This window comes from Aquabacterium sp., from assembly GCF_050725395.1.
In the GTDB taxonomy this organism is placed as follows: Bacteria; Pseudomonadota; Gammaproteobacteria; order Burkholderiales; family Burkholderiaceae_C; genus Aquabacterium.
Genome location: NZ_JBOHHL010000014.1, coordinates 1 through 104,372 on the forward strand (window position 1 = coordinate 1; position 104,372 = coordinate 104,372).

A 104,372-nucleotide genomic window follows, 5' to 3' on the forward strand; every position below is an offset into this window, starting at 1 on the left:
AGCGGTCGCAGATCAAGTCATCCCGAGGCCGGGTGACCGACTGACGGCCGCTCAAATCCAGAGCTTCTTCCAGCCTTCGTGGCCCAAGGTTCGCAGCGTCTCGATGTTGCGCTCATAGATGTTGGCCGCGTCGGGGAAGGCTTCCACCGCTTGGTCGATGCTGCTTTCGCGCAGCAAATGCAGCGTGGGGTAGGGCGCGCGGTTGCTGAAGTTCTCGATGTCGTCCGGGTCGCTGTCGGCAAACTGGTAGTCGGGGTGGAAGCTGGCCACCTGCAACTCGCCTTCCAGGTCGAGTTCGCCCACGGCGGCGTCGGCCACTTCCAGGAAATCGTTGTAGTCCAGGAAATTGGTCAGCACATGCGGGTGGATCAGCAAGGTGGTCTCCACCACCTCGGGGTCGGCCTCCTGCAGAAACCGCAGCTCGTGCAGCAGGTCGGCCAGCAGGCCTTCTTCATCGGTGGCTTCGCTGACCACGTAGCGGATCTGCTGCTTGATCTGCACGGCCTTGGCGAAGGGGCACAGGTTCAGGCCGATCACAGCCTTGTCCAGCCAATCTCGCATGGCGCCGATCACGTCGTCGGGTGTGACTTTGTTCATGGTTGATCGTCTGCGGTGGCAAGGTCCACCGTCTTTTCAATGACCTTGCCCGTCACGGCCGCGGTGGTGCTCACGACGGTACCGGCGACGGACACGGCCGTGCCCGCCACGCTGCCGGCAATGCTGACCACGGCGCAGCCCGGCAGGAGGGCCATGGCGCACAGCGGCAGCAGCCAGCGGCAACAGGGGTTGATGAGGGGAGGGTTCATGACGATTCCGGGGTGAATGCCAGCGCATTTTCCCAGGTTTGGTGCGGATGCATTCAAGTTTGATGAGGCCGGGCCGAAAGCTCATGAACGCTGCAGAACAAGTGTCCTGTCAGGATCCGCCCTCCATGTGTCTCATTCTCATTCGCCGTGACCAACTGCTGTCGGTGCCCGATGCCTGGGGATGGTTGTGCCCGTGCGGGGCCTGCCGATGAGGAACACCGAGGCCACGCTGGAGAAGACGCTGCTGGCGCACCAGACGCTGTTCAAGCAACTGGTGGACAGCTCGCCCGACGCGATCATGCGGCACGACGCCACGCTGCGCTGCATTTACGCCAATGCCACCCTGGTCATCGTGTCGGGGCAACCAATGGACACCATCGTCGGTGCCTTGCCCCAGGAACTGCCCTTCGTTTTCGACGCCAAGTCCTACGCAGAGCGCTTGCACAACGTGGTCCGCCTGGGCGCCCCTTCCGGGTTCGAGATGGAGTGGGGCCTGCCGGATGGCACCCTGCGCTGGTGCCAGGTCAGGCTGGTGCCCGAGCGCGATGAACGGGGTGCCGTGGTCGGCGTGATGTCGGTGTGCCATGACATCACGGCCCACAAAGCCTTGCAGGCCAAGCTGGAAAAAGCCGAGTCCCTGGCCCGGATCGGCTTCTGGGAGCTGGACCTGGCCACCAACCTCGCCCACATGTCGGACCATGCTTGCCGTTTGATGGGCCGCCAGCCGGGTTGGGCGCCTTCGGCCGCCGAGCTGCTGGCCATCCATCCCAAGGAAGAAGGCGAACGCATCGATCGCCTGTACAGGGCGGCCATCGCCGCGCGGGAAACTGCCGTGCAGTACGACTACGACGTGGTGGTCGATGGCGAAGTGCGCCACCTTCAGCTCCATGCCGAGATCGCCTACAACAGCAAGGGCAAGGCCAAGACTTTCTTCGCGGTTTCGCAGGACATCACCGAGCGGGTGCTGGCCGACGAAAAACTGCGCGCCCGCGAGCAGGAATTCCGCCTGTTGGTCGAGAACACGCCGGACAACATCGCCCGCTACGACGGCGAATGCCGGCGCGTGTTCGTCAATGATGCCCTGGTGAAACTGATGGGACAGCCGGCCTCTGCCTTGCTGGGCCACAAACCCAGCGACAGCGTCAAGGCGCCCCAGGCCTTGGACTACGAGCGGGTGCTGTCGCAGGTGTTCACCAGCGGCCAGCCGCAGGACCACACCTATCGGCTCAAGGACAAGAGCCGGCGCAGCTTGAGCTTCCACATGCGCATCGTGCCCGAGCGCGACAGCACGGGCCAGGTCGTCAGCGTGCTGTCCATCGGCCGCGACATTTCAGAGCTGGAAGCCACCGAGCGCCGTTTGGAAGACGCGCAGCGCATCGCGCGCATCTGCCACTGGGAATGGGACTACGTCAGCAAACGCTCCTCCATCAGCCGCGTGGGCCTGGACGTGCTGGGCCTGTCCCACACCGACGAGCTGACGATGCAGGACTTCCAGGCCATCATGCTGCCGGACGAGCGCGCCTCCACTTTCCTGCTTTACCAGGATGCCTTTGCCAAACGCCAGAGCGAACTGAGCTACGAGCACTGCCTGGTGCTGCCCGATGGCAGTCGCCGTGAAACCCACAGCTGGGTTCGGTTGGAATACGGCCCCGATGGCCGCGCGGCCCGTGCGCTCGGCGTCACGCAGGACGTGACCGACCTGAAGGACCTGCAACGCCAGACCCACCAGCTGGAGTTCTACGATCCGCTGACCAGCCTGCCCAACCGCGCCTTGCTGCACGACCGCCTGAAGCTGGCCATGGCCGATGCCGGGCGCCAAGGCGGCAGCGTGGGCGTGGTCTTGCTGGACATCGACCACTTCCAGAAGGTCAACGATTCGCTGGGCACCGGCGCCGGCGATGTGCTGCTCAAGTCCGTGGCCGGGCGCCTGTCCCAGGCCCTGCGCGAATACGACACCGTGGCCAGGCTCGGCGGCGACGAGTTCGCCATCATCGTGCCGCAGATCCGCCAGCCTTCGGATCTGGACGTGGTGGCCAGCCGCATCAAGCATGTCTTCGCGGCCCCCGTGGCCTTGAACGACACCGAGATCTTCGTGACGGCCAGTGCCGGCATCGCCCTGTTCCCGGCCGATGGCGCCGACGTGAACGAGCTGATGGCCCACGCCGATGCCGCCATGTACCACGCCAAGAACTGCGGTCGGGATAACTTCCAGTTCTACGCCCGCGAGCTGACCGCCACGGCGCTGGAGCGCCTGAAGATCGAAGGCGACCTGCGCAAGGCCATCGAACGCAACGAGCTGGAGTTGTTCTACCAGCCCAAGGTCGATCTGGGCACTGGCCTGGTCGTGGGCGCCGAAGCCTTGATGCGCTGGCGCCATTCCGAACGCGGCCTGGTCCCGCCCGATCGTTTCATCGGCGTCGCCGAGGACACCGGCCTGATCATCGACATGGGCGAGTGGGCACTGCGCACCGCCTGCGCCGAAGCGCGCGCCTGGCACGACCGCCATGGCGAGCCCCTGAAGATCGCCGTCAACCTGTCGCCCCGCCAGTTCTACACCGGCGACCTGGTCGGCACCGTGCGGCAGGCCCTGCAGGACACCGGCTGCAAATCAGAATGGATCGAACTGGAGATCACCGAAAGCCTGCTGCTCAATGACCGTGTGGACATCCGCTCCATGCTGGAGGCCTTGCACGACATGGGCTTTACCATCGCCATTGACGATTTCGGCACAGGCTATTCGGCCTTGTCCTACCTGACCCGTTTCCCGGTGGATACCTTGAAGATCGACCGCTCCTTCATCCGCGAATTGACCACCGACCGCGACAGCGCGGTGCTGGCGCAGGCCATCGTCACGCTGGCCCGCAGCCTGCGCATGGAAGTCGTGGCCGAAGGCGTGGAGACCGCTTCGCAGCGCGACCACCTGGGTGCCTGGGGCTGCCACCTGGCGCAAGGCTTCTATTACAGCAAGCCGGTGCCCATGGCCGACTTCATGGTCCTGCTTAAAAACTGGGACCACGGCGTGTCCAACCCCGCGACAGGAACCCGATGAACACCGCCATGAGCTCCTCGTCTTCATCCCTGTCCCCCGAAGTCCTGTCTCCTGCCGCCATGCGCGACAACAGCGAAGAATTGTTCCGAAAGCTTTTGATGGGCGTGTCTGTGATGGCGGGGCTGACCCACCTGTGCTTCCTGCTGTTGTTCTACAAAAGTGGCGTGACCCCACTGGCCATGATCAACGTGGGCAGCATCCTTTGCTATGTGCTGACCTTCTCCTTGCTCTGGCACAACCACGTGGTTCAGGCCTGGATGCTGATCATCTTCGAGGTGGTGGGCCACGCGGTCCTGGCCGTCTACTTCATTGGTTGGGAAAGCGGGTTCCACTTCTACATCATGCTGGTGCCGCCCGTGATGGTCGTCAGCCCGCTGGACAACTGGCGCGCCAAGGCGCCGCTCGTGCTGGGCCTGGTGGCCTTGTACGTGGGACTGGACTTCTTCCTGCGCCTGGCCACGCCCGTGGCGGTGCTGGACCCCTCCGTGATCAACGGCCTGCACTACTTCAACCTGATCACGGTGCTGGTGCTGCTGATTTTCCTGGCGGGCATGTACTACCGCCTGGTGGTCCAGAGCGAGCAGGAATTGCGCGAGATGGCCACCACCGATCCACTGACCCGTTTGCGCAACCGCCGCAGCGTGCTGGACACCTCCAGCTTCGAGGCCGCCAAGCAGCGCCGCGATGGCCGGCCCATGTCCTTCGTGCTGTGCGACGTCGACCATTTCAAGGCCGTCAACGACACCCATGGCCATGAGGCGGGCGACGATGTCCTGACGTCGGTGGCCAGGGTTCTGCGCACGGGTGTGCGCGAGGTGGACCACGCGGCCCGCTGGGGTGGCGAAGAATTCCTCTTGCTGCTGCCCGAAACCAATGTGTCCGGCGCGACCTTGGTCGCGAACCGTCTGCGCGAGGCCATCGAAGAACTCAGGGTGTCCAGCAAGGATGGCCCACTGCGGGTGACGATGACCTTCGGGGTGAGCGCCTTGCACCCCGACGAATCGATCGACCAGGCCATTGCGCGGGCGGACAAGGCGCTCTACACCGGCAAGCACGAAGGCCGCAACCGGGTGGTCATGGCGGCCGAAGACCACGCCCGCTGAGCTGATCGACAATGGCCGGCATCGAAGGAATCCTGCCATGAGTGAAGAAGAACGTCCCGTCCTGCCCCTGCCCGCGCTCAAGCTGGGCGTCTACCGCCACTACAAAGGCCAGCGCTATCAGGTTTATGGCGTGGCGCGCCACAGCGAAACACTGGAAGCCCTGGTCGTCTACCGGCCGCTGTACGGGGAGGGGGCCCTGTGGGTGCGCCCCTATGCCATGTTCACCGGCCGCATCACGGTCGAGGGGGTCGATCAGCCACGCTTCGAATGGGTCGGCGAAGGGCGGGACGGCGCCCTGCATTGAGTGAAAAGCGGGGCGATGCGCCAGTCAATTCGGCGCTTGGGCCCTGGAGGCGAAGCCAGATACTGAGGTCAGCTGAAAAGGATGCCGACCATGTCACGCCTCAACCTTCACCACATGATGGGCTGGATCACCGCCGCGGCGGTCCGCCATCCCCAGGACCTGATCGCCCACGTGGCCGAGCGCACCCAGGCCAGCCGGCCTGCCGCCCGCAAGGCAGTGTCACGCCTGGTCGAGGCCGGTTGGCTGGTCCGGGAAGGTTCGGCTTCCCGTCCCGTGTACCGCCCTGGCCATTTCAGGCAAGTGGTGGCCAGCTACCCCTTGCAGGGCCTGGTCGAGGACGTGCCCTGGGAGCGGGATTTCCTGCCCAATTTCGTGCTGCCAACCCAGGTGCAGCGCATGGCCCAGCACGTGTTCAACGAGATCCTGAACAACGCCATCGACCACAGCGGCGGCAGCACCGTCACCGTGTCGCTGCGCCAGACGCCCAACCACATCCAACTGCTGGTGTCCGACGACGGCCGTGGCCTGTTCGACCGCATCCGCGAATCCTTTGCCATCGACGATGCCCAGCACGCCATGCTGGAGTTGAGCAAAGGCAAGCTCACCAGCCTGCCCGACCGGCACACGGGTCGCGGCCTTTTCTTCTCGGCCCAATTGACCGATGTGTTCGAAGTCCATGCCAATGGCTCGAACTTCCAGCGCCGTGGCTGGGATGGCGGGGGCTGGCATTGTGGCAAGCCCCTGGCCCGCCAGGGCACCTCGGTCTACGCCTCCATCGCGCTGGACACCGATCGCACGCTGGACTCGGTCTTGAATGTGTGGAGCACAGACCACCAGGGCATCGCTTTCGACCGCACGCGGGTGCCCTTGCGCCTGCTGCTGTCTTCGGGCACCGCGCTGGATTCCCGCTCGCAGGCCCGACGCGCGGCTTCGCGCCTGCCGCAGTTCAGCCATGCGCGCATCGACTTCAGTGGCGTGACCGACATCGGCCACAGCTTCGCCGATGAACTGTTCCGGGTGTTCGCCGGACAGCATCCCGAGCTGCAGCTGGTGGCCGAGAACATGTCGCCCAAGGTGGCGAACCTGGTCCACGCAACGATTTCCGGCCAGGCATGAAAAAAGCGGCCGAAGCCGCTTTTGGTGCGATCAACGCGCGCTGAATTACAGCGGGCGGATGTTCGAAGCTTGGGGGCCCTTTTGGCCTTGCTTGACTTCGAATTCGACGCGTTGGTTTTCTTGCAGGCTGCGGAAGCCGCCTTCGCTGCGGATTTCGCTGAAGTGGGCGAACAGGTCCTTGCTGCCATCTTCAGGAGCGATGAAGCCGAAGCCCTTGCCGTCGTCGAACCATTTCACGGTGCCAGTTTGTGTCGTACTCATGGATGAAGTTCCTTGTAGAGTGATTGAAAAAATAAAGAATCCGCACTGACTTGCGCCGGTGCGGCAGAAACACTCAAGAAACGTCAAACCGGGAGTTGAAACCTGGGCCGCGAAGCGGCTTGAAACGAAGACCTTGAGGAAACGGTCTTGTGCATGTCTGTGGGCCTAATGTACCTGCATTGCACCAAAATGTCACGCCACGAATTTCAGCACGGTGAAATAGTGGCTGGCGGTGCCGCCCAGCACGAACAGATGCCAGATGCCATGGGCATGCCGCATGCGCTTGTCGATCACGTAGAAAATGATGCCGACCGTGTACAGGACGCCTCCTGCCAACAACCACCGCCAGCCTTCGTCTTGCAGACCATTCATCAATGGCACGGCGGCCGCGATGCCGCACCAGCCCATCAGCACGTACAGTGGCACCGATGGAACGGTGTCACGCCCCCACCACAGCTCTTTGCAGATGCCGATGGCGGCCAGCACCCACACGAAGGCGAAGATCGACCAGCCCAGCGTGGTGCCGCCCAGGGTGATCAGGGTGAAGGGCGTGTAGGTGCCCGCGATGAGCAGGTAGATGGCGCAGTGATCGACCTTGGCCCAGCGCTCCTTGCTGGCGCCGCGGATGCTGTGGTACAGCGTGGAGGCCGCGTAAAGCACCACCATGGTCAGCCCGAAAATGCTGAAGCTGACGACCTTGAGCGCATCGCCCACCTGCGCTGCGCGCGCGATCAGCACGGCCGAGCCCACCACGGCCAGCGCCAGCCCCAGCAGGTGGGTGACACTGTTGAAACGTTCTCCGTGGTACATGACGGCCAGCCTTTTTTGATGTGATGGAGATGATGACACGCCGATGGGTTGCCCACCTCGACATGGACGCGTTTTACGCTTCCGTCGAGCTGTTGCGCTACCCCGAGTTGAGGGGCCGTGCCGTGGTGATCGGTGGTGGCCAGCGTCATCAGCCCGTCATGCAAGAGGACGGCACGCGGCATTTCTCGGTGCTGCGCGACTATGCCGGGCGCGGCGTGGTGACCACTGCCACGTATGAAGCGCGGGCCCTGGGGGTGCATTCGGCCATGGGCATGATGAAGGCGGCGGTGCTGGCCCCGGATGCCGTGCTCCTGCCGGTGGACTTCGACCAGTACAGGGCCTATTCGCGCCGGTTCAAGGCGGCGGTGGCCGAGATCGTGCCCATCATCGAAGACCGGGGCGTGGACGAGATCTACCTGGATTTGAACGGTCTGCCCGGCGTGGGCGAGGCGGTGGGCGGCGATCCGCACGGCGGTGTGCGCGCCTTGGCCCAGCGCATCAAGGACCGGGTGCGCGACGCGACCGGCTTGAGTTGCTCGATGGGCGTCACGCCCAACAAGCTGCTGTCCAAACTGTGCTCCGACCTGGAAAAGCCCAATGGCCTGACCATCCTGACCGAAGAAGACATCCCGACCCGCATCTGGCCATTGCCCGCCAAACGCATCAACGGCATCGGCCCGAAGTCCACGGCGCGGCTGGAAGCGCTCGGCATCCACACCATCGGCGAGTTGGCCGCGGCGCAGCCCGACTGGTTGATCGGGCAGTTCGGGGCCAACTACGGCGCCTGGCTGCACGAAGCGGCGCATGGCCGCGACGAGCGCGCCGTGGTCACCTGGCGTGAGCCCAAGTCCATCAGCCGCGAAACCACTTTCGAGCGCGACCTGCATGCCCGAGAGGACCGCGATGCCCTGGGCGCGATCTTCACGCGCTTGTGCGAGAAGCTGGCTGGTGACCTGGAACGCAAGGGCTACGTGGCCAAGACCATCGGCGTCAAGTTGCGCTACACCGACTTCAAGATCGCCACGCGCGAGGTCACTTTGCCCGCCCACACGGCCGATGCCAAGGAAATCCGACAATGGGCCGGCCGTTGCCTGAAAAAGGTGCCGCTGGACCAACGCCTGCGCCTGCTGGGCGTGCGCGCGGGCGCGTTGTGCAAGGCCGATGAGGTGCCCGCCTTTGACGCCGCATCCGTGGCCAGTGAGCGCCCCGTGCCTTACACGCTGCCGCTGTTCGACTGGGACGACGCGCCCATGCAGGCACCAACCCGGCGCACAATGGAGGGTTAGCCCGCCTCGGCCCCTTAGTCTTGCTTGCCCATGATCTGGAACCGTCTCGACCGCATCGCCCACGTTCTTCGCCCGCATCGCCAGGCCTCGATCCTCCTGATCGACGCCCTGCTGATCGCGCTGGCCTGGCACATCACCTACCTGTTCCGCATGGGGGTGGAGCGCTGGTTGCACGAACGCCCCAGCTACGACCTGGTGGTGCTGCTGGGCGTGACCGCGGTGTACAGCGCGGTGTCCTGGGCCCTGAATGTGCCGCGCGCAGCTTGGCGCTACACCAGCTTCAACGAGATCACGCGCCTGGGCTGGGTCTGCCTGGGCGGCGGTCTGGCCAGCGCCGTGGTGGTGCTGATGGCGCAACTGGTCGAGATCCCCCGCGCGGTGCTGGCCTTGCATCCTTTCATGGTGCTGATCACCTGGTCCTTGGCGCGCATGCTGGTGCGCATGCTCAGCGAGCAGTCGCGTGCGCGCCGCGAGGGCGGTGATGCCACGGGGCGCCGTGCCATCGTGTTGGGCGCCGGTGCCGCGGCCAAGCTGCTGATCGCCGGCATCCAGCACCGCGGCTGGACGGTGGTCGGTTTGCTGGACGACGATCCGCGCAAGCATGGTGCCCGCATGGCCGGTGTCACGGTGTGGGGCGCCTTGGACAAGCTCAAGCACGAAGGCACCCTGGATGACGTCACCCACCTGGTCCTGGCCATGCCTTCGGCCACGGGGGCGCAGCGCAAACGCGCCCTCGACATGGCCGCCGCGACCGGCCTGCCCGTGCTGACCGTGCCCAGTGCCGACGAACTGCGCGAGGGCGGGTCGCGCATCGAGCGCGTGCGCGACATCGAGCCCGACGACCTGCTGGGCCGCGAACCCGTCAAGCTGGACGAGTCAGCGCTGTCCACCCTCATCAGCGGACAGACCGTGATGGTGACGGGGGCCGGAGGCTCCATCGGTTCCGAACTCTGCCGGCAGATCGCGCGATTCGGCCCCAGCCGCCTGGTGCTGTTCGAGTTGAGCGAGTTCGCGCTCTACAACATCGAGCAGGACCTGAGCGAGCGCTTCCCGCGCGTGCCGCTGGTGCGCCTGGTGGGCGATGTGAAGGACTTGCCCGAGTTGCGCCGGGTGATGAACGCCCACCGTCCCGACCTGGTCTTCCACGCCGCCGCCTACAAACACGTGCCCTTGATGGAGGACGACAACGCCTGGATCGCCCTGCGCAACAACACCCTGGGGACCTACCAGGTGGCGCAAGCGGCGGGCGAATGCGGCGTTCGCCGCTTCGTGCTCATCTCGACCGACAAGGCCGTCAACCCGACCAATGTCATGGGCGCGACCAAGCGCGCGGCCGAGATGGTGGTCTCGCACTGGGCCACGCAGATGCCGAACACGCGCTACATGGCCGTTCGTTTTGGCAATGTGCTGGGCTCCAGCGGCAGCGTGATCCCCAAGTTCAAGGAACAGATCGCCAAGGGTGGGCCGGTCACCGTGACCCACCCCGACATCACGCGCTACTTCATGACCATCCCCGAGGCGGCGCAACTGGTGCTGCAGGCGGCGGTGCTGGCCGAATCGGGCCAGGTCTTCGTGATGGACATGGGCGAGGCGGTGCGCATCGCCGACCTGGCGCGCGAGATGATCCTGCTGTCCGGCCGCACCGAGGCGGAGATCCCCATCGTGTTCAGCGGCCTTCGCCCTGGCGAGAAGCTCTACGAAGAGCTGCTGGCGGACGACGACACCACCCTGGCCACGCCGCACCCGCGTCTGCGCCTGGCGCAATTGCGGGGCGAATTGCCGGCCGACTGGATCGAGCGCCTGCTGGCGCTGGCGCAGGACGAGGCGGCCAGCCAGCCCAGCATCTTGCGTCAGCGCCTGCACGGCCTGGTGCCCGAATACCAGCCGCGTTGATCCTCCGGGATCAGGTGTGGATGGCCAGCAGGTCGTCCACGTGCACCAGCAGAACCGGCAACTGCACGGGTTTGGTCAGGTAGCAATAGGCGCCCGCCGTCAGGGCCGCATCGACCTGTTCGGGCATGGCGTCGGCCGAGACCATGATCACCGGGATGGCGGCCGTCTGCGGGTTGGCCTTCATGAGCTTGAGGAACTCGATGCCCGAGGCGTCGGGCAGGTGCACGTCCAGCAAGACCAGGTCGGGCGCGGGCCCGCTCAGCCGGTCGTGCAGCGCGGCCAGGCCTTCCTCGATGGTGGGGGCGACTTTCAAGCGGATCCAGTCGCGGGTGGCCAGTGCGCCGCGCACCACCTCGCTGTTGACCTGGTTGTCTTCCACGTACAGCACCTGACGCACGGGTTGGTTGGTCTTCGTGATGACGCTGGTGGGGGCGGGTGTGGGTGGCATGGGCAGCTTGACCGCTGCCACCTCGACGGGCCTGGCGGGCAAGGTCAAGGTGAAGGCGGAGCCCTCGTTCTCGCGGCTGCTCACTTCCAGTTGGCCGTCCATCAACTGCGCCAGGTGCTGGCTGATCACCAGGCCGATGCCCACGCCGTCGGACGCCAGCCGTTCACGGCCCAGGCGGTTGAAGGGCTGGAACAGCTGCGCCACTTGCTCGGGAGTCATGCCGAGGCCGGTGTCTTGCACCGTCAGGCGGATGCTGTCGCCCCCTCCGGGCCGTGTCGCCATCGCCGCGGACACCTTGACGGTGCCGCCCGGCCGGTTGTACTGAATGGCGTTGCTGAGCAGGTTGACGAGGATCTGGCGCAAGCGGATGGCATCGGCTTGAACGCCCCAGCCCGCCGGGGCCGGTTCGGGGTCCAGCAGGCGCACCTGCTGCTTCTGGGCCAGTTCGCGCACCATGTCCATGGCGGAGCCCACCGTGGAGGTCAGGGGCACCACCTCGGTGTTCAGCTTGAGGGTACCGGTGTCGATGCGGGACAGGTCCAGCACATCGTCGATCATGTCCAGCAAATGCCAGCCGGCCTGTTGAATTTGCTGCAGCCGCTGCGTTTGCGACGGGGGCAGGGGGGATTGCTTGTCCAGGTCCATCACCTGGGCAAAGCCGAGCACGGCGTTCAGTGGGGTGCGCAACTCATGGCTCATGCGGGACAGGAACTCGCTCTTGGACTGGTTGGCCGCCTCCGCCGCGGCCTTCTGGCGCCGGGCGACGTCCATGGCCGCCTCCACGCGCCGGGTGTGTCCTGTGACGACCAGCAGCAGGGCCCCCAGGGCGGCGGCGACCACCACGCCACCGATGGCCAGCAGCCATGACCACGCCAGGCTCCCCACCACCGGCACTGGCGCGTGGGCCCAGGTCACCAGCTGCCATTGCTGTCCGGCAAATTCGATGGGGATCAGGCTTTCATGGCGGCGCGCCTGCCCGGGTTTGCTTTGGATGCAACGGGCGTCGCCGCCGAGGAATGAAGGCGCACTTGCTTGGCTGGCGTCCAGCAGACAGGCGCGGAGGTAAGGGGGCAGGCCCGCCGTCATGGCCTTGATGGTGTCGTCCATGCGCAGCGCCAGGAACACCGCCCCTCGGGTGTTCTGCACACGGGTCTGCGGGGTGAAAGGCTGTCCTTGGTAGATCACCCGGTAAAGCACCACCCCTGTTTGCTCGGCCGACTCCTGGGCCAGTTGGAATCCCTTGGAGACCGCCGGGCGGTCTTCGCGGCGAGATTGCTCGAAGGTGTCGCGCGCGGCCGGGGTGGACAGCGAGTTGTAACCCAGGGCCCGCTCATTGCCGGGCGTGGGTTCCACGAAACGGATGGCGGCCACTTCCGGGCCTTGGGGAGGCAGGCGGGCCCGCGTGTCGTGGACCTTGTAGTCGCGCAGGCCTTCCGCACGCTGTCGGGCCTCGAAACCGGGGACCTGGTCCAGGCTCAGGCGTTCGGTCCAGCCCATGGCCTGGATCCCGGTCAGCGTGTTCAGCCAGTAGTGGCTGGCCAGCTTGAATTCCTGCCGGCTGACCTCGGACGATCCGATGTACAGGCCGTGCAGGGCCTCCAGCGCGTCAAGGTAGCCGTTGAGCCGCAGATGCACGGCGCTGGTCAGCGTTTCCACGTCCTGGTCGAACACCGACTGTTCGCGCTCGGCCTCCCACAATTGCACCTGGTGGATGGTCAAGCCCAGCAACATCGTCGTCACCAAGAGGGGAGCGCCCAGGATCAGGCGTCGAGCGCGCCACAAATCGACGGGCTGGCCGACCAGGGTCAGCATCAGCGGCGTGCCGATCAGCACGCCCAGGGTGTCGCCGGCCCACCAGGACAGGCCCGTCTGAACCGCTTGCTGCGGGGGGAGGATGCCCAGCGTGGCCATCGCGGGCACGGTCAGCCCCGCGTTGATCACGCAGCAGGCCGGCCCGGCAATCAGCAGGAAGCGGGCAATGTCGAGGGGATGCTCCAGCGGCAAATCGGGGCCTTGACCCCAGCTGGCCCAGCGGGCGCCGGCCCAGGCCTGCAGCGCGGCGCCGATGCCGGCGGTCATCGCCACGACCAGGAATGGCCAGGAATGAACGGGATCGTGCCCGTGCCAGTGCGAAATGGCCAGCATGGTGGCCGAGCCCAGCCCCACGGGCAGGACCATGGCCGTGCCCCAGCCCAGCACGCAGGCCAGCCCGAAACCCGCCGACAGGTACAGCGGTTCGACGTGATCCTGCGGCGAAGCCAGCCCCAGCATCAGCACGCCCGCCACGACGTACACCAGCCAGGTGATGAAACCACGAACCCAGAGGGAGGCGGGGGCTGGTGCCGGGCGCATGGACATCTTCCGAGTCTCGGTTAGTGGATTTTTTTGCGCACCTTAGCACTCATTGCCGCCCGGGCGTGAGGGGGAGATCAAGGGTGGATCGTCAGCTTCTCGCGACTAAACCGTGCAAAGCCCTTTACAGAGGGCAAGTTCTGGCCTTATTGAACTTTGTGCCGGGCTGGGCGGTCCTATACTGGAAAACAATTTCGCCATCTGAGGGTTTCAGGTGGCATTGCGGGTTCTAAAAGGCACCATTGGCCATGACTTCCAAATTCAAGATTGCGGGCTGGGTGGCACTGGGTGTGCTGGCCGGCGGTTTGACCACCATGCAGTTCCAGGCCACCGCCCGCAACACAGTGGCCCCCTTGCCACTGGAAGAGATGCAGCAGCTGGCCGCCGTGTTCGGCATGATCAAGACCGATTACGTCGAGCCGGTGGACGAGAAAAAGCTCATCAGCGACGCCATCGGCGGCATGGTGTCCGGCCTCGATCCCCATTCCACCTATTTCGACAAGACCACCTTCAAGGAATTCCGCGAAGGCACCACCGGCAAGTTCGTCGGCGTGGGCATCGAAATCGGCATGGAAGACGGCCTGGTCAAGGTCGTCTCGCCCATCGAAGGCTCGCCCGCCTTCCGCGCTGGCCTGAAAAGCGGCGACCTGATCACCAAGATCGACGAAACCTTCGTCAAGGGCCTGACCATGGACCAGGCCGTCAAGCGCATGCGCGGCGAGCCCAGCACCAAGGTGGTCCTGACCATTTTCCGCAAGCTCGAGAACCGCAGCTTCCCGGTCACCATCACGCGTGAAGAGATCCGCGTGCAGAGCGTGCGCGCCAAGGTCGTCGAGCCAGGCTATGGCTGGATCCGCGTCACGCAATTCCAGGACCGCACGGTCGAGGATTTCGTCGCCAAGGCCGACAAGCTTTTCAAGGACGATCCCAAGCTCAAGGGCCTGGTGCTCGACCTGCGCAACGACCCGGGCGGCCTGCTCGAAGGCGCCATCGCGGTGTCGGCGGCTTTCCTGCCCAAGGACGTGACGGTGGTGTCCACCAACGGCCAGATCCCCGAATCCAAGGCCATCTTCAAGGCCCGCCCCGAGGATTACACCCGCCGGCTGGGTTCCGATCCGCTGGCCAAATTGCCCGCCGCCATCAAGAACGTGCCGCTGGTGGTGCTGGTCAACGAAGGCTCGGCCTCGGCCAGTGAAATCGTCTCCGGTGCGTTGCAAGACCACAAGCGCGCCACCATCATGGGCGCCCAGACCTTTGGCAAGGGCTCGGTGCAGACCGTGCGCCAGCTGACGGCCGACACGGCGCTCAAGATCACCACGGCGCGTTACTACACGCCGAGCGGCCGCTCCATCCAGGCCAAGGGCATCGTGCCCGACGTCATGCTGGACGAAACCGCCGAAGGCAATGTCTTCAGCGCCTTGCGCGTCCGCGAAGCCGACCTCGAAAAGCACATCGCCAGTGGCCAGGGTGCCGAGTCCAAGGACGCCGCCCGTGAAAAAGCCCGCGAGGAAGCCATGAAGAAGCTGGAAGAGGCTTCGGCCAAGAAGAACGAGCCGCCCAAGCCGCTGCCCGAATTCGGCAGCGCCGAAGACTTCCAGCTCCAGCAGGCCGTCGCCCAGCTCAAGGGCAAGCCGGTCGTCGTGTCCAAGACCATGACCGAGCGCAAGCCCGAGGACACCAAGGCGCAGTGAACGACGACCAACGCCTGCGCTACAGCCGCCATCTGTTGCTGGATGAGTGGTCGGAAGAGGCGCAGGCACACCTCTTGAACGCCCACGCCCTGGTCATCGGGGCGGGCGGTCTGGGGGCCCCGGCCCTGATGTACCTGGCCAGTGCTGGCGTCGGCCGCATCACGGTGATCGACCCGGACACGGTCGACCTGACCAACCTTCAAAGGCAGATCGCTCACACCACGGAGCGCATCGGCCAGACCAAGGTGTCGTCGGCCGCCGCGGCCCTCGCGCAGATCAACCCCGAAGCGCAGGTGCACACGGTGGCCCAGGCGGCCGATGCCGAACTGCTGGCGCACTGGGTGCCGCAGGCCGATGTGGTGCTCGACTGCACCGACCATTTCGCCATCCGCCACCAAATCAACCGCGCCTGCATCGAGGCCGGCGTGCCCCTGGTGTCGGCGGCGGCGGTGCGTTTCGACGGCCAGATCAGCGTGTTCGACCCGCGCGTGGACGCCTCCCCCTGTTACGCCTGCCTGTTCCCGCCCGACCAGCCTCCGCCCGAAACCCGTTGCGCCACCTTGGGCATCTTCGCGCCCGTGGTCGGCATGTTGGGGGTGATGCAAGCTGGCGAGGCGATCAAGATCCTGGCGCGGCTGGAGGGCGAGGCGCACATCTTGCTGGCAGGACGCCTGTTGATGCTCGACGGCCGAAGCTGGCGCTGGACTGAATTGAGGGTGCGCCGCGAACCGGCCTGCCCAGTGTGTGGACCCCAAGGCACTGAACAACATGAACAACCCCAAAGAACTGCTCGCGCGTAATTTCCCCACGGCCGGACAGGACGTCCTCCACGCCGCCACGCCGTCGCTTTACGGTGGCGCCGACAGCAGCTACGCCCTGGCCTTCGCCGACCCCGAGTTCCTGCTCAACCCCGACCTGCGCTCTGTGCGCATGCAGCTGGAATTGCTCAAACCCGAGATGGTCCAGCGCGAGGAAAACATCACCTCCACCATCGTGATGTTCGGCAGCGCCCGCATCCTGCCGGAAGACGCCGCCCGCGCCTTGCTGGCCGAAGCCGAAGCCCTGCCCGACGGCACCGAGCGCGAGCTGGCGGTCCGCACCGCCCAGCGCCACCTCGGCATGGCCCACTACTACGAAGAGGCCCGCAAGTTCGCCGCCGTGGTCACCAACTATTCCGCCAAGCTGAAGACCCCGATCTATGTGGTCACCGGTGGTGGCCCCGGCATCATGGAAGCCGGCAACCGCGGCGCTTTCGAGGTCGGTGGCAAGAGCATCGGCCTGAACATCGTGCTGCCGCATGAGCAGGAGCCCAACCCCTACATCACGCCACGCCTGTGCTTCCAGTTCCACTACTTCGCGCTGCGCAAGATGCACTTCCTGATGCGTTCGGTGGCCCTGGTGTGCTTCCCTGGCGGATTCGGCACCTTGGACGAACTGTTCGAAGTGCTCACGCTGATGCAGACCGGCAAGTGCCGCAAGCGCCCGGTGCTCTTGTTCGGCCGCGACTTCTGGACCAAACTCATCAACATCGACCACCTGGTCGAGACCGGCATGATCAGCCCGGGCGACATCAACCTGTTCCGCTACGTCGAGACGGCCGATGAGGCCTGGGAAACTTTGCAGCAGGTCTATGGCCTCGGCAAGTCCGAAGAAGATTCCGCCTGCGGCTGGTAAAACATGAAAGGCTGAAGCGGCATGGCCGACCCCACCATCAGACTGATCGGCGCTCCCACCGACGTCGGGGCCAGCATGCGCGGTGCCTCTCTCGGGCCTGATGCCTTGCGGGTCGCGGGCCTGCCCGAAGCCCTGATGGCGCGCGGCTTGGCCATCCACGATGCCGGCAACCTGCGCGGGCCCAGCAATCCCTGGCAGCCGCCGGTCAATGGTCACCGCCACTTGAAGGAAGTGCTGGCCTGGAACCAGCTCGTGTTCCAAGCCGTCTCAGGCGCTTTGAGCGCGGGCGAGATGCCCATGCTGCTGGGCGGCGATCACTGCCTGGCCATGGGCTCCATCGGTGCCGTGGCCGCGCATTGCCGTGCCAAGGGGCAGAACCTGCGCGTCTTGTGGCTCGACGCCCATGCCGATTTCAACACCAGCGACATCACGCCCAGCGGCAACCTGCACGGCATGCCCGTGGCGGTGTTGTTCGGCTTTGGTCCGCAGGACCTGGTCCACCTGGTCGAGGCCGACCTGCCGCAACCCGCCTTGTCCCATGGCGAGCTGCGCATGATCGGCCTGCGCAGCGTCGATGAACAAGAGCGCCAGTTCGTTCACGCCCAAGGCCTGGAAGTCTTCGACATGCGCCACCTGGACGAACACGGCATGCGTGCCACCATGCAGCAAGCCTTGATGGGTGTCGATGAGCGCACCCACCTGCACCTGAGCTTCGACGTCGATTTCCTCGACCCCGACATCGCGCCTGGCGTGGGCACGGCGGTGCGTGGCGGCCCGACCTACCGCGAAGCCCAGCTCTGCATGGAAATGATCGCCGACACCGGCTGCCTCGCGTCGCTGGACGTGATGGAGCTCAACCCGGCCCGTGATTTGCAAAACAAGACCGCCGAACTGGTGGTCGATCTCGTCGAAAGCCTGTTCGGCAAATCCACCCTGATGCGGCCACGAAGCTGATCAGGGTATCTGCCGACTCAGATCCGCTGGTTTCTTGCCGATAAGAGCCCTATGAGTCTGCCCGGAAAAACAGCTTTGGTCCTCACAGGTGGTGGCGCCCGCGCCGCCTACCAGGTCGGTGTGCTCCAAGCTTTGATGCTGATCCGGCGTGACAGCGGCGAAAAGCAGCGCGGCAATCCCTTCCAGATCATTTCCGGCACCTCGGCCGGTGCGCTCAATGGCATGGCCCTGGCCTGCCGCGCTGACCACTTCGAACTTGCCGTGCGCGCCATGGTCGAGGTCTGGCGCGATTTCAAGTCCGAGCAGGTCTACCACTCGGATTCGCTGGGCATCATCCGCAGTGGCGCCCAATGGCTGACGCTGTTCTCGCTGGGCTGGGCGCTGGCCCGCTGGCGCCGTGCGCGCCCACGCTCGCTGCTCGACAACGATCCGCTGCGCGAGTTGCTGCCCGACATGTTCAAGATCGAGCGCCTGCCCAAGCTGATGGAGGAGGGGCACCTGCACGCCGTGGCGATTTCGGCCTCCAGCTACACGACCGGCGAGCACGTCACCTTCTACGACTGCGCCGAGCCGGTCGCCTCATGGGACCGGTCGCAGCGCATCAGCGTCCGCGACCGCCTGTCGATCGATCACCTGATGGCGTCCAGTGCCATCCCCTTCGTCTTCCCCGCGGTGCAGCTGTCGGTCGATGGCCGGCCGCATTACTTTGGCGACGGCTCCATGCGCCAGGCCGCGCCCATGTCGCCGGCCATCCACCTGGGCGCCGACCGCATTTTGGTGATTGGCGCCGGTCGCCTGCACGAACCGCCCGCGCCGCGCGACGCGATCCTCGAATACCCCAACCTGGCGCAGATCGCCGGCCACGCCATGTCCAGCATCTTCCTGGACGCGCTGGCTGTGGACATCGAACGCATGAAGCGCGTCAACAGCACCTTGAGCCTGCTGTCGCCCGAGGCGCGCGAGCGCTCATCGCTGCGCCCGGTGGACGTGCTGGTGATCGCGCCCAGCCAGCGCATCGACGACATCGCCGCCCGCCACCTCTGGGCGCTGCCTCCTGCGGTCCGCGGCATGCTGCGCGCCGTCGGCGTCTACGGCCGCGGTAAAACTGCCCGCGGCTCCGCGCTGGCCAGCTACCTGCTGTTCGAATCTTCCTTCACCCGCGAGCTGATCCACCTGGGCTTCACCGACGCCCTGGCCAAGCGCGACGAGGTGACCGCCTTTTTCGGCTGGGGCGCCGCCAAGGACGGCTCGGCGCCCGGCGAAGGCCTGGACCCTTTCGGCCAGAGCATGGGCGAGGGCTGCAGTCCGATCATCCACACGGCCGACAGCCTGGAAAGCAGGGCTGTAGAGGTTGATGCTTGCAAAAACGGTCGACCCCGTGGTAGCATCGAGAGCTTCGCACTTTGAGTGTGCGGAGATTCGTCGCCTTCTTTTCAATACGGCACGTGTAGAAGATTCGGGATTTTTCCTGGTCTGATCGCCGTGTTCCCTTGTTTTGAGAGGCGGGCATCAGATATTTGAAAGGTCTCCCTATGTACGCGGTCATAAAAACCGGTGGCAAGCAATACAAAGTTGCCATTGGCGAAAAGATCAAAGTAGAACAGATTACTGCGGACGTTGGCCAAGAGATCGTGATCGACCAAGTGTTGGCTGTCGGAAACGGCGCTGAACTGCAGGTCGGCACGCCCTTGGTGGCTGGCGCAACCGTCAAAGCAACTGTTCTCTCGCAAGGCCGTCACGACAAAGTGCGCATCTTCAAGATGCGTCGTCGTAAGCACTATCAAAAGCGCCAAGGCCATCGTCAGAACTACACCGAGCTGCAAATCAGCTCTGTGAACGCCTAACCACCAAGGAGCAGATCCATGGCACAGAAAAAGGGCGGCGGTTCCACGCGGAACGGCCGCGACTCCCAACCAAAGATGCTCGGCGTGAAGGCTTTCGGTAGCCAACTCGTCTCGGCCGGTTCCATCATCGTCCGCCAACGCGGCACCCGCTTCCACGCTGGTACCAACGTTGGCATGGGCCGCGATCACACCCTGTTCGCGCTGGTCGATGGCACCGTGTCCTTCACCGTCAAGGGTTCTTTGAACCGCAAGACGGTGGTGGTGACCCCGGTCTGATGGTTGATCGGCGGTCCTGACCCTCGGGTCGGGCTGCCGTGCAGCTTTCGACACAAGGCCCCGGCTCGCCGGGGCTTTTGCGTTTTTTCGCTGGTCGCCAAGGCGGCCAGCACGCACGCCGATCGATAAGATAATCGTCGGCCTGATCCCGCTCTGACGGACACCACAAGGACACCCGCCCCATGAAATTTGTCGATGAAGCCACCATTGAAGTGGCCGCAGGCGATGGCGGCAGCGGTGCTGCGAGTTTCCGTCGCGAAAAATTCATCCCCTTCGGCGGCCCCGACGGTGGCGATGGCGGACGAGGCGGGCACATCTATGTGCAGGCCGACCGCAACATCAACACCCTGATCGACTACCGCTACGCCCGCAAGCATTTCGCCCGCAATGGCGAGCAAGGCCGCGGCGCGGACTGCTTTGGCGCGGCCGGCCCCGACATCACCCTGCGCATGCCCGTGGGCACCATCATCCGCGACTTCGAAACCGGCGAGGTCATCAAGGAGATGATCGAGCACGGCGAGGTCTACCAGTTGTGCAAGGGCGGCGATGGCGGCTTCGGCAACCTGCGCTTCAAGACGTCCACCAACCGCGCACCCAAGAAAAAGACGCCCGGCTGGCCTGGTGAATCGCGCAAGGTCAAGCTCGAATTGCGGGTGCTGGCCGATGTCGGTCTGCTGGGCATGCCCAACGCTGGCAAGTCGACGCTGATCACGGCCGTGTCCAACGCCCGCCCCAAGATCGCCGACTACCCCTTCACCACGCTGCACCCCAACCTGGGCGTCGTGCGCGTGGGTCCCGAGAAGAGCTTCGTGATGGCCGACATCCCGGGTCTGATCGAAGGCGCCTCCGAAGGCGCAGGCCTGGGCCATTTGTTCCTGCGCCACCTTCAACGCACGCGTGTGCTGCTGCACGTGGTCGACATGGCGCCCTTCGATGACGAAGTCGACCCGGTCAAGCAGGCCAAGGCCATCGTCAACGAATTGAAGAAGTACGACAAGGCGCTGGCCGACAAGCCGCGCTGGATGGTGCTCAACAAGCTGGACGTGGTGCCGCCGGAAGAGCGTGCCCAGCGCGTGGCCGACTTCGTCAAGCGCTACAAGTGGAAGGGGCCGGTTTTCGAAATCTCGGCCTTGAGCCACGAGGGTTGCGAACACCTGGCCCTGAAGATCTACGAATTCGTGGCCAGCCTGCAGGAGCACCACGAAGACCGCGACATCCGCTTCGACTTCACCGAAGAGGATGCCCCGTCGGCCGCGGTGCCGATCGCCCATGAAACGATGGCCTTGCCCGACCTTGAAACGCTGGTGCCTGCCCAGAAGGCCCCGGCCAAGAAAGCTGCCACGAAAAAAGTCGCTGTCAAAAAAGCAGCGGCGAAGAAGGTTGCCGTCAAGAAAGCGCCTGCCCAAAAGGCCGCTGCCAAGAAGGCCAGCGCCAAGCAGGCCGTCGAGGCGCCCGAAGCCTACGTGCCCGACGTCGACGATCCTCGCTTCCGCTGACCCCATCCCACCCCACACCTGCGTTGATGAACCATGAATGACGTCCTGAAAAACGCCCGCCGCATCGTGGTCAAGGTGGGTTCCAGCCTGGTGACCAACGAAGGCCGCGGCATCGACGCCGAAGCCATCGGCACCTGGTGCCGCCAGCTGGCTGCGCTGGCCCAGGACGGACGCGAAGTCATCATGGTGTCCAGCGGTGCCATCGCCGAAGGCATGAAGCGCCTGGGTTGGGCCACGCGCCCCAAAGAATTGCACGAACTGCAAGCCGCCGCCGCCGTCGGCCAGATGGGCCTGGCCCAGATGTACGAGACCAAGCTGCGCGAACACGGCCTGGGCAGCGCGCAGGTGCTGCTCACCCACGCCGACCTGGCCGACCGCGAGCGTTATCTCAACGCCCGCTCCACCTTGCTGACCTTGCTGTCGCACCAAGTGGTGCCCGTCATCAACGAGAACGACACGGTGGTCACCGACGAGATCAAGTTCGGCGACAACGACACCCTGGGCGCCCTGGTGGCCAACCTGGTCGAGGCCGATGCCTTGGTCATCCTGACCGACCAGAAGGGCCTGTACAGCGCCGACCCGCGCAAGGACCCGGAGGCGCGTTTCCTCGACGTGGTCACAGCGGGCGATGCTTCCTTGGAGCAGATGGCCGGTGGCGCAGGCTCCAGCATCGGCCGTGGCGGCATGATCACCAAGGTGCTGGCCGCCAAGCGTGCGGCTGGCAGCGGTGCCAACACCGTCGTGGCCTGGGGCCGCGAAACCGACGTGCTGGTGCGCCTGTCGCAAGGCGAGGCCATTGGCACGCTGTTCGTGGCCACCACCGCCAAGGTGGCCGCCCGCAAGCAATGGATGGCCGATCACCTGCAGTTGCGCGGCGCGGTGGTCATCGACGATGGTGCGGTCGTCAAATTGCGCGATGAAGGCAAGAGTCTGCTGCCCATCGGCATGACCGACGTGATCGGCGAATTCCACCGCGGTGACGTCATCGCTGTCCGCAATGCCAAAGGACAGGACGTGGCACGCGGCCTGGCCAACTACGCCAGCAGCGAGGCCCGCCGCATCGTGCGCAAGCCATCGAGCGAGTTCGAAAGCCTGCTGGGCTTCACCGGCGAGCCCGAAATGATCCACCGCGACAACCTGGTCCTGGCCTGAGCGCTGGCCCTTCTCCCCTTTAAGCGGGAGATAGGGGTTCCCCCTGTCTGTGTTCGGTGCCAATTCCGCGTTGAATCAGGGTCCTCATTGTTGTTGAACAATGGCGGAACCATTTGATGGTGCGGATATCCACAAGAGTGGAGACATCAATGACAGGAAACAAAGGACTCAGATGAAAATGAACTCATGGACAAAAATTGCGGCTGCTGTGGCGGTGGCAACGTGCGCGGCCACTCCGGTGATGGCCAAATCCCTGGTCTGCGTCTGGGATGTGGCGGGCAAGACAGGTGACGTGACGTCGTCGGCGGTGGATTACGTCGTGGCGATGCAGAAAAACGGCGTCGAAATGGAAGTCAAGGGCTATGTCGACGAGCGCGTCGCCATTGAAGATTTCCGTTCGGGCCAATGCGATGCCGTGATCGCCACGACCCTGCGCACCCGGCCATTCAATGCCATTTCCGGGTCATTGGACAGCATTGGCGCCACGACCATCGTGCGCAACGGCAAGATCGACATCAAGGCCAGCTACGACGTGGTGCGCAAGGTCATCCAGGTGTTCAGCACGCCCCAGGCTGCCAAGTTGATGGTCGAAGGGAACTACGAAGTGGGTGGCCTGTTCCCCCTGGGCGCCGCCTATCCCATGGTGCGGGACCGCAAGATCAATTCGGTCGAAGCCCTGTCTGGCAAGAAGATCGCCGCCTTCGACTACGACAAGGCCCAGGGCGTGATGATCCAGCGCATCGGCGCACAGCCGGTGTCGGCCGACGTGACCAACATCGGTCCCAAGTTCAACAACGGTTCGGTCGACATGGTGACCCTGCCCGCGGTGGCCTTCAAGCCTTTCGAACTTTACAAGGGCATCGGTACCGCGGGTGGCATTGGCCGCTTGCCCATCCTGATCCCGACCGTGCAGATCGTCCTGAACAAGACCAAGTTCCCTGAGGGCTTCGGCGAGAAGTCGCGGCAGTACTGGGTGTCGCAGTTCGACCGCGCGCTGCACTTCATCGACGTGGCCGAGAAGAGCGTTCCCGCCAACATGTGGGTCGATCTGCCCCCGGAAAACATCCCCAAGTACGTGCAGATGTTCCGCGAAGCCCGCATCGAGATCGCCAACCAGGGCATCTACAACAAGCGTGGCCTGAACATCATCAAGCGCGCGCGTTGCGATGTGAATCCGTCTGATGCCGAGTGCGCGACCAAGACCGAAATCGACTGAGTCGGTTTGAAGGCTTGAATGAAGGGGGGCTTTGAACCGGTCAGGTTCAAAGCCCCTCATCGCATTCGCATGGAGGCTTCAGCGGTGTGAACCATTGATGATCACACCATGGCCGCCAGGTGACCCCGTCTGGTCTTCCGAAGCCTCGGCCGAGGCTTCGGTTTCCACATGGCCGTCTTCCAGCTTGTGCACACCGCCGCGCATGTTGGCCCGAAGGTAGCGGTTGGTCTGCTGCCCTTGTGGCTTGGGCAGGAAGCGCGCCAGCTCGGACAAGGCCAGTTGGTAGACATCCCGTTTGAACTCGATCACGGTTTCGAGCGGGATCCAGTAGTCGTGCCAACGCCAGGCGTCGAACTCCGGATGGTTTGAGGCGCGCAGGTTCATGTCCGTGTCGCGGCCCATGAGCTGCAACAGGAACCAGATCTGCTTTTGGCCTTTGTAATGCCCGCGCGCGTCCTTGCGGATGAAGTGATTGGGCACCTCGTAGCGCAGCCAGTCGCGGGTACGTGCAACGATGCGCACGTGGTCGGGCAGCAAGCCCACCTCTTCGTGGAGCTCGCGGAACATCGCCTGCTCAGGCGACTCGCCATGCTTGATGCCGCCTTGCGGAAACTGCCAGGAATGGGTGCGGATGCGTTTGCCCCAAAAAACCTGGTTCCGATGATTGAGCAGGATGATGCCGACGTTGGGGCGAAAGCCTTCACGGTCGAGCATAATCAACTCCGAATTTTTCAACTGATTTCATTATTGCACCGCTCGGTTGAAACGCAAGCGCGAGTCCCCGAGCAACGGTGCATTTTTCATACCCATGCAAGCCTCCCAGTTCTTCATCTCGACCCTCAAAGAAGCCCCGGCCGATGCCGAGATCGTCAGCCACAAGCTGATGATGCGTGCGGGCTTCATCAAGAAGCTGGGCGCCGGCCTGTACAACTACATGCCCATGGGCCTGCGCACCATCCGCAAGGTCGAGGGCATCATCCGCGAGGAGATGACCCGCGCTGGTGCCGTCGAACTGTTGATGCCCGTGGTCCAGCCCGCCGAGCTGTGGCAGGAAACCGGACGCTTCGACAAGATGGGTCCCGAGTTGCTGCGCGTGAAGGATCGGCATGGCCGCGACTTCATCATCCAGCCGACTTCCGAGGAAGTTGTCACGGACATCGCGCGCCAGGAGCTGCGAAGCTACCGCCAGCTGCCGAAGAACTTCTACCATGTGCAAACCAAATTCCGCGACGAACGCCGCCCGCGTTTCGGCGTGATGCGTGGCCGCGAATTCACGATGAAGGATGCTTATTCCTTCGATCGAGACGTGGCCAGCGCTGGTAAAAGCTACGACATCATGTTTGCCGCCTACAGCCGCATCTTCGACCGACTGGGCCTCCAGTACCGCGCCGTGGCCGCCGACACCGGCGCCATCGGGGGCGACCGCTCGCACGAATTCCAGGTCATCGCCGAGACGGGCGAGGACGCGATCGTGTATTGCCCGACCAGCGACTACGCGGCCAACATCGAACTGGCCGAAGGCGTGTCGCTGATCGCTGCGCGAGGGGCGGCTTCAAGCGCCTTCGAGAAAGTCGCCACCCCGGGCAAGAGCACCTGCGCCGACGTGGCCGAGTTGCTGGGTCTGCCGCTGAGCCAGACCGTCAAGTCCCTGGTCCTGGCGACGGACGAAACCAACGAGGCCGGCGAAATCGTCAAGTCCACCGTCTGGCTGCTGTTGATCCGCGGCGACCACGAACTGAACGAGGTCAAGGCCGGCAAGGTCGAGCTGGCCGATGGTCAGGGCTTGAAAGCCGGCTTCCGCTTCGCCACCGAAAAAGAGATCGTCGAGCATTTCGGCTGCAAGCCCGGTTACCTGGGCCCGGTCAAGCTGCTCAAGCCCGTCAAGGTGATCGCCGACCGCACCGTGGCCAACATGGCCGATTTCGTGTGCGGCGCCAACGAGGAAGGCTTCCACCTCAAAGGGGTGAACTGGACGCGCGACCTGCCCGAGCCCGACCTGGTGACCGACCTGCGCAACGTGGTCGAAGGCGATCCGAGCCCGGACGGACGGGGCGTGTTGGCCATCCAGCGCGGCATCGAGGTGGGCCACGTGTTCTACCTTGGCACCAAGTACTCCAAGGCCATGAACGCGACCTTCCTGGACGAAGATGGCCGCCCGAAGCACTTCGAGATGGGTTGCTACGGCATCGGCGTGACCCGCATCCTGGGCGCGGCCATCGAGCAAAAGCACGACGAGCGCGGCATCATCTGGCCCGACTCGATCGCGCCGTTCACGGTGGTGGTCTGCCCCATTGGCTATGACCGCTCGGCCGACGTGAAGGCCGCGGCCGACCAACTGCACGATGAATTGGCGGCTGCCGGCATCGACGTGATCCTGGACGACCGCGGCGAGCGCCCTGGCGCGATGTTCGCGGACTGGGAACTGATTGGCGTGCCGCACCGCGTGGTGCTGGGCGACAAGGGCCTCAAGGAAGGCGCGGCCGAGTACCAGGGCCGCCAAGATAAGGAAGCCACCAAGGTGGCTGTGGCCGAGGTGGCCGCTTGGGTAAAGGCGCGCGTGAAGGTGTGATGGGATGAAGAAGTGGGGCTGGTGTTCTGGTCGTGTGGTTTGGCGTGGGATCGGGGGGCTGCTGGCCTGCTGCCTGATCACGCAGGCCGCCCGGGCGGGGGCCCAGGCCGAAGAGCCCCTGGCCGACGCCGTGCGCACAGCCTTGTCGGCCGCGGCCGCCCAGTCCGCCCCACCCACGCTGGTGTTCGCCGACCAGGTTCAGAAATACGAGTTCGACCGATGGGCCGATGCCGCGGGCTTGCGCCTGACGAAGCGCAAGCCGGAGGAGCAGGTGCGCCGCGAGTTCCTGCAGACCGTCTGGTACGAGGCCAAGCGCGCGGGCCTGGATCCTTCACTGGTGCTGGGCCTGATCGAGGTCGAAAGCGGTTTTCGCAAATACGCGATCTCGTCCGTGGGCGCGCGGGGCTACATGCAGGTCATGCCCTTCTGGTCGCGCCTGATTGGCACGGGTGATCCGGCCAGCCTCTTCCACATGCAGACCAATTTGCGCTTTGGCTGCATCATCCTGCGTCATTACCTGGACCGTGAGCGCGGGGATCTTTACCTCGCGCTGGGCCGCTACAACGGCAGCCGGGGCCGGCCTGAATACCCGAACGCGGTGTTCGCGGCGCTGCGGCACTGGAAGCTGCCCGAGGTCAAGCCACAAATCGTGGCCTTGCGCCCCTGATCGTCCACCAGCCAGGCCTCAAAGGCCTTGCCATTCCTGAGGGTGGGCAGCCTCGATGCCTGCCATGTTCAGCACACGTTCGACGGTGTCGTTGACCATCTCGTCGATGGTGCTGGGCCGGTGGTAGAAGGCCGGCAATGGTGGAAAGATGACCCCGCCCATCTCGGTCACGGCGGTCATGTTGCGCAGGTGGGCCAGGTTGAACGGCGTCTCGCGGACCATCAGGATCAAGCGGCGGCGTTCTTTCAGGGTGACATCGGCCGCGCGGGTCAGCAAGTTGTCGCCCAGGCCATGGGCCACGGCCGCCAGCGTTTTCATCGAGCAAGGGGCGATGACCATGGCATCGGTGGCGAAGCTGCCACTGGCGATGCAGGCGCCCACGTCGCCGGGTGCGTGCGACTGGTCGGCCAAGACTTCCAGGGCCGATCGGTCGAGGCCGAGTTCATGGTGAACGTTCAGGATGCCGGCGGGCGTGGCCACCAAGTGGGTTTGCACGCCAAGGGCCCGCGCACGTTGCAGCAGGCGCACGCCGTAGACGGCACCGCTGGCGCCGGTGATCCCGATGATCAGCCGGCGAGGGAGGCGTGGCTGGGTCACTGACCGCCGGCCAGGACCTGTTGCAGTTCGCCGGCCTGGTACATCTCCATCATGATGTCCGATCCGCCGACGAACTCACCACCCACATACAGCTGCGGGATGGTGGGCCAATTGGCGTAGTCCTTGATGCCTTGGCGGATGCCGTCGTCTTCAAGGACGTTGACCGTTTGCAGATCGGTCACACCGCAGGCCTTGAGGATCTGGATGGCGCGCCCGGAGAAACCGCATTGCGGGAACTGGGCCGTGCCCTTCATGAACAGCACCACGTGGTGGCCTTTGACCAGAGAGTCAATGCGTTGTTGAACGTCGCTCATATCCAAACCATGTCGAAAAAGAAAAACAGGCCCGGTTATAACAGGCCTGTGAAGTGGATGCACCCGGCTGGGGCAATAGTTGACCAGCGTGCGGATGGGCGGCGTCAGAAGGCGTAGCGCACAGAGACCTTGACGACGGGACGCAGGCGCAGGTCGCGGACGATTTCGTCCAGGCCAGCCTCGCCCTGCAATGCCCGGGAAATGCGGCCGATGTTGTTGGAGTTGACCGAAATGATGCCCAGGTCGGCATTGAACCGCCACATGCTTTCACTGCCCGGGGCGCCCAGGCTGGCAGCGTAGCCTGCGCCGACGTAGGGCAGGGTGCGGTTTTCACCGTCGAATGACTGGTTTCGGGGGTCGTTCAGGCCGAGGTTGTCGACACGTTGCAAGCTCAGGTTGAGGCCGCTGCCAATGGTGTCGTCGCTGCCATCGGACCAGGTCGACTGGGTGACCGAGCCGCGCACCAGGCCGACCGTGGCCCGGAAACCGCCCGAGAAATAGTAGTCGGACAGGACATGGGCACTGCGCATGTTCAATCCGCTGCTGGGCACGGGTTGCGCCAGCACGAAGGAGTCTTTCAGCGGATCGTAGGCGCGGTCCATGACCACGCCGATGCGTCCCTCCCAGTGCGGCCAGAATTGCTGGCCGTTCAGGCTCAACCCCTTGCCCTGGTCAGCCGCCGTCACCGAGCGCAGGACGTGCTGCGGCAAGGGCACCATTTGTGCGTGCGCCAAGGCGGACGCGGCCACGGCGCAGGTGGCGATGAGGCAACGGTGAAAGCTGAAGGGGGTGGACAAGCGGAACATCGAAAGCTCCCGAAGAACAATTTGATGCTACGCCGGCCGGATTGTTTTGTGGAACAGAGTTGTTAACGTTCGTAGCGCCAATGCACAAGGTGACTTGGATTTGCTACAGCGCGACCTCATTCATGAGGCTTTTGCCCACCTGTGCAGCGCGGGTTTTTCCCGAGGTCGGTGCGCGTTCCAACGTGCCGGAATCCACGGTTTTTCAGGAGGTCCGAGACGGCTTCCGCCTGGTTGTAGCCATGTTCCAACAGCAGCCATCCGCCGGGTTTGAGGTGCCGGGATGCTTCGGCGGTGATGAGGCACAGATCGTCCAGGCCAGTTGCGCCGGAGGTGAGTGCTTGCTTTGGCTCAAACCGAAGCGCGGCCATGTGCTCGTCATCTTCAGCGATGTAGGGCGGGTTGCTCACGACCAGGTCGAAGTGCCGGCCCGCCACGGGTTCGAACCACGAGCCCGGCAGGTTCTCGACCGGCAGTTTCAAGCGCTGCGCGTTCGCCTGGGCAACGGCCAGGGCGCCGGGACTGGCATCCACCGCGGTGACGCGGGCCTGGGGCCTGTGGTGCTGCAAAGCCAGGGCGATGGCGCCACTGCCGGTGCCCAGGTCCAGCACCTCGAAAGGCGATGAAAGGGGGCCGGCCGGGATGAGTTCCAGGGCCCATTCGACCAGGGTCTCGGTGTCGGGGCGGGGGATGAGCACGTCGGGGCCGACACCCAGGTTCAGCCCGTAGAACTCCTTGTCGCCCAGCAGGTACGCCAGGGGTTCGCCTTGGGCACGGCGGTGGGCCCAGCTGGCGTAGCGCTCGGCCAGATCGGCTGGCAGCGCATCCTCGTCATGGGCCAGCAGCCAGGCGCGGGGCCGCTGCAGCAGTGTGCACAGCATGAGTTGCGCATCCAGGCGGTCCACCCCCCCTTGACGGGCCTGGGCCAGTGCCTGGGCGACCGTGGTGGGCAGTGGCCGCTCAGACACCGGTGGCGGCTTCCAGCTCGGCCAGTTGCTCGGCGGCCTGGGCGGTGATCAGGGCCTGGATGACGTCGTCCAGCTCGCCTTCCATGATGCTCAGCAATTTGTAGAGCGTGAGGTTGATGCGGTGGTCGGTCAGGCGGCCCTGGGGGAAGTTGTAGGTGCGGATGCGGTCGGAGCGGTCGCCGGTGCCGACCAGGCCCTTGCGGGTGGCGGCTTCCTTGGCCTGGCGTTCGATGCGCTCGCGGTCGTTGATGCGGGCGCTGAGCACGGCCAGGGCCTTGGCCTTGTTGCGGTGCTGGCTGCGGTCGTCCTGGCATTCGGCGACGATGCCGGTGGGGATGTGCGTGACGCGCACGGCCGAATCGGTCTTGTTGATGTGCTGGCCGCCGGCGCCGCTGGCGCGGTAGGTGTCGATGCGCAGGTCGGCCGGGTTGATGGTGATCTCTTCGGCCTCGTCGGGCTCGGGCAGCACGGCGACGGTGCAGGCGCTGGTGTGGATGCGGCCTTGCGTTTCGGTGGCGGGCACGCGCTGCACTCGGTGGCCCCCGGATTCGAACTTGAGCTGGCCATACACGCCCGCGCCTTCGAAGCGCAGCACGATTTCCTTGTAGCCACCCAGGTCGGATTCGTTGGCCGACATGACCTCGCAGCGCCAGCCCCGGCGCTCGGCGTAGCGCGTGTACAGGCGGGTCAGGTCGCCAGCGAACAGGGCCGATTCGTCTCCGCCGGTGCCGGCGCGGATTTCGACGAAGGCGTTGCGTGCATCGTCGGGGTCTTTGGGCAGCAGGGCGGTCTGCAGCTCGGCTTCGACGCGGGCGATGTCGGCCTCGGCCTGGGTGATTTCTTCTTGCGCCATGGCGCGCATGTCGGCGTCGTTGGCGGAATCGATCAGCATCTGGCGGGCGGCGTCCAGGTCGGAGGTGCGCTGGGCATGGCGCTGGGCCATGCCACAGACGCTGCTGACTTCGGCATGCTCGCGTGACAGTTCGCGGTAACGCTTGTTGTCGGCGGCGACGACGGGGTCGGACAGGGCGGCGTCCAGTTCTCGAAGGCGCAGGGCCAGGCGTTCGAGGGAGGATGCCAGCGAGGGGGTCAGGCCGCCGCTCACGGCTTGTGGTCCTTCTTGACCGGGCTCACTTCGCCACGCAAGAAGAGGCGCGCCAGCGAGGCGGCCACCTGGGGCCGTTGCTGGGTGTCGGCACTGTGCAGTTCGGCCATGGCGCCATGCAGCATTTTCTGGGTCAATCCTCTTGAAAGGGTGTCGAGCACGGCTTCGATGTCCTCGCCTTTGGCCAACAGCTTGCGGGCGCGGGCGAGTTCGGTGGCGCGCCAGGCGTCGGCTTGTGAATTGAGGGCCTGGATCAAAGGCACGGTGGTGCGCTGGTCCAGCCAGTGCACAAAGCCTTGCACGCCGGTCTCGATGATGGCCTCGGCCTGGGTGACGGCGGCCAGGCGCTTTTCACTGGCGGTCTGCACCAGGGCGCTCAGGTCGTCGACGGTGTAGAGGTAGACGTCGTCCAGGCGCGCGACTTCGGGTTCGATGTCGCGCGGCACGGCCAGGTCCACCATGAAGATGGGACGGCGCTTGCGGGCCTTGAGCGCGCGCTCGACGGCTCCCAGGCCGATGATGGGCAGGGTGCTGGCGGTGCACGACACCACGATGTCGAATTCGTGCAGGCGCTCGGGCAGGTCGGCCAGGCGCAGGGCTTGGGCGCCCAGGTGGCTGGCGAGTTTTTCGCCGCGTTCCAGGGTGCGGTTGGCCACGGCCATGCTCCGGGGCGCGCGACCGGCGAAGTGCGTGGCGGTGAGTTCGATCATCTCGCCCGCGCCCACGAACAGGATGCGTGTCTTGCCCAGGTCTTCGAAGAGCTGGCTGGCCAGGCGCACGGCGGCGGCGGCCATGCTGATGGAGTGCGCGCCAATTTCCGTGGAAGTGCGCACTTCCTTGGCCACGGCGAAGGAGCGCTGGAACAGTTGGTGCAAGGTCGTGCCCAGCGTGCCGGCGGCATCGGCCTCGCGCACGGCCTGCTTCATCTGGCCCAGGATCTGCGGTTCGCCCAGCACCATGGAATCCAGTCCGCTGGCCACGCGGAAGGCATGGCGTGCGGCCGCGCCACCCTCCAGCATGTAGGTGTGGCGACGCAATTCGTCGGGGCCCACGCCACCGGTGTTGGCCAGCCAGTCCATCGCGGCGTGGTGCACGTGGTGGTCTTGACCACCCCAACTGCCACCCAGCGCGCAGTACAGCTCGGTGCGGTTGCAGGTGGACAGCAAGGCCACTTCGGGCTGGGCGGAGGACTGGGGAATGCCCGTCAGACGGTCGTGCAGCACCTTGAGCGCCGGCCCGAGTTGATCCACTGCGAATGCGAATCGTCCGCGCAGATCAACGGCGGCGGTGGTGTGGTTCAAACCCAAGGTCAGGACGGTCATATCCGGGGATTATAAAATCGAGGGTTTTTTGATGTTGCGAAGGCGCTCAATGGGCTTGCTGGACGTTTTGACCCACCTTGTGAATTTCTTCCTGCCTGCCCTGGGGATGGCCTTGCTCTTGCCTGCCCTGGCTCGGTTAGTGTGGTGGCGCGCGCTGAAACCGGCCGGTTACGGGCGGCAGGTGAAATGGGCGGCCGGGGCCAATGCCTTGGTGCTGGTCGCGGGTTTGATTGTGTTGGGGCGTGACGGCGCCATGGCCACCTATGCCGCACTCGTGCTGGTTTCGGCGCTGACCGTCTGGTGGACAGGATTGCGTTGAGACCATGAGCTACAGCATCAAGGAAATGTTCTACACCCTGCAGGGTGAGGGCACGCACGCCGGGCGCCCGGCGGTGTTCTGCCGCTTCGCCGGCTGCAATCTGTGGACGGGCCGCGAGGACGATCGGGCCAAGGCCATCTGCCAGTTCTGCGACACCGAGTTCGTGGGCACCGATGGCCTGGGTGGCGGCAAGTTCGCGACGGCCACCGACCTGGCCGCGCGCATCGCCGAGTTCTGGCCTGCGGGCTCTGAAGCGGCCAATGACCGCCGCTTCGTCGTGTTGACTGGCGGTGAGCCTTTGCTGCAGGTCGATGCCGAACTGATCGAAGCCTTGCACGCGCAAGGCTTCATGATCGCGGTCGAGACCAATGGCACCATCGCCGCGCCTGCCGGGCTGGACTGGATCTGCGTCAGCCCCAAGGCCGGATCGACCTTGGTGCAAAAAAGCGGGCACGAGCTTAAAGTGGTCGTCCCCCAGCCTGGTTTCACCCTGGCCGACCTGAAGGCCATGGAGGCCCTGGATTTCGAGCAACGGCGCGTGCAGGCCATGGACAGCGCCCAACCCGTGGCGCGCCGCGATGCCATGGCCTGGGCGGTGCAATGGTGCCTGGACAACCCGCGCTGGATGCTCAGCGTGCAGACCCACAAGACCCTGGGCATCCGCTGAGCGGGAAGAAGAAGTGATCGCATGTTTGAACTGAGCCAGACCTTCACGTTTGACGCGGCCCACACGCTCAAGCGCCACGTGTCGCCCGAAGAGGCCGCGGGCAGCCGCCGCATCCACGGCCACACTTACACCGCCGAGGTCGCGGTGAGCGGGCCCCGTCAGCAGGACACCAGCATGGTGATGGACCTGTCGGTGCTGCGTGCGGCGCTGGCCGAGGTGCGTGCCTTGCTGGATCACCACCTGCTGGACGAGGTCGGGGGCCTGGGCACGCCCACGCTGGAAAACCTGTGCGTGTTCATCTTCGACCAAGCCAGCGCACGCCTTCCGCAGGTGAGCATGGTGAGCGTGTCGCGCGTGGCGGGCGACCGTTGTGTCTACCGTCCCAAGGCCTGATTTGAGCCAGCCTGTGCCACCTTTGCCAGCCAGCCTGGCCGAACGCAGCCGCCAAGCCGTGTGGCACCCCTGCACGCAGATGAAGGCACACGAGGCCCATCCCCCGCGCGCCATCGTGCGGGGCGAAGGCCCCTGGCTGATCGACGAACAAGGGCACCGCATCCTGGACGCCGTCAGCTCCTGGTGGGTCAACCTGTTTGGCCACGGCTTCAAGCCCATCGTTGATGCAATCACCGACCAGTTGGTCCGGCTGGACCACACGATGCTGGCGGGACTCACACACGCGCCGGTGGTCGAGTTGTCGGAGCGGCTGGGTGCCTTGACCGGCCTGGGCCACGCCTTCTACGCCAGCGATGGCGCCAGCGCCACCGAGATCGCGCTGAAGATGAGCGCGCACAGTTGGCGCAACCGTGGCATGCCAGGCAAGCACCGTTTCATCGGGCTGCAAGGCGGCTACCACGGCGAGACAGCCGGCGCCTTGTCGGTGACGGACATCCCGCTGTTCCGCGAAGCGTACGCGCCTTTGCTGCGCTTGAGCGCGACCTTGCCTTCGCCCGACCTGCGCCATGCCGCATCGGGCGTCGGTCCCGACGAACACACCGCCGCCTGCGTGCGGGCCTTGGCCGACCACCTGGCCGAGCACCATGCCTCGATCGCTGCCTTCATTGTTGAACCGCTGGTGCAAGGCGCGGCGGGCATGGGCATCCACTCGCCGACCTACCTGAGCGCGGCGCGCGCCTTGTGCAACCAGCACCAGGTCCACCTGATCTGCGATGAGATCGCCGTGGGATTTGGCCGCACCGGCACGATGTTCGCGCACCAGCAGGCGCTCGACGCCCAAGGCCAGTCCATCCGCCCCGACTTCATCTGCCTGAGCAAGGGCCTGACCGGCGGCGTGCTGCCCCTGTCGGCGGTGCTGACCACGGACGAGGTCTACGGCGCGTTCTGGGATGACCGCACCGCGCATGGCTTCTTGCATTCGCACTCGTACACCGGCAACCCCTTGGCCTGCCGCGCAGCCCTCGCCGTGCTGGACACCTTCGAGCGCGACGACGTGGTGGCGCGCAACCGCGTGACCGCCGAGCGCCTGTCAGCCCTGGCCGAGCCCCTGACGCGGCATCCGAGCGTGAAAGCACACCGCCACATCGGCATGATCTGGGCCTGGGACATCGCGACCTCCGATGCCAGCTTCGCGGCCCGCTTTCACCGCACCGCCCTGGATGAAGGACTGCTGTTGCGGCCCATCGGCAACTCGCTGTATTTCATGCCACCCTATGCCCTCACCGAGTCGGACATGCAGCACTTGGTGGACGGTGCCCTGCGCACCCTGGGCCAGGTGTTGGCGCAGGACGCCGTGCCTGCCGCATCGAGCGGCGACGAGCGCCTCGCATGACCGCCTTCTTCGTCACCGGCACCGACACGGGCGTGGGCAAGACCCGCGTCAGCAGCGCCTTGCTGCATGCCCTGCAGCGCCAGCATGCTCGGGTGATCGGCATGAAGCCCGTGGCCGCCGGCACCGAGCTGATCAACGGCGAATGGGCCAACGAAGACGTGCTGGCTTTGCGGGCAGCCTCGACCGTGCAGGTGCCCGCGCTGTACGACAACCCGTATTTGCTGAACCTGGCCGCCTCGCCGCACATCGCGGCGCGCGACGAAGGCGTGGACATCGACATCGAGCACATCGCGGCCTGCTTCCACGCTTTGCGCCAGCAAGCCGATGCGGTGGTGGTGGAAGGCGCGGGTGGTTTCATCGTGCCCCTGCTCGAGACGCCGGGCCACTCGGCCACCAGCGCGGACCTGGCGGTGCTGTTGCGCTTGCCGGTGATCCTGGTGGTGGGGGTGCGCCTGGGTTGCCTGAACCATGCCTTGCTGACGCAGGAAGCCATCCTCGCGCGCGGGCTGAAGCTGGCGGGCTGGGTGGCCAACCGCATCGACCCCAGCATGACGGGGCTGGAGGCCAATGTGGACACCCTGCGCTTGCGCCTGCAAGCGCCGATGCTGGCCGACCTCGCCTGGCAGCCCCATGCCGGGGCGGCAGACCTGGCCATCCGTTTGCCATGACCGCTTGGGGCGACGCTCAGCGGTCTGCCCAGTCCCGGACATAAGCCGGCACCTGGTCGGTTTGGCCGGCTTCCGGAATGGGCGCCAAGCGGTTCTGCCGCAGTGGCAACACTCCCGCCCAGACGGGCCAGTCCAGGTCGTCCTCCTTGTCCTTGGGGCCCCAGGACCGAATCTTGGCCGCGGCCTCGAACAAGGGCAGGCGCAGCACCGTGGTGGCGGCCAGTTCATTGCGGTCCGGCGCGCGGGCTTCGTGGCGGCGGCCGGGGGCCAGGTGGTCCATCAGGCGGTGCAGCACTTCGGTCTTGTCGGCCTCGGGCACGGGCTCGAAAGCGCCATGCACCACCACCGATCGGAAGTTCATCGAGTGGGAGAAGGCCGAGCGCGCCATCACCAGCCCGTCGAGGTGCGTGATGGCCAGGCAGGCGGGGGTGCCTTGCCCCAGCGACTTCATCATCTGGCTGCCATTGGAGCCGTGGATCAACACGTGGTCGTCCACGCGCCAGACCACGGTGGGCAGGCACACCGGGCCGCGCTGGTCCACGAATGACACGTGGCAAAGGTAGGCGGCATCGACGATGGCGTGGATGGTGTCGCGGTCGTAGTGGCCGCGGTCTTCGGCGCGGCGAACCCGGCTGCGTTCGGAGGGCGGTGGTGCGGGGTGGTTCATGGTGTTGTGGTCCCTGTGGATCGGTGAAGCCCGACGATAAGAAAAACATGGCTCCATGAACAGGTCCACATCATTGCAAAATCATGGAGCCACGATTTTTTGGGTGCCAAGATGCCAGGATCCGCTTCATGACCGACTTGACCTTGCTGCTGGACCGCCGCTTGATGCGTGCGCGCAAAGACACCATGCCCCGGCAACGGCGGCTGTACGAACTGTTGCGGCAGGCCATCCTGGATGGTCGCCTGTTGGCAGGAACTGCCTTGCCGGCCAGCCGCGTGCTGGCGCAGGACCTGGGCCTGGCGCGCAACAGCGTGATCCACGCCTATGAGCAATTGGCCGCCGAAGGCTATGTGCAGACCAGCCGGCAAGGCACCATCGTCGCGGCCTTGCCGAGCCGGCCCAAGCCGCCAGCGAGCAGCGCTCAGCCCGAGGTGCCGGTGGGCGCGATGCTGTCCTCCCGCGTGCAATCCTTCAACCGGCGCCGCACCCCCGAGCAGGACCTGCTGCCCTTCATGCCGGGCATCCCGGCCCTGGACGCCTTTCCCGTGCGCACCTGGCGGCGCCTGCTGCAAGGCGTGTGGAGCGACCCCGACCCCGCCTTGTTGAGCTACCGCCCCGCCTTGGGCGAGCCCGAGTTGCGCCAGGCCATCGCCACCTATGTGCGAACCGCGCGCGGGGTGGTCTGCGAAGTGGAGCAGGTCATCGTGACCGGTGGCACGCAAGACAGCCTCGACCTGTGTGCCCATGCCCTGGCCGATCCTGGCCAACGCGTCTGGATCGAACACCCTGGCTATGGCGGCGCGCGTGTGGCCATGCAGGCGGCTGGTTTGCGCGTGGTGCCCGTGCCGGTGGACGATCAAGGCCTGGCCCCCGCCGGGGCCTTGTGGCGCCGCCAGCCACCCCGCTTGATCTACACCACGCCGTCACACCAGTACCCTTTGGGATCGGTGCTGCCGCTGGCGCGCCGCCTGGCCTTGATCGAGCAGGCGCGGACGGCGGGCGCCTGGATCCTGGAAGACGATTACGACAGCGAGTTCCGCCACGATGGCCCGCCCCTGGCCGCGATGCAGGGCCTGGTGCCGCAGGCCCCGGTCATCTACCTGGGCACCTTCAGCAAGTCGATGTTCCCGGCCTTGCGCCTGGGTTTCATGGTGGTGCCGGCAGCCCTGGTCGACCGCCTGCAAGGCGTGCTCGGTGACCTGGTGCGGCGGGGCCAATCGGCCGAGCAGGTGGCCTTGGCCGCCTTCATCAACGAAGGCCATTTCACCCAGCACCTGCGCAAGATGCGGCCTTTGTATGCCCAGCGGCAGGCGGCCCTGCGCGAGGCCCTGGCGCGCCATTGGACCTGGCCTGGCGAGGTGCTGGGCGGCGCCTGCGGCCTGCACCTGGCCTTGACCTTGCCGGACGATGTGCCCGACGTCCTGGCCGCCGAGGCCGCCCTGAAGAAAGGCTTGAGTCCACGCCCGTTCTCGGTCTATGGCATGGGCGGCGAGCCTCGCAACGGCCTGGTCATCGGCTACGCCAACACCCCCGCCGAGCAGATGGACGCCCGCGTGCGCCAGTTGGTCAAGGCGGTCAACGCAGGTCTTGCGCGATGATCCGTGCCATGTTGCGTTCGGCCAGTGCCGTGATGGTCACGAAAGGGTTGACGCCGATCGAGCCCGGGATCAGCGCGCTGTCGGTCACGTACAGGCGGTCGTAGCCCTTGACGCGGCCGATGTGGTCGGTCGCCTTGCCCAGCACGCAGCCGCCCAGTGGGTGGTAGCAGAAGTCGTCCGCGAAAATCTTGCCGCCGCCGAACAGGTCGGTGCGGTAGAAGGTGGCCTGCTTTCGGTTGATGCGGTCGAACAGCGACTTGGCCGCGTTGACGGTGACCGCATTCTGCGCGCGCGTCCAGTTCAATCGCGCCGAGTCCGTGGCCGCGTCATAGACGAAGCGGCCCCGCTCAGGGTTGCGCGTGATGGCCAGGTACATGCTGACCCAGTTCTCGAAGCCCGTGGGCAAGGGCGTGATCTCGGCGAACACGGGGTTGAGGGGATTGTCCCAGTCGTTGATGCCCATGGCGGGCATGGTGGACTGGATGGCGCCGGTGGGGTTCCAGACATGGTTGGCGCGCGCGGCCATCACATTGCCGTTGTGGCCCCAGCCTTCGCCCACGGCGTTGTTCAAGCGGGGCAGGGTGCCGGTCTCGCGGGCGCGCACCAGCAATTCGGTCGTGCCCAGGCTGCCGGCCCCCAGGAACAAGTGGCCGCACGACACCTGCACATCGGCCAGCACGTTGCCGTGGTCGTCGATGGCGCGCACGCTCAGCAGGTAGTCGCCATTGGCCTGCTGCTCGATGCGGCGCACCTGCTGCAGGGTGTAGATGGTGACGCGGCCCGTGCCCACGGCATCGGCCAGGTAGGTCTTGTCCAGGCTGAGCTTGCCGGCGTTGTTGCCATAGATCACCTCCTGCGCCAAGGCCGAGCGGGGCACCTGCTTGGCCTGCTCTGCGGCCATGTACTTGAAGTCGTAGACGCTGGGCACGAACACGGTCTTCAGGCCAGTCTGCTGGGCCTGGTCTCGCGAGACACGGGCAAAGCGGTAGCAGTCGGCCTTTTCGAACCAAGCCGGATCGACCTGGTTGGCGCCGAGCAAGCTGTTGGCGCGCGGGTAGTACTCGGCATACATTTCCTCGGCATTGACCTCGGGCAGCATCTGCTCGAAGTAAGCGCGCGGTGGGGTCACGGCCATGGCCCCATTGACCAGCGAGCCGCCGCCCACGCCACGCCCCACGTACACCGACATCTCGTCGTAGTTGACGCGGTCCAGCACGCCCGCATAGCGGGGGATCTTCTTGTTGATCACGTCCAGGCCGAGGAAGGTCTTGAGTGGCGCTTCGGTGCGGTCCTTGAACCACATGGCGCGGCCGTCGGGCGACAAGGTCTTGGTGAAGATGCTGCCGTCGCTCGTGGGCTGGGTCCACAAGCGGCCCATCTCGAGCATGACCACGGGCACCCCGGCCTCGGCCAGGCGCAGGGCCGTGACCGCGCCGCCATAACCCGTTCCGACGACGATGGCCGGCACGCGGCCCAGGCTGCCCAGGGGCGCCCGCGGTTGGGCCAGCGACTCGTTGAAAACGCGGCTGGACGCGGCCGAGCTGTTCAGGGAGAAGCCGGACAAGCCCAGCACACTGGCGGCCTGCAAGGCCGAGTGGCCCAGAAAACGACGGCGAGACAACATGGCGATGGTCCACGGTTCGATGAAGGAATGGGCCGATTCTGGAAGCGCTGCGCAGGCCCGCTCGATCGGGCATTCCCTGCCATCGCGCCCCGCACCCCTGACTCGGGGATGACGCGGCAAGGTGCTCACGTCAAGCGGGGCACCGTGGGTGCTACAGTTTTCCGCCCCAGCCCTCACGCACCATGAAGACACGCATCACCACGCTCCTCGGCATCGAATACCCGATCGTCCTGCCCGGCATGACCTATGTCGCGGTCCCTGAACTGGTGGCCGCCGTCAGCAATGCCGGTGGCCTGGGCATCCTGGCCTCGGGTGGAATGTCGGCGGACGAGTGCCGTGCGGCCATCCGGCACGTGAGGTCCCTCACGGCCAAGCCCTTCGGGGTGGGGTGCAGCCTTTTGTTGCCGGGCGCGACCGAGTGTGCGCGGGTGGCTTTGCAGGAACGGGTGCCCGTCGTCAATGTGTCGATGGGGCGCGCCGAATGGGTGGTGCAAGGGGCCCATGCCTACGGCGGCAAGGTCATCGCCACGGTGTCCAACGAGAAGCACGCGCGTTCGGCCATCGACATGGGCGTCGATGGCTTGATCGTGACCGGCCACGAGGCCGCGGCCCATGGCGGCGCTGTCACCTCGCTGGTGCTGGTGCCGGTGGTGCGCGACATGACCGACCTGCCCATCATCGCGGCGGGCGGCTTTGCCGATGGGCGTGGGCTGGTGGCCGCGCTGGCCCTGGGTGCCGACGCGGTCGCCATGGGCACGCGCTTCGCCACTTCGCGCGAAAGCGTGGTCCATGCGGCCACCAAGCAAATGATCATCGACAAGCCGTCCGAGGACACCATCTACTCGTCCAACTTCGACACCTTCCCCTGCCGCGTCATGCGCACCCCCGGGGGCGAGAAGTACACGGCACGCCGGCTGGGCCCCGGTCTGGTCCTGCTGCGGTCATGGCAGGCGGCCCGTGAACTTCGGACACCCTTGCGGCCCTTGCTGCGCGATGCCTTGCGACAGGGTTTGGTCGGTGCCATCAAGATCGCTTACTTCGGGGCAGCCACGCTGGCCATGCGCAAGGCCATCCAGCAAGGGGACCATGCCGAAGGGGTTCAACTGATCGGGCAATCGCAAGGCTTGGTCCGCGACACGCCCACTGTGTCCGAAATCGTCGATCGGGTCATGCGGCAAGCCCATGACGTAAAAACGCGCCTTCCTCCCGGTTAAACCTTTTTGTGCTGGCGCAAGCTGGGTTTTTTTGCGAACATGGTGAACATCAGGGCTCCTCGAAGAGACACCGATGAATAAATCAGGTGAGTTGCGTTCGCCTCCGGGTTCAGAGGCGCCGCGTGGTTTGGTTGCGCGTTCCCAATTCGAACAATTGTTTGCCCTCGCGCCCGAGGCCCTCTTGGTGACCGATGCCAAGGGCCAGCTGGTCAAGTGGAATGAAGCCGCCGAGCTCATGTTCGGCCATGATGAGAAAACCATGCCGTCCCTGCGCATGGAAGACTTCCTGCCCGAGTCGCAGCGTCAGGCGCTGGCCGTGCATCAGAACCCTGCCAGCGAGGCTGCCGCGTCGCGGGACATGTCGCCTCGCGGTACGTTCAAGGCCCAACGCCGCGATGGCGCCACCTTCGATGCCGAGGTCAGCGTGGGCCCCATCGACTTCGATGGCCAGCCCTGCGTGATCGCCATCGTGCGCAATCAGACCGAGATGGTGCTGGCCCGCGAGCGTGCCGAGGCCGCCAAGCTGGCCAAGAACACCTTCCTGGCCAACATGAGCCACGAGATCCGCACGCCCATGAACGCCATCATGGGCCTGACCCAGTTGATGCTGCTGGAGCACCCCACCGACCAGCAGCGTGATCGCCTGGGCCTGGTCATGACCGCCGCCAAGCACCTGCTCGGCATCGTCGACGACGTGCTGGACCTGTCCAAGATCGAGGCCGGCAAGCTGGCGCTGCACCCGGTGGACTTCAAGCTGGAGGCCGTGCTCGAGGCCGCCTGTGGTGTGCTGGCCGACAGCGTTCGGAACAAAGGCCTGCGCCTGGAGCGGCACATTGATCCCGACGTGCCCACCTTGCTGCAAGGTGATCCGCAACGCTTGCAACAGATCCTGATCAACTACGGCACCAACGCCGCCAAGTTCACCGCCAATGGCCATGTCAAGCTGCGCGTGAAACTGGACGAGCAAAGCCCCTCCTGGGTGGTGCTCCGCTTCGAGGTCGAGGACACCGGCATGGGCGTGGCGCCCGAGCAATTGCACCGCTTGTTCAACCCTTTCGAGCAGGTCGATGATTCAATGACCCGCCGCCACGGTGGCACGGGCTTGGGCCTGTCCATCAGCCGGCACCTGGCCCGATTGATGGGCGGCAAGGTGGGGTGTTCCAGCGAGCCCGGCCTGGGCAGCGTGTTCTGGTTCACGGCCCGGTTGAAAAGGGCGGAAGCGTCGGCCGAGCTGTCCATGGAGGACGTGCCTGCCAACCAGGCCGACTTGAAGCTGCGCTGCGAAGGCGCCCGTGTGCTGCTGGTCGAAGACCAGGCCTTGGGCCGACTGGTGGCGCACGACATGCTGCAGTACATCGCGGGCATCGAGGCCGACACCGCCAGCGATGGCCTGGAAGCCGTGGAGCGCGCCAAAGGCCAGTCCTACGACTTGATCTTCATGGACATGCAGATGCCGAACATGAATGGCATGGATGCTTCGCGCCTGATCAGGGCCCTGCCTGCCCATGCCGCGACACCGATCATCGGCCTGACCGCCAATGCCTTCAGCGAAGACCGCCAGCGTTGCCTGGACGCGGGCATGAACGAGCACATGGCCAAGCCCCTGTCGGTCGAGTCGATGACCGCGGTGCTGACGCGCTGGTTGACGTCACGTTCTTACTGAGTCTGAGGCCTGGTTTGCGGCAGGCCCCTGCGGGCGGCCACCAGCGCCTTCCAGAAGCGCGCGTCCTGCGAACTGGCGAAGTTGATGCGCATCATGGTGCTGGGCTGGCGCTGCGCGTGGAACAGCGAGCCAGGCGCGATCAGCCAGCCCGCGTCCAGCATGGGCAAGGTCAGCCGCTCGGTGTCGACGCCCACGTCCATCCAGCCGAACAGGCCTTGTGGCTTGGCCGCGAATTCGCAGCCTGACTGGCGTGCCAACTGCAGGCAGCGCGCGCGGGCCACGTCCAGTTGCTGGATCACACGTTCGCTGTGGCGCCGCAACTGGCCTTGCTCCAGGCACAAGGCCAGGGCCTGCTCCAGGATGGGGGGTGTGGTCAGTGTCGTCAACAGCTTGGTGTTGATGATGCGGTCCACCAAATGCGCGGGCGCCGCGATATAGCCCACGCGCCAGCTCGGGGTCAGGATCTTGGAGAAGCTGCCGACCGAGATCGTGCGTCGCAACTCGTCGAGCACACACAGCCGGGTGGCGTGGCCGGGTGCCAGGTAGGCATAGATGTCGTCCTCCAGGATGTGGAAGTCGTGGGCCTCGGCCAGGCGCAGCACCTGGTGGGCATGGCCCGGCGAGAGCATGGCGCTGGTGGGGTTGTGCAGCACCGACACCGTCACGTACAGCTTGGGCCGGTGCGCTTTGGCCAGTTTGTCCAGCACGGCCAGGTCGGGGCCATCGGGGCCACGAGGCACGGGCAGGACGCGCATGCCCAGCTGGGCCAGCCGCGCGAACTCGATGGCCCAGCCCGGGTCGTCTACCAGCACCGCGTCGCCAGCCTGCAGCAAGCTGCGTGAGACCACGTCCAGCGCGTGCGTGGCCCCCACGGTGGTGATGATCTGGTCCGCGTCGGCCTTCAAGCCCAGCTCGCCCAGTTTGCGCGACATGGCCGCGCGGAATCGCGCATCGCCCGCGGGCTCGCCATAGTGCAGGGTCAGTGGCAACAGCCGCTCGCCCTGGGTGACCTTGCGCAGGGCGGCGCCCAGCATGGCCGCGTCGAGCCAGGCCGGGGGCAGGGTGCCCAGCCCGGGCATGGGGTGGTTGCCCGGTTCGTGGAACATGCCCTTGATCAAGGTGGTGGCGTCGATCGGCGTCCGGGGCTGGAAAGGGTGAGGCGCCTTGGACTGTGCCTTGGTGGACGCGTTCGCCCCTTGGCGCACGAAGAAGCCGCGCTGCCGATGGGATTCGATCAGGCCCTGCGCCAGCAGTTGATCGTAGGCGGCCACCACGGTGTAGGGACTGACACCATGGCTCTGTGCGCACTCCCGCACGGAGGGCAGGCGCGAGCCGGGCGCCAGCAAGTGTTGTCGTATGCGCTGGGCAAAACGTTCCACCAGTTGCTCGGTCAGGGTGAGGGCGCTGTCGCGGGTCAGGGGCGTGGTCATGTCATCCGATGTATTGGCGCCATGACCAGCACAGATTGTTCATTGATCTGGCTTGGTGTGTTGGTCATGTGTTGGTCACGGCCCTTAGAGTGCCACAGATGAACACCACACCACAAGTCCTCGCCCGTCGCCCTGTGTGGGCCGGCCTGCCCACCGTCTCGCCACGTTGGCTGGGCGCCTTGGCGGTCTTGTTGTTCGCCATGACCATCCCCATGACGCGGGTGGCCAATGGGTCTCTGGAGGCGCCTCAATTGCCGCCGCTGTTCGTGGCCGTGGCGCGCGGCGCCATCGCTGGCGTGCTGGCCCTGGCCTACCTGTGGATGGTGCGGGCAGAGCGCCCGGTGAGGGGGCAGTGGCCCTTGCTGGCCGGCGTCGTGGTGGGGGGGGTGTTGGTGTTCCCCTTGTGCATGGGGTGGGCGGTTCGCGTGGTGCCCGCGGCGCACGCGGCGGTCATCGTCGGGCTGTTGCCACTGTGCACGGCTGCGCTGGCATCGTGGTGGATGGGGCAGCGGCCAGGACGTGGATTCTGGCTCGCCGGAGCCGCAGGCAGTGCCCTGGTGCTGGGCTTCGCCTTGGGCGTGGCCCGCTTGCATGGCGCCGACCACTGGGTGGACGCGGATGCCTGGCTGGTGGTGTCGATGCTGGGGGCCTCGTTGGCCTATGTGGCCGGGGCGGCCTTGTCCCGGCAGATGCCGGCCGCCCAGGCCATCTCCTGGTCGCTGGTGGTGGCCTTGCCCATCACCGTGCCGGCCACGGTCTGGTGCTGGCCCTCCGACGCCGTGATCTGGCAGGCCTGGGGCGCCTTGGCCTACGTGGCGGTGGTCTCCACCTGGCTGGGCTTCTTCGCGTGGTACGCGGCCCTGGCCCGCGACACCATGCGCGTCAGCCAGTTGCAGCTCATGCAGCCTTTCACGTCCATCGCCTTGTCGGCGCTGCTCTTGCGCGAGTCGGTGGACTGGTCGACCTGGCTGGTCGCGGCGGCGGTGTTGATGGTGGTGATCTGGGGTCAGCGCGCGGCCCGCCTCGGGAGCAGCAAGCCATGAGCTTCACTTTGGCGCGGCGCACACAGCGCATGAATTCATCGGCCATCCGCGAGATCCTCAAGGTGACCGAGCGGCCTGGTGTCCTGTCGATGGCGGGCGGGCTGCCCGCGCCCGAATCTTTCCCCATCGAGGCCATTCGGCTTGCTGGCGACCAGGTGTTGTCCACCCAGGGCGCGGCCGCTTTGCAGTACGCCACCACCGAGGGCTTGCCGCCCCTGCGCGAGTGGATCGCAAGGCGCCTGTCCCGCGATGGCTGGCAGGTCGATGCTTCGCAGGTGCTCATCACCACGGGGTCTCAACAAGGCCTGGACCTGATTGGCAAGGTGATGCTCGACGAAGGCTCGCCCGTGCTGTTGGAGCAGCCGACCTACCTGGGCGCCTTGCAAGCCTTCTCGCCTTACGAGCCGCTGTTCAGGCCTTGGGCCGCCGATGCCGAAGGGCCTTTGCCTCAAGCCATGTCGGGCGCCGAGCCGGCTCGCCTGGCTTACCTTGTTCCCAACTATCAGAACCCCAGCGGACACTGCATCGGCGATGCACGGCGCCGTGAACTCGCCGAGCTGGCCATTCGAAGCCGGACGCCCATCGTCGAAGACAACCCATATGGCGAACTCTGGTTCGACACCCCGCCACCGCCGCCCTTGGCCGCGCGCGCACCCGAGCAGGTGATCTACCTCGGGTCTTTCTCCAAGGTGCTGGCGCCGGGGCTGCGCGTGGGCTACATCGTCACGCCGCGGGGCGACCATGCCGATGTGCAGGCCCTGCGTGCCAAGCTGTTGCAGGCCAAGCAGGCCAGTGATCTGCACACGCCGGCGCTCAACCAGCGCATCGTCATGCAGTTGCTGGACATGGGTTTTGACCTTGACGGCCATCTGGACACCGTGCGTGCCCGCTACCGTGCCCAACGCGATGCCATGGCCGCGGCCTTGGGTCGGCATTTGCCCCAAGGGTGCACCTGGCACTTGCCGCAAGGCGGGATGTTTTTCTGGGTGAGCTGCCCTGAGCACATCGACACTTCCCAAAGGCTGCCGCGCGCGGTGGAGGCCGGCGTGGCCTATGTGCCTGGTGCATCGTTCTATGCCGGCATGGCTGCGGGGCAGGGGCGGTCCCTGCGCCTGTCCTTCGTGACCTTGTCGCCGATGCAGATCGACGAAGCCGTGGCGCGGCTGGCGTCCTGCCTCGCCTGAAGCAGGGCTCGCGCGGGCTGGTACGCTTGGGCGATGTCTTCTTCTTCGCCTCTTTTTGCCCCCGAGCTCGCCGACCTGGCACAAGCGCACCTGCTGCGCCGCCGCCGCGAAGTCGCGCCTTGGCTGCCGCCCTCCGACCTGTCACCCGAGCAAGAGCATGTCCGCGGCACCACCTACGTGATCGACGGCCAGACCCGGCTGTCTTTCGGCAGCAACGACTACCTGGGCCTGTCGCAGCACCCAGCCCTGATCCAGGCCGCGCAGGACGCCGCCGCACGCTACGGCGTGGGCGCCACGGCCTCGCCACTGGTGTGTGGCCACAGTCCCTCGCACGAAGCGCTTGAAAGCGAACTGGCCGCCATGGTGGGCCTGCCGCGCGCGGTGTCCTTCGTGGCGGGTTACATGGCCAATGTCGGCGTCATCCCGGCCCTCGTGGGGCGGGGCGACGCGATCTTCTCCGATGCTTTGAACCATGCCTGCTTGATCGATGGCGCGCGTTTGTCGCGGGCCGAGGTCAACGTGGTCCCGCATGCCGACCTGGCGGCCCTGGACTCGGCCCTGAAAGCCAGCACTGCCCGGCGCAAGCTGGTCGTGACCGATGCGGTGTTCAGCATGGACGGCGACATCGCCGACCTCCCTGCTTTGCTGACCTTGTGCGAGCGCCATGACGCCTGGCTGATGGTCGACGATGCGCATGGCTTCGGCGTGTTGGGGGAACACGGTGAAGGCACATTGGCCCATTGGGGCATCACCGGCCGCGAGGGTGTTCAGGCCACCTGGCAAGGGCGCTTGCACCGCTTGATCTACATGGCCACGCTGGGCAAGGCCGCGGGGGTGGCCGGTGCCTTCGTGGCGGGTGAATCCACCTTGGTCGAATGGCTGGTGCAGAAGGCGCGCACCTACATGTTCGCCACCGCCGCACCGGCCATGCTGGCCGAGGCCGTGCGCGCTGGCCTGCGCGTCATCCATGAAGAACGTTGGCGGCGCGAGCATTTGGCGCAATTGCGTGATCGATTGCGCACACGTTTGCAGAAGCTGCCGCCCGCATGGCGCCTCATGTCGTCGGACACCGCCATCCAGCCCTTGATCATTGGCAGCAATGCCGACGCCCTGGCCGTCATGGCCCACCTGGATCGCCAGGGCTTGTGGGTGCCGGCCATCCGACCGCCCACGGTGCCAGCTGGCACCGCCCGGCTGCGCATCTCCCTGTCGGCGGCGCACACGCTGGACCATGTCGACACCTTGTGCCAAGCCCTGACAGAAGCGGGCTGAGTGCGCTACGATGGCCTGACAAGGAGTCAGACCCATGGACACCAACCACCTCAAGACAGCCCTGGCGCAACTGCAACGTGATCTGGAAGCCGGAGGCAAGCTGGACCCGGAACTGTTGCAGCAGCTCAAGTCACTGGACCACGACATCCACGCCGTGCTGGCGGCCAGTGAACCGCAGGACGACCTGGTGTCGAGTCTGAACGAGCGCACGCAAGAGATCGACGCCCGCTTCTCGGCGGAGCACCCCTACCTGTCCACCACCTTGCGCGATGTCATGGACACACTGGGCAAGATGGGGATCTGATCGCTTCTTGAACGCTCAGGCGACCCATGCCTCGGCCCGCAATGAATGCGGGTAGGCCTGGGTGATCGTCACGTCGATCAACTGACCGATCAGGCGGTCCATGTTCGGGCCACCGGGGAAGTTGACGATGCGGTTGCACTCGGTGCGGCCCATCAGCTCGGTCTGGTCCTTGCGGCTCGGCCCTTCCACCAGGATGCGCTGCCGCTTGCCAACCAAGGCCTGGCTGAACTTGTTCACGTGCGAGTCCAGCACGCCTTGCAGGTGCTGCAGGCGCTTGAGCTTGACGTCCTGTGGCGTGGTGTCCTCCAGGGCGGCCGCTGGCGTGCCGGGGCGTGCGCTGAAGATGAAGCTGAACGAGGCGTCGAACTCCAGGTCGTGCACCAGCTTCATCATCTTGTCGAAGTCTTCATCCGTCTCGCCCGGAAAACCCACGATGAAGTCGGACGACAGGCTGATGGTTGGACGCACGGCGCGCAGCTTGCGGATCGTGCTCTTGAACTCGAGCGAGGTGTAGCCGCGCTTCATCGCCATCAGGATGCGGTCCGAACCGTGTTGCACGGGCAGGTGCACGTGGTTGACCAGCTTGTCGGTCCTGCCGTAGACATCGATCAGGCGTTGGCTGAACTCGTTGGGGTGGCTGGTGGTGTAGCGGATGCGCTCGACGCCGGGCATCTCGGCCACGTAGTCCAGCAGGGTCGCGAAATCGGCGATCTCGGTGGTGCCGCCCATCACGCCGCGGTAGCCGTTCACGTTCTGGCCCAGCAAGGTGATTTCCTTCACGCCCTGGTCGGCCAGGTCGGCCACCTCGGTCAGCACGTCTTCAAAGGGGCGCGAAACTTCTTCGCCGCGCGTGTAGGGCACCACGCAATAGCTGCAGTATTTGGAGCAACCTTCCATGATCGACACGAAGGCCGAGGCACCTTCCTTGCGCGGAGGGGGCAGGTGGTCGAACTTCTCGATCTCGGGGAAGCTGATGTCGACTTGGGGGCGGCGCAGGCTCACGCGCTTTTCCAGCATGGCGGGCAGGCGGTGCAAGGTCTGCGGGCCGAACACCACGTCCACGTAAGGCGCGCGCTCGATGATCGCCGCGCCTTCCTGGCTGGCCACGCACCCGCCCACGCCGATCATCACGCCTTTGTCCTTCAAATGCTTGACGCGGCCCAGGTCGCTGAAAACCTTCTCTTGCGCCTTCTCGCGGATCGAGCAGGTGTTGAACAGGATCAGGTCGGCCTGCTCCGGGTCGGAGGTCGGCTCATAGCCCTGGGCGGCGTTCATGACGTCGGACATCTTGCCCGAGTCGTATTCGTTCATCTGGCAGCCATAGGTCTTGATGTAGACCTTCTTGGGCGCTTTGGTGGGGGTTGCGGTGTTGCTCATGGCAGGTGTCGTGTCTCAGGGCTTGGTCCAGGTCTGGCCGATGGGGTCGAAGGACCAGGTGGCGGCCTCTTTCGGCGTCTTGGGCCACAGTTGCTGGATCTCTTCAGGGCGCAGCACCCACACGTCCTGCACCAGGCCGTGTTGTTCCGAGGTGTAGTTGACGACCAGCTTCTGGCCGGTGATGGCGGCCGACATGAGCAGCATCTGGTTCGGGCCCCGGATGCGCGAGCCGGGCGCCAGGCGGGCATCCTGGCCATTGAGCTTGACTTCGGGGGCGGCGGTGACGGTCAATTCGCCGCGCAAGGCATTGGCCGGGAAATTGCGGTGCACCTGCATTTGCGCAGACGCCAGAACGGGCACGGCCAGGGTCAGGGCGACCGAGGCCGTCAATAGACAGCGGGGCATGGTGTAGATCCAGGGGCTGTGGGGGAAGCGTTGATTTTACAGGCCCTGAAAACCAAAAGGCAGGCCCATCAACGGCAAAGGCCCCGAAGGGCCTTTGCATCAAGAGACGAGGATGGAGGGGGTGCTCAAACTTTGGCGAGGCGGCGGCGCGCCAAGCCCATGCCCACGAGGCCCAGGCCCATCAGCGCGTACGAGGATGGCTCGGGCACGGCAGGTGCGGTGAAGACGCCTGCGGCCGAGGTCGAACCCCAGTTGGCATTGCGAACCAGGTTGGCCACGTCGCCGGTGGTGTCCAGGCCCAAGGCCGTCAACAGGGTGTTGGCCGTGTTGGTGTTCAACTTCAGATTGCCGGCGAAACTGCCGCTGGCGTGGCCGTTGGCCAGGCCATTGCTGACGCCGTCGACGATGATGGTGCCCAAGGTGCCACCCACGACGACACCGGGGACCGTCGACGTGAAGATGGCCTGGTAGCCATAGCTGGTCAGGGCGCCCGAGCCGGTGTTGGAGTAGAGGTTGGCGAAGACGGTGGAGGTGCTCAGGTCAACCTTGAAGTTGGCCATGAAGATGTTGTACTGCGTGACCGTGGAGTCGTCATTGACGACCGAGCGGCGGATGTTCACCAGCGAATTGGCCGCCGACAGGCTGGTCAAGGTGTCGCCCACGCCCGTGGCGTCGTTGAATGTCAGGGCGACGTTGCCAGTGGCCTTGGTATAGGCGGCCTTGTTGGCGCTGCCGGCAAGGATGTTCGACATGCCGACCAGCGAAGGCAGGGTGGCGGGCGTGATGATGGAAGAGCCGGAGGCGCTCAGCGCCGACAGGGCTTCCGATGAGAAAGTGAGGCTGCCGGTGCCGGTGCCGGCGTTCCAGACATAGCCAGAGGCCGCGTGGGCGGTGCCGACCGCGACGAGGGCGGCGGTGCTCAAGATGTTCTTCAAGGCGTGCTTCATCAAAAACTCTCCATCTGGCCACCGAGGCGAATGTTGTCGGCGATGGGGGTATTTTATGAACCTCTTGTTGACCTTTGGGAGGGGATTCCCCCTGACAGGGTTATCAATGCGTGTTGTTTTTGGCATAAAAAAACCGCCTTGTCGGAACAAGGCGGTTCTTCGGGTCAATGTCCGGCCAGGCCGGACATCAGCCTACTCAGGCAGCCTTGCGGCGGCGAGCAACGGCACCGGCGGTGGCCAGGCCAGCGATCAGCAGAGCGTAGGTCGAAGGCTCAGGCACAGCTGGGGGAGCCGTGAAGGTGCCCGAAGCCGAGGTAGCACCCCAGTCGGCGTTCTTGACCAGGTCAGCCACGTCACCCGTGGTGTCCAGACCCAGCGAAGCCAGGATGATGTCGGCCGTGCCATTGTTCATGCTCAGCTTGCCGCTCAGGGCGCCGCTGGCAGAACCGGTTGCGCCGGCTGCGGATTCGCTGGTCACTTCGATCAGGCCACCGGTGCCACCAGCGACGACGCCAGTGTTGGCAGCGGCGAAGATGGTCAGGTTGCCGTAGCTTTGCAGTGCGGTGCCGGCGCCAGCGTTCGAGTACAGGTTGGCGGAGATGGTCGAGGTGACCAGGTCAACCTTGAAGTTGGCCATGAACACGTTCTTTTGCGAGACCGTGCCATCTTCGTCGTTGACGATCGAGCGACGGATGTTCACCAAGGAGTTGGCGGCCGTCAACGACGTCAGCTTGTCGCCGTCGATGGTGGCGTCCGTGAACGTCAGGGCGACATTGCCGGTGGCCTTGGTGTAGGCCGCGTTGTTGGCGGAGCCAGCGCCGGGGAAGCCGACCGACACCACGCCGGGCGTGATGATGGACGAGCCAGAAGCGCTCAGGGCCGACAGGGCGCCAGCCGAGAACGTCAGGCTGCCGGAGCCGCCTTCAACGGTCCAGGTGCCAGCGTAAGGGGTTGCGCTGGCAACGCCAGCTGCCACGAATGCGGCCGCAGCCACCAAGCTTTTGAATGCAAATTTCATTTAATTTCTCCACTGTGAATACGGTCTTTATTTGAAGATTCTCAAAGTGTCAGAGGCGACCGGCTGACCTCAATCGACCGTTGCACTCTAACGATGACGCGCCGACACGCCTATAGGGTTCTACCGAGTGTGTAACTGATTGATGGGGGGAACTACCTAACTCCCTCCGTGGCGCAAGTCACGCTGTGGCATTTTGAAACAATTAAGTGGCCTCTTTTGGGCGGAATGGCGTGCTTTCTGCACTTGACAGGGGGGTTGGTTTGGACGATTGACGACCGCTCCGCGCATTGGCGGGCCTGCAACCCTGCCAGCCATGGGGTTTTAATAAGGCCGGGCGGTGTCGTTGAGTTCGGCCAGCCGCGCGGGCGTGCCCACGTCAACCCACCGGCCTTCATGCGGCTGTGCGCCAAGGCGGCCTTGGTCAATGGCGCGGTCGAGGCAAGGACGCAGGGCCGCGCGACTGCCGGCAGCCACGCCGTGGACCATGGCGGCGCGGTAAAGCCCGATGGTGGAGTAAGTCCAACTGGGTGTGCCCGCAGGCGCCAGTTCCTTGCGCAGCACCCGGCCCTGGCCCGTCACCGCGAAGTCGCCAGCCGGGTTGTGCGGTGGATTGGCCACCACCCAGAGGTGCGCCCAATCCGTTTCGCGGGCAAAGCGGTGGGCATGGGCCTCGTCAAAACGGAAGTCGGGGACGAACACATCGCCGGCCAGGACCCAGAAAGCCTCTCCCAGCCAGGGCAGCGCCTTGGCGATCCCGCCAGCGGTTTCCAGGGCACCGCCGTGATCGCGGGCCTCCATGGAGTAGCGGATGCGCAGACCCCAGCGCGAACCGTCGCCCAGCGTGGCAGGGAATTGTTCTTCGAGCCAGGCGGTGTTGATGACGACCTCGCGCACCCCATCGCGGGCGAGCGCCTCGAGGTGCCATTCGATCAGAGGCTTGCCTTGCACGGTCAACAACGGTTTGGGCGTGTGGTCCGTCAAGGGGCGCATGCGCTCACCGCGGCCCGCGGCCAGGATCAAGGCAGGCAAGGTCATGGGTGCTTGGCCGTGGCAGGGGCTTGCACGAAGGCGGTGATCGTTTCCAGGATGGTCTTGACCTTGAAGGGCTTGAGCAGCACGCGTTTGACTTCCAGTTGGCGCAGTGTTTCGATGCTGGCTTGGTCCACCCGCTCGGTGGTGATGGCGACCGCCGCAGTGGCGGGGCTAAAGGTGCTGCCATTGCGGATCCGGTTGATCAGGCCCAGTCCGGCCTGATCGTCGTCGAGGGCGATCACAAAGCCATCGAAAGCGCGGGCGCGGAGCAGGTTCTCTGCCGCGTCCACGCTGGGGGTTTCGTGGATGTCGACCAGGTCGAGGCTGCGCGCGACCGAGGTGACGGTGCTGCGCACCAGGGTGTGAGGCTCGACCAGCAGCAAGGAAAAGCGTTTGCTGTGGCGCTCAGATGTCATGGTGGCCTCCCGCCAGTTCTTCAAGAACCACGTCGCGCAGGGCGCCCAGGATGCTCAGGTCGAGCGCGTCCAGGGTGCGGGCCTTTTGATCGATCAGGCACAGCGTGCCGATGACATGGCCCGATGGCAGCATCAGTGGTGCGCCCGCGTAAAAGCGGATGAAAGGGGCGCCCGTGACCAGGGGGTTGTCCCTGAAGCGCTCGTCGGCCAGGGGATCTTCGATGACGAGGAAATCTTTTGACGCCAGGGCGTGGCCACAAAAGGAGATATCGCGCGAGGTCTCGCAGGTCTGAAGTCCCACTTTGGATTTGAACCACTGGCGGTTCTCGTCCACCAGCGAGATCAGGGCGATGGGCACGTCGAACTCGCTGGCCGCGAAGGCCACGATCTTGTCGAACCGTTCTTCGGCGGGGGTGTCGAGGATCAGCAATTCGCGCAAGGCCTGCAGGCGTTGCGGGTCATTGGCGGGGATGGGCGCGGCTTTCATGCCCACGGATGATACCCAGAGCGCATTGAAATGGGGGTCAGTGTTTCAGGCGCCAGCCCACGATCTTGTCCGCCATGTCCCGCAACGGTGGCGGGACGTTGTGCCGGTACAGGAGGCCATGGGGGTAGATACCGGTGGGCTGCTTGGGTTCGGGCTGCCGCAAAGGGCGGCCATTGAGCAGGCTTTGAAAGAGCACCTGCCATTCGCCGCAGATTTTTTCGTAGCTGAAGTTTTTCGCCACCCAGGTTTTGCCGCTTTGACCCAGCTGCTGCGTGGAGGCCGGGTTGCTCAGCAGCGACACCACCGCGCGCACATACTTTGCCATGTCGGGGGCCAGGACACCGGAATACTGGGGGCTGACCGTGTCGCAGAATCCCCAGCGCTGAGGCGCCACGATGGCCAGGCCACAGGAGGACATCTCGAGCGCGGACAGGCACGAGGTTTCGGTGAAGCCGGTAGGGTTGGGCAACCCCACCAAGGCTTTGTTCAGCACGGCGTACTTTTCAGAGCCCAGCTTGCCGTGGAAGTGAACGCCGGAGGTCCCGGAGGCCTGGCCCAGGTGCTGGTGGATTTTTTGCAGGTACAGCCGGTCGGCCTTGGAGGCGGCACCGTACAGGTCGACCGAGCCGATCACGTCCAGCTCGGCTTGGGGCACGGCCTTCTTGATGCTGGGCCACACCTTGGCCAGTTGGAGAAAACCTTTCGATGGGACGAGTGCCCCCATGTACACCGCTCGGCAGGTCCGAGCCGTGTCGCCCGCGGTGGGTGGTTCGTAGACGGGGTTGTCGATCCAGGTGCTTTTGGCGTAGCTCTCGGAGAACCGCGTCAAAAGCATTTGTTCCCGGCCCACGTTGACCACCGCGGCGATGCGGGGTTCCAGCCCCAGCCATTTCAGCATCGGTCCCCGAGCGTGGTTGTGCGACCAGGCGATGACGCGCGCGGTGGGGGGCAGCACGTCCATCAGCTTGATCAGTAGATCGCCAGGCCGGGCCACGATGAGGTCGAACTGGCCGGCGATGGCTTTCAGGGTCTCGGGGATGGTGCTGCCCTGTGGCACGACGATGCTGTCGACCCAGGGCGACAGCGTGTTCGAGGAGATCTGGTGCAGCACGGCGATCTTGCCAGCCTGACGCTTGCCCAGTTCGTGGGGGATCGAGCCAAACAGGAAGTCGGTCCCGCCGATGCCGATGTTGCCGCCTTCCGGATTGCCAAGGTCCACGTTGCTGATGTCCCTGTCATCCCAGACGAACAATACTTTTGGTGGATTCATCATCAAAGCGGTTGTGCAACTCGTTCTGTTCCATGCGCCAGGCGGGCAGCGGGTGCGGACTTTATACACGAGCGGAAAAGAAAAAAGCCTTGCACTCCTATGCCGCCATCTGATTCGTCCTGCACCACCTGCCGTTACTGCTCAGATTGGAAGGCCAGATTCAGACAACTCCGCTTTGCAAAGGCGGGAAACGAGTTCGCGTAGCGCATCACCCAGTGTGTCCGTCCGGACACAAAGTACATAAGCCACGGACACGTGCAACGACAAAACTGCGCTCGTCGTGTAGCTCATCGTCAAGCAAGTCTTTAACGAACTCAAAGGAAAATGATGAAAGCAAGCAAGTTTTTCATTCCATTCGCAGGCGCGGTGCTGCTTGTCGGTGTGGGCAGCGGCATCTTGGGCTCCCATGGCGGTGGGCTGAGCGCCATGTCCAGCGCTGTGGCGGCAACCAGTGGCAGGGGCAGCTACACCAGCGCTCCCGTCATCGCATCCCAGCCGGTCTCCCAGTCGGTGGCGGCCGGTGCCAGCGTCAACTTCAGCGTGACGGCGTATGGCGCTGCCACTTTGAATTTCCAGTGGCGCAAGGACGGGGCGAACATCAGTGGCGCCACGTCTTCCAATTTCAGCATTGCCTCTGTGGCCACGGGCAACGCTGGCAGCTACGACGTGGTGGTGACCAACAGCAAGGGCAGCGCAACCAGTTCGGCCGCCACGCTCTCAGTGGCCCAGACATCGACGGGCACCATGACGTCCGACGTGGTGACGGCAGCCCAGACCTTCTACAGCACGCTCAGCAGTTCCCAGCAATCCACCGTTCAGAAGACCTGGAGTCTTGACACGGCCCGTAATTGGTCGAACTTGCCCGCTTCAATGGTGGCGCGCAACGGCATTGCCTGGAGCGCGCTGAGCACCGCTCAAAAAACAGCCGCCCACGCCCTCATCACAGCGGCTTTGGGTTCGAAGGGCGACACGCTGTTCACGGGCATGCAGATGGCGGACAACTACCTTTACAGCATCGGGGGCGGCAGCGGTTACGGCGAGGGCCAATACTACATATCCTTCCTGGGAACGCCGTCGACCAGTGGCTTCTGGATGCTCCAGGTAACAGGCCACCATCTGACCTACAACGTAGCCTTCAATGGCAGCTACAAGTCAGCCACCCCGTTGTTCCTGGGCATTGAGCCCAAGGCATCGTTCACTTACGGCGGTACCACGTACGATCCGATGTCGGCTCAGCGCGTGGCGGTGGCCAACATGGGTGCCGCACTGACGGGCTATTCGACAGCCAAGCTGTCCGGCACCTACAGCGATCTGGTCTTTGGCGCCAATGGCTCCGGCAACATCGATGGCACCTGCCCTCGCGCTTACTCGAGCAAGTCAGGCCTTGGCATTCCCTATGCCAATTTGTCATCGACACACCAAGCGCTTGTCCTCGAAGTCATCAAGTCATACGCGAATACGCAGGCATCTGACATGGCCAGCGAGTTGCTCTCGGCCTACCTCAGTGACACGGCCCTGGCTTCGACCTATGTGGCCTATGCCGGCAGTGGCACTGTCACCACGAAGGGAGACTACTTCCGCATCGATGGCCCACGCCTGTGGATCGAGTTCTCGGTGCAAAGCGGTGTGATCGTCAAGAACGACATCCACTACCACACCGTCTGGCGCGACAAGGCTGCCGAGTACGGCGGTCTTTGCGGCCAAAGCTGATCATTGCCCGCGGCTGAACGGCTTTTTTCAGCGTCGTTCTGCCCAGTGCCTGGATCGATTCATCACATTGCATTCGGAGTTCATCATGCACATTGCAAAAGTTTCACTGACCTTGGTCCTGGCCATGGGCCTGACCGCAGCCCACGCCCAATTCGCTGGCGGCACGCCGCCCGATGGCAGCACCCCTCCCGGGGGCACCACGAGCACCTCCACTGGCACCCTGACGGACTCATCCGTCACGATCGGCTACTTCTACAACGACCTGACGACGGCCTTGGCCAGCAGCACGGTCACCGTGGGTTCGGCCGTGGAGGTCTCCTGTCCGGACGCCACGCTGAACCTGTGCGCCAGCACCAATGCCACGGGCAACGGACTGCTTGACGGCGAGTACATCGACGTCGGCTCCACCGCCATCTCGGGTCAACTCCTGGCCGCGTTCACCGCGGCGTCGGGCGACACCTACAACGGCTTGGTGTTCAGTGGGCTTAATTTTGGCGATGGTTATTTGCTCACCGGTTTCACGCTGACCACCAACATCAGTGGCCTGGATGCCAGCGACATCAGTTTCACCTCAACTTCGCTGTCGATGAACTTGCTGGGCATCGACCCATCGGTGACGACCGATGGCACCAGCCTGGGCACGTTCTCAGTCGCGCTGCAGGTGAGTGCGGTGCCAGAGCCTTCTTCCGCGCTTTTGATGTTGCTGGGCATTCCACTGCTGGCAGGCGTTCGCCTGCGCCGCAACAGCCAACGATAAGCCGCGGCAGCAGAGTCAAGCATGGGTTCCCAAGGACCCATGCTTGCATCCTGACCCAACTGATTTTTCAAGGCAACCATGACCTCTGTCGGCAAGGCCCGTCCCGCATTCAGTGGGGTGTTTCGCAATGGCTTGTTGGTGTTGTGGCTGGCGATTGGCCTCGCCCTGGCGCTGGCCGGGCGTCCAGCACAGGCCCATCCGACGCCCGAATCCAGGGTCTGGATCGACACGACCGACGAGGGTTTGCGGCTGACGCTCCTGATGCCCTTGAACCGGTTGGAGTTCGCCTTCAAGTCAGACCTCACGGCCGAGCCTGATCAGGTGATGCGCCGACACGCGCAGGCCCTGGCCGACTACGTTCTGGCGCATGTCTCAATGCGCAGCGGAGATCAGCTGTGGCTTGCGCAGAAGCCCCGGCTCCGGGTCATGGGCAACGATGCCAGCGCAGACCTGCAAGTGGTGCTTGAATTGAAGGCGCCCAAAGGGGCTGATCCTCGCAAGGGCCTGTTTCGCTACGATGCGGTGACCCACGAGGTCATGACGCACAGCGTCAAGGTGTTCTTGCGCAGCGACTGGGCCGGTGGCATGGTGTCTCAAGTGCCTCGTCCCTTGGCCGAGCTTGATTCGACTCATCTTGAAATGCCGATCGACCTGCCCGCATCAAGCAATGCCGTGAGCGGGCTGCTGAGCTTGCTCAAAGACGGCGTGATGCACATCGTCGAAGGCACGGACCATCTGTTGTTTCTGCTGACCTTGTTGCTGGTGAGCCCCTTGTGGGCATCGGGTGGCCGCTGGACCGGGGTGCGCACGGCGGGCGCCGCCTTGCGCCACACGGCTGCGGTGGTCACGGCTTTCACGGCGGGCCATACCGTGGCGCTGGTCCTGGGCAGCAGTGGCTGGCTGCAATTGCCTTCTGCCATGGTGGAGTTGGCCGTGGCTGCCACCATCGCGATTTCGGCATTGCATGCCATCAGGCCCATTCTGCAGCGTGGCGATGTGGCCATGGCCATGGCCTTTGGGCTGGTGCATGGGCAAGCCTTTTCGGCCAGCTTGAGCGGTGCGGGTCTGCTCTGGCAGCAGCATGCCCTGGCCCTGCTGGCCTTCAACCTCGGCATCGAGTTGGTGCAACTGGTGATGGTGCTGGTGCTATTGCCGCTGCTCTGGTGGTTTCAGTCCCGGTTTCCTATTGCCGGAGCCTGGTTTCGCAGGGGCGTGGGCGTGCTGGCCTTTGGGGCGGCGCTGTGGTGGGGGCACGACCGGTTGCCGCCGGACTGTCTGAGCCGTGAAGGGCTCGTGACCATCCTTTGCAGTGCCGCGCTGTGCGTGCTTCCGTTGTGGCTATGCTCCCGGTTGGCCGGTGCGATCAAGGGGGATATTTGGGTGGCGCAGCTCAAGGGCTTTGCACCGACAGAACCCGAACCAGTGGAGCTCCGGCAGTGACACCGAGTCGGTTGTCAATCGGCCTGATTGTGTCGGCAGGATAATTTTGGCAGTCCTGTATCGCTCCTCGTCCGAGAGCAGCGAGATGCGGGCGCCAGGCCGTTGGTAAAAAGTCTGTAAGAGCCACAAAAGCTGAAAAGCAAAAAGCCACCTGACGAGGTGGCTTTGTTGCTAAGTACTTGAAGCACTTGATGAATCTTTGGTGGCGCTTCACGGATTCGAACCGCGGACCTGTGGATTATGATTCCATCGCTCTAACCGACTGAGCTAAAGCGCCACTGAGCCCAAGATTATACGTCGAAAATTGCGCTGTGGCAAAAATTCTTCAAGAGCCCAATTCGTCCAGCACCGCGAACAGCACGTCGAAGTCGAAGGGCTTCTGAAGCCAGACGGCATCCACGGGCTCGTCCTTGCGGGGGCCGTAGCCGCTGGCGAAGATCACCTTCAGGGGTTGCCGTTCGCGGGCCAGGGCGGCGAATTCGCGGCCCGACATGCCAGGCAGGCTGATGTCGGTCATCAGCACGTCGAATTTCGACTTGTCGAGCAAGGTCAGGGCCTTCTCGGCGGAGGGCGCGCCCACGGCCACGTAGCCCGACAGATCCAGGATTTCGAGCAGCGATTGCAGCGAGTCTTCTTCATCTTCGACCACCAGGATGCGCAGGCCTGCCGGCGCGACGGCGGGCGGGGCCGCGGGGGATTCCGCCGTGGACTGCGAGGCCTCCGCCCGGTGAGCCTTCACATGGGCCTTGAGGGTGGCCGCGAACTTGCGATTGACGAACATGTGCCGGATCTTGCGGGCCAGGTCTTCGCGGCGGTAGGGTTTGCTGAGCAGCGCCACGCCCGGGTCGAGGCGGCCGCCGTGCACGATGGCGTCCTCGGTGTAGCCAGAGGTGAACAGCACTTCGATGTCGGGGTGCAGCTCGCGGGCCAGTTGCGCGAGTTCGGGGCTGCGCAAATGGCCTGGCATGACCACGTCGGTGAACAGCAGGTCGATGGGCACGCCGCTGTGCAAGATCTCCAGGGCGCTGCGCGTGTCCGGCGAACTGAGGACCTCGTAGCCGAGTTCGGACAACAGGGCGACCACGGTGTCGCGCACCTGGGCATCGTCTTCGACGACGAGGATGGTTTCATCTCCGCCCGTCACGGGACCACTGAATTCGGGCAGCATGGTTTCTTGAACTTGGTGTGAGCGTGGAAGGTAAAGCCGGACGGTGGTGCCTTGGCCCACCTGGCTGTCGATCTTGACATGCCCGCCGCTTTGCTTGATGAAGCCGTACACCATGCTCAGGCCCAGACCCGTGCCATGGCCTTCGGGCTTGGTGGTGAAGAAGGGTTCGAATACGCGGTCCAGGATCTCCGACGGCATGCCGCGGCCGGTGTCCGACAGGCTGATCATCAGATATTGGCCGGGCGTGACGTCGGGGTGGTCTTGGGCGTAGACCTCGTCGAGGGTGGTGTTGCGGGTTTCAAGCGTCAAATGGCCCGCGCCATCCATGGCGTCTCGGGCGTTGATGGCCAGGTTCAGCAGCACGTTTTCCAGGCCGTGCGGATCGACGAAAATGTTCCACAGGTCGCTGGCGATGATGGTTTCAAGCTCGATGGAGTCGCCGATCACGCGGCGCAGCATGTCGTCCAGTTCGTGCACGCGCTGGCCGATGTTCAACACGTCGGGTGCGAGGGGTTGCTTGCGGGCGAAGGCCAGCAGGTGCAAGGCCAGCTTGGCGCCGCGGTCCACGCCGGCCATCGCAGCTTCGACACGGCGTTGCGCGGCTTCGTCCTGGCGCGTGGCTTCGCGCAGCAGTTGCAGGTTGCCACCGATGACCTGCAGCACGTTGTTGAAGTCGTGCGCGACGCCGCCGGTCAATTGCCCGATGGCCTCCATCTTCTGCGACTGGCGCAAGGCATCCTGGGTTCGGGTCAGGGCGGCCTCGGCTTCCTTCTCGGCGGTGATGTGCCGGCCATTGCCATAGACCAGGCCGCTGGTGTCGGGCGAGGCGCTCCACGAGAACCACCGGTATCCGCCATCCTTGTGTTTGAAACGGTTCTCGAACTGCACCAGCACTTCTCGGGTGGAATAGGCCAGGGCGTTCACCGTGGCATCCCGGTCTTCGGGGCAGACGAGCGCGTCGAAGTGCTGGCCGATGATTTCTTCTCGGCTGAAGCCCAGGATGCGCGTCCAGGCCGGATTGACGTCACGGAAGATGCCATCGCCGCCGATGACGACCAGCAAGTCCTGCGAATTGCGCCAGACGCGATCACGCTCCTTGGTGCGTTCTTCGATGCGCTGCTCCAGCGTGGCATTCATCGCCTGCAGGGTTTCGCGGGCCAGGCGCTGGTCTTCGATGTCGGTGTTGGTGCCGATCCAACGGGTGATGGCGCCATCGCCTGTGCGGATGGGCTGAGCGCGGACCAGGTGCCAGCGGTAGGCGCCATCGGCTCGCCGGATGCGGAACTCTATTTCATAGGGTTGCCCGCTCGACAGCGACCGGGCCCAAGCCTGGCTGGCCCGTTCCAGGTCGTCCGGGTGAACGATCTTCGCCCAGCCTTCGCCGGCCAGGGCGGCATGGTCCAGGCCGCTGTAGCTCAGGGTTTGCTCATTGAACCAGTCGAGTTGGCCGTTCGGCGGCGCGGCCCAGACGTGGTTGGGCATGACCTGCGCGAAGGTCCGGAATTTCTCTTCGCTTTCGCGCAGCACCTGCTCGGCGTGTCGGCTTTCCGTCACGTCCTGCACCACCCCCACCAGGCGCACGCGTTGGCCTTGCTCGTCGCATTGGAACTCGGCGGAACGGGCGATCCAGCGGACCTGGCCCGTGTCTGGCCGCCGGATGCGGTATTCGGTTTTCAGTGGCAGATTGCCCTGGGCCCGCGTGGCCAGGCTGGACACCAGTTGGGCATCCTCGGGCACCACCAGTCTCTCCAGGAATTCGGGGTGGACGCTGGCTTGCACCGGCATGCCGAAGATGCGGCACATCTCGGGCGTGATCGTCACCAGGTTCTGGCGCAGGTCGACCGTGAACATCCCGACCCCGCCCGCCGCCTGGGCCCGCGCCAATTGCTCGTTCGAGTCGGCCAAGGCCTGGGCGGCTTCGTGGGCCGAGGTGACATCGACTCCTTCCACGAAGATGCCCGTCACGGTGCCCTGGTTGTTGTGGATGGGTTGGTAGACGAAATCCAGGAAGCGGCGCCGCGGTTCCGCGCCCGGCTGGTCGCACATATACACCGGGACGGCCTGTCCGGCAAAGGGCTCGGCGCTGCGGTAGACCTGGTCCAGCAGCTCGATGAAGCCTTGCTCCGCGATCTCGGGCAGGGCTTGCTTGACCGTCTTGCCCACGATGTCCTGGCGCGAGACGATTTTCAGGTAGGCCGGGTTGGCCAGCTCGAACACATGGTCGGGGCCCCGCAGGACGGCGACGAAGCTGGGCGATTTCTCGAAAAGGTTGCGAAAGCGCTCCAGTTCAGCGCCCCGCTCTCGCTGGGCAAAGACCTGCGCGGTGATTTCATTGCAGGCGCAGAACACCCCCCGGACCTCGCCCTCTTCGTCGCGCAGCGGTGTGTAGAAGAACGAGAAATGGGTTTCTTCGGCGTGGCCGTGCCGCAGCATGGTCAGCTGAAGGTCGTCCATGGACGTCGGCACGCCCGCGTAGGCCTTGGCCATGATGGGCCCGACCTCGTCGATGATGTCGTGCCAGGCCTGTGCGAACGGTTGCCCCAGGGCCCTGGGGTGGTGGCCGCCCAGGATCTGGGAATACAGATCGTTGTAGATCATGATCTGTTCGGGGCCCCAGGTCGCGAACATCGCCTGGTTGGCGCCAAGCATGACCCCGACGATGGTCTTGAGCGGTTGCGGCCAGTCCACGGGGGCCCCCAGGGGGGTGCCGGCCCAGTCGTGGCTGCGGATCAGGGCGCCCATGGCGCCACCGCCGTTCAGGAATCGAAGTGACATGGTGAAAGAGTGACCTGGCGTTTGACCCGGGCGATCTACCCGTCCGTGGACCATTGTTCCATGTCCCGAGGTCACTGGGCGGTGCGATGATCTGCAAAATCAGGCCCTTGAAATCCACGCCGGCTGCCTTATCTTGTCGGCTTCACCGTTGCACCATTACAAATAGATCATGGACAAAACCACGCTTTCATTCCAGGCCGAGGTCAAGCAACTGCTGCACCTGGTCACGCATTCGCTGTATTCCAACAAGGAAATCTTCCTGCGCGAGTTGATCTCGAACGCGTCCGACGCTTGCGACAAGCTCCGCTTCGAAGCCCTGGACAACAGCGCCCTGTACGAAGACGCGCCCAACCTGGAAGTGCGCGTGCTGGTCGACAAAGCCGCCCGCACCATCACCATCCGCGACAACGGCGTCGGCATGACGTCGCAAGAGGCCATCGACCACCTGGGCACCATCGCCAAGAGCGGCACCAAGGAGTTCATGGGCAAGCTGTCGGGCGACCAGCAGAAGGATTCGCAACTGATCGGCCAGTTTGGCGTGGGCTTCTACAGCGGCTTCATCGTGGCCGACCGCCTCACGGTTGAAACCCGCCGTGCTGGCGCTGCCGCGTCCGAAGGCGTGCGCTGGACCAGCGAAGGTGCCGGCGATTTCGAAGTGGAGGCCATCGACAAGCCGACCCGTGGCACCGACGTGATCCTGCACCTGCGCGAGGGCGAGGACGAATTCCTTTCCAACTGGAAGCTGCGCAGCATCATCAACAAGTACTCCGACCACATTTCCCTGCCCATCCTGATGCAGAAGGAAGAGTGGGACCAGGAGAAGCAGGAACAAGTCCTGAAAGACGAGTGGGACACCGTCAACCAGGCCGCCGCCCTGTGGACGCGCTCCAAGAGCGACATCACCGAAGAGCAGTACCAAGAGTTCTACAAGCAGATCAGCCACGACCACCAGGCGCCGCTGGCCCACACGCACAACCGCGTCGAAGGCCGCAGCGAATACACCCAACTGCTCTACGTGCCCGCCCACGCGCCGCACGACCTGTGGAACCGCGAAAAGCGCGGCGGCCTCAAGCTCTACGTCAAGCGCGTCTTCATCATGGACGACGCCGAAGCCCTGCTGCCGTCCTACCTGCGCTTCATCAAGGGCGTGGTCGACAGCGCCGACCTGCCTTTGAACGTCAGCCGTGAGATTCTGCAGGAAAGCCGCGACGTCAAGGTCATCCGGGAAGGCTGCACCAAGCGCGTCTTGTCGATGCTGGAAGACCTGGCCAACCACGAAGACCAGGCCAAGAAGGACCAGTACGCCAGCTTCTGGAAAGAGTTCGGTTCGGTGCTGAAGGAGGGCATCGGCGAGGACTTCGCCAACCGCGAGCGTCTGGCCAAGCTCTTCCGCTTCGCCTCCACGCACGCCGACGAAGGCGTCTCGCTGGCCGATTACGTCGGTCGCATGAAGGAAGGCCAGGAAGCCATCTACGTGCTGACCGCTGAAACATTGGCGGCCGCCAAGAGCAGCCCGCAACTTGAGATCTTCCGCAAGAAGGGCATCGAAGTCTTGCTGCTGATCGACCGCGTCGACGAGTGGATGCTCTCGCACCTCCACGACTTCGAAGGCAAGTCGCTGCAAAGCGTGGCCAAGGGCGCCGTTGACCTGGGCACCTTGCAGGACGAAGAGGAAAAGAAGAAGGCCGAGGAAGCTGCTGAAACCTTCAAGCCCCTGCTGGAGCGTTTGAAGGCTGCCCTGAAAGACAAGGCCAAGGACGTGCGCATCACCACGCGCCTGGTCGATTCACCGGCCTGCCTGGTGGTCGAAGAGGGCGACATCAGCGGTCACCTGGCGCGGCTGCTCAAGCAGGCTGGTCAGGAAGCCCCCAGCAGCCTGCCCGTGCTGGAGGTGAACCCCGAGCACGCCCTGGTCAGGAAGCTGGATGTCAGCGAGCAGTTCGACGACCTGGCCCACATCGTGTTCGACCAAGCCATGCTGGCCGAAGGCGGCCACCTGGACGATCCGGCGGCCTATGTCCGCCGGGTCAACACCCTGCTCGCGGCCTGACCCGTCTCATTTGCCCGAGGCCTGAAGCGGCGCGGGCTCGGAGTGCAGCGTGCTCTCCAGCCGGCTGTCGAAGGCAAAGAAGGAGTCTTGCGCGAAGCTGGACTCGGCCCAGCGCGCGGCGCGTTCGGCCCGGCGCTGGCGCAGCTTGCGGGCCACCTCGTCGCCCGCGTCGTGCACCGAGTCGCTGACTGTGTTGGGCATGGGGCCTGCCTTGGGGCTGTGTCCCAAGGCCCAGGTGGCGATCAGGGCCTGGTGTGGCCATTGCCCTGGGCGGCAGCGGACATAGCGGATGCGGCAGGCTTCCAGCACCGCTTCCTTCATCCGCTGTGATCGGGCCGACGAGGCCTTGTGTGGGGCATCGATGTCCACCACGGACACCACGCTGCCATTGGGTGTGCAGATCGTGAATGACACGTGCAGGGTGTGCAGGCGGTCGTACCAGGCCCGGGCCTCGAACTCGTCGGCGGCCTGGCAAAAGCGCAGCAGGTTCAGTTTGGCCAGCACCACGTGGTTGGGCAGGGCGGCGCGCAGTTCCTTGAACAGCAGGCGCTCGTCCGTGGTGAAGATGGGGCGGGCGTTCAGCCGCCAGCGCCGCGGCCACTCTCGTTTGCCGGCCGGACGGCGGCGTTGCAGCACGACGCCCAGGAGCAAGCCCGCGGCCGTGGCCAGCGCCACCATGACGCCTGTCTGCAACGCATCGAACTGCATACTACCCCTCGAATAAGTGGTGGTAATAGTACTCAGTTTCCCGGGGTTTCCTATCCCCAGGAAAGGGGCGCTCGAATGCGGGTGGGCCTTTTCACGAAGCGGAAGACACCAGCATCCGCAGCCAATCGCTGAAGTGGGCCGTCCAGTACTTCACCCGGTAGATGGCCTCGGCCGCCCAGGATTGCAGGGAGCTGTCCAGGTGGGTGGCCACCGTGTCCTTGGGCAATTTCAGCCAGCCCTCGGCGTCCTGGCCGTGGCGCTCGACCGTGGCGCCCGCCTTCGCGGCGATGCGCAACATCGGGGCGTTCTCCGCCAGGGCGTGGATGATCAAGTGGCTGGCGCCACGGTTGCGCGCATGCGTGATGGCGTGCTGGAACAGCCTCAGGCCCAAGCCCTTGCCGCGCCCCTCGGGCAGCACCGACACGCCAAACTCCATGGCCGATCCGCGCACATGCACGCCCGGCATGGCGGCCAGGTGGGCCACGGCCAAGAGCTGAAAGCGCCGGCTGAAGATGCCGAACACCTCGTCGCGGCGGAAATCGATCGAGGCCACGTACCTCGACAGTTGTTCCAGAGGCGCCAGAAAACCGAAGCGCAAATAGCGGTCGCGCTCGTTCAAAGACAGCAGGTGGTCCAGGATGCGCCGCCGATGGCGTGGCCTCAGGTCGCGGATGGGCACCCAATGGTGCGCGTGCTCGTTCCGGGCATGCCGAATCGGCCCGCCATCGGCGTGATGGGCGAGTCCGAATTTGTCCAGCGGTGATGAGGATTCAGTCTTGCGAGCGGTCATTGTGTGACCCCTTCCTGGCCGTGGCGGAGGCAAGCGATTGTCGCCCCCACCCTCGATCGAGGGTTATTACCTATATTAAGGGAGTGGGCCAACCCTGGCAAGGGCGGGCACGGGCCGGCGCGCCACGGTTTTCGCTTGGCTATTGCGCGATCGGGGCTGGTGACAGTAGAATGCCGAGTTCCCGACTTGACTGCCGGGGATGGATTATTCCAATCCAGCTGTTTTTCTTGGTTCAAACCCACTGGGTTCAAATCAGGTCAGCGACGTTTGTCTGAGAGGCCACCACAAGTTCTAAGAAGTGGCACCAATGACGACAGTCAGTCAGTTCTACCACTTAGGAAATCTCATGACAACCTACAGCGCCAAGCCGGCCGAGGTGACACACGAGTGGTTTGTGATCGACGCAACCGACAAGGTTCTCGGACGAGTGGCCAGCGAAGTCGCTCTCCGTCTGCGTGGAAAGCACAAAGCCATTTACACGCCTCACGTCGACACCGGTGACTTCATCGTCATCGTCAACTCGGACAAAATTCGCGTGACTGGCAACAAGGCCAACGACAAGGTGTACTACCGCCACACGGGTCACCCCGGCGGTATCTACGGCACCAAGTTCAAGGACATGCAAGCCAAGCACCCCGGTCGTGCCATTGAAAAGGCGGTCAAGGGCATGCTGCCCAAGGGACCCCTGGGCTACGCCATGATCAAGAAGCTGAAGGTTTACGCAGGCGATGCCCATCCGCACGCTGCGCAGAACCCCAAGCCCCTGGAAATCTAAGGAGCGGCCATGATCGGTAATTGGAACTATGGCACCGGACGTCGCAAGTCGTCCATCGCACGCGTCTTCATCAAGAAGGGCACCGGCCAGATCATCGTCAATGGTAAGCCTGTCGAAGATTACTTCGGCCGTCAAACCTCGATCATGATCGTCAAGCAACCCCTGTTTCTGACCAACAATGCCGAAGCTTTCGACATCAAGGTCAGCGTCAAGGGTGGCGGCGAATCTGGTCAAGCTGGCGCTGTGCGCCACGGTGTGACCCGCGCGCTGATCGATTTCGACGCAGCCCTCAAGCCTGACTTGAGCCGCGCCGGTTTCGTCACCCGTGACGCCCGTGAAGTTGAACGTAAGAAGGTCGGTCTGCACGGTGCTCGTCGCCGGAAGCAATTCAGCAAGCGCTGATCCGATTTGGTCAGAGCCTGCTGCTGTTTGGGCAGGCTTCTCGATCCAGAAAACCCGCCCAGGCAACTGTGGCGGGTTTTTTCATTCATCCTAGAATGGCGAGCTTTTCCTCTTCCTCGCTTCAGGCATCAAAGGACTCATCATGATCAAGGTCGGCATCGTAGGTGGCACGGGCTACACGGGCGTCGAGTTGCTGCGCCTGTTGTCCCAGCACCCGCAGGTTCGGATCCAGGCCATCACCAGCCGCAAGGAAGCGGGCATGCCGGTCTCGGACATGTACCCCAGCCTGCGTGGCCATGTTGATCTGCCGTTCGTGACGCCGGACGAGGCCGACTTGAAATCCTGCGACGTGGTGTTCTTCGCGACCCCCCATGGCGTGGCCATGGCGCAAGCGCGTGAACTGCTGGCCGCGGGCGTCAAGGTGATCGACCTCGCCGCTGATTTCCGCCTGCAAAGCCTGGCCGAGTTCGAGCAGTGGTACGGCATGGCCCACACCTGCCCGGACCTGCTGGCCGAGGCCGTCTACGGCCTGCCCGAGATCAACCGCGAAGCGATCAAGAAGGCCCGCCTCATTGGCAACCCGGGTTGTTATCCGACCTCGGTGCAGCTGGGTTATGCGCCCTTGCTCAAGTCGAAGTTGATCGACCCCACGCACCTGATCGCCAACTGTGCCTCGGGCGTGTCGGGCGCCGGGCGCAAGGCCGAGGTGCACACGCTGATGGCCGAGGCCAGCGACAATTTCAAGGCCTATGGCGTCAAGGGCCACCGCCACGGCCCCGAGATCAACCAGCAACTGCGCGCCATCGCCGGCGACGACAGCGTGAACTGCCTGTTCGTGCCGCACCTGCTGCCGTTGATCCGCGGCATCCACTCCACCTTGTACGCGCGCCTCAACAGCGCCGGCCAGGCGGCCGATCTGCAGGCCTTGTACGAAGATTTCTACCGGGGTGAGCGTTTCGTGGACGTGCTGCCGGCCGGCAGCGCGCCCGAAACCCGCAGCGTGCGCGCCAGCAACACCGTGCGCATCGCGGTGCACCGTCCGCTGCCCGACACGGTCATGGCCCTGGTGGTGGAAGACAACCTCACCAAGGGCGCCTCCGGCCAGGCCGTGCAGTGCATGAACCTCATGTGCGGCCTGGACGAACACCTGGGCCTGACTTTGGTGCCGGTCTTGCCCTGATGCGTTGGCGGCTGATCCGGCGGCGCCTGTCCATCAGCGCGCCGCGCATGTCGGTGCGCAGCCACCTGCCTTGGCCAGTGCGCTGGGTGCTGGCCGCCCTGGTCCTGGGTTTCTCGGGCGCCATCGGGCTGTGGGCGTTCGAGTTCGGGCGCAACATCGCCGGCCTGAATCCGGGCGCGCGACCTCTGTCCGATGATGTGGCTCAGGTTCGCCTGCAACTCGACGACACGCGTCGAGAGCGCGACCGGGCGCAATCCCTGGCCAATGCCGCCGACAGCCTCATCAAGGCCGAACGGGCCACGCAAACTCGCCTGACCGAGCAGGTGAAGGCCCTTGAGGCCGAAAACCAGGCATTGAAAGACGACCTGGGATTTTTCGAGCGCCTTCTGCCCGCGTCCAGTGGTGGCTTGTCGGTCCGTGGCTTGCAGGCCGACCTGCCCGCGCTGGGGCAATTGCGTTTCCAGGTGCTCGTGATGCAGCATGGTGGGCGCGTTCAACCCGAGTTCAGGGGGCGTTATGAATTGCTGTTGTCTGGTACCTTCGATGGCAAGCCCTGGGTCCAACCGGGGCCGGTGGTCAGCCAACCTTTGCAATTCAAGCAATATCGCCGTGTGGATGGCACGGTTCAATACCCTGCCAATGCCGTGGTGAAGCAGGTTCAGGTTCGCGTGCTTGACGACAATGGCAAGGAAGTCGCGACGCAATCCCTGCGCCTGTGACCACAAGGAGCGCCCCGATGTTTGGTTGGAAAAAGACCCCCCCGATCCGTACCCTGGTGGGTGAAGGCACCGTCATCACGGGTGAATTGCGTTTCGCGGATGGCCTGCGCATCGATGGCGAGGTCGTGGGCAACATCACCTGCACGGGCGATGCCCGATCCCTGCTTGTCATCAGTGACAAAGCCAAGGTCACCGGCAAGGTGCGGGCAGGGCATGTCATCATCAACGGTTCGGTGAACGGTCCGGTGATCGCCGAAGATTTGCTTGAATTGCAGCCGAAAGCCCGGATCGTGGGTGATGTACGCTACGAGGCTCTTGAAATGCACCAGGGCGCCACCATTGATGGTGAATTGCATCCCTTGAAAGCCGAAGACAAGCCAGCGGCCCTGAAGCTGGCATCGAACAATGGTTGAGCCTGGCTCGCCTTTTTATTTGTACCTGGAGTGATCCCATGACCGCAGTTCTCGAAACCACCGCCCCCGAAGCCAGCACCGGTGATGTGCCGCCGGCGCCCATCATCTTCACCGACAGCGCGGCAGGCAAAGTGGCTGAACTGGTGGCCGAGGAAGGCAATCCGGATCTGAAGTTGCGCGTGTTCGTGCAAGGTGGCGGTTGCTCGGGCTTCCAGTACGGCTTCACGTTCGACGAGATCGTGAATGAAGACGACACCCGCATGGAAAAGAACGGCGTGTCGCTGCTGATCGATGCCATGAGCCTGCAGTACCTGGTGGGCGCCGAGATCGACTACAAGGACGATCTGGAAGGCGCGCAGTTCGTGATCCGCAATCCGAACGCCACGACCACCTGCGGTTGCGGCTCCAGCTTCTCGGCCTGACCAGGCTTAGGCGGGGTAGAGGGCGCCCAGCACACGGGGCCCTCGGGCACCCGTCACTTCCGGCACATTGCCGGCCAGATGGTGAACGTGGCGCTGCGCCAGCCAGGCGAAAGCCGCCGCTTCAACCTGCATCACGGGCAAACCGTGGGCATCCGAAGGCTCGACCACCATGCCGGTGAGGTTGGCCTTCAGGCGTTTCATCAGCGCGCCATTGAGCGCGCCTCCACCACAGACGACCAGTTGACGGGCCAAAGGGGCGAACGCCTGGATGGACAGTGCGGCGCTGCGCGCGGTCAATTCGCACAGCGTGGCCTGCACGTCCTGAGCGGCTTGCTCATGCAGTCGGGTCGAGGTCAGCCAATGGTCTAGCCAATCCTGGTTGAACAGGTCTCGCCCCGTGCTTTTGGGCGGTGGCGTGGCGAAGAATGGATCCGCCAGAGCCTGGTCCAGGGCTGCCTGGTGCACTTGTCCAGTGGCGCCCCAGGCGCCGCCTTGGTCATAGGGTTGGCCGGTGTGCTGTTCGCACCAAGCGTCCATCAAGGCATTGCCTGGTCCGCAATCGAAACCCAGGGGTGGCTGCGATGGCTGGAGGATGCTGAGGTTGGCCATGCCGCCCACGTTCAGCACGACCACGGTTTCATGGGGGTGGGCGAACAAGGCCTGGTGGACCGCTGGCACCAGCGGTGCACCTTGCCCACCTGCGGCCACATCGCGGCTGCGGAAATCGGCCACCACGTCGATGCCGGTCAGTTCGGCCAGCAGGGCCGGGGCGTTGAGTTGCAGGGTGTAGCCCAACTCCGGCCGGTGGCGAACGGTCTGGCCATGGGCGCCAATGGCCCTGACTTGTCCGGGATGGATGCCCGCACGCAGGCAAACCGCCTCGACCACCTGCGCGCAGGTCTTCACCAGCGCCTGGGAAGCCAGGGCGGCCTGGTGCAGTTCATCGGGGCCGGAGGTGTTCAGGTCCAGCAGGGTGCGCTTCAAGGCGGGGGAAAAAGCCTGGTGCGTGTGCGCCAGGCTGGTCCACGGGGGCGATGAGCCCAGGTCCATCAGCACGCCATCGACGCCATCCAGCGAGGTGCCCGACATCAAGCCGATGTAGAGCTCGCTTGGGGCCTGGCGGCTCATCAGGCTTTCATTCGAAGTGCGCTGCGGAGGAGGCGTCGGCCGCCAGGCTTTGTTGCTGGGCGGTGTCCAGGCGCTGGGCGATGCTCACCACCATCTGCTTGAACTGAGCCAAGGCCTGGGGCGACAGCTGCGTGCTTTCCGAAGCGCGGGCAATCGCGATCGGATCGACCTGGTGACCCTTGACCTTGAATTCGAAATGCAGGTGCGGCCCGGTGGCCCAGCCGGTGGCGCCAACGGCACCGATCAGCTGGCCTTGTTCCACGGTCTGGCCCACGCGCACGTTGATGCGGCTCAGGTGGGCGTACACCGTCATGCGGTCGCCGGAGTGCTGCAACTGGATCACATTGCCATAGCCGTTCTGCAGGCCGGCGAAACTCACGCGGCCATCGCCGACCGAGCGCACCGCCGTGCCCGTGGGGGCGCCATAGTCCACGCCCAGGTGCGCTTTCCAGCGCTGCAGGATGGGGTGGAAACGCATGGAAAAGCCGGAGGTGACGCGTGAGAAGGCCAAGGGCGACGCCAGGAACGAGCGGGTCTTGCTGACACCGGTCAGGTCGAAATAGGCGCCTTTGTGGCCGGCTTCCTGGTACCAGATCGCGTTGTGCGTCTTGTCCTTGTTGATGAAGCGCGCGGCCAGCACTCGGCCGGCCGAGCCACCCCAGGAGATGGGTTCGCCATCGGCCGTGTGGGCCTCGTAGAGCACGCTGAAGGCATCGCCCTTGCGCAATTCGCGTCGGAAGTCGATGTCGCTGCCAAAGATCTCGGCGATCTGGTTGGTGATGGAATCGGGCACGCGGGCCTCATCGGCGGCGGCGTACAAGGACGAGGAAATGTTGCCCGTGGCCAATTGCGCCGTGGTCTGCAACTGGGCCTGCTCGGTGTGGGCGGACAGGCTACCTTGTTCACCATCGCGGGTGATGGTCAGGCGCGTGAAGTGGGAATCCAGCTGTTCGGATTGCTGAGCGGGGCCACGGGCCACCAGCTCGACGAGGCGACCCTGGTTGGTGACCGCCTTGATCATCTTGCCTGGGCGTCCCATCAACAAGGTGCGGCCTACGGCGTCGGTGCGGAGAAATGCGGCAGCTTGCGGGTCGTTGACGCCCAGGCGGTTCAACAAGGTGTCGACTGTGTCGCTGGCGCGCGAGACGTCGCTGCGGTAAAGGGACAGGGCCTGCTCATCAAGCTGCACGACCTGCCCGGCCAAAGCTGGCAGTGGCAGGATCTCGCTGATCTGCGACACGCTGGGCGGGGTGTTGAGTTGAGCGGCGGTCAGAGGGGCCACGCCAAAGGCGGTCATGGTGGACCCCGCCAGCAGGGCCACCACGGCGGCGGCGACCCGGCGGGGATGCCGGTGAGCGGCATCCTGGGTGGCGCGCAGGCCTTGGAAGGTGGCGCTGCGCAAAGACCGAAACGCGTTGGACAAGTCGTTGTAAGAAGCCAAAACTCGAATTCCCGCTGCTTTGGGGGCTGTCCCCTAAAATCCCTGAAAAAGCAAGCGCGAGTATAGCTGTCACACCTATGTCACTTGCCGTAAGATTTTCACCCATCGGTAAACATGCTGCACCCTGAAAAGCCCCCTGAAGCCCTGTCTTCTCATCCCGTGACCGACCGGGTCCGCGAGGCCTTGGCCATCACGCGCCGCGGCTGCGATGAACTCCTGCCCGAAAGCGAGTGGGTGAAAAAACTGGCGCGCTCCGAAGCCACCAAAGTGCCATTGCGCATCAAATTGGGCCTGGATCCGACTGCCCCGGACATCCATCTGGGGCACACGGTGGTGCTCAACAAGCTACGGCAACTCCAGGATATCGGCCACACCGTCATTTTCTTGATCGGAGATTTCACCTCCCTGATTGGCGACCCCTCCGGCCGCAACAGCACGCGCCCACCCCTGACCGCCGAACAGGTCAAGGCCAACGCCGACACCTATTACAAGCAGGCCAGCCTGGTGCTGGACCCCGAGCGCACCGAAATCCGCCACAACAGCGAGTGGTGCGACGCCTTGGGCGCGCGGGGCATGATTCAGCTTGCGTCGCGTTATACGGTGGCTCGCATGATGGAGCGCGACGACTTCACCAAGCGCTTCAAAGCGAACACGCCGATCAGCGTGCACGAGTTCTTGTACCCACTGATGCAGGGCTATGACTCGGTCGCGCTCAAATCGGACCTGGAACTGGGCGGCACCGACCAGAAGTTCAACCTGCTGATGGGGCGGCATCTGCAAGCGGAGTACGACCAGGAGCCGCAATGCATCCTCACGATGCCTTTGCTGGTGGGGCTGGACGGCGTCGAAAAGATGTCCAAATCCAAGAACAACTACATCGGCATCAGCGAGGCGCCCAACAGCATGTTCGGCAAACTCATGAGCATTTCGGATGACCTGATGTGGCGCTATTTCGAGCTGCTGAGCTTCGCGCCGCTGTCCAGCATCGCGCAGCTCAAGGCCGAATGCGACTCCGGTCGCAATCCCCGCGATGCCAAGGTGCTGCTGGCCCAGGAGGTGGTGACCCGCTTCCATGGCGCGCAGGCGGCCGAAAGCGCCTTGGCCGACTTTGTGAACCGTGCCAAGGGTGGGGTCCCGGACGACATCCCGGAGGTTCGCCTGACCTTGCCCGTCGATGGCGAAGGACTGGGCATTGGCAACCTGCTCAAGCAGGCGGGCCTGGTGCCTTCCACCAGCGAAGCGATGCGCATGGTCGAGCAAGGCGGGGTGCGGGTGGATGGCGGCATCGTCAGCGACAAAACTTTGAAGCTGGCTGTGGGAACTTTCGTGGTTCAAGTTGGTAAACGGAAGTTCGCCAAGGTGTTTTTGGCCTGAAAAAGGCCGAGGGTTGCCACCATGTCTAGGGTCAACCCCACCCCTGATTGAGGGGGCCGCAGCGCCGGGTGCGGGTTTCCATTGCCGTTGAAAGTGTCCAATGGGCATCTCTGCGGTTGTCTGGTGCCTCCAAAGCGCCTTATGCTTGAACCAGACAGATCGGTAAAGTCTGTGAATCGACCAGAGGAATACGCGGACGCCTCTCAAGATTTTGTGATTTCCCAAAAAAAGGGACCGCTTTTGTGTGGAGATAAATATGAAATTTGCATTCAAGAGCATCGTGGCAGCTGCCGCGTTTGTTGCTGTCGGTGCTGCAAGCGCTACGCCTTACGCTGGCACTTGGTCCGTCGTGAGCGGTTCGGGTGGTCTGACCTTCTCGGCTAGCGCCTTGTCGGCTCTGAGCGCTTCTGGCTCGTCCATCATCACCCCCGCCACCGTGACCGCCGGTTTCCCTGGCGCTGGTTCTGCCAACACGGCTGCCTACACCAAGGCCACCGGTAACGTGGCCCTGACGTTCAATACTGCCACCATCGACGGTGACAAGCTGACGTCGTTGACCGCCGCCAATTCCTTGGTCAACATCCGTCGCTCGGTCGTGAACGACGACGGTTCGGTGTCGCAGTTCAACGTGTTCATGTCGGGTTTCAAGGTTGACCTGAACACCTCGACCGTGCTGGCCAGCCTGTACTCGAACACGGGCACGGGTTCCGCGCTGCAAAGCTACGGCAACCTGTCGATCTTCCAAGCCGCCAACGTTGGCGTCGTGACTGGTGGCACCGGTGGCAACATCCAAGTGACCAGCGTGACCGCCAGCGGCGCCAATGGCACCGCCAGCGGCTCCTTGAGCGGCAAGCTCAGCATGGTCAACTCCACGGCCAACATCATCCTGTCTTCGCTGGGTCTGGACACCACCGGTGACGTGGCTGACCTGGTCAAGAACGCCGACTGGGGTGCTACCTCGGCTTCGGGCACCTTCACCGCTCCGGTTCCTGAGCCATCAACCTACGTGTTGATGGGTCTGGGCCTGGTCGGCATCGCTGCCGTGGCTCGCCGCCGCAAGGCTGCCTAATTCAGAACCCGTGAGGGTTCTGTGCCAGGGCTTTGATGAAGTACTTGGCGGGGAAAGTTGATTATGCTTTCCCGGGAAACCGCTCTGTTGTTGCAGAGCGGTTTTTTACATCAGGGTGGTTCGATTGACGATAAGGGGCATGGCGACAGCATGACCCCATTGAAACTATCATCGTTGGAGACGATATGACAATGCCGTTCCGTTTGAGTGCAGTTGCTGGATTGATTTTGTTGGGAGCCATGGCAAACGCCGGCGCTGAAGCCACAACCGACCGGTATGGTAAGGAGCTCAAGATCGAGCCCGCGCGCAATTTCTTTGCGCGATTTGGGGTGCTTGGTTTGAAGTTGAATAATAAATCTGAGGCGGCCAAGGATGTGAGTGGGCCGGTTTTGTCTGGTCCCGCGAATGCAAATGGACCAACAGCTGGTGATCGCAGTTGGCAGTGCAATCCGCTTCCTGTTGACAGTAATGGCGATCCGGTTCCTATTTGTGACCCTGCAAATAGCCCGCCCACTTCTCTCTATGTTGATGTCTTTGGTAATAGAATAGATCCAGAAGGGAGTACTGTTCTTGGGCAGTTGTTCCACGGTACAGGTGTCACGGAACTGGGCTTGCCTGAAAATGTCAAGGCTCGAATAGCAGACCCTTTGCCTGGAGCGATAGGCACTTTGGGGATGTATTTTGATGAAGACCATCATTGGGCAATTGAGGCACCAATCATGGCTCTTCCTTTTAGTTTGAAAATATATGGTGCTGGCTCCTTCCAAAATGCGGGGCAAATCGCATCTGGTAAAGCATTGGGTCTTCTGGTTTTTGGGCATTATTACTTTGGGAAAAAGACTGATAAGTTTCGTCCCGCTGTTTCTTTAACTGCCAACTACCTGCTTCCTTTTGATTTGCAAGCCACCCCTGAGCTTGAACGTTGGACGGGAGGGGTAACCAAAATTTCAAGTAAGGGATCTTTGGGCTTAGGTTGGATGGTGGGCGGCAAGTATGAATTGAATGATCGTTGGGATTTGAATGTTCATGTTGGACAATTCAAAGCCAAAGTTGACAACGTCCTAACTACTTACGATACTAGGCTTACCCAAGATTCTCCTTTATTCACTTATTGGCCGGGGCAATTGGGTGCTAATTTAAGGGCATTACGAAGTGGGTCTGTTTTGCGCGGAAATCTTAATGAGTTAATGGCTTACCGAAATGCTGATGTGGCCAATCGTGTCAATGGTGGCGCCAACCTGGGTAATTTCACGCGTACGCAAAGACAAACCTTGGATCCCTACGTCATGATGATGTCCGTGGGTTACAACTTCTGATGGTCTGACGCGCGGGGCTAGCAGCCCCTATTTTCTTCGTCGCCTGAATGCAAAAATGGCTGCCAATTTGGCAGCCATTTTTTATTTGGATTCCGTCATCTGCCCACCATCAGGCGGGCAGTGAGGAAAAGCTCAGGGAGCAGGAACGTAAGGCGTCTTCGACACCTTGGGCTTGCGGGCCTTGACAGCGATGTCTTGGGTCAGCGTGCCGAAGTCAGTGCCGCGCACCAGGGCGAGGATCTCGTCGCCGGCCAAGCCGAGCGAGGTGGCGAACAGGTCAACGGCGGCAGGCGTCAGGATCAGCTTGTCCAGCACTTCGTGGCCCGTGATGCTCAGGGGGAACTTGTACTTCAAAGCCAAGGGGGTGGCAACGTTGAAGTCGTACACGCCGAACTGGGGCTTGGTGGTGGCGCCATGGGTGGTGGCGTCGGCCAGGACCTTCTTGTTGGTGTAGTCCAGCGTGAAGTTGGCCAGCACGATGCCTGAAGTGATGACTTCGCCGGATTCTTCGTCAACCGTCTTGCGGACGATGTCCAGGGCGGAACCGCTGGCTTGGCCGGCTCCGATCTTCAGGGCGGGGGTGATGGTGATGCTGGTGATGGGCAGGCTGAAGGCCCATGGCACCGTGGCGCCGTCCGCCAGGATGGCAGTGGTGTTGCCCAGGGCGTTGACCCGGCCGCCATTGGTCTTGAACAAGGAGATGGCCTTGTCGGAGAAGGCGATCGTGGAGGTGCCTTGCAGACCGGTCCAGTCGATGGTCAGGGCGTTGGCGGAAACGGCCATGACCAGGGTGGCGGCGGCGACAGAGACGGAACGGAGGTTCAGCAGTTTCATTTTTGCTCCTTAGTGGACATCCTTGCGATTGCAAGTAATTGGATGACTCAATGGTGCATCAAAGCCATTTTTCAGCCCCCCCCGCAATCAGGGGGTGGGGGCCACTCACGCCCTGAATAGCGTGAAAAACTGGGGAAACCAAGTAGCTTGGATCGGTGGTGCGACTAGGGGATTCCACCATTGGGCCGTTTTGGGGCCCTTGGCGCACCCTGCGGTGCACGCGTCCATGAAAAAGGCTTCCCGAAGGAAGCCTTTTCACAGCAAGAAATCTGACCGAAAGGCGGGCAGAAGCTACCCCGCCTTTCAGCCGTTCCGCGAATCAGGGAGCGGGAACGTAAGGCACCTTCGACACGGCGGGCTTGCGGGCCACGGTGGCGATGTCTTGGGTCAGCGTGCCGAACTTGGTGGAGCGCACCAGGTTCAGGACGTCGTCGCCCGACAGGCCCAGCGAAGAGGCGAACAGGTCAACGGCGCCGGGGGTCAGGACCAGCGTGTCCAGCACTTCGTGGCCGGTGATCGTCAGGGGGAACTTGTACTTCAAGGCCAGGGGGTTCACGGCGTTGAAGGTGTAAACAGCCAATTGGTTCTGAGTGGCGCCACCGTGAGGGGTGCTGTCAGCCAGGACCTTCTTGTTGATGTAGTCGAGGGTGAAGTTGGCCAGGACGATGCCGGAGGTGATGACTTCGCCGGTGTCTTCATCGACGGTGCGGCGGATGATGTCCAGGGCCGAGCCGCTGGCTTGACCGGAGGCGATCTTCAGGGCCGAGTTGACTTCGATGCTGGTGATCGGCAGAGCGAAGCTCCAGCCGGTGGTGCCGACGGGAGTGGTGTTGCCCAGGGCAGCCAGCTTGCCGCCGTTGGTCTTGAACAGGGAGATGGCAGCGTCAGAGAAGGCCAGGGTGGACGTGCCTTGCAGCTTGGTCCAGTCGACGGTCAGCGCATTGGCGGACACGGCCATGACGAGGGAGGCGGCAGCGATAGAGATCGAACGCAGTTTCATTGAAAAGCTCCTTTTGGAAGTGCTTGCAAGTCGCAAGTAATTGGTGAATGAATGTTGCCCCAGCACCGATTTGAGGCCCCCCCATGACTGGGGGGCTTTCGGGTGGGAAAGTCCTGAAAGCTAGGGAAACCATGGGGCGTGGAACATCAATCGTTCCCCGGGATTCCACTAGTTGGGGCTTTTTGCGACCTATTTGCCAGCGCATGGGCGCTGATGGTGCGCAGCGGCTCAGCGAGGCGCCAGGTTGGTGCCGTGCAATTGCACGCGCAACTGGGCCAGTCCACTTTGGGCGTCATGCGCCATCAGGACGCCAGGGTCGTCCACATCGACGCCCATGGCGGGGTAGCGGGCTGTCAGGCGCGCCAGGTCACGCTCGTTGTCGAGGCGGATCAGCTCGGAAAACAACTCGGCCGAAAAGCCCACGGGGTGACCGCGGCGGTGTCTGTATTGAGGAAAGACCACCGTGTACAGCGCCACGGCATGGGCCACGGCGCGCAAGGTGTCCACCTGGAGCATGGGCATGTCCGCCGGCAGCAGCAGCCACCCGGGGGCGTTGGCGCTGGCTTCAACGCCTGCCGCCACGGCCCTGGCCAGGCGGTCGGCGCGCGAGCATGAGGAGGGCGAGGGCAGGTCGGGCAGATCAACGACATCGTTGCCGGGCAGCAGGGTTCGTGCTTGCCGGGCCATGTCGGGCGGTGCGACGACGATCATGGGCAGGCCACTGGCCAGTCCTCTGCGCACGGTGCTGTCCATCACCGAGAACAAGCCCATGGCCTGGCCGCCGGTGGACGGCGGGCCGGGGTCATCCCGCCCAACCGCGCTGTTGAGCGTGGGTTCTGCCAGGATGATGAGGGTGGGCTGCTTGTTCATGGTGAAGGGAGCACTTGCAACAAAGTGTGAGCCAATTTGCTGCAATGCACCAGAGCACCTCTACTTAGGCAAATACCCCAGACGGCTTGAGTCGTTTTGCGTCCAGGGCCGCCTGCTGGCCGATACTGTGGGCATGGACAAAAATTCGCACGATCTGGCGCAAATGCGCCAAAGCTATGAGCGTTCCGCCCTGGACGAGGACCATGTGCAGGCCGATCCGATGGACCAGTTCCACCAATGGTTCGACGAGGCCCTGCAAGGTCGGCAGTTGGAGCCCAACGCCATGACCCTGGCCACGGCAGGGTCGGATGGCCGGCCTTCTACGCGGGTGGTCTTGCTGAAAGGGGCCGACGAGCGCGGACTGGTGTGGTTCACGAATTACGCCAGCCGAAAGGGCCGGGACCTGGCCGCGAACCCTTTCGCCGCCCTGCAGTTTTTCTGGGGTGAGCAGGAGCGGGTGGTGCGCGTCGAAGGGCGGGTCGAGAAGGTGGCGCCGTCCGAATCCGACGAGTACTACCGTTCGCGGCCCTTGGGGTCGCGCATCGGCGCCTGGGCATCGCCCCAGAGCGAGGTGATCCCGTCTCGAGAAGTGCTGGAGTCGGTCTGGGCCGAGCAGCAGACACGGCTGGGCGACGATCCGCCCAGGCCCGAGCACTGGGGCGGCTACCGCCTGGTGCCCGACCGTTGGGAGTTCTGGCAGGGCCGCCCTTCACGCCTGCACGATCGCCTGGTGTTCGAGCGAGCGCCGGACAGTGGCGGGCGCTGGGTGTTGCACCGCCTGGCCCCTTGAGCTGAGCCTCAGTCTTTTTTGAGCAGGTCGGCAAAGGTCTTCCGGAACTTGGCCACTTTGGGCGCGACCACGAAGGCGCAGTAGCCGGCGTGTGGGTTGTGCTCGAAATAACGCTGGTGGTAGGCCTCGGCCGGGTGGTAGTTGCTCAATGGGCGCACCTCGGTGACGATGGGTTGGCCAAAGGCATGGCTGGCGTCCAGCTGCTCGATCAAGGCGCGAGCCTGGTGGGCCTGCTCGTCGTTGTGGGTGTAGATGCCGGAGCGGTACTGCGTTCCCTCGTCGTTGCCCTGGCGGTTCAAGGTGGTGGGGTCGTGGATGGTGAAGAACACCTCCAGCAACTGGTGGTAGCTGAGCTGGCTGGGATCGAAGCGAACCTTGACCACCTCGGCGTGGCCGGTGGTGCCCGCGCACACGTCTTCGTAGCTGGGGTGCGGGTGCTCGCCATTGCTGTAGCCGGATTCGGCCTCGATCACGCCTTTCAGCTGGTTGAAGACCGTTTCGACGCACCAGAAGCAGCCGCCGCCAAAGGTGGCCTCCTGAACGGTGTTGCTTTGGGGTGCATTCGCTTCCATGCGCGGACTCCTTGTGCTTAGACTGGCGCTCGATCCCGCGTGATTATCCAAACAAAGTCGTTTCATGAGCAAAGCCACTTTTTCCTGGGCCGATCCCCTGATGCTGGACGCCCAGCTGTCCGATGACGAGCGCGCCATCCGCGATGCGGCCCGCGCTTACTGCCAGGACAAGCTGCAGCCTCGCATCTTGTCGGCCAACCGCGAGGAGCGCTTCGACCGCGGGTTGATGAACGAAATGGGCGCCCTGGGTTTCCTGGGGTCGACCATCGACGGCTATGGTTGCGCGGGCGTCAACCACGTCAGCTACGGGCTGATCGCCCGGGAGGTGGAGCGGGTCGATTCGGGCTACCGCAGCGCCATGAGCGTGCAAAGCTCCTTGGTGATGCACCCCATCCACGCGTATGGCAGCGAAGCGCAACGGCAAAAATACCTGCCCAAGCTGGCCACCGGTGAATGGGTGGGCTGTTTTGGTTTGACCGAGCCCGACCACGGGTCCGATCCCGGCAGCATGGTGACCCGGGCCACCAAGGTGGAAGGCGGCTATGTGCTCAATGGCGCCAAGATGTGGATCACCAACGCGCCCATCGCCGACCTGGCGGTGGTCTGGGCCAAGCTGGACGACACCATCCGGGGCTTCGTGGTCGAGCGGGGCATGAAGGGCTTCAGCACGCCGCGGATCGAGGGCAAGCTCAGCCTGCGGGCCAGCGTGACCGGCGAAATCGTGCTGGACCAGGTGCTGGTGTCCGAGGACCACATCCTGCCGAATGTGTCGGGCTTGAAGGGGCCATTTGGCTGCCTCAACAAGGCGCGCTATGGCATCGCCTGGGGCGCCATGGGCGCAGCGGAGTTCTGCTGGCATGCGGCCCGCCAATACACCCTGGACCGCCTTCAGTTTGGCCGCCCCTTGGCGCAGACCCAGCTGGTGCAGAAAAAACTGGCCGACATGCAGACCGAAATCACCTTGGGGCTGCACGCCGCCTTGCGGGTTGGCCGCTTGCTGGACGAACACCAAGCCGCGCCCGAGATGATCAGCCTGATCAAGCGCAACAACTGCGGCAAGGCCCTGGACATCGCCCGCCTGGCCCGCGACATGCATGGTGGCAATGGCATCCACGACGAGTACCACGTCATGCGTCACATGGTGAACCTGGAAACCGTGAACACTTATGAAGGCACCCACGATGTGCATGCCCTGATCCTGGGGCGTGCGCAGACCGGTCTGCAGGCCTTTTTCTGAACCGAGCCCGGCCATGCAAGACCTGGGGGCCTGGAAGCCTTTGATCGGCGCCTTGTTGCTGCCGCCCGTGCCCTGGCTGGTGTTGGTGCTGGTCGGTGCTCGCCTGATCCTGCCCCGTCGCAACCTGGGGTTCTTCATCCTGTTGCTGGGCGTGGTGGGGCTGTGGATGGGCAGTTGCTCGGGCACGGCTTTGTGGCTGCAGGACCAAGTGCTGCGGCCCCCGCCTGCGCTATTGGGTGAAACGCAGGACCGGCTGACCGCCGAAGGGCGCGCCTATGCGCAGCGGGTGGCGCTGGCGACTCGGCAGGGCAGGACGCCGCCTTCCCCCAGCGTGGGCATCATGGTGCTGGGCGCTGGCCTGGTGCCCAGGGCACCCGAGTACGGTGTCGCGGACCTGCCCCATTACTTTGCCGAGCGCTTGCGCTATGGCGTCTGGCTGGGCCGCCAAACCGGCTGGCCCGTGGGGGCCTCTGGTGGCGTGGGTTGGGCGCAGAAAGAGGTGCAGATCGGCCCGGCCGAAGCCGAGGTGGCCGGGCGGGTCGCGCAACTGGCCTATGGGGTGCCCTTGCGCTGGATCGAGAAGAGCTCGGTCGATACGCGGGGCAACGCGGCGGCGTCGGTCGCGATGCTGGCCGACCAGGGGGTGACCGAAATCGTGCTGGTGACCGATGCTTTCCACATGCCGCGTGCGCGCCGGGCTTTCGAGCAAGCCGCGGCCGCCTGGGCTGCCCGCGCGGGCAAGCCGGTTCCGACCATCACCCCGGCGCCCATGAAATTCTGGGGGAAGGACGCCAATCCGGTGCTGGCCTGGATGCCTTCCGGGGCGGGCATGGCCAATGTGCGCATGGCTTGCCACGAATGGCTGGGCCTGCTGGCGGGCAGCTAGAGGTGCGCGCCATCAGAAAGCAGGTCCACAAATAGAAACCCCCGGCCAAGCCGGGGGTTGGAGCGGCCGAGGCCGTCCTTGGAAAGGGCAAAGAGTTTGGTTTGCCACATCCCGTCAGACGCAGTGACTGCGTCTTCTTGAGGTGCCTGTTCGACAGGCAAGTTCAGATTAATCCAAGCCTTGTCCGGGCGCAAGTCCTTTTGTCGTCATGGACTTGAGGTGGTGTGACATCAGCCTCGCATGATGTCTTGCAAAAGGGCGTCCACCCGCCGGGTGACCTCCTCGGGCATGGTGATGGTGCGGCCCCATTCCCGGCTGGTTTCACCGGGCCACTTGTTGGTGGCGTCCAGGCCCATCTTGCCACCCAGTCCGCTGACGGGCGAGGCGAAGTCCAGGTAGTCGATCGGCGTCTGGTCGACCAGGGTGGTGTCGCGCACGGGGTCCATGCGGGTGGTGATGGCCCAGATCACTTCCTGCCAGTTGCGGGTGTCCACGTCGTCATCCACGATGACGATGAACTTGGTGTACATGAACTGGCGCAAGTAGCTCCACACGCCGAACATCAGCCGCTTGGCATGGCCCGGGTAGGACTTCTTCATGCTGATGATGGCCATGCGGTAGCTGCAGCCTTCGGGCGGCAGGTAGAAGTCGACGATCTCGGGAAACTGCTTCTGCAGGATGGGCACGAAGACTTCATTGAGCGCCACGCCCAGCACGGCGGGCTCGTCGGGCGGCTTGCCGGTGTAGGTGGAGTGGTAGACCGGATCGGTGCGGTGTGTCATGCGGCGCACTTCAAAAACGGGGAACCAGTCCTGCTCGTTGTAATAGCCGGTGTGGTCCCCGAAAGGGCCTTCCAACGCGTGCAGGTAGCCGCCGCGCTCCATCAATGACACGCCGTGTTCGCTTGTGCCTTTGAAACCAGCGGGTGCGGTCGGGATGTGGCCTTCGAGCACGAACTCGGCGCTGGCGGGCACCTGCAGCCAGTGGTCGCCCTCGGCCGTGCGTTCGCCGACTTGTGTATTGACCAGTTCGGTGCGGCTGCCACGCAGCAGTCCGGCGAATTGGTATTCGCTCAATGAATCCGGCACCGGCGTGACCGCGCCCAGGATGGTGGCCGGGTCCGCGCCAAACGCCACGGCGATGGGGAAGGGCTGACCAGGGTTGGCCAGGGCGAACTCGCGGAAATCGAGCGCGCCGCCGCGGTGGGCCAGCCAGCGCATGATGACTTGGCGCGGGCCGATGAGCTGCTGCCGGTAGATGCCCAGGTTCTGGCGGCTGCGCGCCTTGGGCACGCCTTGAGGCCCCCGCGTGACGACCAAGCCCCAGGTCAGCAGGGGGGCGGCGTCGTCCGGCCAGCACAACTGGATGGGCAGGGTGGCCAGGTCGATGTCGTTGCCTTCGATCACGTGGTCCTGGCAGGGCGCCTTGCTGACCCGGGATGGCTTCATGTCCCAGAGGGCTTTGGCCATGCTGAACAGCTTGCCGGCGTCTTTCAATCCCTTGGGCGGGTCGGGCTCTTTCAGGCTGGCCAGCATGCGGCCGATGTCGCGCAGCTCGCTGACATCCTCGGCGCCCATGCCCAGGGCGACCCGGCGCGGGGTGCCGAACAGGTTGGTCAATACCGGGGTTTGGCGTGAATTGACCCCCCTTGTTCGCGGGGGTGTCAGACCAGTGGGCTGCTCGAACCAAAGCGCGGGACCGCCGGCCCTGAGCACGCGATCGCTGATCGCCGTCATCTCCAGCCGCACGGACACAGGTGTTGCCACGCGTTTCAGTTCGCCCAGCCTTTCCAGGCCGGACACGAAGTCACGCAGGTCACGGTATTTCATGTTTTTCGATATAAAAGATCAAGTCTTTATGCTTGACTGGTTATTACAGGGCTGCCTAGAATCCGCTCCCGACGACCCCGGAGGATGTTTCTCCGGGTTTTCCCTGTGCCTTGGCGGCGCAGCACGGCCAAACGGCGTGCCCATCTTGGGGGTGATTATCTCCATCGTATCCACTGAAGACATTCGGTGATCGGTGGTGAGGAAAGGAGAGTCATGACAGCAGTAAAACGTGACGTGAACGGGCTGGTCTCGTCCGCACGCGCTGGCGTGAGTTTGTTCGTGCTGGATGTGGTGACTGGCTTGCGCCAGGTGAGCCACAACGCACTGGCCCTGTTGGGCCTGGCCGCAGTGGCCCTGGTGGTGTTCGTGGCGGGCCGTGACGATGTGCGTCATGGGCTGGAAAGCCGTGTCCTGGGTTGGTTGATCGACCGCGCCACGGCGCGCACCCAGGTGGAAGTCGATCCCAAGTTGAACGATGTGCTGCTGGCCATGGCCGAGCCCGAGGCCATTCAGCGTGCCACAGCGGCCGATCCCGCTGGCCTCAACCGCCAGCAGGCCGCGGTCGCCATCTGGCTGTCCCGCCGCTACAGCGTGGCCCCCGAGCCCGTGAGCCGCCTGGTGCAAGAGGCGTGGGAAGTGGGGCACCGTGCGGGCGTGGAGCCCACGCTGATCCTGTCGATCATGGCGATCGAGTCCAGCTTCAACCCCTTTGCGCAAAGCCATGTGGGGGCCCAAGGCTTGATGCAGGTCATGACGCGCATCCACCATGACAAGTACCAGATCTTTGGCGGGCAGAACGCCGCCTTCGACCCGGTGACCAATCTGCGCGTGGGCGTGCAGGTGCTGAAGGAATGCATCCAGCGCGCTGGCAGCCTGGAAGGCGGCCTGAAGTACTACGTGGGCGCGGCCAACATGGCCGACGATGGTGGTTATGCCTACCGTGTTCTGGCCGAGCAGGCTTTCCTGCGGCAGGTGGTGGCCGGGCAAAAGGTGCCCGTGAACGTGTCCGTGCCCCAGCAGACCATGGTGCAGGCTGAATCGCCTTCGCGCATCCAGCCTGCGGCGGTGTCGGCCACGCCCGAGGCTGCCGTGCAGGGTGGCCTGGTGGCGCCTGCCGTGGTGATCCCGCCAGCGGCGATGCCCACGGCGCCAGCCGCGAGCGACACGGCCCCCGTTCGCCGGGCCGAACAGGTGGCGATGGCGCATTGAGTGGCGCGCCAAGCGCCTTGTCCGATACAATCCAGACTTGCCGCGCGACTGGCGATAGACGGCCCCATGGTCAGCAATGGGGTCTGAGGTGGTGAACCACCGGGAAGCGCGGCCGGCACTTGGCATCTGGCTGGGTCGCTGTTTGAGCCGTTCGCCTGGGCAGCCCTCTGGCAGCAATCTTGATGCTGCGGTGGGTCTTCACACGACTGAAGAGGACTGCCTTCATGTTTGACCGCGCCCAACACACCCTTGCCAACGTCGATCCCGAACTGTTGTCTGCCATCAAGCTTGAAAACAAGCGCCAGGAAGACCACATCGAGCTGATCGCCTCGGAAAACTACACCTCGCCCGCCGTGATGGAGGCGCAAGGCTCCCAGCTGACCAACAAGTACGCCGAAGGCTACCCTGGCAAGCGTTATTACGGTGGTTGCGAATATGTCGACATCGTCGAGCAACTGGCGATCGACCGCCTGAAGCAGCTGTTTGGCGCCGAGTACGCCAACGTGCAACCCAATTCCGGCTCGCAAGCCAACCAGGGCGTGTTTTTCGGCCTGCTGTCGCCTGGCGACACCATCATGGGCCTGAGCCTGGCCGAAGGCGGCCACCTGACACATGGCATGGCGCTGAACATGTCGGGCAAGTGGTTCAAGGTGGTGTCGTATGGCCTGGACGCCAAGGAAGACATTGACTACGACGCCATGGAACGCCTGGCCCGGGAACACAAGCCCAAGCTGATCATCGCGGGTGCTTCGGCTTTCGCGCTGCGCATCGACTTCGAGCGCTTCGGCAAGATCGCCAAGGAAATCGGCGCCTACTTCATGGTGGACATGGCCCACTACGCCGGCCTGATCGCCGCGGGTGTGTACCCCAACCCCGTGCCGCACGCCGACGTCGTCACCTCGACCACGCACAAGAGCCTGCGCGGCCCGCGCGGTGGTTTCATCCTGTCGCGCAGCGAAGAGGTCGCCAAGAAGATCAACAGCGCCATCTTCCCTGGCATCCAGGGTGGCCCGCTGATGCACGTGATCGCCGGCAAGGCGGTGGCCTTCAAGGAAGCTTTGTCGCCCGAGTTCAAGGCCTACCAGCAGCAAGTGGTGAAGAACGCCGCCGCGCTGGCCGACACGCTGACCCAACGCGGTCTGCGCATCGTGTCGGGCCGCACCGAGAGCCACGTGATGCTGGTGGACTTGCGCCCCAAGGGCCTGACTGGCAAGGAAGCCGAAGCGGTGCTGGGCCTGGCCCACATCACCTGCAACAAGAACGGCATCCCCAATGATCCGCAAAAGCCTTTCGTGACCAGCGGCATCCGCCTGGGCTCGCCCGCGATGACCACGCGTGGTTTCAAGGAAGAGCAGGCCATTGCCGTGGGCAACCTGATCGCCGACGTGCTGGACAACCCGAACGACGAGGCCAACCTGGCCCGCGTGCGCGAGAAGGTCGCGGCTTTGACCCGCGAGTTCCCGGTCTACCGCTGATCGCTTGACGCTCCAACCCGGCCCCTGTGCCGGGTTTTTTGTTCTTTGCTGGATGGATGGTCCTTAGCCATGCGTTGCCCTTTCTGTGCCCACCCTGACACCCAGGTTGTCGAAACCCGCGATTCCGATGAAGGCGATTCGACCCGCCGGCGTCGCCGCTGCAACGGCTGCGACAAGCGCTTCACCACCTATGAACGCGCGGAAATCGAGCTGCCGGCCATCGTCAAGCGCGACGGACGGCGCACCGACTACGAGCGGGCCAAGCTGAAGGGCTCGATGATGGTGGCGCTGCGCAAGCGGCCCGTCAGCGCCGAGGCGCTGGACCTGGCCATCGAGTCGATCGAGGCGCGGCTGCGCCAGAGCGGCGAGAAGGAAGTCGACTCGACCCAGCTGGGCGAGTGGGTGATGAAGGAGTTGCGCAAGCTGGACAAGGTGGCCTATGTGCGCTTCGCCTCGGTGTACCGCAGTTTTGACGACGTCAGCGAGTTCGTGGCGGCGATCAAGGAAACGGGCAAGCGGGTCACCAAGGACGGTGGCTGATCAGGGCTTGCGCTTGCGGCCCAGCCACCGTTGCAGCAGGCCGGGGGCGGGTGGCGGTGCCGCGGCGGGCTCCGCCACCGAGGCGGTCTGGTCATACGAGCTGGCCAACTGGGCCAGGTTTTCGAAAATATAGCGACGAGCGCTGACGCGCTTGCCGGTCACCTTCTCCATCTTGGCGATGGCCTGCACGGCGAGCAGCGAGTGCCCGCCCAGGTTGAAGAAGTTGTCGTCGGGCTGGATGTGCTGAGCGCCCAGCAATTCTTGCCAGATGAGCGCCAGCAGCTTCTGGGTGTCGGTGCTCAGGGCTGATGGGGATGCGTGTTCAGGCTCATGCGATGCCATGGCGGGCGCTGGAAGCGCTTGCCGGTTGACCTTGCCATTGGCCAGCAAGGGAACGCTGGCCAATTCGACATAGTGCTGCGGCTGCATGTGGTCGGGCAGGCAATGCCGCGCGTGTTCACGCAACACGGCCCTGGACGGCATGGCCTGGCGGGGCACGATGTAGGCCACCAGCCGGACATCGCCGGGCGTGTCTTCGCGGGCGATGACCAGGGCCTGTGCCACACCGGGGTGTCGGGTCAACTGCGTTTCGATTTCACCAGGCTCGATGCGGTGGCCGCGCACCTTGATCTGGAAATCAAGGCGGCCCAGGTGTTCGATGTCGCCGCTCCACAACCAGCGTCCGAGGTCGCCGGTGCGGTACAGGCGGGCACCGGCCTGGTCGCTGAAAGGGTTGGGGATGAAGCGCTCGCGGGTCAGGTCATCGCGCTCCCAGTAGCCCATGGCGACGCCATCGCCACCGATCACGATTTCGCCGGGCACCCCGATGGGGCAGGGGTGGCCGTGTTCGTCCAGCACCCAAACTTGGGTGTTGGCGATGGGCCGACCGATGCGAATCCCGGCGGAGGGATCGCGGACTTGCCAACAGGTGGACCACACCGTGGTTTCGGTGGGGCCGTACATGTTCCAGACCTGGTCAGCGCGGCTCAGCAATTGGGTGGCCAGGTCGTGGTTGAGGGGTTCGCCCCCGACCAGGGCTTTGAACCCCGCCGGTGTGGGGCCCCGCGTCCAGCCGGCTTCCATCAGCAGGCGCCAGGTGGAAGGCGTGGCTTGCATCACGTTGACCTGGTGCTGCTCGATCAGGGCTTTCAAGGCGTGCCCGTCGAGCACATCGTCGTGGCTGGCCATCACGATCTGCGCACCCACCGTGAGCGGCAGCATCAACTCAAGCACGGAGATGTCGAAGGACAAGGTGGTGACCGCGAGCAGGCGGTCTTGCGCGCTGAGGCCGGGCGCCTGGGCCATGCTCTCCAGGAAGTTGACCACGGCGCGGTGCGGGATGATGACGCCCTTGGGTTGACCGGTGGAGCCGGAGGTGTAGATCACGTAGGCCGGGTCGTGGCCTTGGGCCTGGATGTCGGGCGGCGCCTTGTCCTTGATCGTGGTGGACACGGCGTGGTCCAGCAGCAGCCGCAGGCCGGGCGGCCATTCCAGGCGCGATTCCAGCGTCTGGTGCGTGATCACGAGCGAGAGCTTGGCGTCAGCGGCCATGAACTGCAGGCGCTCGGCGGGGTAGGCAGGGTCCAGCGGCACGTAGGCGGCGGCGGTCATCCAGACGGCCCAGACCGAGGCCAGCAGGTTGGGTCCACGCTCCAGGCAGATGCCCACCCGATGGCCACGCCCGATGCCTTGATCGCGCAAGGATTGGGCGATGTGGCGGGCCTGCATTTCCAGCTCGCCATAGGTGACGATTTGGCTTTTGAATCTGATGGCCACGGCATGGGGCTGCTGTTGGGCGCGGGCATGGAGCAAAGCCGAGACGGAAGCATCGCCGTGAATGGCTGGGGTGGTGGCCTGGTTCCAGGCGTGGAGCCTGGCCCGCTCGGCCAGGCTCAGCCACCTCAGTGAGGACAAGGGGGCATCGGGTCGGGCCAAAACCTGGTCCAGCAGCGACAAATAGTTGTCGAGCAGGGCTTCGGCCGTCGCGGCATCGAACAGCTTGTCCGCGTACTCCAGGAAAATGGATTGGGTCCGGTCGGTGTCCACCACCAGGCTCAGCGGAAACTGCGTGGCGCCACGGGCGAACTGGAAACGGCGGGCTTGCAGTCCCTTGAACTGGAACTGGCCGGGCATGGCGTTGCTGGCATTGAACATCACCGACAAACCCAAGGGGGTGTCGTGTTGGCGATGGGCGTGCCCCAGTTTTTCGACGAGCAGGTCGAAAGGCAGGTCCTGGTGCGCATAGGCTTGCAAAGCCGTGGCCTTGACGCGGTCAAGGACCTGCTGGAAGGTCTGGCTGCCAGAGACCTCCGTGCGCATGACCAAGGTGTTGACCAGGCTGGCCACGATGTGCTCGGTGTCGGGATGCTGGCGATTGGCGATGGGCGTGGCGATCGCGATGTCGGTCTGGCGTGTCTGGCGCGCCAACAGCACGTTCAGGCAGGCCAACATGATCATGAAGGGGCTGTGTCCACTGCTGGCTGCCCTCTGGGCCAGGGCGTTCAAGGTGCTGGTCTTGAACATTCGGGTGATGCGGCCCCCTGATTCGTGCCAGTCGGGTGTGGCAGGGTGGTCGGTGGGCAGAGCGAGCGGCGTCAGTTCTTTCAGTTGGTCGAGCCAGTGGCCCAGTTGTGGTGCCAGGTGTTTGGAGACCTCCGGGCTCGCTTGCCAATGGGCGTGGTCGGCACAATCGATGGGGTGGGGCTTCAGCTCAGGTGTCAGCCCCTGGCTGACCGCCGTGTAAGCCTGACCCAGTTCCTGGGCCAGGACCAGGTTGGCCCAGAGGTCCACGATGATGTGGTGGGCGACCCAGGCCAGGATGTGGTCGTGGTCGTTCAGGCGCAGCAGGTGGCAGCGCCAGAGGGGGCCGTCCGCCATGTCGAACGGGGTGCTCGCCACCTGCAGCAGCAGGGCATTGGCGAGCTTGAGTTGCTCGTCTTCGCGGTGGCTGCTGAAGTCGGCCTCGGTGAGGTGAACCGGCCCCGGACTGTCGGTCAAGGACTGCATCAGTCCTTGCGGCGTCATGGTGAAGCGGGTGCGGAAGACTTCGTGGCGTGACCACACGGCCTCGACGGCCTGCTGCAGATGTGCGCGGTCAAGGGCGCCAGTCAGGCGAAGCGCAAAAGGAACGTTGTAGGCGGTGGTCTCCGGCGCGAACTGCTGGACCAGCCACATGCGCCGCTGGCAATGTGAGAGGGGCAAGGGCAGATCGCGCGGTTGCCGGGTGATGCTGGGCAGCCCCGAGGGGCCATCGCCCAGGGAGCGTTGCCTGGCGATGAGCTCGGCCATGCGCTCGATGCTCATGTGCTCGAACATCAGTTCCAGTGGCAGTTGAATCTGGAACTGGTCTCGCACGCGCGACAGCAGTTGGGTGGCAGAGATGGAGTCGCCACCCAATGCCATGAAGCTTTCTTGCCTCGGGCAGTCCGCGAGTTCGAGCACGTCCGCCCACAGCTGCGCCAGGGCGCGTTCAGTGCCGGCCAGGTCAAGCGATGGCCCTGGGACATGGGCCAGTTGTGCGAACTCTGTGGATTCGGGGGGCACTGTTACTTCCAGCAGTCCCTGACGCTGGCGTTGGTACCTGTCACGCCTTTGACACCGGTCTGGGTCAAGGTCAGGTTACCGCAGCGATCCCCAGTCATGGGCCCGCCTTGCGTCGGAACGGCCTGAAGCATGAATGTCGTGGCCGTGACAGCATCATTGCCCGTCCTGACCACATCGATGTCATAGCTTTGGGTGCTGCTCGTGTCCTTGGGAGACCGCGACAGTGGGGCTGGAAGAAGCACATCGTCAGTGGTGCTACCGAGGGCTCGGGCATAGCTATTGTGCGATGCATAGAAGCGTTGCATGAATTGCGCCGCTTCCATCAACACCGCTTGGGCTTCAGCCCTTCGGCTGCGCTGGATGTATTGCGTGTAGGAGGGAAAGGCAATGGCGGCCAGGATGCCAATGATCGCCACGACGATCATGACCTCGATCAAGGTGAAGCCACGGGTTGGATTGTGGGGAGAATCATGCATGGAGAAAGGCCTTGGGAAGGGCTTGCAATCCGACATCACGGCGCAGGCGGGTTGAGCAATTGGCGCCAGATCCGGTCGGTCACCTTCGCGGCCTCGCAATCCTGGATGCCGCGCGAGCCATAGGCGCCCTGGGCGCTGCCTGCCACGCAGCCAGGCGTTGCACCAGCACCGGTTTCAAAGTCCAGAGGTGATTGCCTGGTCATGATGGTTTGCGGGCCAGCGGGGACGCGCACACCGGCAGCGGAGATGTCGGTTTTGTCGAGGACGCCATTGCCGTTCGTGTCGAAAGAAGCCTGGATTTGCTGAGCGCCAGTAAAGAACTTGAGCAGGAAGCCATAGCCATTCGTGGTCGTGCTGGCACTGCAGCTTTCCTTGTTTTGGGCCGGTGTCAGCGCCGTGACATAGACGGACTGCCCGAAGAGATCTGGCGTGTAAATGACCCTTGGATGGTCGCTGGTTGTGGAGGTGGTGGGCATTATCAGATCCAGCAGCCAGCCTTTTTTCTGACCCCAATCCACAGAATTGGAGGTCAGGCCATAAAAAGTGCTGGTCTGATAGATGATGTTGCCCGAGCTGTCCTTCAGCGGTAGGCGGTCGGCGCCCAATTCAGGCAAGGGTTTTCCGTCGGCGTCCAGTTGGGTGACCGTGGTCACCTTGTTGATCTCCTGCTTGACCAGCAGGGAAGCGGGTGCTCGGGCGTCAATGCCGCTGGACAAGACAGGGCTAGGGGCGGCACCACTGGTGTCCAGCTCCTTGACCTCATCCCAAATGCCGTAGATCGTCTGGGTTTGCGTCGTGTCGCTGTCGGCATCGCTGAACAGTCGGCCGGTGCCGAACACCAGCAGGCGGCCGCCGTTCGGGTGCGGCCTGAGCACAGGGGCAGCCGTGATGGGCTGGGCAACCAGCAAAGGGTCACGCGCGGTGAACAAGGGCTTGCCCTTGAAGCCCACGACCATCCTCGACCCCGCGGTGTCGTCGGTCGATGAGGCGGCAGAGGCGGCCGATGCTGCGCCATCCGGGGACTCTGTCGGTGGCACATAGTCAAAGCGCCACAATTGCCCCTTGGCGTCACCAGCGTAGACGGCCAGGACTTCCTTGGAGGTACCGTTGCGGGCCAGGCGAACGCCGCCCAGGCCATTGCCTGCGCTGCTGTCGGCCACGATCGATTCAAGGGTGCCATCCTGGAGGTCGATCACCAGCAGAGCGGCGCGGCCCGACTGGCTGTCCAGGCCATTGCCGACAAAGGCCTTCCAGCGGCCGTTTGGCAGCATGCCGACTTGGACCTCGCTGGTGATGTACCCGATGTCGTCGCGCGCGCTGCCCGTGGCAACCTCATCGCTCGGACCATCCAACTCCCACATCACGGAACTGGCGTCCAGTTGCGAGGGATTGTCGGAATTCAACTTCAGGGCGAAGATGGAGCGGCCACCGGCCCCCATGGTGCCCAGCACCACATTGGTCCATTCCTTGGTGGTGCCAGAGCCGATGTAGGCATCGGATTCAACCAGCGGACCATCCACGAAGAATTGGTGGAAGTTGGCTTCCGAACCATAGTCCCGTCTGGCCAGTTTGTAGAGATTTCCGGCGCCGGCATAGGGCACGAAAGCGAACCTTTCTATGCCGTCGCTCGAGAAGGTGTGGAGCATGCCGCCGTTGCCGCCAATGAACAAGGCGCCATTGTTGCGGCCCGCCTTCGTGTCCAGGTAAGCCTTGTAGGTGCCGGCGCCCGCCCTGCTGGTGTTCCCCGCATCCTGACTGAGGCTCGTGTAGCCCAGGTCAAAGCCGTTTTTGACAAACAGTGGGGTGGAGTTCACGAAGTCCGCCAATGGGCTTTCGCGAACACGACGTGGCACATTGTCCGCGGGATTCCCCCCGCGCAGATAGTCCACCAGATTGGGGCTGGCCTGCGCTCCCATCTTGGCAATCAGCGGGGCGCTGAACGCATCCAGGTTGCGCTGGTTGTTCGTGACGCTGGGCTTGAATGGGATGGCTTGCGGTATCGTCGCACCGGCATCCCAGATGAAGATGTTGCGGCTCTCCGGAGCGGGAAGGCTGCCCACAGCGTTCCAGGATTCGACGGGACTGGCGACACCGGAAGCGTCCAGCGCGTAGGCCCTGATGTTGCCGGTCCACTTGATCGGCGTGTATTCAGGGATGAACTTCACGTTTCCATTGATCAGGGTGGGGGCCGCCGTTGCGACGCCGGCCTCCTTCTGGATGGCACCTCTGCCAATTTCGAGAGCACTCTCTAACGCCGTGGTCAGCGAGGCGCTGTCCGTGGCCGAGAAATACTGGCCGCGGCTGTTGATGGCCGCATGCCACAGGTCATCGATGAGGTCGTAGGTGCCGGTGGGCTTCCAGCACCCGTTGGTGCTGGTGCAGTTGGCCAGCAGTTCAAGCTGCGCATCGGTGGTCGGCATGGTGCCCGTCACCCCGAGTCCGATCATGAATTGGTTCAGGTGCTGCCACGTGGCAGGATCGCTCTTGTAGGCTTTGGCGTTTGTCAGCGGGGGGACGTTGTTGTCGATGTCCCGCAGATCAGTGGCCCAGTACTTCATGGCGATGTCCGCCAGCGTGTTGCTTTCCTCATCAGCGAAAGGCGCGGCTTTCGCGTAGTTGGGCGTCAGATTGTTCCCATCGACATTGCCGACGGAAATAGTCTCTGCCCGGTAATAGCCGTCAGTCACCAGGATGTTGAAGGAACGGCGGCAGGTGAGGTCGTTGGCGGGGTTATACGAACTGGTTCTGAGTTCAGGCTTGGAGCTCCATGGGTTCTGCTCGTCGGTGCGCTGGAAGTAGTCGCCAACGCCGATCAAGGCAGATCGGGATGGCGTGCCCGCGAAGGTGGGGCGGCTGCGGATCCAGTCGAAAAACTTCAGCTTGTGGTCGGCAGTGAAGCTGCGCACGCCTTGCTGGACAAAGGATTCCTTGCTGGTGCTGCCTGCATCGGCGTCGGCACTGAAGTCGCCGGAGTGGATGGTGGCCCAACCCAGGCGGATGGAATCGCTGATGTCGGCGAAGGCTGCCGGGATGGCCCCTTGCGCGATCAGTAGCCGCGACCTGTAGAACACGAACCAGTTGGCGAAGTTCTGGCGCTCAACGTCCTTGCTGCACACGGTCGATGTCTGGGTGACGACGCAATCCGTCCTGTCGGCGTACTTCTGGTTGTAGGTGAATGAACTTGCGTTCGGATCATTGAGGTTGTACAGCTTGTAATTGGTCGGCAGCACTTCGTTCGCCGACTGGTTTGGGTTCAGCAAATAGACGATGGCTGGGTTGAACGGCTTGCTGCTGACGCCGCAGGGTGTGTAGTTGGGCGCTCCAGCGTCGGTGGAGCAATACCACCTTGCCTTGTAGGGTGTCACGGTGTCCGTGAGATCGACGGCGGCCGTGGTGGGTGCCGTGGTCGAATTGGGCGCCAAGGCCATGGGGTTCAGGTAAGCATTCGCGATCGATGCTTGGGAGAAGTCGTGCCCCTTGTCGTCTTTCCAGGGGCGGTACCTTTTGGCCGGGTTGTAGTAGATGCTGTTGACTTGAGGTGATCGCATCTGCATCTGATGCAGCAAGGTGCCGGCATCGGCTGGCCCGGACGAGACATCGGCCGCGACGAAATGCACGTCTTCCCCGTCCGACCGCCCCGAAAAAATGTTGGTGCGCAATTCGGAAGGGTGCAAGAACACTTTGCCGTCATTGGGGAAAGCGACCGTTTCGGTGACCGTGCCATTCTTCAATGTGAAGCTGCGCTCGGGCAGGTACTGATAGGTCATCGACCCCGAATCATCCAGGGTCAGCATGAAGTTGGGCAGGGGCCGTTTTTCGGGGCGGGTGATCAGGGGACTTTGCGACGGGGCGGACCAAGCGGGCGACATGCCGTTCAGCAACAGCCCGATGCAGCACCAGATTGCCAGGGTCTGGCGCATGGGCCGGAAGGAGTGGTGGGTTCTCGGCATGATGTCGGTCCTGTCAATCGAGAGAAGAAATTGCTTTGTCATCAATTGGACACGCGCAGAATGGACTGCAGCCAAACCACAGAGCCCGACTCAGTGCGGCCGCTGGTTTCCTGGTAGTCGCTGCTGAAGCCCCTGGCGGTGACCACCACGAGGTTCTTGGAACCCACGGTGCGGTACTGCGACATGCATTGGGGGGCAAAGCGGAATTTGTCCGTGCTGGTGTTGGCGTTCGGGGCCAGGACGCTGTTGGGCACACTGACCAGGCCTGTGGTGGCACTGGGGGAGGACGTGGCCACAGGGCTGCTGGGTGCCGGCCAATTGGCAAACACTTTCCATAGCTCTTCCGTGCCTGCAGCGGCCGCCGCCTTGACATAAGTGTTCAAAGGAATGCTGTTGATGGCCAGGTTCTCGCAATACCGCAACGCCATCTGAGCCGCCTGAGTCGCCTGCGTCTGCCGGCGGCTATTCTGGCTCACCATGTCGGCATTCAGGCTGTTGCGCATGACCGCGGCTGAAGTCAGCCCAATGATCACCAGCATCACCAGGGCGACGATCAGGACCACGCCTTTTTGCTGGCGTGAGTTCGCTGAAGGTATGAAGCGCGGGTGGCCGAATGTGAGGGGGCGGCGTTGCATGTGGGGTGACCGGTTCAGGTGCGGTTGTTCAGCACGATGGTGGTGGTGAAGGCCCGGTAGATGCGGCGATCCGTGGGCGTTTTCAGTGCCGTGGGATTGGCGGTGGCGTCATCGCATCCACGGTAGGCGGTGATCTGGTCCAGCACTTCTTCTTCACTGTTCACTTCCAGGCAAATCCGCACGGACACCACACGCTTCCAGTTACCATGGGTTGGTGCTCCGACGTCGGCTGCTTTCACATAGGTCTCAACGCGCTTGCCCGGGCGGGTGCTGGACGAACCGTCTTCCAACGTCACGGGGGCCGATGCATTGCCCAGACCGTAGACGATCTGCATGTCATGGATGTTGTTGACCAGGCTTACGCTGCCGTTGACGGTCGAGGTGGGGGTGCCGGCCGGGTCGAGCGTGGTCGTGCCAAAGATGGCCGTGGTGGCTGCGGTAGCGGTGGCGTCAGTGGTGGGAATGCCGCCACTGCCTCGGCATTCCAGTGCGGTACCTCCACCGGCGTCACTGCCGATGCTGAAGCGGCTGTCGGACACGAAATAGTCGAAAGGGGAGGCGCCTGCCGCCAGGCTTCCGCCCTGGCAGTCCGAGGGCACCATCGTGCTGCCATTTGATACCAGCGGGCCGTTCTGAGCATCGACCTCGTAGCGCACGATCAGCGCGTCCGGCGTGGTGGTTCCGCCTCGGCAGATCACGCCTGTTGGATTGATGACCATGCCCCCATTGAAGCCGCCATCACATCCCACGATGGCTTCGCCGGTGAGGCGGCTCATGTTGAAGGCTCCGGCGGCATCGACCACCGGTTGGCCATAGCCAGCCATGGCAACGTGGCCACGCAAGATGCCCATCGCCAGAGATGCGTCTTCGGTGACCTGGGCCAACGCGGCGGCTTGCCGCGAGCCGGCCCGCGAGTGCAAGTAGGTGCTGAGAACAGCACCTATGACCACCAGACCGATGGCCATGGCCACCATGATCTCGATCAATGAAATGCCTCTGAAAGCCAGGCGGGCAGGGGCTTGCTGTTTCATAGATCGGTCCGGAAATGCATGCAGGTTGGCACCTGCCGCAAACTTGTATTCAGCACGGCGGCGGGGCAGACGTTGTTCCCGTTGGGGCTGAGGTTGGTGTTGTTTTCGCCGGTGCTGTTGGGTTCCAGCCAAATCAACCAGAGGTCGATTCCGGACGCGTCGGCAGTGACGAAAGCATCGCCTTGCGGCAGGGAGTTGCGAACCGAGGTGCGCCAGTCCGCAAGATCCTTCGCGGCCATTTGCTGAGGCGTGCATTGGTCGGTGGTGGTATTGCACCCGCTGCCGGCCGTGGGCGCTGCGGTGGAGGTTGAATAAGGAACTTGGTATGAATAGCTGGGCGCGACTTCATTGGCCTGGGGGCGATTGGCGCGGATGCGGTCGGCCAAGTCGGCGGCGAGCAGTGCCCCCATGGCCTGGTATTCGTTGGCCTTGGCGAACTTGGTGGTGTTCAACTGCATGACCACCATCGCGAGGATGCCGAAGGAGATGATGAGGATGGACACCAAGATTTCGATCAGGGTGGCACCGCCTTGACGCCCATGGGGTCGGCGAGGTGAATTCATGTCAGCAATTGCCTACGTTTGAACGGCCTTGCCTGCTCACGGTGACGCATTGAGCAAGGGATGCCACGGAAGGGGTGATGGTGTAAGTGGCCGCAGCATTGGACGAGACACCGTTGGCCAGGAAGGACACGACGGTGTCGGAAGTGCTCGAGGTGATGCTGACCGACTTGATGTCCTGCTCGATGTGCAGCAGCGTGTCTCGGTCGCTTTCAAAGGCGCCGGCGTGGCCAGCACTGTTGGGGTAGTCGATGAACACCAGCCAGCCCGTGGACCAGTTCGTGGTCGCGGTCGTCACGCAGGCGGGAGGTTTTGCGCTGGGGTCAGGGCTTGGACAAACGCTGACCGTGCCACTTCGCTTGAGCGCTTCCGATCTTGCCAGTCGAAATGCCGACGCCAAGGCATTGGCATCGGCCGCCACCTGCTGCTTGACCAAAAAATCGCGCAGATTGGGCGCCCCGATGGCCAGCAGAATCGCCAGGATGGACACCGTCACCATCAACTCCACCAACGTGAAGCCCCCAACCCTGCCCTTGATGTGTCGAAATGCACGTTTACTCATGTGTGGAATTGTGCACGGTCGTGCTTTTAGTGAACAGTTGGCATCCGACACGCGGCATTCAGCGGCCGACCAGCGGTCGATTTGTCGGGCAAGATAGGCGCCTCTAAGTGGTAACGCGCATGTCCGACAAGCACTTCATTTCGCACGCCTTGACGCTGGCCCGGCAAGCCATTGGCTTGTCCGATCCCAATCCGCGGGTAGGGTGCGTGCTGGTGTCGGGTTCGGGCGAGGTGCTGGGGCAGGGGCACACCCAGGAGGCCGGCGGGCCCCACGCCGAAGTCATGGCGCTGCGCGATTGCCGAGCGCGGGGCTTGTCCCCCTCGGGCGCCACCGCCTACGTCACCCTCGAGCCTTGCTCGCACCATGGCCGCACCCCCCCTTGCGCCGATGCCCTGCTGGCGGCGGGCGTGGTGCGCGTCGTGGTGGCCTTGCTCGACCCCAACCCCCAGGTGGCGGGGGAGGGCGTGGGGCGCCTGCGCGCCTCCGGCATCGCCGTGGATGTGCTGCCGATCGAGGATGAGCAAGCGCTGGCGGCCCGGGAACTCAACCTGGGTTTCCTGTCCCGAATGGTGCGTGGCCGCCCCTGGATGCGCCTGAAGATCGCGGCTTCGCTGGATGGCCGCACGGCGCTGGACAATGGGCAAAGCCAATGGATCACCGGCCCCGCCGCGCGGGCCGATGGCCATGCCTGGCGGGCGCGGGCGTCGGCCGTGCTCACGGGCATCGGCACCGTGCTGGACGACGATCCCCGTTTGGACGTGCGCGAAGTGCCCACGGCCCGGCAGCCGCTGCGGGCCGTGCTCGATTCGGCATGGCGCACGCCGGCCGAGGCCCGCCTGTTGGCGCCTCCCGGAGAGGTCGTGTTGTATGGCCTGGACGCGGGCCTGGACCCTGCGGCCGCCACGCGCCAAAAAGCCCTGCGGGACCAGGGCGCCCAGCTGACGCTGGCGCCGCCCAACGCGCGGTCCCAAGTTGACTTGAACTTCGTGCTGCAAGACCTGGCGACCCGGGGCGTCAATGAACTGCACGTGGAGGCCGGTGCGCGCTTGAACGCCGCCTTCATCGAGCAAGGCCTGGTCGACGAGGTTCTGTTGTATCTTGCGCCCAAGTTGATGGGGCCTGGGCGTGGCCTGGCCGCCTTGTCGCCGCTGGCCGACTTGTCGCAAGCCTGGGCGTTTTCCTTCCACGACACGACCCTGCTGGGCGACGACCTGCGGGTGATCGCCCGGCCGCCTGGCCGAGCCAGGTTCTGAGTTCCAGTTTTCACACACGGGTATTTTTTCCATGTTCACCGGCATCATCACTGGCGTTGGCCAGATCACCGAATCACAGGCCCTGGGGGCCGATCCCAGCCATGGCCGCCGCCTCACGCTCCAGGCGCCCGCGGGTTTCCTGGACGACGTGGGCCTGGGCGACAGCATCGCCATCAACGGGGCCTGCATGACCGTGACCTCCTTCGACGCGCCGTCCGCGCGTTTCACGATCGACGTGTCGGCCGAAAGCCTGGCGCGAACCGTGGGTTTGAACGAGTTGGGCGCCGTGAACCTGGAAAAAGCCCTGCGTGCGCACGACCGCCTGGGCGGTCACCTGGTCACCGGCCACGTGGATGGCGTGGGCTCGGTCAGCCACTTTGCCCCCGTGGGCGAATCGTGGGAGTTGCGCATCCGCGCACCCCAGAGCCTGGCCCGCTTCCTGGCTTACAAAGGCTCGATCACCATCAACGGGGTCAGCCTGACGGTGAATCAGGTGAGGGACCAGGACGACGGGCAGGCCGAGTTCAGCATCAACCTGATCCCGCACACCGTGGACAACACGGCGCTGGGCAAGCTGAAGGCGGGCTCGCCGGTCAACCTGGAAGTCGACCTGATCGCCCGCTATGTGGAAAGGATGTTGAGCAGCGCGGGCCGGATCTCGTCATAAATTCAGGGTTCTGGCCGGGTTTCCCCGGTGGTTTTCAGCGCCGAGGCAGGTCCGCCCGCCTACAATCGCGGGATGCCCATATCCCCTATTCCTGAGCTGATCGCCGAATTGGCCGCTGGTCGCATGGTCATCCTGGTGGATGAAGAAGACCGCGAAAACGAAGGCGATCTGGTCCTGGCGGCCGACCACGTCACGCCCGAGGCCATCAATTTCATGGCCCGCTTCGGCCGTGGCCTGATCTGCCTGACCCTGACGCGTGAGCGCTGCGAGCGGCTGCAGTTGCCGCCCATGGCCACGCGCAATGGCACCAAGCATGGCACCGCCTTCACCGTGTCCATCGAGGCCACCGAAGGGGTGACCACCGGCATTTCCGCCGCCGACCGCGCCCGCACCGTGCAGGCCGCCGTGGCGCGCGACGCCAAGGCCACCGACTTGGTCCAGCCTGGCCACATCTTCCCTTTGCAGGCGCAGGATGGCGGCGTGCTCATGCGCGCCGGCCACACCGAAGCCGGCTGCGACCTGGCCGCCATGGCGGGCCTGTCGCCCACTTCGGTGATCTGCGAGATCATGAAGGACGACGGCACCATGGCCCGCCTGCCGGATCTGGAAGTGTTCGCCAAGGAACACGGCCTGAAGATCGGCACCATCGCCGCGCTGATCGAATACCGCAGCCGCAACGAATCCCTGATCGAATGCCTGGGCACCCGCCCGATGGAAACACCCGAGGGCACCTTCGACGCCCGCGTGTTCCGCGACCGCATGGGCGGCATCCACCTGGCCCTGGGCCTGGGCCAATGGAGCTGCACGGACGAGGTGCTGGTGCGGGTGCACGAACCCTTGTCGGTGCTGGACTGGCTGGACGCCGGCAACCCCAGCCACTCGTGGCCGCTGCCCAAGGCCCTGGCCACCGTGCGCGAAGCCGGCCGTGGCGTGGTGGTGCTGCTCAACGCCGGTGAAGAAACCGAGCGCCTGGTCGATCGCCTGCTGCCGGCCAACCCCGGCCAAGTGCCCCGCACGCCGCCTGACCTGCGCACCTACGGCGTGGGCGCGCAAATCCTGCGCACGCTGGGCGTGCAACGCATGAAGCTGATGGGCAACCAGCAGCGCCTGCCCAGCATGGTGGGCTTCGGGCTGGAAGTCACCGGCTTCCTCACGGCCGATGGCCAGACGCTGGCGCCTTCGCACTGATTTTTCTTTTTTTCTTCGTTCTTTTTTGACCTCCACTCGCTCTTTCAGGACCACAACACATGCAAGGCGCTGACAAAGGACAAGCCGGCCGACTCGACGGGCGCGAACTGCGCATCGGGATCGTCCAGGCTCGTTTCAACCACGATCTGACCAGCCGACTGGCCGAGGTCTGCATCCAAGAACTCGTCGCCCTGGGGGTGGTCGCCAAGCACATCCAGCACGTGACCGTGCCCGGCGCTCTCGAGGTGCCGACGGCGTTGCAGGCCATGGCCGACAGCGAGCGCTTCGATGCTCTGATCGCCCTGGGTTGCATCATCCGCGGCGAGACCTACCACTTCGAACTGGTGGCCAACGAAAGTGGTGCGGGGGTGACCCGGGTCAGTTTGGACCACCACCTGCCGATTGCCAATGCCATCCTGACGGTGGAAGATCAGGCCCAGGCCGAGGCCCGTGTGGAAGAAAAGGGCCGTGACGCGGCCCGCGTTGCCGTTGAAATGGCCAATTTGCTGGACGACCTGCTGTGAGCACTCCCGAGACCCCCAAGGACGACGCCGTCGGCGCGTCCCAAGCCGCGCGCCCCGCCCGCAAGAGCGCGGGCGGCGTGCCTGGTCGCGACCGTGCCAAGTCGTCCCGCCGCCGCGCCCGCGAGTTCGCCTTGCAAGGCCTGTACGAGTGGCAACTCAACAGCCGCGAAGCCAGCGGCATCGACGCCCACATCCGCGAGCTGGAAGAGTTCGCCAAATCCGACCGCGCGCACTACGACGCCTTGCTGCATGGCTGCATCGACCAGCACACGCAGCTCGACGCCGCGCTGTCCAAGTTCCTCGATCGCCCGGTGCAGGAACTCTCTCCCGTCGAGCACGCCGTGCTGTGGATTGGCGCCTACGAGCTGACCCACTGCCTGGACGTGCCCTACAAGGTTGCCATCAACGAAGCGGTCGAACTGGCCAAGAGCTTCGGTGGCACCGACGGCCACAAATATGTGAACGGCGTGCTGGACCACCTGGCGCCGGTGTTGCGGCCCGACGAGGTCCGCTCCACCCGTTCGGGGCCCCGCTGACACTGTGGCCATGTCCGACTTCAACCCCGCGGTGACGCGTCCTCATGACGAGGATGGCGAACCCATGCCGGGCGATGATCCGGACACCGTTGCCCAGACGCGCCCGCTGCCCGAGCCGGACGCCAGCGAAGTCCCCAAGGAACGCCCCGACCTGTTGCCCACCATCGGGCACATCGGCCGCTATGCGCTGAAGTACAAGATCGGCGCGGGTGGCCTGGGCACGGTCTACGCGGCCCACGACCCCTTGCTGTCGCGCCTGATCGCCATCAAGACTTTGAACGTGGACCTGCCCGCCGACAACCGTGAGCAGTTCAACGCCTTGTTCTTGAACGAAGCCAAGGCCGCGGGCAGCCTGAACAACCCGCACATCGTGACCATGTACGACGCGGGCCTGAGCGAGCAGGGCACGTACATTGCGATGGAGCTGTTGCGCGGCAAGGACCTGCGGCAGTTGCTGACCCTGGGCTGGAAGCCGACGCCCGCGCAGGCCGCGCTGATCGTGCGGCGCGTGGCCGATGCGCTGTCCTACGCCCACCACAAGGGCGTGATCCACCGCGACATCAAGCCCGCCAACATCTTCATGGTGGGGCGCACGTCGCCGCGCGTGCTCGACTTCGGCATCGCGCGCATCCGCGAGGCCGAGTCGATGGGCCGGGACGATGAGCAAAGCCGCTTCCAGGAAGTGTTCGGCGGCTCGCCTTACTACATGGCGCCCGAGCAGGTGCGCCAGGAGCCGACCGACCGCCGTGCCGACGTGTACTCCCTGGGCGTGGTGTTGTACGAGTTGCTGACCACCCAGCGGCCTTTCACCGGCAACAGCCTGGACGAGATCGCCTACGCGGTGCTCAAGGGGGAGGTGCCCGCGCCGCACGAATTGAACCCCGAGGTGCCCAAGGCCCTGTCCGAGATCGTGGCCAAGGCGATGGAGCGCGACGTGTCGCTGCGCACGCGTTCTGCGCGGGCTTTGTCGCAGGCCCTGCGCGACTGGTTGAGCCAGCAGGGCGAGGTGCCGCAATCGGGTTCAGGCGCTTCGTCGGCGCGGTTCTCCAGCGCTGGCAAGGCTGCTCAAAAAAACGAACGCTCGTGGATGTGGTCCTTGGCCGCCGCGGGTTGGCTGACGGCGCTGGGTGGCCTGGGCTGGTTCCTGTGGCAGGAGCAGCAGTCCAGCGCCAAGTCCGAGGCGGTGGCCACCGTGGCAGCGCCATCGCTGCCCAAGGCTTCCACCACGGCGGCGATCTTGCCGGTGTCGCAGGCCCTGCCCGTGCAAGCGGTCGCGGCCAGCCCCGAGCCCGTGCCGACCCCAGTGCTGGCTTCTGAGCCCGCCGCATCGGCCGTGGCGGCTTCTGCCAGCGCCGAGCAGCCAGAGCCAGCCATGCCCCTGCCCACCGGCGTGGTCAGGCTGGCCATCAGCCCCTGGGGCGAGGTCTTTGAGGGCGAGCGCTCCCTGGGCGTGACACCACCCCTGACCCAGCTCAAGCTGCCCGTGGGCAAGCACACTTTGACCATCCGCAATGGCGATGCCAAGCCCTTGCGAAAAACGGTGGATGTGAAGGCCGGCGCGGCCATCAACATCGACCACCACTTCTGACCGCGAGGCTTCATGCGCATCCTTCATGCCCATTTCGCATTGGAACGACTGGCCCCCCTGGTGGCCTTGATGGTGCTTTCTGCGTGCGCGACGAAGTCGCCGCCCAATGCGCCCGAGCCGCCCAATCTGATGGCGTCGGCGCCCGCCGCGGTGGCAGCATCCGCCCCGGCTCCGATGCCGGCGGTCACGCCCGCGGAGGCGGTGCTGGCGCAAGGCCTGAAGGCCTATCAGGCCGGGCAGTACACCATCGCCGAAACCCAGTTGAACACCGCCTTGCAAGGCGGCCTGAAAACGCCAGCCGATGTGGCGATGGCGCACAAGCACCTGGCGTTCATCTACTGCACCAGCCGGCGCGAAGCCCTGTGCGCCAAGGCTTTCAAGGCCGCCCGGGCGGCCGACCCGGGCTTTGCCCTGAGCAAATCGGAAGCCGGGCACCCGATGTGGGGGCCGGTCTACCGCAAGGCCCTGCCCGCGGGCAAACCAGCCGCCAAGCCGGCCAAGAAAGCCGTCGTC

Annotated in this window: 95 protein-coding genes, 1 tRNA gene, 1 pseudogene and 1 riboswitch; of the genes and pseudogenes, 56 read left to right on the forward strand and 41 right to left on the reverse strand. The window is 64.3% G+C overall.

Annotated elements, in window-relative coordinates; all coding sequences use genetic code 11:
* Nucleotides 1-51: 51 nt before the first annotated feature.
* Both ACREB4_RS10660 and ACREB4_RS10665 read right to left on the reverse strand, forming a co-directional pair.
* A complete protein-coding gene (locus ACREB4_RS10660; protein ID WP_431588194.1) occupies nucleotides 52-597 on the reverse strand; it encodes a DUF1415 domain-containing protein in 546 nt (181 codons plus the stop codon).
* Nucleotides 594-806, reverse strand: a complete 213-nt coding sequence (locus tag ACREB4_RS10665; protein ID WP_431588195.1) for a hypothetical protein — start codon at nucleotides 804-806, stop codon at nucleotides 594-596. Before ACREB4_RS10665 ends, ACREB4_RS10660 begins: the two co-directional genes overlap by 4 nt.
* 208 nt (nucleotides 807-1,014) lie before the next feature.
* Here ACREB4_RS10665 and ACREB4_RS10670 point away from each other — a divergent pair, with 208 nt between their 5' ends.
* From ACREB4_RS10670 to ACREB4_RS10685, 4 genes are all read left to right on the forward strand, one after another.
* Nucleotides 1,015-3,855, forward strand: a complete 2,841-nt coding sequence (locus ACREB4_RS10670; protein WP_431588196.1) for an EAL domain-containing protein — start codon at nucleotides 1,015-1,017, stop codon at nucleotides 3,853-3,855.
* Nucleotides 3,852-4,958 (forward strand): GGDEF domain-containing protein, encoded by a 1,107-nt coding sequence (locus ACREB4_RS10675; protein WP_431588197.1) that lies wholly within the window; start codon nucleotides 3,852-3,854, stop codon nucleotides 4,956-4,958. Before ACREB4_RS10670 ends, ACREB4_RS10675 begins: the two co-directional genes overlap by 4 nt.
* A 37-nt stretch (nucleotides 4,959-4,995) precedes the next feature.
* Complete coding sequence (locus ACREB4_RS10680) at nucleotides 4,996-5,262, forward strand: DUF1653 domain-containing protein (RefSeq protein WP_431588198.1); 267 nt, start codon at nucleotides 4,996-4,998, stop codon at nucleotides 5,260-5,262.
* 90 nt (nucleotides 5,263-5,352) lie between these two features.
* Nucleotides 5,353-6,378 carry an STAS-like domain-containing protein gene (locus ACREB4_RS10685; protein WP_431588199.1) on the forward strand — a complete coding sequence of 342 codons (1,026 nt, stop codon included), beginning with the start codon at nucleotides 5,353-5,355 and terminating at the stop codon, nucleotides 6,376-6,378.
* 45 nt (nucleotides 6,379-6,423) lie between these two features.
* On the opposite strand, the gene ACREB4_RS10690 is transcribed toward ACREB4_RS10685, so the two are convergent.
* Nucleotides 6,424-6,639, reverse strand: coding sequence for a cold-shock protein (locus ACREB4_RS10690; RefSeq protein WP_230178750.1), 216 nt, complete (start codon nucleotides 6,637-6,639; stop codon nucleotides 6,424-6,426).
* A 192-nt stretch (nucleotides 6,640-6,831) separates the two neighbouring features.
* Complete coding sequence (gene trhA, locus ACREB4_RS10695) at nucleotides 6,832-7,449, reverse strand: PAQR family membrane homeostasis protein TrhA (protein ID WP_431588200.1); 618 nt, start codon at nucleotides 7,447-7,449, stop codon at nucleotides 6,832-6,834.
* 29 nt (nucleotides 7,450-7,478) lie between these two features.
* Between trhA and dinB the strand changes: the two genes are divergently transcribed.
* Nucleotides 7,479-8,735, forward strand: a complete 1,257-nt coding sequence (gene dinB, locus ACREB4_RS10700; RefSeq protein ID WP_431588201.1) for a DNA polymerase IV — start codon at nucleotides 7,479-7,481, stop codon at nucleotides 8,733-8,735.
* Nucleotides 8,736-8,765: 30 nt separating this feature from the next.
* The gene (locus tag ACREB4_RS10705; RefSeq protein WP_431588202.1) at nucleotides 8,766-10,628 is read left to right on the forward strand and encodes a polysaccharide biosynthesis protein; all 1,863 of its coding nucleotides are present in this window, start codon (nucleotides 8,766-8,768) and stop codon (nucleotides 10,626-10,628) included.
* A 10-nt stretch (nucleotides 10,629-10,638) separates the two neighbouring features.
* On the opposite strand, the gene ACREB4_RS10710 is transcribed toward ACREB4_RS10705, so the two are convergent.
* A complete protein-coding gene (locus ACREB4_RS10710; protein ID WP_431588203.1) occupies nucleotides 10,639-13,428 on the reverse strand; it encodes a CHASE domain-containing protein in 2,790 nt (929 codons plus the stop codon).
* Nucleotides 13,429-13,676: 248 nt separating this feature from the next.
* Here ACREB4_RS10710 and ACREB4_RS10715 point away from each other — a divergent pair, with 248 nt between their 5' ends.
* From ACREB4_RS10715 to ACREB4_RS10760, 10 genes and pseudogenes are all read left to right on the forward strand, one after another.
* Complete coding sequence (locus ACREB4_RS10715; protein ID WP_431588204.1) at nucleotides 13,677-15,119, forward strand: S41 family peptidase; 1,443 nt, start codon at nucleotides 13,677-13,679, stop codon at nucleotides 15,117-15,119.
* The gene (locus ACREB4_RS10720) at nucleotides 15,116-15,919 is read left to right on the forward strand and encodes a HesA/MoeB/ThiF family protein (protein ID WP_431588205.1); all 804 of its coding nucleotides are present in this window, start codon (nucleotides 15,116-15,118) and stop codon (nucleotides 15,917-15,919) included. Before ACREB4_RS10715 ends, ACREB4_RS10720 begins: the two co-directional genes overlap by 4 nt.
* Nucleotides 15,888-16,793: a TIGR00730 family Rossman fold protein gene (locus tag ACREB4_RS10725; protein WP_431588206.1), complete on the forward strand. Its 906-nt coding sequence runs from the start codon at nucleotides 15,888-15,890 to the stop codon at nucleotides 16,791-16,793. The genes ACREB4_RS10720 and ACREB4_RS10725 overlap by 32 nt, the downstream gene beginning before the upstream one ends.
* A gap of 21 nt (nucleotides 16,794-16,814) precedes the next feature.
* Nucleotides 16,815-17,747 carry an arginase gene (rocF, locus tag ACREB4_RS10730; protein WP_431588207.1) on the forward strand — a complete coding sequence of 311 codons (933 nt, stop codon included), beginning with the start codon at nucleotides 16,815-16,817 and terminating at the stop codon, nucleotides 17,745-17,747.
* A 51-nt stretch (nucleotides 17,748-17,798) separates the two neighbouring features.
* Nucleotides 17,799-19,154: a patatin-like phospholipase family protein gene (locus ACREB4_RS10735; protein WP_431588208.1), complete on the forward strand. Its 1,356-nt coding sequence runs from the start codon at nucleotides 17,799-17,801 to the stop codon at nucleotides 19,152-19,154.
* Nucleotides 19,155-19,279: 125 nt separating this feature from the next.
* The gene (gene rplU / locus ACREB4_RS10740) at nucleotides 19,280-19,591 is read left to right on the forward strand and encodes a bL21 family ribosomal protein (protein WP_431588209.1); all 312 of its coding nucleotides are present in this window, start codon (nucleotides 19,280-19,282) and stop codon (nucleotides 19,589-19,591) included.
* 18 nt (nucleotides 19,592-19,609) lie between these two features.
* Nucleotides 19,610-19,867 (forward strand): 50S ribosomal protein L27, encoded by a 258-nt coding sequence (rpmA, locus tag ACREB4_RS10745; RefSeq protein ID WP_300544696.1) that lies wholly within the window; start codon nucleotides 19,610-19,612, stop codon nucleotides 19,865-19,867.
* A gap of 182 nt (nucleotides 19,868-20,049) precedes the next feature.
* Nucleotides 20,050-21,129, forward strand: a pseudogene (gene cgtA / locus ACREB4_RS10750) (Obg family GTPase CgtA); the annotation flags it as partial.
* Nucleotides 21,130-21,396: 267 nt separating this feature from the next.
* On the forward strand, nucleotides 21,397-22,515 hold the full coding sequence (gene proB / locus ACREB4_RS10755) for a glutamate 5-kinase (protein WP_431588210.1): 1,119 nt from the start codon (nucleotides 21,397-21,399) through the stop codon (nucleotides 22,513-22,515).
* 241 nt (nucleotides 22,516-22,756) lie between these two features.
* Nucleotides 22,757-23,731, forward strand: coding sequence for a putative solute-binding protein (locus ACREB4_RS10760; RefSeq protein WP_431588211.1), 975 nt, complete (start codon nucleotides 22,757-22,759; stop codon nucleotides 23,729-23,731).
* Between the two features lie 78 nt (nucleotides 23,732-23,809).
* Here ACREB4_RS10760 and ACREB4_RS10765 read toward each other — a convergent pair whose 3' ends face one another.
* Nucleotides 23,810-24,445 carry an RNA pyrophosphohydrolase gene (locus ACREB4_RS10765; protein ID WP_431588212.1) on the reverse strand — a complete coding sequence of 212 codons (636 nt, stop codon included), beginning with the start codon at nucleotides 24,443-24,445 and terminating at the stop codon, nucleotides 23,810-23,812.
* A 94-nt stretch (nucleotides 24,446-24,539) separates the two neighbouring features.
* On the opposite strand from ACREB4_RS10765, the gene ACREB4_RS10770 reads away from it, so the two are divergent.
* Together ACREB4_RS10770 and ACREB4_RS10775 are read left to right on the forward strand one after the other, a co-directional pair.
* Complete coding sequence (locus ACREB4_RS10770) at nucleotides 24,540-26,300, forward strand: proline--tRNA ligase (protein WP_431588213.1); 1,761 nt, start codon at nucleotides 24,540-24,542, stop codon at nucleotides 26,298-26,300.
* A 4-nt stretch (nucleotides 26,301-26,304) separates the two neighbouring features.
* Entirely contained in the window at nucleotides 26,305-26,967 is a 663-nt protein-coding gene (locus ACREB4_RS10775; protein WP_431588214.1) for a lytic transglycosylase domain-containing protein, read from the forward strand.
* Between the two features lie 18 nt (nucleotides 26,968-26,985).
* On the opposite strand, the gene ACREB4_RS10780 is transcribed toward ACREB4_RS10775, so the two are convergent.
* The 6 genes from ACREB4_RS10780 to hemA all read right to left on the reverse strand — a co-directional run bounded on the left by ACREB4_RS10780 (nucleotide 26,986) and on the right by hemA (nucleotide 32,076).
* Nucleotides 26,986-27,564 carry a UbiX family flavin prenyltransferase gene (locus ACREB4_RS10780; RefSeq protein WP_431588215.1) on the reverse strand — a complete coding sequence of 193 codons (579 nt, stop codon included), beginning with the start codon at nucleotides 27,562-27,564 and terminating at the stop codon, nucleotides 26,986-26,988.
* Nucleotides 27,561-27,878 carry a Grx4 family monothiol glutaredoxin gene (gene grxD, locus ACREB4_RS10785; protein WP_431588216.1) on the reverse strand — a complete coding sequence of 106 codons (318 nt, stop codon included), beginning with the start codon at nucleotides 27,876-27,878 and terminating at the stop codon, nucleotides 27,561-27,563. Before grxD ends, ACREB4_RS10780 begins: the two co-directional genes overlap by 4 nt.
* A 104-nt stretch (nucleotides 27,879-27,982) precedes the next feature.
* Nucleotides 27,983-28,684 (reverse strand): hypothetical protein, encoded by a 702-nt coding sequence (locus ACREB4_RS10790; protein ID WP_431588217.1) that lies wholly within the window; start codon nucleotides 28,682-28,684, stop codon nucleotides 27,983-27,985.
* A 116-nt stretch (nucleotides 28,685-28,800) separates the two neighbouring features.
* Nucleotides 28,801-29,649: a peptide chain release factor N(5)-glutamine methyltransferase gene (gene prmC / locus ACREB4_RS10795; RefSeq protein WP_431588218.1), complete on the reverse strand. Its 849-nt coding sequence runs from the start codon at nucleotides 29,647-29,649 to the stop codon at nucleotides 28,801-28,803.
* Nucleotides 29,642-30,742: a peptide chain release factor 1 gene (gene prfA, locus ACREB4_RS10800; RefSeq protein ID WP_431588285.1), complete on the reverse strand. Its 1,101-nt coding sequence runs from the start codon at nucleotides 30,740-30,742 to the stop codon at nucleotides 29,642-29,644. The genes prmC and prfA overlap by 8 nt, the downstream gene beginning before the upstream one ends.
* Before the next feature lie 8 nt (nucleotides 30,743-30,750).
* Complete coding sequence (hemA, locus tag ACREB4_RS10805; RefSeq protein ID WP_431588219.1) at nucleotides 30,751-32,076, reverse strand: glutamyl-tRNA reductase; 1,326 nt, start codon at nucleotides 32,074-32,076, stop codon at nucleotides 30,751-30,753.
* A gap of 49 nt (nucleotides 32,077-32,125) precedes the next feature.
* Here hemA and ACREB4_RS10810 point away from each other — a divergent pair, with 49 nt between their 5' ends.
* The 5 genes from ACREB4_RS10810 to bioD are packed head-to-tail and all read left to right on the forward strand — an operon-like array spanning nucleotide 32,126 to nucleotide 35,516.
* Nucleotides 32,126-32,395 carry a hypothetical protein gene (locus ACREB4_RS10810; protein WP_431588220.1) on the forward strand — a complete coding sequence of 90 codons (270 nt, stop codon included), beginning with the start codon at nucleotides 32,126-32,128 and terminating at the stop codon, nucleotides 32,393-32,395.
* 4 nt (nucleotides 32,396-32,399) lie between these two features.
* Nucleotides 32,400-33,062 carry a 7-carboxy-7-deazaguanine synthase gene (gene queE, locus ACREB4_RS10815; protein WP_431588221.1) on the forward strand — a complete coding sequence of 221 codons (663 nt, stop codon included), beginning with the start codon at nucleotides 32,400-32,402 and terminating at the stop codon, nucleotides 33,060-33,062.
* Between the two features lie 21 nt (nucleotides 33,063-33,083).
* Nucleotides 33,084-33,455 (forward strand): 6-carboxytetrahydropterin synthase, encoded by a 372-nt coding sequence (locus ACREB4_RS10820; protein WP_431588222.1) that lies wholly within the window; start codon nucleotides 33,084-33,086, stop codon nucleotides 33,453-33,455.
* 22 nt (nucleotides 33,456-33,477) lie between these two features.
* On the forward strand, nucleotides 33,478-34,848 hold the full coding sequence (gene bioA, locus ACREB4_RS10825) for an adenosylmethionine--8-amino-7-oxononanoate transaminase (protein ID WP_431588286.1): 1,371 nt from the start codon (nucleotides 33,478-33,480) through the stop codon (nucleotides 34,846-34,848).
* Complete coding sequence (gene bioD / locus ACREB4_RS10830; protein ID WP_431588223.1) at nucleotides 34,845-35,516, forward strand: dethiobiotin synthase; 672 nt, start codon at nucleotides 34,845-34,847, stop codon at nucleotides 35,514-35,516. Before bioA ends, bioD begins: the two co-directional genes overlap by 4 nt.
* A gap of 16 nt (nucleotides 35,517-35,532) precedes the next feature.
* Here the strand turns inward: bioD and ACREB4_RS10835 are convergent, their stop codons facing one another.
* Entirely contained in the window at nucleotides 35,533-36,240 is a 708-nt protein-coding gene (locus ACREB4_RS10835) for a pyridoxamine 5'-phosphate oxidase family protein (RefSeq protein WP_431588224.1), read from the reverse strand.
* A gap of 71 nt (nucleotides 36,241-36,311) precedes the next feature.
* On the opposite strand from ACREB4_RS10835, the gene ACREB4_RS10840 reads away from it, so the two are divergent.
* A complete protein-coding gene (locus ACREB4_RS10840) occupies nucleotides 36,312-37,781 on the forward strand; it encodes a PLP-dependent aminotransferase family protein (protein WP_431588225.1) in 1,470 nt (489 codons plus the stop codon).
* Here the strand turns inward: ACREB4_RS10840 and ACREB4_RS10845 are convergent.
* Nucleotides 37,759-39,405 (reverse strand): GMC oxidoreductase, encoded by a 1,647-nt coding sequence (locus tag ACREB4_RS10845; RefSeq protein WP_431588226.1) that lies wholly within the window; start codon nucleotides 39,403-39,405, stop codon nucleotides 37,759-37,761. The two genes, ACREB4_RS10840 and ACREB4_RS10845, sit on opposite strands and share 23 nt — an antisense overlap.
* 182 nt (nucleotides 39,406-39,587) lie before the next feature.
* Here ACREB4_RS10845 and ACREB4_RS10850 point away from each other — a divergent pair, with 182 nt between their 5' ends.
* Together ACREB4_RS10850 and ACREB4_RS10855 are read left to right on the forward strand one after the other, a co-directional pair.
* Nucleotides 39,588-40,619: an NAD(P)H-dependent flavin oxidoreductase gene (locus tag ACREB4_RS10850; protein WP_431588227.1), complete on the forward strand. Its 1,032-nt coding sequence runs from the start codon at nucleotides 39,588-39,590 to the stop codon at nucleotides 40,617-40,619.
* Between the two features lie 73 nt (nucleotides 40,620-40,692).
* Nucleotides 40,693-42,282: an ATP-binding protein gene (locus tag ACREB4_RS10855; RefSeq protein WP_431588228.1), complete on the forward strand. Its 1,590-nt coding sequence runs from the start codon at nucleotides 40,693-40,695 to the stop codon at nucleotides 42,280-42,282.
* Here ACREB4_RS10855 and ACREB4_RS10860 read toward each other — a convergent pair.
* Nucleotides 42,276-43,712 carry a PLP-dependent aminotransferase family protein gene (locus ACREB4_RS10860; protein WP_431588229.1) on the reverse strand — a complete coding sequence of 479 codons (1,437 nt, stop codon included), beginning with the start codon at nucleotides 43,710-43,712 and terminating at the stop codon, nucleotides 42,276-42,278. The genes ACREB4_RS10855 and ACREB4_RS10860 overlap by 7 nt on opposite strands.
* A 98-nt stretch (nucleotides 43,713-43,810) precedes the next feature.
* Between ACREB4_RS10860 and ACREB4_RS10865 the strand changes: the two genes are divergently transcribed.
* From ACREB4_RS10865 to ACREB4_RS10880, 4 genes are read left to right on the forward strand one after another with little or no spacing between them, the layout of a single operon-like run.
* A complete protein-coding gene (locus tag ACREB4_RS10865) occupies nucleotides 43,811-44,755 on the forward strand; it encodes a DMT family transporter (protein ID WP_431588230.1) in 945 nt (314 codons plus the stop codon).
* Entirely contained in the window at nucleotides 44,752-45,939 is a 1,188-nt protein-coding gene (locus ACREB4_RS10870; RefSeq protein WP_431588231.1) for a PLP-dependent aminotransferase family protein, read from the forward strand. Before ACREB4_RS10865 ends, ACREB4_RS10870 begins: the two co-directional genes overlap by 4 nt.
* 33 nt (nucleotides 45,940-45,972) lie before the next feature.
* Nucleotides 45,973-47,211 (forward strand): 8-amino-7-oxononanoate synthase, encoded by a 1,239-nt coding sequence (bioF, locus tag ACREB4_RS10875; RefSeq protein ID WP_431588232.1) that lies wholly within the window; start codon nucleotides 45,973-45,975, stop codon nucleotides 47,209-47,211.
* A gap of 34 nt (nucleotides 47,212-47,245) precedes the next feature.
* On the forward strand, nucleotides 47,246-47,515 hold the full coding sequence (locus ACREB4_RS10880) for a DUF4404 family protein (RefSeq protein ID WP_431588233.1): 270 nt from the start codon (nucleotides 47,246-47,248) through the stop codon (nucleotides 47,513-47,515).
* Between the two features lie 15 nt (nucleotides 47,516-47,530).
* Here the strand turns inward: ACREB4_RS10880 and miaB are convergent, their stop codons facing one another.
* The 8 genes from miaB to ACREB4_RS10920 all read right to left on the reverse strand — a co-directional run bounded on the left by miaB (nucleotide 47,531) and on the right by ACREB4_RS10920 (nucleotide 54,416).
* Nucleotides 47,531-48,892 (reverse strand): tRNA (N6-isopentenyl adenosine(37)-C2)-methylthiotransferase MiaB, encoded by a 1,362-nt coding sequence (gene miaB, locus ACREB4_RS10885; RefSeq protein WP_431588234.1) that lies wholly within the window; start codon nucleotides 48,890-48,892, stop codon nucleotides 47,531-47,533.
* 15 nt (nucleotides 48,893-48,907) lie between these two features.
* A complete protein-coding gene (locus ACREB4_RS10890; RefSeq protein ID WP_431588235.1) occupies nucleotides 48,908-49,297 on the reverse strand; it encodes a hypothetical protein in 390 nt (129 codons plus the stop codon).
* 125 nt (nucleotides 49,298-49,422) lie between these two features.
* Entirely contained in the window at nucleotides 49,423-50,244 is an 822-nt protein-coding gene (locus tag ACREB4_RS10895) for a PEP-CTERM sorting domain-containing protein (protein ID WP_431588236.1), read from the reverse strand.
* 196 nt (nucleotides 50,245-50,440) lie between these two features.
* Nucleotides 50,441-51,262, reverse strand: coding sequence for a PEP-CTERM sorting domain-containing protein (locus ACREB4_RS10900; protein WP_431588237.1), 822 nt, complete (start codon nucleotides 51,260-51,262; stop codon nucleotides 50,441-50,443).
* A 321-nt stretch (nucleotides 51,263-51,583) separates the two neighbouring features.
* Complete coding sequence (gene murU / locus ACREB4_RS10905; protein WP_431588238.1) at nucleotides 51,584-52,297, reverse strand: N-acetylmuramate alpha-1-phosphate uridylyltransferase MurU; 714 nt, start codon at nucleotides 52,295-52,297, stop codon at nucleotides 51,584-51,586.
* Entirely contained in the window at nucleotides 52,294-52,710 is a 417-nt protein-coding gene (locus ACREB4_RS10910; protein WP_431588239.1) for a response regulator, read from the reverse strand. The genes murU and ACREB4_RS10910 overlap by 4 nt, the downstream gene beginning before the upstream one ends.
* Nucleotides 52,700-53,197: a GAF domain-containing protein gene (locus ACREB4_RS10915; RefSeq protein WP_431588240.1), complete on the reverse strand. Its 498-nt coding sequence runs from the start codon at nucleotides 53,195-53,197 to the stop codon at nucleotides 52,700-52,702. Before ACREB4_RS10915 ends, ACREB4_RS10910 begins: the two co-directional genes overlap by 11 nt.
* A 37-nt stretch (nucleotides 53,198-53,234) precedes the next feature.
* Nucleotides 53,235-54,416: a glycosyltransferase family 4 protein gene (locus ACREB4_RS10920; RefSeq protein WP_431588241.1), complete on the reverse strand. Its 1,182-nt coding sequence runs from the start codon at nucleotides 54,414-54,416 to the stop codon at nucleotides 53,235-53,237.
* A gap of 378 nt (nucleotides 54,417-54,794) precedes the next feature.
* Here ACREB4_RS10920 and ACREB4_RS10925 point away from each other — a divergent pair, with 378 nt between their 5' ends.
* From ACREB4_RS10925 to ACREB4_RS10935, 3 genes are all read left to right on the forward strand, one after another.
* Entirely contained in the window at nucleotides 54,795-56,177 is a 1,383-nt protein-coding gene (locus ACREB4_RS10925) for a DUF3500 domain-containing protein (RefSeq protein ID WP_431588242.1), read from the forward strand.
* 85 nt (nucleotides 56,178-56,262) lie between these two features.
* Entirely contained in the window at nucleotides 56,263-56,934 is a 672-nt protein-coding gene (locus tag ACREB4_RS10930; protein WP_431588243.1) for a PEP-CTERM sorting domain-containing protein, read from the forward strand.
* 78 nt (nucleotides 56,935-57,012) lie between these two features.
* Nucleotides 57,013-58,374: a HupE/UreJ family protein gene (locus tag ACREB4_RS10935; protein WP_431588244.1), complete on the forward strand. Its 1,362-nt coding sequence runs from the start codon at nucleotides 57,013-57,015 to the stop codon at nucleotides 58,372-58,374.
* Between the two features lie 200 nt (nucleotides 58,375-58,574).
* Here the strand turns inward: ACREB4_RS10935 and ACREB4_RS10940 are convergent.
* Together ACREB4_RS10940 and ACREB4_RS10945 are read right to left on the reverse strand one after the other, a co-directional pair.
* A tRNA-Met gene (locus ACREB4_RS10940) sits at nucleotides 58,575-58,651 on the reverse strand.
* 48 nt (nucleotides 58,652-58,699) lie between these two features.
* Nucleotides 58,700-62,317, reverse strand: coding sequence for a PAS domain S-box protein (locus ACREB4_RS10945; RefSeq protein WP_431588245.1), 3,618 nt, complete (start codon nucleotides 62,315-62,317; stop codon nucleotides 58,700-58,702).
* Nucleotides 62,318-62,486: 169 nt separating this feature from the next.
* Here ACREB4_RS10945 and htpG point away from each other — a divergent pair, with 169 nt between their 5' ends.
* Nucleotides 62,487-64,367: a molecular chaperone HtpG gene (gene htpG / locus ACREB4_RS10950; RefSeq protein WP_431588246.1), complete on the forward strand. Its 1,881-nt coding sequence runs from the start codon at nucleotides 62,487-62,489 to the stop codon at nucleotides 64,365-64,367.
* Nucleotides 64,368-64,373: 6 nt separating this feature from the next.
* Here the strand turns inward: htpG and ACREB4_RS10955 are convergent, their stop codons facing one another.
* Together ACREB4_RS10955 and ACREB4_RS10960 are read right to left on the reverse strand one after the other, a co-directional pair.
* The gene (locus ACREB4_RS10955; protein WP_431588247.1) at nucleotides 64,374-65,075 is read right to left on the reverse strand and encodes a DUF2726 domain-containing protein; all 702 of its coding nucleotides are present in this window, start codon (nucleotides 65,073-65,075) and stop codon (nucleotides 64,374-64,376) included.
* A 91-nt stretch (nucleotides 65,076-65,166) separates the two neighbouring features.
* Nucleotides 65,167-65,865 (reverse strand): N-acetyltransferase family protein, encoded by a 699-nt coding sequence (locus ACREB4_RS10960; protein ID WP_431588248.1) that lies wholly within the window; start codon nucleotides 65,863-65,865, stop codon nucleotides 65,167-65,169.
* 346 nt (nucleotides 65,866-66,211) lie between these two features.
* Here ACREB4_RS10960 and rplM point away from each other — a divergent pair, with 346 nt between their 5' ends.
* The 6 genes from rplM (at nucleotide 66,212) to erpA (ending at nucleotide 69,776) form a co-directional block, all read left to right on the forward strand.
* Nucleotides 66,212-66,640 carry a 50S ribosomal protein L13 gene (gene rplM / locus ACREB4_RS10965; RefSeq protein WP_431588249.1) on the forward strand — a complete coding sequence of 143 codons (429 nt, stop codon included), beginning with the start codon at nucleotides 66,212-66,214 and terminating at the stop codon, nucleotides 66,638-66,640.
* A gap of 9 nt (nucleotides 66,641-66,649) precedes the next feature.
* Nucleotides 66,650-67,042, forward strand: coding sequence for a 30S ribosomal protein S9 (rpsI, locus tag ACREB4_RS10970; RefSeq protein WP_431588250.1), 393 nt, complete (start codon nucleotides 66,650-66,652; stop codon nucleotides 67,040-67,042).
* A 142-nt stretch (nucleotides 67,043-67,184) separates the two neighbouring features.
* Nucleotides 67,185-68,222 carry an N-acetyl-gamma-glutamyl-phosphate reductase gene (gene argC, locus ACREB4_RS10975; RefSeq protein ID WP_431588251.1) on the forward strand — a complete coding sequence of 346 codons (1,038 nt, stop codon included), beginning with the start codon at nucleotides 67,185-67,187 and terminating at the stop codon, nucleotides 68,220-68,222.
* A complete protein-coding gene (locus tag ACREB4_RS10980; protein ID WP_431588252.1) occupies nucleotides 68,222-68,941 on the forward strand; it encodes a DUF6776 family protein in 720 nt (239 codons plus the stop codon). Before argC ends, ACREB4_RS10980 begins: the two co-directional genes overlap by 1 nt.
* Before the next feature lie 17 nt (nucleotides 68,942-68,958).
* Nucleotides 68,959-69,354: a bactofilin family protein gene (locus ACREB4_RS10985; protein ID WP_431588253.1), complete on the forward strand. Its 396-nt coding sequence runs from the start codon at nucleotides 68,959-68,961 to the stop codon at nucleotides 69,352-69,354.
* Nucleotides 69,355-69,392: 38 nt separating this feature from the next.
* The gene (gene erpA / locus ACREB4_RS10990; RefSeq protein WP_431588254.1) at nucleotides 69,393-69,776 is read left to right on the forward strand and encodes an iron-sulfur cluster insertion protein ErpA; all 384 of its coding nucleotides are present in this window, start codon (nucleotides 69,393-69,395) and stop codon (nucleotides 69,774-69,776) included.
* A 6-nt stretch (nucleotides 69,777-69,782) separates the two neighbouring features.
* On the opposite strand, the gene ACREB4_RS10995 is transcribed toward erpA, so the two are convergent.
* Both ACREB4_RS10995 and ACREB4_RS11000 read right to left on the reverse strand, forming a co-directional pair.
* Nucleotides 69,783-70,904: an anhydro-N-acetylmuramic acid kinase gene (locus tag ACREB4_RS10995; RefSeq protein ID WP_431588255.1), complete on the reverse strand. Its 1,122-nt coding sequence runs from the start codon at nucleotides 70,902-70,904 to the stop codon at nucleotides 69,783-69,785.
* Nucleotides 70,905-70,911: 7 nt separating this feature from the next.
* Nucleotides 70,912-72,345, reverse strand: a complete 1,434-nt coding sequence (locus tag ACREB4_RS11000; protein ID WP_431588256.1) for a peptidoglycan DD-metalloendopeptidase family protein — start codon at nucleotides 72,343-72,345, stop codon at nucleotides 70,912-70,914.
* A gap of 114 nt (nucleotides 72,346-72,459) precedes the next feature.
* Here ACREB4_RS11000 and tyrS point away from each other — a divergent pair, with 114 nt between their 5' ends.
* From tyrS to ACREB4_RS11015, 3 genes are all read left to right on the forward strand, one after another.
* Nucleotides 72,460-73,719, forward strand: coding sequence for a tyrosine--tRNA ligase (gene tyrS / locus ACREB4_RS11005; RefSeq protein WP_431588257.1), 1,260 nt, complete (start codon nucleotides 72,460-72,462; stop codon nucleotides 73,717-73,719).
* A 256-nt stretch (nucleotides 73,720-73,975) separates the two neighbouring features.
* Nucleotides 73,976-74,788, forward strand: coding sequence for a PEP-CTERM sorting domain-containing protein (locus ACREB4_RS11010; protein ID WP_431588258.1), 813 nt, complete (start codon nucleotides 73,976-73,978; stop codon nucleotides 74,786-74,788).
* Between the two features lie 185 nt (nucleotides 74,789-74,973).
* Complete coding sequence (locus ACREB4_RS11015) at nucleotides 74,974-76,104, forward strand: OmpW family outer membrane protein (RefSeq protein ID WP_431588259.1); 1,131 nt, start codon at nucleotides 74,974-74,976, stop codon at nucleotides 76,102-76,104.
* Nucleotides 76,105-76,236: 132 nt separating this feature from the next.
* Here ACREB4_RS11015 and ACREB4_RS11020 read toward each other — a convergent pair whose 3' ends face one another.
* The 3 genes from ACREB4_RS11020 to ACREB4_RS11030 form a co-directional block, all read right to left on the reverse strand.
* A complete protein-coding gene (locus ACREB4_RS11020; protein ID WP_431588260.1) occupies nucleotides 76,237-76,938 on the reverse strand; it encodes a hypothetical protein in 702 nt (233 codons plus the stop codon).
* Between the two features lie 319 nt (nucleotides 76,939-77,257).
* A complete protein-coding gene (locus ACREB4_RS11025) occupies nucleotides 77,258-77,938 on the reverse strand; it encodes a hypothetical protein (protein WP_431588261.1) in 681 nt (226 codons plus the stop codon).
* A 228-nt stretch (nucleotides 77,939-78,166) separates the two neighbouring features.
* The gene (locus ACREB4_RS11030; protein WP_431588262.1) at nucleotides 78,167-78,808 is read right to left on the reverse strand and encodes a nucleotidyltransferase family protein; all 642 of its coding nucleotides are present in this window, start codon (nucleotides 78,806-78,808) and stop codon (nucleotides 78,167-78,169) included.
* Between the two features lie 133 nt (nucleotides 78,809-78,941).
* Between ACREB4_RS11030 and pdxH the strand changes: the two genes are divergently transcribed.
* A complete protein-coding gene (gene pdxH, locus ACREB4_RS11035) occupies nucleotides 78,942-79,598 on the forward strand; it encodes a pyridoxamine 5'-phosphate oxidase (RefSeq protein WP_431588263.1) in 657 nt (218 codons plus the stop codon).
* A gap of 8 nt (nucleotides 79,599-79,606) precedes the next feature.
* Here the strand turns inward: pdxH and msrA are convergent, their stop codons facing one another.
* A complete protein-coding gene (msrA, locus tag ACREB4_RS11040; RefSeq protein WP_431588264.1) occupies nucleotides 79,607-80,170 on the reverse strand; it encodes a peptide-methionine (S)-S-oxide reductase MsrA in 564 nt (187 codons plus the stop codon).
* A gap of 64 nt (nucleotides 80,171-80,234) precedes the next feature.
* Here msrA and ACREB4_RS11045 point away from each other — a divergent pair, with 64 nt between their 5' ends.
* Together ACREB4_RS11045 and ACREB4_RS11050 are read left to right on the forward strand one after the other, a co-directional pair.
* Nucleotides 80,235-81,407 (forward strand): acyl-CoA dehydrogenase, encoded by a 1,173-nt coding sequence (locus tag ACREB4_RS11045; protein WP_431588265.1) that lies wholly within the window; start codon nucleotides 80,235-80,237, stop codon nucleotides 81,405-81,407.
* A gap of 13 nt (nucleotides 81,408-81,420) precedes the next feature.
* Nucleotides 81,421-82,293 (forward strand): YdcF family protein, encoded by an 873-nt coding sequence (locus ACREB4_RS11050; protein ID WP_431588266.1) that lies wholly within the window; start codon nucleotides 81,421-81,423, stop codon nucleotides 82,291-82,293.
* Nucleotides 82,294-82,523: 230 nt separating this feature from the next.
* Here ACREB4_RS11050 and ACREB4_RS11055 read toward each other — a convergent pair whose 3' ends face one another.
* A complete protein-coding gene (locus ACREB4_RS11055; RefSeq protein WP_431588267.1) occupies nucleotides 82,524-84,122 on the reverse strand; it encodes a UbiD family decarboxylase in 1,599 nt (532 codons plus the stop codon).
* 213 nt (nucleotides 84,123-84,335) lie between these two features.
* Here ACREB4_RS11055 and ACREB4_RS11060 point away from each other — a divergent pair, with 213 nt between their 5' ends.
* The 3 genes from ACREB4_RS11060 to nrdR all read left to right on the forward strand — a co-directional run bounded on the left by ACREB4_RS11060 (nucleotide 84,336) and on the right by nrdR (nucleotide 87,346).
* Nucleotides 84,336-85,331, forward strand: coding sequence for a transglycosylase SLT domain-containing protein (locus tag ACREB4_RS11060; protein ID WP_431588268.1), 996 nt, complete (start codon nucleotides 84,336-84,338; stop codon nucleotides 85,329-85,331).
* Nucleotides 85,332-85,365: 34 nt separating this feature from the next.
* Nucleotides 85,366-85,499: riboswitch (ZMP/ZTP riboswitch) on the forward strand.
* Between the two features lie 56 nt (nucleotides 85,500-85,555).
* Complete coding sequence (gene glyA / locus ACREB4_RS11065) at nucleotides 85,556-86,806, forward strand: serine hydroxymethyltransferase (RefSeq protein WP_431588269.1); 1,251 nt, start codon at nucleotides 85,556-85,558, stop codon at nucleotides 86,804-86,806.
* 69 nt (nucleotides 86,807-86,875) lie between these two features.
* Nucleotides 86,876-87,346, forward strand: a complete 471-nt coding sequence (gene nrdR, locus ACREB4_RS11070; protein ID WP_431588270.1) for a transcriptional regulator NrdR — start codon at nucleotides 86,876-86,878, stop codon at nucleotides 87,344-87,346.
* Here the strand turns inward: nrdR and ACREB4_RS11075 are convergent, their stop codons facing one another.
* From ACREB4_RS11075 to ACREB4_RS11105, 7 genes are all read right to left on the reverse strand, one after another.
* The gene (locus tag ACREB4_RS11075) at nucleotides 87,347-90,889 is read right to left on the reverse strand and encodes an amino acid adenylation domain-containing protein (protein WP_431588271.1); all 3,543 of its coding nucleotides are present in this window, start codon (nucleotides 90,887-90,889) and stop codon (nucleotides 87,347-87,349) included.
* Nucleotides 90,890-90,891: 2 nt separating this feature from the next.
* Entirely contained in the window at nucleotides 90,892-91,365 is a 474-nt protein-coding gene (locus ACREB4_RS11080; RefSeq protein ID WP_431588272.1) for a type IV pilin protein, read from the reverse strand.
* 35 nt (nucleotides 91,366-91,400) lie between these two features.
* On the reverse strand, nucleotides 91,401-95,315 hold the full coding sequence (locus tag ACREB4_RS11085) for a pilus assembly protein (protein ID WP_431588273.1): 3,915 nt from the start codon (nucleotides 95,313-95,315) through the stop codon (nucleotides 91,401-91,403).
* 41 nt (nucleotides 95,316-95,356) lie between these two features.
* Nucleotides 95,357-95,878, reverse strand: coding sequence for a pilus assembly PilX family protein (locus ACREB4_RS11090; protein WP_431588274.1), 522 nt, complete (start codon nucleotides 95,876-95,878; stop codon nucleotides 95,357-95,359).
* An 86-nt stretch (nucleotides 95,879-95,964) separates the two neighbouring features.
* Complete coding sequence (locus ACREB4_RS11095) at nucleotides 95,965-96,981, reverse strand: PilW family protein (protein WP_431588275.1); 1,017 nt, start codon at nucleotides 96,979-96,981, stop codon at nucleotides 95,965-95,967.
* Nucleotides 96,978-97,544, reverse strand: coding sequence for a type IV pilus modification protein PilV (pilV, locus tag ACREB4_RS11100; protein ID WP_431588276.1), 567 nt, complete (start codon nucleotides 97,542-97,544; stop codon nucleotides 96,978-96,980). Before pilV ends, ACREB4_RS11095 begins: the two co-directional genes overlap by 4 nt.
* A gap of 1 nt (nucleotide 97,545) precedes the next feature.
* Entirely contained in the window at nucleotides 97,546-98,103 is a 558-nt protein-coding gene (locus tag ACREB4_RS11105; RefSeq protein WP_431588277.1) for a GspH/FimT family pseudopilin, read from the reverse strand.
* A 119-nt stretch (nucleotides 98,104-98,222) separates the two neighbouring features.
* On the opposite strand from ACREB4_RS11105, the gene ribD reads away from it, so the two are divergent.
* From ribD to ACREB4_RS11140, 7 genes are all read left to right on the forward strand, one after another.
* Complete coding sequence (ribD, locus tag ACREB4_RS11110) at nucleotides 98,223-99,356, forward strand: bifunctional diaminohydroxyphosphoribosylaminopyrimidine deaminase/5-amino-6-(5-phosphoribosylamino)uracil reductase RibD (RefSeq protein WP_431588278.1); 1,134 nt, start codon at nucleotides 98,223-98,225, stop codon at nucleotides 99,354-99,356.
* A gap of 31 nt (nucleotides 99,357-99,387) precedes the next feature.
* Nucleotides 99,388-100,023: a riboflavin synthase gene (locus ACREB4_RS11115; RefSeq protein ID WP_431588279.1), complete on the forward strand. Its 636-nt coding sequence runs from the start codon at nucleotides 99,388-99,390 to the stop codon at nucleotides 100,021-100,023.
* Between the two features lie 72 nt (nucleotides 100,024-100,095).
* On the forward strand, nucleotides 100,096-101,211 hold the full coding sequence (ribBA, locus tag ACREB4_RS11120; protein WP_431588280.1) for a bifunctional 3,4-dihydroxy-2-butanone-4-phosphate synthase/GTP cyclohydrolase II: 1,116 nt from the start codon (nucleotides 100,096-100,098) through the stop codon (nucleotides 101,209-101,211).
* Between the two features lie 59 nt (nucleotides 101,212-101,270).
* Nucleotides 101,271-101,735, forward strand: coding sequence for a 6,7-dimethyl-8-ribityllumazine synthase (ribH, locus tag ACREB4_RS11125; RefSeq protein ID WP_431588281.1), 465 nt, complete (start codon nucleotides 101,271-101,273; stop codon nucleotides 101,733-101,735).
* Nucleotides 101,732-102,271, forward strand: coding sequence for a transcription antitermination factor NusB (gene nusB, locus ACREB4_RS11130; RefSeq protein WP_431588282.1), 540 nt, complete (start codon nucleotides 101,732-101,734; stop codon nucleotides 102,269-102,271). Before ribH ends, nusB begins: the two co-directional genes overlap by 4 nt.
* Nucleotides 102,272-102,281: 10 nt before the next feature.
* Nucleotides 102,282-103,859: a serine/threonine protein kinase gene (locus ACREB4_RS11135; protein WP_431588283.1), complete on the forward strand. Its 1,578-nt coding sequence runs from the start codon at nucleotides 102,282-102,284 to the stop codon at nucleotides 103,857-103,859.
* 12 nt (nucleotides 103,860-103,871) lie between these two features.
* On the forward strand, nucleotides 103,872-104,372 hold a 501-nt coding region (locus tag ACREB4_RS11140; protein WP_431588284.1), incomplete at its 3' end, for a TssQ family T6SS-associated lipoprotein.

Excerpts from the sequence above, each read along its gene's own strand:
- ACREB4_RS10895 (WP_431588236.1), bottom strand. The coding sequence starts at position 50,244 with ATGAAGCACGCCTTGAAGAACATCTTGAGCACCGCCGCCCTCGTCGCG.
- ACREB4_RS11080 (WP_431588272.1), bottom strand. The coding sequence starts at position 91,365 with ATGCATGATTCTCCCCACAATCCAACCCGTGGCTTCACCTTGATCGAG.
- grxD (WP_431588216.1), bottom strand. The coding sequence starts at position 27,878 with ATGAGCGACGTTCAACAACGCATTGACTCTCTGGTCAAAGGCCACCAC.
- ribBA (WP_431588280.1), top strand. The coding sequence starts at position 100,096 with ATGCCCATATCCCCTATTCCTGAGCTGATCGCCGAATTGGCCGCTGGT.
- ACREB4_RS10880 (WP_431588233.1), top strand. The coding sequence starts at position 47,246 with ATGGACACCAACCACCTCAAGACAGCCCTGGCGCAACTGCAACGTGAT.
- ribH (WP_431588281.1), top strand. The coding sequence starts at position 101,271 with ATGCAAGGCGCTGACAAAGGACAAGCCGGCCGACTCGACGGGCGCGAA.
- ACREB4_RS10890 (WP_431588235.1), bottom strand. The coding sequence starts at position 49,297 with ATGCCCCGCTGTCTATTGACGGCCTCGGTCGCCCTGACCCTGGCCGTG.
- ACREB4_RS11135 (WP_431588283.1), top strand. The coding sequence starts at position 102,282 with ATGTCCGACTTCAACCCCGCGGTGACGCGTCCTCATGACGAGGATGGC.
- ACREB4_RS10840 (WP_431588225.1), top strand. The coding sequence starts at position 36,312 with ATGACCGACTTGACCTTGCTGCTGGACCGCCGCTTGATGCGTGCGCGC.
- ACREB4_RS10900 (WP_431588237.1), bottom strand. The coding sequence starts at position 51,262 with ATGAAATTTGCATTCAAAAGCTTGGTGGCTGCGGCCGCATTCGTGGCA.
- ACREB4_RS10810 (WP_431588220.1), top strand. The coding sequence starts at position 32,126 with ATGGGCTTGCTGGACGTTTTGACCCACCTTGTGAATTTCTTCCTGCCT.
- ACREB4_RS10860 (WP_431588229.1), bottom strand. The coding sequence starts at position 43,712 with ATGACCACGCCCCTGACCCGCGACAGCGCCCTCACCCTGACCGAGCAA.
- ACREB4_RS10670 (WP_431588196.1), top strand. The coding sequence starts at position 1,015 with ATGAGGAACACCGAGGCCACGCTGGAGAAGACGCTGCTGGCGCACCAG.
- ACREB4_RS11115 (WP_431588279.1), top strand. The coding sequence starts at position 99,388 with ATGTTCACCGGCATCATCACTGGCGTTGGCCAGATCACCGAATCACAG.
- ACREB4_RS11010 (WP_431588258.1), top strand. The coding sequence starts at position 73,976 with ATGAAATTTGCATTCAAGAGCATCGTGGCAGCTGCCGCGTTTGTTGCT.
- ACREB4_RS10835 (WP_431588224.1), bottom strand. The coding sequence starts at position 36,240 with ATGGAGCCATGTTTTTCTTATCGTCGGGCTTCACCGATCCACAGGGAC.
- nrdR (WP_431588270.1), top strand. The coding sequence starts at position 86,876 with ATGCGTTGCCCTTTCTGTGCCCACCCTGACACCCAGGTTGTCGAAACC.
- ACREB4_RS10715 (WP_431588204.1), top strand. The coding sequence starts at position 13,677 with ATGACTTCCAAATTCAAGATTGCGGGCTGGGTGGCACTGGGTGTGCTG.
- ACREB4_RS11060 (WP_431588268.1), top strand. The coding sequence starts at position 84,336 with ATGACAGCAGTAAAACGTGACGTGAACGGGCTGGTCTCGTCCGCACGC.
- ACREB4_RS10765 (WP_431588212.1), bottom strand. The coding sequence starts at position 24,445 with ATGCTCGACCGTGAAGGCTTTCGCCCCAACGTCGGCATCATCCTGCTC.
- ACREB4_RS10995 (WP_431588255.1), bottom strand. The coding sequence starts at position 70,904 with ATGAGCCGCCAGGCCCCAAGCGAGCTCTACATCGGCTTGATGTCGGGC.
- ACREB4_RS11025 (WP_431588261.1), bottom strand. The coding sequence starts at position 77,938 with ATGAAACTGCGTTCGATCTCTATCGCTGCCGCCTCCCTCGTCATGGCC.
- ACREB4_RS10925 (WP_431588242.1), top strand. The coding sequence starts at position 54,795 with ATGAAAGCAAGCAAGTTTTTCATTCCATTCGCAGGCGCGGTGCTGCTT.
- ACREB4_RS11095 (WP_431588275.1), bottom strand. The coding sequence starts at position 96,981 with ATGAAACAGCAAGCCCCTGCCCGCCTGGCTTTCAGAGGCATTTCATTG.
- miaB (WP_431588234.1), bottom strand. The coding sequence starts at position 48,892 with ATGAGCAACACCGCAACCCCCACCAAAGCGCCCAAGAAGGTCTACATC.
- ACREB4_RS10690 (WP_230178750.1), bottom strand. The coding sequence starts at position 6,639 with ATGAGTACGACACAAACTGGCACCGTGAAATGGTTCGACGACGGCAAG.
- ACREB4_RS11050 (WP_431588266.1), top strand. The coding sequence starts at position 81,421 with ATGCAAGACCTGGGGGCCTGGAAGCCTTTGATCGGCGCCTTGTTGCTG.
- ACREB4_RS10865 (WP_431588230.1), top strand. The coding sequence starts at position 43,811 with ATGAACACCACACCACAAGTCCTCGCCCGTCGCCCTGTGTGGGCCGGC.
- ACREB4_RS10845 (WP_431588226.1), bottom strand. The coding sequence starts at position 39,405 with ATGTTGTCTCGCCGTCGTTTTCTGGGCCACTCGGCCTTGCAGGCCGCC.
- ACREB4_RS10930 (WP_431588243.1), top strand. The coding sequence starts at position 56,263 with ATGCACATTGCAAAAGTTTCACTGACCTTGGTCCTGGCCATGGGCCTG.
- murU (WP_431588238.1), bottom strand. The coding sequence starts at position 52,297 with ATGACCTTGCCTGCCTTGATCCTGGCCGCGGGCCGCGGTGAGCGCATG.
- ACREB4_RS10945 (WP_431588245.1), bottom strand. The coding sequence starts at position 62,317 with ATGTCACTTCGATTCCTGAACGGCGGTGGCGCCATGGGCGCCCTGATC.
- ACREB4_RS10725 (WP_431588206.1), top strand. The coding sequence starts at position 15,888 with ATGAACAACCCCAAAGAACTGCTCGCGCGTAATTTCCCCACGGCCGGA.
- ACREB4_RS10910 (WP_431588239.1), bottom strand. The coding sequence starts at position 52,710 with ATGACATCTGAGCGCCACAGCAAACGCTTTTCCTTGCTGCTGGTCGAG.
- ACREB4_RS10760 (WP_431588211.1), top strand. The coding sequence starts at position 22,757 with ATGGCCAAATCCCTGGTCTGCGTCTGGGATGTGGCGGGCAAGACAGGT.
- pilV (WP_431588276.1), bottom strand. The coding sequence starts at position 97,544 with ATGAATTCACCTCGCCGACCCCATGGGCGTCAAGGCGGTGCCACCCTG.
- ACREB4_RS10710 (WP_431588203.1), bottom strand. The coding sequence starts at position 13,428 with ATGCGCCCGGCACCAGCCCCCGCCTCCCTCTGGGTTCGTGGTTTCATC.
- tyrS (WP_431588257.1), top strand. The coding sequence starts at position 72,460 with ATGCTGCACCCTGAAAAGCCCCCTGAAGCCCTGTCTTCTCATCCCGTG.
- ACREB4_RS10685 (WP_431588199.1), top strand. The coding sequence starts at position 5,353 with ATGTCACGCCTCAACCTTCACCACATGATGGGCTGGATCACCGCCGCG.
- ACREB4_RS10735 (WP_431588208.1), top strand. The coding sequence starts at position 17,799 with ATGAGTCTGCCCGGAAAAACAGCTTTGGTCCTCACAGGTGGTGGCGCC.
- ACREB4_RS10665 (WP_431588195.1), bottom strand. The coding sequence starts at position 806 with ATGAACCCTCCCCTCATCAACCCCTGTTGCCGCTGGCTGCTGCCGCTG.
- ACREB4_RS10935 (WP_431588244.1), top strand. The coding sequence starts at position 57,013 with ATGACCTCTGTCGGCAAGGCCCGTCCCGCATTCAGTGGGGTGTTTCGC.
- ACREB4_RS11085 (WP_431588273.1), bottom strand. The coding sequence starts at position 95,315 with ATGCCGAGAACCCACCACTCCTTCCGGCCCATGCGCCAGACCCTGGCA.
- rplU (WP_431588209.1), top strand. The coding sequence starts at position 19,280 with ATGTACGCGGTCATAAAAACCGGTGGCAAGCAATACAAAGTTGCCATT.
- dinB (WP_431588201.1), top strand. The coding sequence starts at position 7,479 with ATGATGACACGCCGATGGGTTGCCCACCTCGACATGGACGCGTTTTAC.
- ACREB4_RS11105 (WP_431588277.1), bottom strand. The coding sequence starts at position 98,103 with ATGAGTAAACGTGCATTTCGACACATCAAGGGCAGGGTTGGGGGCTTC.
- argC (WP_431588251.1), top strand. The coding sequence starts at position 67,185 with ATGATCAAGGTCGGCATCGTAGGTGGCACGGGCTACACGGGCGTCGAG.
- rocF (WP_431588207.1), top strand. The coding sequence starts at position 16,815 with ATGGCCGACCCCACCATCAGACTGATCGGCGCTCCCACCGACGTCGGG.
- glyA (WP_431588269.1), top strand. The coding sequence starts at position 85,556 with ATGTTTGACCGCGCCCAACACACCCTTGCCAACGTCGATCCCGAACTG.
- ACREB4_RS10770 (WP_431588213.1), top strand. The coding sequence starts at position 24,540 with ATGCAAGCCTCCCAGTTCTTCATCTCGACCCTCAAAGAAGCCCCGGCC.
- ACREB4_RS10680 (WP_431588198.1), top strand. The coding sequence starts at position 4,996 with ATGAGTGAAGAAGAACGTCCCGTCCTGCCCCTGCCCGCGCTCAAGCTG.
- hemA (WP_431588219.1), bottom strand. The coding sequence starts at position 32,076 with ATGACCGTCCTGACCTTGGGTTTGAACCACACCACCGCCGCCGTTGAT.
- ACREB4_RS10775 (WP_431588214.1), top strand. The coding sequence starts at position 26,305 with ATGAAGAAGTGGGGCTGGTGTTCTGGTCGTGTGGTTTGGCGTGGGATC.
- ACREB4_RS10660 (WP_431588194.1), bottom strand. The coding sequence starts at position 597 with ATGAACAAAGTCACACCCGACGACGTGATCGGCGCCATGCGAGATTGG.
- ACREB4_RS10790 (WP_431588217.1), bottom strand. The coding sequence starts at position 28,684 with ATGTTCCGCTTGTCCACCCCCTTCAGCTTTCACCGTTGCCTCATCGCC.
- queE (WP_431588221.1), top strand. The coding sequence starts at position 32,400 with ATGAGCTACAGCATCAAGGAAATGTTCTACACCCTGCAGGGTGAGGGC.
- ACREB4_RS10870 (WP_431588231.1), top strand. The coding sequence starts at position 44,752 with ATGAGCTTCACTTTGGCGCGGCGCACACAGCGCATGAATTCATCGGCC.
- rplM (WP_431588249.1), top strand. The coding sequence starts at position 66,212 with ATGACAACCTACAGCGCCAAGCCGGCCGAGGTGACACACGAGTGGTTT.
- ACREB4_RS10850 (WP_431588227.1), top strand. The coding sequence starts at position 39,588 with ATGAAGACACGCATCACCACGCTCCTCGGCATCGAATACCCGATCGTC.
- rpsI (WP_431588250.1), top strand. The coding sequence starts at position 66,650 with ATGATCGGTAATTGGAACTATGGCACCGGACGTCGCAAGTCGTCCATC.
- ACREB4_RS11020 (WP_431588260.1), bottom strand. The coding sequence starts at position 76,938 with ATGAAACTGCTGAACCTCCGTTCCGTCTCTGTCGCCGCCGCCACCCTG.
- bioD (WP_431588223.1), top strand. The coding sequence starts at position 34,845 with ATGACCGCCTTCTTCGTCACCGGCACCGACACGGGCGTGGGCAAGACC.
- ACREB4_RS10820 (WP_431588222.1), top strand. The coding sequence starts at position 33,084 with ATGTTTGAACTGAGCCAGACCTTCACGTTTGACGCGGCCCACACGCTC.
- proB (WP_431588210.1), top strand. The coding sequence starts at position 21,397 with ATGAATGACGTCCTGAAAAACGCCCGCCGCATCGTGGTCAAGGTGGGT.
- ACREB4_RS10980 (WP_431588252.1), top strand. The coding sequence starts at position 68,222 with ATGCGTTGGCGGCTGATCCGGCGGCGCCTGTCCATCAGCGCGCCGCGC.
- ACREB4_RS10675 (WP_431588197.1), top strand. The coding sequence starts at position 3,852 with ATGAACACCGCCATGAGCTCCTCGTCTTCATCCCTGTCCCCCGAAGTC.
- ACREB4_RS11030 (WP_431588262.1), bottom strand. The coding sequence starts at position 78,808 with ATGAACAAGCAGCCCACCCTCATCATCCTGGCAGAACCCACGCTCAAC.
- bioF (WP_431588232.1), top strand. The coding sequence starts at position 45,973 with ATGTCTTCTTCTTCGCCTCTTTTTGCCCCCGAGCTCGCCGACCTGGCA.
- erpA (WP_431588254.1), top strand. The coding sequence starts at position 69,393 with ATGACCGCAGTTCTCGAAACCACCGCCCCCGAAGCCAGCACCGGTGAT.
- ACREB4_RS11055 (WP_431588267.1), bottom strand. The coding sequence starts at position 84,122 with ATGAAATACCGTGACCTGCGTGACTTCGTGTCCGGCCTGGAAAGGCTG.
- pdxH (WP_431588263.1), top strand. The coding sequence starts at position 78,942 with ATGGACAAAAATTCGCACGATCTGGCGCAAATGCGCCAAAGCTATGAG.
- msrA (WP_431588264.1), bottom strand. The coding sequence starts at position 80,170 with ATGGAAGCGAATGCACCCCAAAGCAACACCGTTCAGGAGGCCACCTTT.
- rpmA (WP_300544696.1), top strand. The coding sequence starts at position 19,610 with ATGGCACAGAAAAAGGGCGGCGGTTCCACGCGGAACGGCCGCGACTCC.
- ACREB4_RS10855 (WP_431588228.1), top strand. The coding sequence starts at position 40,693 with ATGAATAAATCAGGTGAGTTGCGTTCGCCTCCGGGTTCAGAGGCGCCG.
- ACREB4_RS10705 (WP_431588202.1), top strand. The coding sequence starts at position 8,766 with ATGATCTGGAACCGTCTCGACCGCATCGCCCACGTTCTTCGCCCGCAT.
- ACREB4_RS10960 (WP_431588248.1), bottom strand. The coding sequence starts at position 65,865 with ATGACCGCTCGCAAGACTGAATCCTCATCACCGCTGGACAAATTCGGA.
- ACREB4_RS10915 (WP_431588240.1), bottom strand. The coding sequence starts at position 53,197 with ATGAAAGCCGCGCCCATCCCCGCCAATGACCCGCAACGCCTGCAGGCC.
- ACREB4_RS11045 (WP_431588265.1), top strand. The coding sequence starts at position 80,235 with ATGAGCAAAGCCACTTTTTCCTGGGCCGATCCCCTGATGCTGGACGCC.
- ACREB4_RS11015 (WP_431588259.1), top strand. The coding sequence starts at position 74,974 with ATGACAATGCCGTTCCGTTTGAGTGCAGTTGCTGGATTGATTTTGTTG.
- ACREB4_RS10955 (WP_431588247.1), bottom strand. The coding sequence starts at position 65,075 with ATGCAGTTCGATGCGTTGCAGACAGGCGTCATGGTGGCGCTGGCCACG.
- htpG (WP_431588246.1), top strand. The coding sequence starts at position 62,487 with ATGGACAAAACCACGCTTTCATTCCAGGCCGAGGTCAAGCAACTGCTG.
- ribD (WP_431588278.1), top strand. The coding sequence starts at position 98,223 with ATGTCCGACAAGCACTTCATTTCGCACGCCTTGACGCTGGCCCGGCAA.
- ACREB4_RS10985 (WP_431588253.1), top strand. The coding sequence starts at position 68,959 with ATGTTTGGTTGGAAAAAGACCCCCCCGATCCGTACCCTGGTGGGTGAA.
- trhA (WP_431588200.1), bottom strand. The coding sequence starts at position 7,449 with ATGTACCACGGAGAACGTTTCAACAGTGTCACCCACCTGCTGGGGCTG.